106 protein-coding genes and 2 pseudogenes (1 of these 108 cut by a window edge) are annotated in these 110,168 nt (G+C 72.1%); 52 read left to right on the top strand and 56 right to left on the bottom strand.

Annotated elements, in window-relative coordinates:
• Positions 1-942 carry the 5' portion of an acyl-CoA dehydrogenase family protein gene (locus ACIQCZ_RS01820; RefSeq protein WP_402278740.1) on the bottom strand. Its footprint begins 345 nt before the window's first position, so the window shows 942 of its 1,287 coding nt (coding positions 1-942); it begins with the start codon at positions 940-942; the stop codon falls past the left edge of the window.
• 171 nt (positions 943-1,113) lie between these two features.
• Here ACIQCZ_RS01820 and ACIQCZ_RS01815 point away from each other — a divergent pair, with 171 nt between their 5' ends.
• The 5 genes from ACIQCZ_RS01815 (at position 1,114) to ACIQCZ_RS01795 (ending at position 5,507) form a co-directional block, all read left to right on the top strand.
• Positions 1,114-2,283, top strand: coding sequence for a thiolase C-terminal domain-containing protein (locus ACIQCZ_RS01815; protein ID WP_402278738.1), 1,170 nt, complete (start codon positions 1,114-1,116; stop codon positions 2,281-2,283).
• An 86-nt stretch (positions 2,284-2,369) separates the two neighbouring features.
• Positions 2,370-3,080, top strand: a complete 711-nt coding sequence (locus tag ACIQCZ_RS01810) for a pyridoxal 5'-phosphate synthase (protein ID WP_402278736.1) — start codon at positions 2,370-2,372, stop codon at positions 3,078-3,080.
• 296 nt (positions 3,081-3,376) lie between these two features.
• Complete coding sequence (gene htpX, locus ACIQCZ_RS01805; RefSeq protein ID WP_402278735.1) at positions 3,377-4,288, top strand: zinc metalloprotease HtpX; 912 nt, start codon at positions 3,377-3,379, stop codon at positions 4,286-4,288.
• Positions 4,289-4,297: 9 nt separating this feature from the next.
• Positions 4,298-4,882: a hypothetical protein gene (locus ACIQCZ_RS01800; RefSeq protein WP_402278733.1), complete on the top strand. Its 585-nt coding sequence runs from the start codon at positions 4,298-4,300 to the stop codon at positions 4,880-4,882.
• A 34-nt stretch (positions 4,883-4,916) separates the two neighbouring features.
• Positions 4,917-5,507, top strand: coding sequence for a DUF1707 domain-containing protein (locus tag ACIQCZ_RS01795; RefSeq protein ID WP_402278731.1), 591 nt, complete (start codon positions 4,917-4,919; stop codon positions 5,505-5,507).
• A 1-nt stretch (position 5,508) separates the two neighbouring features.
• Here ACIQCZ_RS01795 and ACIQCZ_RS01790 read toward each other — a convergent pair whose 3' ends face one another.
• Both ACIQCZ_RS01790 and ACIQCZ_RS01785 read right to left on the bottom strand, forming a co-directional pair.
• A complete protein-coding gene (locus ACIQCZ_RS01790; protein ID WP_402278729.1) occupies positions 5,509-5,952 on the bottom strand; it encodes a Zn-ribbon domain-containing OB-fold protein in 444 nt (147 codons plus the stop codon).
• The gene (locus ACIQCZ_RS01785; protein WP_402278727.1) at positions 5,949-6,401 is read right to left on the bottom strand and encodes a DoxX family protein; all 453 of its coding nucleotides are present in this window, start codon (positions 6,399-6,401) and stop codon (positions 5,949-5,951) included. The genes ACIQCZ_RS01790 and ACIQCZ_RS01785 overlap by 4 nt, the downstream gene beginning before the upstream one ends.
• A 169-nt stretch (positions 6,402-6,570) precedes the next feature.
• Between ACIQCZ_RS01785 and ACIQCZ_RS01780 the strand changes: the two genes are divergently transcribed.
• Positions 6,571-7,758, top strand: coding sequence for a flavin-containing monooxygenase (locus ACIQCZ_RS01780; protein WP_402278725.1), 1,188 nt, complete (start codon positions 6,571-6,573; stop codon positions 7,756-7,758).
• A 255-nt stretch (positions 7,759-8,013) separates the two neighbouring features.
• Here ACIQCZ_RS01780 and ACIQCZ_RS01775 read toward each other — a convergent pair whose 3' ends face one another.
• Both ACIQCZ_RS01775 and ACIQCZ_RS01770 read right to left on the bottom strand, forming a co-directional pair.
• Positions 8,014-8,610: an HAAS signaling domain-containing protein gene (locus ACIQCZ_RS01775; protein WP_402278724.1), complete on the bottom strand. Its 597-nt coding sequence runs from the start codon at positions 8,608-8,610 to the stop codon at positions 8,014-8,016.
• Entirely contained in the window at positions 8,607-8,981 is a 375-nt protein-coding gene (locus ACIQCZ_RS01770) for a PadR family transcriptional regulator (RefSeq protein WP_402278722.1), read from the bottom strand. The genes ACIQCZ_RS01775 and ACIQCZ_RS01770 overlap by 4 nt, the downstream gene beginning before the upstream one ends.
• A gap of 354 nt (positions 8,982-9,335) precedes the next feature.
• Between ACIQCZ_RS01770 and ACIQCZ_RS01765 the strand changes: the two genes are divergently transcribed.
• On the top strand, positions 9,336-10,343 hold the full coding sequence (locus ACIQCZ_RS01765) for an AraC family transcriptional regulator (protein WP_402278721.1): 1,008 nt from the start codon (positions 9,336-9,338) through the stop codon (positions 10,341-10,343).
• A 663-nt stretch (positions 10,344-11,006) separates the two neighbouring features.
• Here ACIQCZ_RS01765 and ACIQCZ_RS01760 read toward each other — a convergent pair.
• Positions 11,007-11,687, bottom strand: a complete 681-nt coding sequence (locus ACIQCZ_RS01760; protein WP_402278719.1) for a response regulator — start codon at positions 11,685-11,687, stop codon at positions 11,007-11,009.
• Between the two features lie 254 nt (positions 11,688-11,941).
• Here ACIQCZ_RS01760 and ACIQCZ_RS01755 point away from each other — a divergent pair, with 254 nt between their 5' ends.
• The 3 genes from ACIQCZ_RS01755 (at position 11,942) to ACIQCZ_RS01745 (ending at position 15,546) form a co-directional block, all read left to right on the top strand.
• On the top strand, positions 11,942-12,913 hold the full coding sequence (locus ACIQCZ_RS01755) for an ATP-binding cassette domain-containing protein (protein ID WP_402278718.1): 972 nt from the start codon (positions 11,942-11,944) through the stop codon (positions 12,911-12,913).
• The gene (locus tag ACIQCZ_RS01750; protein WP_402278716.1) at positions 12,910-13,728 is read left to right on the top strand and encodes an ABC transporter permease; all 819 of its coding nucleotides are present in this window, start codon (positions 12,910-12,912) and stop codon (positions 13,726-13,728) included. Before ACIQCZ_RS01755 ends, ACIQCZ_RS01750 begins: the two co-directional genes overlap by 4 nt.
• Before the next feature lie 120 nt (positions 13,729-13,848).
• Positions 13,849-15,546, top strand: coding sequence for a sensor histidine kinase (locus ACIQCZ_RS01745; RefSeq protein ID WP_402278714.1), 1,698 nt, complete (start codon positions 13,849-13,851; stop codon positions 15,544-15,546).
• A 64-nt stretch (positions 15,547-15,610) separates the two neighbouring features.
• On the opposite strand, the pseudogene ACIQCZ_RS01740 reads toward ACIQCZ_RS01745, so the two are convergent.
• Both ACIQCZ_RS01740 and ACIQCZ_RS01735 read right to left on the bottom strand, forming a co-directional pair.
• Positions 15,611-15,757: pseudogene (locus tag ACIQCZ_RS01740) on the bottom strand (DUF4158 domain-containing protein); the annotation flags it as partial.
• An 88-nt stretch (positions 15,758-15,845) separates the two neighbouring features.
• Positions 15,846-16,733 carry an NAD(P)H-binding protein gene (locus ACIQCZ_RS01735; RefSeq protein ID WP_402278712.1) on the bottom strand — a complete coding sequence of 296 codons (888 nt, stop codon included), beginning with the start codon at positions 16,731-16,733 and terminating at the stop codon, positions 15,846-15,848.
• A 194-nt stretch (positions 16,734-16,927) separates the two neighbouring features.
• Here ACIQCZ_RS01735 and ACIQCZ_RS01730 point away from each other — a divergent pair, with 194 nt between their 5' ends.
• On the top strand, positions 16,928-19,156 hold the full coding sequence (locus ACIQCZ_RS01730) for an acetate--CoA ligase family protein (RefSeq protein ID WP_402278710.1): 2,229 nt from the start codon (positions 16,928-16,930) through the stop codon (positions 19,154-19,156).
• Between the two features lie 67 nt (positions 19,157-19,223).
• Entirely contained in the window at positions 19,224-20,054 is an 831-nt protein-coding gene (locus tag ACIQCZ_RS01725) for an enoyl-CoA hydratase/isomerase family protein (protein WP_402278708.1), read from the top strand.
• Positions 20,055-20,202: 148 nt separating this feature from the next.
• Here ACIQCZ_RS01725 and ACIQCZ_RS01720 read toward each other — a convergent pair whose 3' ends face one another.
• The 4 genes from ACIQCZ_RS01720 to ACIQCZ_RS01705 all read right to left on the bottom strand — a co-directional run bounded on the left by ACIQCZ_RS01720 (position 20,203) and on the right by ACIQCZ_RS01705 (position 23,130).
• Positions 20,203-20,436 carry a hypothetical protein gene (locus ACIQCZ_RS01720; RefSeq protein ID WP_402278706.1) on the bottom strand — a complete coding sequence of 78 codons (234 nt, stop codon included), beginning with the start codon at positions 20,434-20,436 and terminating at the stop codon, positions 20,203-20,205.
• A gap of 76 nt (positions 20,437-20,512) precedes the next feature.
• Positions 20,513-21,502 carry a helix-turn-helix domain-containing protein gene (locus ACIQCZ_RS01715; RefSeq protein ID WP_402278704.1) on the bottom strand — a complete coding sequence of 330 codons (990 nt, stop codon included), beginning with the start codon at positions 21,500-21,502 and terminating at the stop codon, positions 20,513-20,515.
• 275 nt (positions 21,503-21,777) lie between these two features.
• On the bottom strand, positions 21,778-22,158 hold the full coding sequence (locus ACIQCZ_RS01710; RefSeq protein WP_402280175.1) for an ATP-binding protein: 381 nt from the start codon (positions 22,156-22,158) through the stop codon (positions 21,778-21,780).
• A 51-nt stretch (positions 22,159-22,209) separates the two neighbouring features.
• A complete protein-coding gene (locus ACIQCZ_RS01705) occupies positions 22,210-23,130 on the bottom strand; it encodes a hypothetical protein (protein WP_402278702.1) in 921 nt (306 codons plus the stop codon).
• Positions 23,131-23,373: 243 nt separating this feature from the next.
• Between ACIQCZ_RS01705 and ACIQCZ_RS01700 the strand changes: the two genes are divergently transcribed.
• Positions 23,374-24,009 carry a DUF7003 family protein gene (locus tag ACIQCZ_RS01700; RefSeq protein ID WP_402278700.1) on the top strand — a complete coding sequence of 212 codons (636 nt, stop codon included), beginning with the start codon at positions 23,374-23,376 and terminating at the stop codon, positions 24,007-24,009.
• 284 nt (positions 24,010-24,293) lie between these two features.
• A complete protein-coding gene (locus ACIQCZ_RS01695; protein ID WP_402280173.1) occupies positions 24,294-24,899 on the top strand; it encodes a flavin reductase family protein in 606 nt (201 codons plus the stop codon).
• Positions 24,900-24,950: 51 nt separating this feature from the next.
• Here the strand turns inward: ACIQCZ_RS01695 and ACIQCZ_RS01690 are convergent, their stop codons facing one another.
• The gene (locus ACIQCZ_RS01690; RefSeq protein WP_402278698.1) at positions 24,951-26,294 is read right to left on the bottom strand and encodes an MFS transporter; all 1,344 of its coding nucleotides are present in this window, start codon (positions 26,292-26,294) and stop codon (positions 24,951-24,953) included.
• A gap of 151 nt (positions 26,295-26,445) precedes the next feature.
• Here ACIQCZ_RS01690 and ACIQCZ_RS01685 point away from each other — a divergent pair, with 151 nt between their 5' ends.
• Positions 26,446-26,781: a hypothetical protein gene (locus ACIQCZ_RS01685; RefSeq protein ID WP_376271974.1), complete on the top strand. Its 336-nt coding sequence runs from the start codon at positions 26,446-26,448 to the stop codon at positions 26,779-26,781.
• Here ACIQCZ_RS01685 and ACIQCZ_RS01680 read toward each other — a convergent pair.
• On the bottom strand, positions 26,729-27,184 hold the full coding sequence (locus tag ACIQCZ_RS01680) for a DUF2809 domain-containing protein (protein WP_402278696.1): 456 nt from the start codon (positions 27,182-27,184) through the stop codon (positions 26,729-26,731). The genes ACIQCZ_RS01685 and ACIQCZ_RS01680 overlap by 53 nt on opposite strands.
• Positions 27,181-28,518: an MFS transporter gene (locus ACIQCZ_RS01675; RefSeq protein WP_402278694.1), complete on the bottom strand. Its 1,338-nt coding sequence runs from the start codon at positions 28,516-28,518 to the stop codon at positions 27,181-27,183. The genes ACIQCZ_RS01680 and ACIQCZ_RS01675 overlap by 4 nt, the downstream gene beginning before the upstream one ends.
• 58 nt (positions 28,519-28,576) lie before the next feature.
• On the opposite strand from ACIQCZ_RS01675, the gene ACIQCZ_RS01670 reads away from it, so the two are divergent.
• The 4 genes and pseudogenes from ACIQCZ_RS01670 to ACIQCZ_RS01655 all read left to right on the top strand — a co-directional run.
• The gene (locus ACIQCZ_RS01670) at positions 28,577-29,560 is read left to right on the top strand and encodes a GlxA family transcriptional regulator (RefSeq protein WP_402278692.1); all 984 of its coding nucleotides are present in this window, start codon (positions 28,577-28,579) and stop codon (positions 29,558-29,560) included.
• A 277-nt stretch (positions 29,561-29,837) separates the two neighbouring features.
• Positions 29,838-30,089, top strand: coding sequence for a DUF6400 family protein (locus ACIQCZ_RS01665; RefSeq protein ID WP_402278690.1), 252 nt, complete (start codon positions 29,838-29,840; stop codon positions 30,087-30,089).
• Complete coding sequence (locus tag ACIQCZ_RS01660; protein ID WP_351072496.1) at positions 30,073-30,318, top strand: hypothetical protein; 246 nt, start codon at positions 30,073-30,075, stop codon at positions 30,316-30,318. The genes ACIQCZ_RS01665 and ACIQCZ_RS01660 overlap by 17 nt, the downstream gene beginning before the upstream one ends.
• A gap of 43 nt (positions 30,319-30,361) precedes the next feature.
• A pseudogene (locus ACIQCZ_RS01655) lies at positions 30,362-30,497 on the top strand (helix-turn-helix domain-containing protein); the annotation flags it as partial.
• A 155-nt stretch (positions 30,498-30,652) separates the two neighbouring features.
• Here the strand turns inward: ACIQCZ_RS01655 and ACIQCZ_RS01650 are convergent.
• Positions 30,653-31,669: a LacI family DNA-binding transcriptional regulator gene (locus ACIQCZ_RS01650; RefSeq protein ID WP_402278687.1), complete on the bottom strand. Its 1,017-nt coding sequence runs from the start codon at positions 31,667-31,669 to the stop codon at positions 30,653-30,655.
• A 113-nt stretch (positions 31,670-31,782) separates the two neighbouring features.
• Here ACIQCZ_RS01650 and ACIQCZ_RS01645 point away from each other — a divergent pair, with 113 nt between their 5' ends.
• A complete protein-coding gene (locus ACIQCZ_RS01645) occupies positions 31,783-33,669 on the top strand; it encodes an amidohydrolase (RefSeq protein ID WP_402278685.1) in 1,887 nt (628 codons plus the stop codon).
• A gap of 243 nt (positions 33,670-33,912) precedes the next feature.
• Here the strand turns inward: ACIQCZ_RS01645 and ACIQCZ_RS01640 are convergent, their stop codons facing one another.
• Both ACIQCZ_RS01640 and ACIQCZ_RS01635 read right to left on the bottom strand, forming a co-directional pair.
• Entirely contained in the window at positions 33,913-34,962 is a 1,050-nt protein-coding gene (locus ACIQCZ_RS01640) for a Zn-dependent alcohol dehydrogenase (RefSeq protein ID WP_402278683.1), read from the bottom strand.
• A 43-nt stretch (positions 34,963-35,005) separates the two neighbouring features.
• Positions 35,006-35,920, bottom strand: a complete 915-nt coding sequence (locus tag ACIQCZ_RS01635; RefSeq protein WP_402278682.1) for an SDR family oxidoreductase — start codon at positions 35,918-35,920, stop codon at positions 35,006-35,008.
• Between the two features lie 84 nt (positions 35,921-36,004).
• Between ACIQCZ_RS01635 and ACIQCZ_RS01630 the strand changes: the two genes are divergently transcribed.
• Positions 36,005-36,931 (top strand): cyclase family protein, encoded by a 927-nt coding sequence (locus ACIQCZ_RS01630; RefSeq protein ID WP_402278680.1) that lies wholly within the window; start codon positions 36,005-36,007, stop codon positions 36,929-36,931.
• Positions 36,932-36,981: 50 nt separating this feature from the next.
• Here ACIQCZ_RS01630 and ACIQCZ_RS01625 read toward each other — a convergent pair whose 3' ends face one another.
• From ACIQCZ_RS01625 to ACIQCZ_RS01610, 4 genes are all read right to left on the bottom strand, one after another.
• Positions 36,982-37,539 carry an ATP-binding protein gene (locus ACIQCZ_RS01625; RefSeq protein ID WP_402278678.1) on the bottom strand — a complete coding sequence of 186 codons (558 nt, stop codon included), beginning with the start codon at positions 37,537-37,539 and terminating at the stop codon, positions 36,982-36,984.
• 517 nt (positions 37,540-38,056) lie between these two features.
• Positions 38,057-39,010, bottom strand: coding sequence for an acyl-CoA dehydrogenase family protein (locus ACIQCZ_RS01620; protein ID WP_402278676.1), 954 nt, complete (start codon positions 39,008-39,010; stop codon positions 38,057-38,059).
• 8 nt (positions 39,011-39,018) lie between these two features.
• Positions 39,019-40,173, bottom strand: coding sequence for an acyl-CoA dehydrogenase (locus ACIQCZ_RS01615; protein WP_402278674.1), 1,155 nt, complete (start codon positions 40,171-40,173; stop codon positions 39,019-39,021).
• 7 nt (positions 40,174-40,180) lie between these two features.
• Positions 40,181-41,380, bottom strand: a complete 1,200-nt coding sequence (locus ACIQCZ_RS01610) for an amidohydrolase family protein (RefSeq protein WP_402278672.1) — start codon at positions 41,378-41,380, stop codon at positions 40,181-40,183.
• A gap of 191 nt (positions 41,381-41,571) precedes the next feature.
• Here ACIQCZ_RS01610 and ACIQCZ_RS01605 point away from each other — a divergent pair, with 191 nt between their 5' ends.
• Positions 41,572-43,116 carry a class I adenylate-forming enzyme family protein gene (locus tag ACIQCZ_RS01605; protein WP_402278670.1) on the top strand — a complete coding sequence of 515 codons (1,545 nt, stop codon included), beginning with the start codon at positions 41,572-41,574 and terminating at the stop codon, positions 43,114-43,116.
• 63 nt (positions 43,117-43,179) lie between these two features.
• Here ACIQCZ_RS01605 and ACIQCZ_RS01600 read toward each other — a convergent pair whose 3' ends face one another.
• Positions 43,180-43,359: a hypothetical protein gene (locus tag ACIQCZ_RS01600; RefSeq protein ID WP_402278668.1), complete on the bottom strand. Its 180-nt coding sequence runs from the start codon at positions 43,357-43,359 to the stop codon at positions 43,180-43,182.
• On the opposite strand from ACIQCZ_RS01600, the gene ACIQCZ_RS01595 reads away from it, so the two are divergent.
• Positions 43,352-43,600 carry a winged helix-turn-helix transcriptional regulator gene (locus ACIQCZ_RS01595; protein WP_402278666.1) on the top strand — a complete coding sequence of 83 codons (249 nt, stop codon included), beginning with the start codon at positions 43,352-43,354 and terminating at the stop codon, positions 43,598-43,600. The two genes, ACIQCZ_RS01600 and ACIQCZ_RS01595, sit on opposite strands and share 8 nt — an antisense overlap.
• Before the next feature lie 112 nt (positions 43,601-43,712).
• Here ACIQCZ_RS01595 and ACIQCZ_RS01590 read toward each other — a convergent pair whose 3' ends face one another.
• Both ACIQCZ_RS01590 and ACIQCZ_RS01585 read right to left on the bottom strand, forming a co-directional pair.
• A complete protein-coding gene (locus ACIQCZ_RS01590) occupies positions 43,713-44,234 on the bottom strand; it encodes an EF-hand domain-containing protein (protein WP_365691146.1) in 522 nt (173 codons plus the stop codon).
• A 199-nt stretch (positions 44,235-44,433) separates the two neighbouring features.
• Entirely contained in the window at positions 44,434-44,808 is a 375-nt protein-coding gene (locus tag ACIQCZ_RS01585; protein WP_402278664.1) for an STAS domain-containing protein, read from the bottom strand.
• A gap of 281 nt (positions 44,809-45,089) precedes the next feature.
• Here ACIQCZ_RS01585 and ACIQCZ_RS01580 point away from each other — a divergent pair, with 281 nt between their 5' ends.
• Together ACIQCZ_RS01580 and ACIQCZ_RS01575 are read left to right on the top strand one after the other, a co-directional pair.
• Complete coding sequence (locus ACIQCZ_RS01580; RefSeq protein ID WP_402278662.1) at positions 45,090-45,680, top strand: RNA polymerase sigma factor; 591 nt, start codon at positions 45,090-45,092, stop codon at positions 45,678-45,680.
• Positions 45,677-47,056 (top strand): zf-HC2 domain-containing protein, encoded by a 1,380-nt coding sequence (locus ACIQCZ_RS01575; RefSeq protein ID WP_402278660.1) that lies wholly within the window; start codon positions 45,677-45,679, stop codon positions 47,054-47,056. Before ACIQCZ_RS01580 ends, ACIQCZ_RS01575 begins: the two co-directional genes overlap by 4 nt.
• A 44-nt stretch (positions 47,057-47,100) precedes the next feature.
• Here ACIQCZ_RS01575 and purU read toward each other — a convergent pair whose 3' ends face one another.
• Positions 47,101-47,979, bottom strand: a complete 879-nt coding sequence (gene purU, locus ACIQCZ_RS01570) for a formyltetrahydrofolate deformylase (RefSeq protein ID WP_402278658.1) — start codon at positions 47,977-47,979, stop codon at positions 47,101-47,103.
• Positions 47,980-48,007: 28 nt separating this feature from the next.
• A complete protein-coding gene (locus ACIQCZ_RS01565) occupies positions 48,008-48,454 on the bottom strand; it encodes a hypothetical protein (protein ID WP_402280171.1) in 447 nt (148 codons plus the stop codon).
• Positions 48,455-48,628: 174 nt separating this feature from the next.
• Between ACIQCZ_RS01565 and ACIQCZ_RS01560 the strand changes: the two genes are divergently transcribed.
• Positions 48,629-49,909: an ABC transporter substrate-binding protein gene (locus ACIQCZ_RS01560; RefSeq protein ID WP_402278656.1), complete on the top strand. Its 1,281-nt coding sequence runs from the start codon at positions 48,629-48,631 to the stop codon at positions 49,907-49,909.
• Between the two features lie 74 nt (positions 49,910-49,983).
• On the opposite strand, the gene ACIQCZ_RS01555 is transcribed toward ACIQCZ_RS01560, so the two are convergent.
• Together ACIQCZ_RS01555 and ACIQCZ_RS01550 are read right to left on the bottom strand one after the other, a co-directional pair.
• Complete coding sequence (locus ACIQCZ_RS01555; protein WP_402278654.1) at positions 49,984-51,456, bottom strand: hypothetical protein; 1,473 nt, start codon at positions 51,454-51,456, stop codon at positions 49,984-49,986.
• A gap of 174 nt (positions 51,457-51,630) precedes the next feature.
• Positions 51,631-53,013 carry a transcriptional regulator gene (locus ACIQCZ_RS01550; protein WP_376212824.1) on the bottom strand — a complete coding sequence of 461 codons (1,383 nt, stop codon included), beginning with the start codon at positions 53,011-53,013 and terminating at the stop codon, positions 51,631-51,633.
• A gap of 285 nt (positions 53,014-53,298) precedes the next feature.
• Here ACIQCZ_RS01550 and ACIQCZ_RS01545 point away from each other — a divergent pair, with 285 nt between their 5' ends.
• The 3 genes from ACIQCZ_RS01545 to ACIQCZ_RS01535 are packed head-to-tail and all read left to right on the top strand — an operon-like array spanning position 53,299 to position 56,534.
• Positions 53,299-54,000, top strand: a complete 702-nt coding sequence (locus ACIQCZ_RS01545) for a bifunctional DNA primase/polymerase (protein WP_402280169.1) — start codon at positions 53,299-53,301, stop codon at positions 53,998-54,000.
• Between the two features lie 54 nt (positions 54,001-54,054).
• On the top strand, positions 54,055-54,894 hold the full coding sequence (locus ACIQCZ_RS01540) for an ABC transporter ATP-binding protein (RefSeq protein ID WP_402278651.1): 840 nt from the start codon (positions 54,055-54,057) through the stop codon (positions 54,892-54,894).
• Positions 54,891-56,534: a transporter gene (locus ACIQCZ_RS01535; RefSeq protein ID WP_402278649.1), complete on the top strand. Its 1,644-nt coding sequence runs from the start codon at positions 54,891-54,893 to the stop codon at positions 56,532-56,534. The genes ACIQCZ_RS01540 and ACIQCZ_RS01535 overlap by 4 nt, the downstream gene beginning before the upstream one ends.
• Before the next feature lie 237 nt (positions 56,535-56,771).
• On the opposite strand, the gene ACIQCZ_RS01530 is transcribed toward ACIQCZ_RS01535, so the two are convergent.
• Both ACIQCZ_RS01530 and ACIQCZ_RS01525 read right to left on the bottom strand, forming a co-directional pair.
• Positions 56,772-57,665 (bottom strand): alpha/beta fold hydrolase, encoded by an 894-nt coding sequence (locus tag ACIQCZ_RS01530; RefSeq protein WP_402278647.1) that lies wholly within the window; start codon positions 57,663-57,665, stop codon positions 56,772-56,774.
• Between the two features lie 728 nt (positions 57,666-58,393).
• Positions 58,394-59,086, bottom strand: coding sequence for a metal-dependent transcriptional regulator (locus ACIQCZ_RS01525; RefSeq protein ID WP_351072457.1), 693 nt, complete (start codon positions 59,084-59,086; stop codon positions 58,394-58,396).
• 207 nt (positions 59,087-59,293) lie between these two features.
• Here ACIQCZ_RS01525 and ACIQCZ_RS01520 point away from each other — a divergent pair, with 207 nt between their 5' ends.
• Positions 59,294-60,049 (top strand): SIS domain-containing protein, encoded by a 756-nt coding sequence (locus tag ACIQCZ_RS01520; protein WP_402278645.1) that lies wholly within the window; start codon positions 59,294-59,296, stop codon positions 60,047-60,049.
• Between the two features lie 24 nt (positions 60,050-60,073).
• Here ACIQCZ_RS01520 and ACIQCZ_RS01515 read toward each other — a convergent pair whose 3' ends face one another.
• Positions 60,074-61,252 carry an ATP-binding protein gene (locus ACIQCZ_RS01515; protein ID WP_402278643.1) on the bottom strand — a complete coding sequence of 393 codons (1,179 nt, stop codon included), beginning with the start codon at positions 61,250-61,252 and terminating at the stop codon, positions 60,074-60,076.
• Complete coding sequence (locus tag ACIQCZ_RS01510; protein WP_402278641.1) at positions 61,249-62,001, bottom strand: response regulator transcription factor; 753 nt, start codon at positions 61,999-62,001, stop codon at positions 61,249-61,251. Before ACIQCZ_RS01510 ends, ACIQCZ_RS01515 begins: the two co-directional genes overlap by 4 nt.
• A 127-nt stretch (positions 62,002-62,128) precedes the next feature.
• Here ACIQCZ_RS01510 and ACIQCZ_RS01505 point away from each other — a divergent pair, with 127 nt between their 5' ends.
• From ACIQCZ_RS01505 to ACIQCZ_RS01490, 4 genes are read left to right on the top strand one after another with little or no spacing between them, the layout of a single operon-like run.
• Positions 62,129-62,656, top strand: coding sequence for a hypothetical protein (locus ACIQCZ_RS01505; RefSeq protein ID WP_402278639.1), 528 nt, complete (start codon positions 62,129-62,131; stop codon positions 62,654-62,656).
• A gap of 14 nt (positions 62,657-62,670) precedes the next feature.
• Positions 62,671-63,711 (top strand): peptidoglycan-binding protein, encoded by a 1,041-nt coding sequence (locus ACIQCZ_RS01500; RefSeq protein ID WP_402280167.1) that lies wholly within the window; start codon positions 62,671-62,673, stop codon positions 63,709-63,711.
• Positions 63,708-64,490, top strand: a complete 783-nt coding sequence (locus tag ACIQCZ_RS01495) for an ABC transporter ATP-binding protein (RefSeq protein ID WP_402278637.1) — start codon at positions 63,708-63,710, stop codon at positions 64,488-64,490. The genes ACIQCZ_RS01500 and ACIQCZ_RS01495 overlap by 4 nt, the downstream gene beginning before the upstream one ends.
• Positions 64,487-65,716 (top strand): ABC transporter permease, encoded by a 1,230-nt coding sequence (locus ACIQCZ_RS01490; RefSeq protein ID WP_402278635.1) that lies wholly within the window; start codon positions 64,487-64,489, stop codon positions 65,714-65,716. The genes ACIQCZ_RS01495 and ACIQCZ_RS01490 overlap by 4 nt, the downstream gene beginning before the upstream one ends.
• A 73-nt stretch (positions 65,717-65,789) precedes the next feature.
• On the opposite strand, the gene ACIQCZ_RS01485 is transcribed toward ACIQCZ_RS01490, so the two are convergent.
• The gene (locus ACIQCZ_RS01485; protein WP_402278633.1) at positions 65,790-67,145 is read right to left on the bottom strand and encodes a PAS domain-containing protein; all 1,356 of its coding nucleotides are present in this window, start codon (positions 67,143-67,145) and stop codon (positions 65,790-65,792) included.
• Positions 67,146-67,478: 333 nt separating this feature from the next.
• Here ACIQCZ_RS01485 and iscB point away from each other — a divergent pair, with 333 nt between their 5' ends.
• Positions 67,479-69,095 carry an RNA-guided endonuclease IscB gene (iscB, locus tag ACIQCZ_RS01480; RefSeq protein WP_402278631.1) on the top strand — a complete coding sequence of 539 codons (1,617 nt, stop codon included), beginning with the start codon at positions 67,479-67,481 and terminating at the stop codon, positions 69,093-69,095.
• Between the two features lie 304 nt (positions 69,096-69,399).
• Here the strand turns inward: iscB and pdxH are convergent, their stop codons facing one another.
• A complete protein-coding gene (gene pdxH / locus ACIQCZ_RS01475) occupies positions 69,400-70,026 on the bottom strand; it encodes a pyridoxamine 5'-phosphate oxidase (RefSeq protein ID WP_402280165.1) in 627 nt (208 codons plus the stop codon).
• A gap of 219 nt (positions 70,027-70,245) precedes the next feature.
• On the opposite strand from pdxH, the gene ACIQCZ_RS01470 reads away from it, so the two are divergent.
• Entirely contained in the window at positions 70,246-71,355 is a 1,110-nt protein-coding gene (locus ACIQCZ_RS01470) for a citrate synthase 2 (RefSeq protein WP_376277929.1), read from the top strand.
• Between the two features lie 75 nt (positions 71,356-71,430).
• Here the strand turns inward: ACIQCZ_RS01470 and ACIQCZ_RS01465 are convergent, their stop codons facing one another.
• The 9 genes from ACIQCZ_RS01465 to ACIQCZ_RS01425 all read right to left on the bottom strand — a co-directional run bounded on the left by ACIQCZ_RS01465 (position 71,431) and on the right by ACIQCZ_RS01425 (position 82,746).
• The gene (locus tag ACIQCZ_RS01465; protein WP_376214430.1) at positions 71,431-72,033 is read right to left on the bottom strand and encodes a TetR/AcrR family transcriptional regulator; all 603 of its coding nucleotides are present in this window, start codon (positions 72,031-72,033) and stop codon (positions 71,431-71,433) included.
• A complete protein-coding gene (locus ACIQCZ_RS01460) occupies positions 72,021-72,767 on the bottom strand; it encodes an enoyl-CoA hydratase family protein (RefSeq protein WP_402278629.1) in 747 nt (248 codons plus the stop codon). Before ACIQCZ_RS01460 ends, ACIQCZ_RS01465 begins: the two co-directional genes overlap by 13 nt.
• Before the next feature lie 73 nt (positions 72,768-72,840).
• Positions 72,841-74,445: an AMP-binding protein gene (locus ACIQCZ_RS01455; RefSeq protein WP_402278627.1), complete on the bottom strand. Its 1,605-nt coding sequence runs from the start codon at positions 74,443-74,445 to the stop codon at positions 72,841-72,843.
• Between the two features lie 104 nt (positions 74,446-74,549).
• Positions 74,550-75,710, bottom strand: coding sequence for an acyl-CoA dehydrogenase family protein (locus ACIQCZ_RS01450; protein WP_402278625.1), 1,161 nt, complete (start codon positions 75,708-75,710; stop codon positions 74,550-74,552).
• Entirely contained in the window at positions 75,707-77,737 is a 2,031-nt protein-coding gene (locus tag ACIQCZ_RS01445) for a biotin carboxylase N-terminal domain-containing protein (protein WP_402280163.1), read from the bottom strand. Before ACIQCZ_RS01445 ends, ACIQCZ_RS01450 begins: the two co-directional genes overlap by 4 nt.
• Positions 77,738-78,015: 278 nt before the next feature.
• The gene (locus tag ACIQCZ_RS01440; RefSeq protein ID WP_402278623.1) at positions 78,016-79,614 is read right to left on the bottom strand and encodes an acyl-CoA carboxylase subunit beta; all 1,599 of its coding nucleotides are present in this window, start codon (positions 79,612-79,614) and stop codon (positions 78,016-78,018) included.
• Entirely contained in the window at positions 79,611-81,338 is a 1,728-nt protein-coding gene (locus ACIQCZ_RS01435; protein WP_402278621.1) for an acyclic terpene utilization AtuA family protein, read from the bottom strand. Before ACIQCZ_RS01435 ends, ACIQCZ_RS01440 begins: the two co-directional genes overlap by 4 nt.
• The gene (locus ACIQCZ_RS01430) at positions 81,335-82,129 is read right to left on the bottom strand and encodes a TIGR03084 family metal-binding protein (protein WP_402278619.1); all 795 of its coding nucleotides are present in this window, start codon (positions 82,127-82,129) and stop codon (positions 81,335-81,337) included. The genes ACIQCZ_RS01435 and ACIQCZ_RS01430 overlap by 4 nt, the downstream gene beginning before the upstream one ends.
• A gap of 164 nt (positions 82,130-82,293) precedes the next feature.
• On the bottom strand, positions 82,294-82,746 hold the full coding sequence (locus ACIQCZ_RS01425) for a hypothetical protein (protein ID WP_402278617.1): 453 nt from the start codon (positions 82,744-82,746) through the stop codon (positions 82,294-82,296).
• A gap of 84 nt (positions 82,747-82,830) precedes the next feature.
• Between ACIQCZ_RS01425 and ACIQCZ_RS01420 the strand changes: the two genes are divergently transcribed.
• Positions 82,831-83,361 (top strand): GNAT family N-acetyltransferase, encoded by a 531-nt coding sequence (locus ACIQCZ_RS01420; RefSeq protein WP_402278615.1) that lies wholly within the window; start codon positions 82,831-82,833, stop codon positions 83,359-83,361.
• Between the two features lie 127 nt (positions 83,362-83,488).
• On the opposite strand, the gene ACIQCZ_RS01415 is transcribed toward ACIQCZ_RS01420, so the two are convergent.
• A complete protein-coding gene (locus tag ACIQCZ_RS01415; protein WP_402278613.1) occupies positions 83,489-84,469 on the bottom strand; it encodes an EamA family transporter in 981 nt (326 codons plus the stop codon).
• 151 nt (positions 84,470-84,620) lie between these two features.
• Here ACIQCZ_RS01415 and ACIQCZ_RS01410 point away from each other — a divergent pair, with 151 nt between their 5' ends.
• Positions 84,621-85,550, top strand: coding sequence for a LysR family transcriptional regulator (locus ACIQCZ_RS01410; protein ID WP_402278611.1), 930 nt, complete (start codon positions 84,621-84,623; stop codon positions 85,548-85,550).
• 129 nt (positions 85,551-85,679) lie between these two features.
• On the opposite strand, the gene ACIQCZ_RS01405 is transcribed toward ACIQCZ_RS01410, so the two are convergent.
• Complete coding sequence (locus tag ACIQCZ_RS01405) at positions 85,680-86,138, bottom strand: ATP-binding protein (RefSeq protein WP_402278609.1); 459 nt, start codon at positions 86,136-86,138, stop codon at positions 85,680-85,682.
• A 164-nt stretch (positions 86,139-86,302) separates the two neighbouring features.
• Between ACIQCZ_RS01405 and ACIQCZ_RS01400 the strand changes: the two genes are divergently transcribed.
• A complete protein-coding gene (locus ACIQCZ_RS01400; protein ID WP_402278607.1) occupies positions 86,303-87,190 on the top strand; it encodes a Scr1 family TA system antitoxin-like transcriptional regulator in 888 nt (295 codons plus the stop codon).
• Positions 87,187-87,372: a DUF397 domain-containing protein gene (locus ACIQCZ_RS01395; RefSeq protein WP_376214395.1), complete on the top strand. Its 186-nt coding sequence runs from the start codon at positions 87,187-87,189 to the stop codon at positions 87,370-87,372. Before ACIQCZ_RS01400 ends, ACIQCZ_RS01395 begins: the two co-directional genes overlap by 4 nt.
• Before the next feature lie 145 nt (positions 87,373-87,517).
• Here ACIQCZ_RS01395 and ACIQCZ_RS01390 read toward each other — a convergent pair whose 3' ends face one another.
• Both ACIQCZ_RS01390 and ACIQCZ_RS01385 read right to left on the bottom strand, forming a co-directional pair.
• Complete coding sequence (locus tag ACIQCZ_RS01390) at positions 87,518-88,459, bottom strand: MarR family transcriptional regulator (RefSeq protein WP_402278605.1); 942 nt, start codon at positions 88,457-88,459, stop codon at positions 87,518-87,520.
• Between the two features lie 374 nt (positions 88,460-88,833).
• The gene (locus tag ACIQCZ_RS01385; protein ID WP_402278603.1) at positions 88,834-91,674 is read right to left on the bottom strand and encodes an FAD-binding and (Fe-S)-binding domain-containing protein; all 2,841 of its coding nucleotides are present in this window, start codon (positions 91,672-91,674) and stop codon (positions 88,834-88,836) included.
• 271 nt (positions 91,675-91,945) lie between these two features.
• Between ACIQCZ_RS01385 and ACIQCZ_RS01380 the strand changes: the two genes are divergently transcribed.
• The 8 genes from ACIQCZ_RS01380 (at position 91,946) to ACIQCZ_RS01345 (ending at position 99,335) form a co-directional block, all read left to right on the top strand.
• Positions 91,946-93,433 (top strand): ATP-binding protein, encoded by a 1,488-nt coding sequence (locus ACIQCZ_RS01380; protein ID WP_402278601.1) that lies wholly within the window; start codon positions 91,946-91,948, stop codon positions 93,431-93,433.
• Positions 93,430-93,870, top strand: coding sequence for a roadblock/LC7 domain-containing protein (locus tag ACIQCZ_RS01375; RefSeq protein WP_365691168.1), 441 nt, complete (start codon positions 93,430-93,432; stop codon positions 93,868-93,870). Before ACIQCZ_RS01380 ends, ACIQCZ_RS01375 begins: the two co-directional genes overlap by 4 nt.
• The gene (locus tag ACIQCZ_RS01370; protein WP_351072405.1) at positions 93,867-94,229 is read left to right on the top strand and encodes a DUF742 domain-containing protein; all 363 of its coding nucleotides are present in this window, start codon (positions 93,867-93,869) and stop codon (positions 94,227-94,229) included. Before ACIQCZ_RS01375 ends, ACIQCZ_RS01370 begins: the two co-directional genes overlap by 4 nt.
• The gene (locus ACIQCZ_RS01365) at positions 94,210-94,860 is read left to right on the top strand and encodes an ATP/GTP-binding protein (RefSeq protein WP_361445812.1); all 651 of its coding nucleotides are present in this window, start codon (positions 94,210-94,212) and stop codon (positions 94,858-94,860) included. The genes ACIQCZ_RS01370 and ACIQCZ_RS01365 overlap by 20 nt, the downstream gene beginning before the upstream one ends.
• Positions 94,857-96,137: a cytochrome P450 gene (locus ACIQCZ_RS01360; RefSeq protein ID WP_402278598.1), complete on the top strand. Its 1,281-nt coding sequence runs from the start codon at positions 94,857-94,859 to the stop codon at positions 96,135-96,137. Before ACIQCZ_RS01365 ends, ACIQCZ_RS01360 begins: the two co-directional genes overlap by 4 nt.
• A complete protein-coding gene (locus ACIQCZ_RS01355) occupies positions 96,134-97,342 on the top strand; it encodes a cytochrome P450 (protein WP_402278596.1) in 1,209 nt (402 codons plus the stop codon). Before ACIQCZ_RS01360 ends, ACIQCZ_RS01355 begins: the two co-directional genes overlap by 4 nt.
• Before the next feature lie 118 nt (positions 97,343-97,460).
• Positions 97,461-98,579 carry a phosphoserine transaminase gene (serC, locus tag ACIQCZ_RS01350; RefSeq protein WP_402278594.1) on the top strand — a complete coding sequence of 373 codons (1,119 nt, stop codon included), beginning with the start codon at positions 97,461-97,463 and terminating at the stop codon, positions 98,577-98,579.
• 144 nt (positions 98,580-98,723) lie between these two features.
• The gene (locus ACIQCZ_RS01345) at positions 98,724-99,335 is read left to right on the top strand and encodes a Uma2 family endonuclease (protein WP_402278592.1); all 612 of its coding nucleotides are present in this window, start codon (positions 98,724-98,726) and stop codon (positions 99,333-99,335) included.
• On the opposite strand, the gene ACIQCZ_RS01340 is transcribed toward ACIQCZ_RS01345, so the two are convergent.
• Positions 99,336-99,737, bottom strand: coding sequence for a DUF4259 domain-containing protein (locus ACIQCZ_RS01340; RefSeq protein ID WP_402278590.1), 402 nt, complete (start codon positions 99,735-99,737; stop codon positions 99,336-99,338). It abuts the gene before it with no gap.
• A gap of 163 nt (positions 99,738-99,900) precedes the next feature.
• Between ACIQCZ_RS01340 and ACIQCZ_RS01335 the strand changes: the two genes are divergently transcribed.
• Positions 99,901-101,331 carry an amidase gene (locus tag ACIQCZ_RS01335; RefSeq protein WP_402278588.1) on the top strand — a complete coding sequence of 477 codons (1,431 nt, stop codon included), beginning with the start codon at positions 99,901-99,903 and terminating at the stop codon, positions 101,329-101,331.
• A gap of 22 nt (positions 101,332-101,353) precedes the next feature.
• Here ACIQCZ_RS01335 and ACIQCZ_RS01330 read toward each other — a convergent pair whose 3' ends face one another.
• The 3 genes from ACIQCZ_RS01330 to ACIQCZ_RS01320 all read right to left on the bottom strand — a co-directional run bounded on the left by ACIQCZ_RS01330 (position 101,354) and on the right by ACIQCZ_RS01320 (position 103,762).
• Positions 101,354-101,869: a GNAT family N-acetyltransferase gene (locus ACIQCZ_RS01330; protein ID WP_402278586.1), complete on the bottom strand. Its 516-nt coding sequence runs from the start codon at positions 101,867-101,869 to the stop codon at positions 101,354-101,356.
• Between the two features lie 61 nt (positions 101,870-101,930).
• Positions 101,931-102,758, bottom strand: coding sequence for an ABC transporter permease (locus ACIQCZ_RS01325; RefSeq protein ID WP_402278584.1), 828 nt, complete (start codon positions 102,756-102,758; stop codon positions 101,931-101,933).
• Positions 102,755-103,762: an ATP-binding cassette domain-containing protein gene (locus ACIQCZ_RS01320; RefSeq protein ID WP_402278582.1), complete on the bottom strand. Its 1,008-nt coding sequence runs from the start codon at positions 103,760-103,762 to the stop codon at positions 102,755-102,757. Before ACIQCZ_RS01320 ends, ACIQCZ_RS01325 begins: the two co-directional genes overlap by 4 nt.
• A gap of 94 nt (positions 103,763-103,856) precedes the next feature.
• Here ACIQCZ_RS01320 and ACIQCZ_RS01315 point away from each other — a divergent pair, with 94 nt between their 5' ends.
• Positions 103,857-104,651, top strand: a complete 795-nt coding sequence (locus tag ACIQCZ_RS01315) for a TetR/AcrR family transcriptional regulator (protein ID WP_402278580.1) — start codon at positions 103,857-103,859, stop codon at positions 104,649-104,651.
• Positions 104,652-104,690: 39 nt separating this feature from the next.
• Here the strand turns inward: ACIQCZ_RS01315 and ACIQCZ_RS01310 are convergent, their stop codons facing one another.
• Positions 104,691-105,680 (bottom strand): WD40 repeat domain-containing protein, encoded by a 990-nt coding sequence (locus ACIQCZ_RS01310; protein ID WP_402278578.1) that lies wholly within the window; start codon positions 105,678-105,680, stop codon positions 104,691-104,693.
• A gap of 59 nt (positions 105,681-105,739) precedes the next feature.
• On the opposite strand from ACIQCZ_RS01310, the gene ACIQCZ_RS01305 reads away from it, so the two are divergent.
• The gene (locus ACIQCZ_RS01305) at positions 105,740-106,426 is read left to right on the top strand and encodes a GDSL-type esterase/lipase family protein (RefSeq protein ID WP_402278576.1); all 687 of its coding nucleotides are present in this window, start codon (positions 105,740-105,742) and stop codon (positions 106,424-106,426) included.
• A 168-nt stretch (positions 106,427-106,594) separates the two neighbouring features.
• Here ACIQCZ_RS01305 and ACIQCZ_RS01300 read toward each other — a convergent pair whose 3' ends face one another.
• Positions 106,595-107,233: a TetR/AcrR family transcriptional regulator gene (locus tag ACIQCZ_RS01300; RefSeq protein ID WP_402278574.1), complete on the bottom strand. Its 639-nt coding sequence runs from the start codon at positions 107,231-107,233 to the stop codon at positions 106,595-106,597.
• Between the two features lie 442 nt (positions 107,234-107,675).
• Between ACIQCZ_RS01300 and ACIQCZ_RS01295 the strand changes: the two genes are divergently transcribed.
• Positions 107,676-108,467: a class I SAM-dependent methyltransferase gene (locus tag ACIQCZ_RS01295; protein WP_402278572.1), complete on the top strand. Its 792-nt coding sequence runs from the start codon at positions 107,676-107,678 to the stop codon at positions 108,465-108,467.
• A 100-nt stretch (positions 108,468-108,567) separates the two neighbouring features.
• On the opposite strand, the gene ACIQCZ_RS01290 is transcribed toward ACIQCZ_RS01295, so the two are convergent.
• Positions 108,568-109,224 carry a hypothetical protein gene (locus ACIQCZ_RS01290; RefSeq protein ID WP_402278570.1) on the bottom strand — a complete coding sequence of 219 codons (657 nt, stop codon included), beginning with the start codon at positions 109,222-109,224 and terminating at the stop codon, positions 108,568-108,570.
• Between the two features lie 153 nt (positions 109,225-109,377).
• On the bottom strand, positions 109,378-109,959 hold the full coding sequence (locus ACIQCZ_RS01285) for an isochorismatase family protein (RefSeq protein WP_376284656.1): 582 nt from the start codon (positions 109,957-109,959) through the stop codon (positions 109,378-109,380).
• Positions 109,960-110,168 lie beyond the last annotated feature (209 nt).

The following is a 110,168-nucleotide window of genomic DNA, read 5'->3' as shown; positions in this document are numbered from 1 at the left end:
CGCGGCGGAGCGGGCCGCCTCCACCCGTACGTACAGATCCGCGAGGCGGGGCTCCACGGCGCGGGCGGAGCCGGTCGCTCCGCCGGGCCGCTCGCGCGCCCTGACGTGTGCGACGGTTCGCTCCAGCGCGCCCGCCGCCGCCCCCACCGCCTCCGCCGCGAGCAGGGCGGCGACCCCGCGCCCGGCCGAGGCGAGTGCGTCGGTCACGTCCACGGTGTCGTCCGCGCCGAGGAGTTCGGCCTCGGCGTCGCGGAGCTCGACGCGGGCCAGCGGGCGGGTCTCGTCCAGCGGGGTCAGGCGGGTGCGGACGACTCCGGCCGCCGTGTCCGGGCGGACCAGGAAGAGGAGCGTGCGGCTGCGCGGGAAGCCGCCGGTGTGGGCGGCGACCAGGAGGAGTCCCGCACTGTGCCCGTCGAGGACCTGGGCGGCCTCGCCGTACAGCCGCCAGCCCTCCGCGCCGCCGACCGGCCTGGCCTGTACGCCGCCGGCCCGGCCGCCCCCCGCCCAGGCGCCGCCGGTGGGGTCACCGGTGAGGCCGAGCGCGGTGGGGAGCGAGCCGCCGGGAACCGCCAGGGTCGCGCTCAGTGCGCCTGCGGCGATGCGCGGCAGCAGGGCGGTGCGCTGGGCGTCGGTGCCGAGCGCGACGATCAGGGGCGCGGCGAGTGCCGCGGTGGGGATCAGGGGCGACGGCAGCAGGGCGCGGCCGGTCTCCTCGCAGGCGACCGCGAGCTCGGCGAGCCCACGGCCGGTGCCTCCGTACTCCTCGGGGAGGGCGAGTCCGGGCAGTCCGGGATCCCGGGCGAGCCGGCGCCACAGGGCATCGTCGTACCCGTCGGCGGTCCGCACGGCGCTGCGGGCGTCGGCGGGTCCGCGGCGTTCGGCGAGCACCTCGCGCAGGGTGCGGCGGATCTCGTCCTGTTCCGCGGTGAAGGCGGCATCCATCGTCGGACTCCTTCCCGTCAGGGGCCTTCGACCCCTGATCTGACGGCCCGTCATGCTAGGCGGCAATCCACGAGATGCCCAGAGTCGCGCAACGGGAGGCGCGGGTGGCGCCGCAAAGATCCCGCCCGCCGACCGGTCCGCACTCCTGAAATCTGATGTACCGTCAGATTCATGCCTTCTTCCCACCGCAAGGTCGCTGTCGTCGGCATATCCCTCGCCGACTGCGGACGCGTCGACGAGGCCACGCCGTACGCCCTGCACGCCCAGGCCGCCCGCCGGGCGCTCGCCGATTCGGGCCTGGACCGGTCCGTCGTCGACGGTTTCGGCTCCGCCGGACTCGGCACGCTCGCCCCGGTGGAGGTCGCCGAGTATCTGGGGCTGAAGCCCACCTGGGTGGACTCCACCGCGGTCGGCGGCTCGACCTGGGAGGTGATGGCGGCCCATGCGGCGGACGCCATCGCGGCGGGTCACGCCAATGCCGTACTGCTGGTGTACGGGTCGACGGCCCGCGCGGACATCAAGGCGGGCCGCCGTACGTCCAGTCTCTCCTTCGGCGCGCGCGGCCCCCTCCAGTTCGAGGTGCCGTACGGGCATTCGCTGATCGCCAAGTACGCGATGGCCGCCCGCCGCCACATGCACGAGTACGGGACGACCCTGGAACAGCTGGCCGAGGTGGCCGTGCAGGCACGGGCGAACGCGGCGGCCAACCCGGACGCCATGTTCCGCGACCCGATCACCGTGGACGACGTGCTGTCGGGGCCGATGATCGCGGACCCCTTCACCAAGCTGCACTGCTGCATCCGCAGCGACGGCGGCTGCGCGGTGCTGCTGGCCGCGGAGGAGTACGTACCGGACACGGCGAAGGAACCGGTGTGGATCCTCGGTACGGGTGAGCACGCCTCGCACTCCACCATGTCCGAGTGGGACGACTTCACGGTCTCCCCCGCGGCGGTCTCGGGCCGCCTGGCGTTCGAACGGGCCGGGGTCCGGCCCGCGGACATCGACCTCGCCGAGATCTACGACGCGTTCACCTACATGACGCTGGTGACGCTGGAGGACCTGGGGTTCTGTGCGAAGGGCGAGGGCGGTGCGTTCGTGGAGAAGGGCCGGACCGGCCTGACGGGCGAGCTGCCGGTCAACACCGACGGCGGCGGCCTGTCCGCCTGCCACCCCGGGATGCGCGGGCTGTTCCTGCTGGTGGAGGCGGTACGGCAACTGCGCGGCGAGGCGGGCGGGCGCCAGGTGCGCAGGGCCGGCGGCCGGCTGCCCGAGCTGGCGGTGGCGTCGGGGACGGGCGGCTGGTTCTGCTCGTCGGGGACGGTGGTGCTGGGGCGGGGATAACGGCCTCGCCCGCGATGCCGTAAGGGGCCCATCACACCGCGACGACCGTGAGCGCTCCTTCAAGCCCCATGCGCTGCAATAGAGCCATGAGCGACGTACACAGGCCCCACGGACCGGGGACCGACACGCAGGGGACCGACGCACAGCAGGGCTTCCTGGACCTGCTCCACGCCCAGCGGGTCTGGGACGTGGACCTTCCCTCCTTCGACCCGGACACCGCGCCCCCCGCCCCGCTGCCCCTCTTCCACGCCTGGTTCGCCGAGGCCGTGGCCGCGGGGCAGACCGAGCCGCACACGATGTCGCTGGCCACCGTCGACGCCGACGGCCGCCCTGATGTGCGGACGCTGATGCTGCACGACGCGGACGAGCGCGGCTGGCACTTCGCCACACACCGCACCAGCGCCAAGGGCCGCCAGCTCGCCGCCCGCCCGCACGCCGCGCTCGCCTTCTACTGGCCGGTGCAGGGGCGGCAGGTGCGGGTGCGGGGGCCGGTCACCGAGACGAGCCGGGCGGAGAGCCTGGCCGATCTGCACGCCCGCTCGACCGGGGCCCTCGCCGCGGCGCTGACCGGGGCGCAGAGCGAGGTGCTGGGCTCGCGGGCGGAGCTGGCCCGGACCGCCGACGCCGCCCGGGAGCGGGCGCGGGCCGAGCCGGACGCGCAGGTCGCGAGCTGGACGCGGTACGTGGTCGAGCCGCAGGAGGTCGAGTTCTTCCAGGGCGACGCGGAGCGACGCCACGTACGGCTGCGCTACCGCCGGGACGGCGCGGACTGGACGCGGGAGCTGCTCTGGCCCTGAGGACCGCCCCGGCGGCCCGCCGGGGCGACGTTTCAGACCGACCGGCACATGGGGGGGTGGAAGAAGGAGCGGGGCCGGGTGCGCGCGGCTGCAAGGCGGAGGAGGGAGGCACGCGGAAAGAGCCCCTCCCATGCCTTTCGGGCTATGGGGGAGTTGTCGACCGACGACAACGCCGCAGATGCGCGTGCCCGGCCCCGCGACGCCGCCCCCCCATGTGCCGGCCGGTCTTATTCGGTTGAGACAGCGAAGGAGCACTATGGGAGACAGATGGAGACAGGTGAGGACTGGAGGCACCGATGAGCCGAACCCGTTCCCGTTACGCCGCCGACCGCGGGCTGACCACACGCATGGTGACCACCATGTTCCTGATCGGACTCCTGTACGTGGTCCTGGTGGGCGTGCTGCTCGCGGTGCTGCGCGGCGCCTGGCCGATCATTCTGATCCTGGTGGGCGGCATGTTCATCGCGCAGTTCTGGTTCAGCGACCGCATCGCGGCGTTCAGCATGGGCGCCCGGGAGGTCACCCCCGAGGAGGCCCCGGAACTGCACGGCACCGTCGACCGCATCTGCGCGCTGGCCGACATGCCCAAGCCCCGGGTGGCGATCGCCCAGAGCGATGTGCCGAACGCCTTCGCCACCGGCCGGAACGAGAAGACCGCTCTCGTCTGCGCCACCACCGGTCTGCTCCGCAGACTGGAGCCGGAGGAGCTGGAGGGCGTGCTCGCGCACGAGATGTCGCACGTCGCGCACCGGGACGTCGCCGTCATGACGATCGCCTCGTTCCTCGGAGTGCTCGCCGGCGTCATCACCCGCGTCGCCCTGTGGGGCGGCCTGTCCCGCAACAGCCGGAGCAATGACCCCGTCGGCATCGCGATCATGCTCATCCCGCTGGCCAGTGCCGTCGTGTACTGCCTCAGCTTCCTGCTCACCCGGCTGCTCTCGCGCTACCGCGAGCTCTCCGCCGACCGCACCGCCGCCCTGCTCACCGGGCGCCCCTCGGCGCTGGCCTCCGCCCTCACGAAGGTGAGCGGCCAGATGGCCCGCATCCCGACCGAGGACCTGCGGAAGGCGGAGCCGTACAACGCCTTCTACTTCATGCCCGCGTTCTCCTCCAAGGAGAGCCTGAGCCGACTGCTCTCCTCCCACCCGACCCTCGAACAGCGCCTCGACCAGCTGGCCCGCATCTCCGCCGATCTCGCCCGCCCGTAAGGAACGTCCATGGGTCTTCTCGACACCATCCTGGGCCGCAGCAAGCCGGTCCGTCCCGACCTCGACCAGCTCTTCGCCGTACCCTCCGCCGCGCTCACCCTCCAGGCGGGCGCCGGCTTCGCCCCCACCGGTCTCGGCTCGGTCTGCTTCTCGGGCGTCGAGGGCGGCACCTTCGCCCGGATCCAGCAGGACGTGCGCGAACTGCTCGACGCCGACACCGACCGGGGCGGCATCCCGGTGGAGTTCAGCCAGGACAGCTACGGCTACACCTGGCTGCTCGCCCGCCGGCCGGCCGATGACACGGCTTCCCTGGTCAACGATCTGCACGCGGTCAACACCCTGCTTCAGGACGGCGGCTTCGGGCCGCAGCTGCTCTGCTCGCTGATCGGCTTCCGGGACGCGCGGGAGCGTCCGCTCGCCCTGGTCTACCTCTACAAGCGCGGCACGTTCTATCCGTTCGCACCCCTGCCCGGCGGCGTCGAGAAGCGGGACAACCAGCTGGAGTTGCAGGTCAGAGCGGTACTCGGGGACGACCTCAGGATGGAGAAGGATCTGGCCCGGTGGTTCCCGGTGTGGGGGGCGCCCGGATTGTGAGCCGGGCGCGGAACCCATCCGTATCATCAGGTCCATGACTGCCGAGCACCCCGCCCCCGCCGGTGGGCAGCGCGCGTCCGACGCCGACCGCGAAGCGGTGGTGGACCAGTTGAGGGAGGCCGCGGCCGAGGGCCGCATCGACCTCGACGAGCTGGACACACGACTGGGCGCGGCACTGGTCGCCAAGACCTACGCCGAGCTGGCGCCCCTCACCGCCGACCTGGGGCCCGCGCCGCAGGACGCGGGGAAGCCGCTGGTCCTCAGGGGCGGTGTCCACGGCACGGCGCGCACCGGGCGCTGGAAGGTTCCCGCGCACATCGATGTGGACGCCGGCATGGGCGGCGCCAGGCTCGACTTCACGCAGGCCGAGTGCCGACTGCGCGAGATCTTGCTGCAGGTCGACGGGCAGATGGGCGGGGTCAGGATCACCATCCCCGCGGGCTGGACCGCGGAGACCGACGAGGTCGACCCCGCCATGGGCGGAGTCAAGGACCGGACCACGGCGGAACGGCTCCCGGGTGCCCCGCTGATCCGCATCACCGGCACGGCCGGCATGGGCGGTGTGGTCGTCCGCCACCCCGGCGCGTGGGAGCGGTGGAAGCTGCGGCGCAGCAGGTCGCGCTGAGTCATGCCGGATGGGCGGCGGAGCCGGGGCCGTCCCACGGCCGGAAGACCGGGACGGCCTCCCCGCCCGCCTCGTGCCGGAAGGCGACCCTGAGCCGCATGCCGATCGCCAGGCCGGACTCCGCGCACTCCACGATCTCCGTCATCATCCGCGGCCCCTCGGCCAGGTCGACGACGGCGGCGGTGTAAGGGACGCGGGCGCCGAACGGCGGCAGGTCGTTGCGGTGGACGACGGACCACGTGTACAGCGTGGCCTCCCCGCTCGCCCGCTCCCAGGCGACGTCCTCGCTCCAGCAGTGCGGGCAGAACTCGCGGGGGTAGTGATGGGCGCGCCCGCAGGCGCGGCAGCGGCGCAGCAGCAACTGCCCCCGGGCGGCGGCGTCCCAGAAGGGGCGCGTGAAGGCGTCGGGCTCGGGGAGGTCGAAACGTACGGCGGCCGCGGTCACAGGAAGAGTCCGATCGCTTCGTCGAGGGACCAGGTCTGCCAGGACATGGCGAACAGCGCGACGAGCGAGATGAGCGCCATCATCGCGTTCTGCCCCTGTTCGGCCCAGTCGTGGATCATCAGCACGAGATAGAGGAGGTTGAGCAGGAGCCCGGCGACGAGGGCGACGGGAGTGAGAAATCCGGTGATCAGGCCGAGTCCCAGGGCGAGTTCGGCGTACACGACGACGTAGGCCATGGCCTTGGGGCGCGGGGCGACGATCCGCCGGAAGCCGGTGCGGACGGCCGCCCAGCGGTGCTTGCCCGCCACGTCCGCGGCCCAGGCGATCCCGGTACCACGCTCGAACCAGCCCTTCTTGTCCTTGTGCCGCCAACTCTCCAGCCACCACAGGCCGAGGCCTATCCGGAGAACGGCGAGCCACTCGGCTCCGCCGAGCCAGATCGTCTGCATGGGACCTCCCGGTCACTGAATCTGACGGTACGTCAGTTCACCTGATGGGGGCGGCTCACGCAAGAGGCGTGCGGAATGTGCGCCGGAGGCACACACCCGTGATCCATTCGCAACCGATTCCGGTCTTGACCGAGACCCATCAAGCGAGTGCGCGATTACGCTCCGAACCATGTCCGACAGCGCACCTACCGCCGGTAGCCCCGCCCCGGCCCCCACCGGCCTCACCGAGGACCGGCCCGTGTACGTCATCGGGGGCGGTCCGGGCGGCCTCGCCGCCGCCGCGGCCCTGCGCGAGCATGGGGTACGGGCGGTCGTGCTGGAGAAGTCGGCGAACGTGGGGGCGTCCTGGCGCCGTCACTACGACCGGCTGCACCTCCACACGACCCGGCGCTGGTCCGCACTGCCGGGGCTCGCCATGCCGCGCCGGTTCGGACGCTGGGTGGCCAGGGACGATGTGGTGCGCTACCTGGACAAGTACGTCGAGCACCACGAGCTGGAGGTGGTGACCGGCGTCGAGGTGTCCCGCATCGACCGGGCCCCGGACGGGGCGGGCTGGCACCTGACCGCGACCGGCGGCCGGTTGCTGACCGGCCGGGCCGTCGTCGTCGCCACCGGTTACAACCACACCCCGCGCATCCCAGACTGGCCCGGCCGCGACACCTACACCGGCGACCTGGTGCACGCCTGCGACTACCGCAACCCGGCTCCGTTCGCGGGCAAGGACGTCCTCGTCGTCGGCATCGGCAACACGGGTGCGGAGCTCGCCGTCGACCTGGTGGAGGGCGGGGCGTCCCGGGTACGGATCGCCGTGCGCACCGTGCCGCACATCGTGCGCCGCTCGACCGCGGGCTGGCCCGCCCAGGCGACCGGCATCCTGGTACGCAGACTGCCGGTCCGGCTGGTCGACCGGGCCGGTCGCCTGATGGCCCGCATCGCCGTTCCCGACCTCGCCGCGCAAGGGCTGCCGCGCCCGGACACCGGCCTGTACTCACGGGTCAGGAACGGTGCCATCCCGGTGCAGGACGTGGGGCTGATCGACGCGGTGAAGAGCGGCCGGGTGGTGCCGGTGGCAGCCGTCGCGTCGTTCGACCAGAGCGCGGTGGTGCTGGCCGACGGAGAACGGATCACCCCGGACGCGGTGATCGCGGCGACCGGCTACCACCGGGCCCTGGAGGGGCTGGTCGGCCACCTCGGCGTGCTGGACGCACGGGGCAGACCGGTGGTGCACGGCGGCCGCACGCCCAAGCAGGCGCCCGGTCTGTACTTCACCGGGTTCACCAACCCGATCAGCGGCATGTTCCGCGAAATGGCCCTGGACGCACGGAAGATCGCGAAGCGGCTGTCACGCAGGGGCTGACCGTTCGGGGGCCGGACGGGGGCCTGCGCGCGGGCGTCGGACGTAACGCGGGAGCCCGTCGGGCGTAACGCGGGAGCGCGTCGGACGTAACGCTGGAGCGCGTCGGTCGAGATCGTCCGCTCATCGATGGTGACGCCCTCGCCGTGCACGAAGCCCTTGCGGATCGCGTATCGCGGGCCGTCCGGCCCGAGCGGCCTCCATCGAGTCGGATCGGCACTCGCGGCAGTGGCCCGGCTCCGGTGCGGAAACAACGCCTCAGGCGCGGCGGACCCGCCAGAGCCATGCTGCCGTGCCGGCCAGCAGGACGAGCATCGCCAGGTTGGCCAGGAGGGCCGGGACATCGCCCGCCGGGCCGCCGCCGGACAGGTTCCAGGTGGCGATGACGGCACTCGGCAGGACGGCGGCAAGCAGTACGCCGGTGGTCTTCTGGACGGCGACCCAGTGCACCGAGGTGCAGAGAAGCACCGCGCCGGTGACGCGCAACAGGACGCCGAACAGCGGCCCGGGGAGGTCGGGGAAGACCATCATGAAGGGCAGCGAGAGAGTGAGCATCAGGAGCGGGACCAGGGGATGCACCTTGCCACGCCCCGCGGGTGCATCGACACCGCTCCGGGCCGGGGCCCCGGCGGCGCCGTTCCCCACCTCGGCCAGTGCCGTCGCCGCGATCGTGCGGGGGTCCCCCAGCTCCGCCAGGACCTCGCCGATCACGGCATCGGGACGCTCGGCGCGTGTCACCTCGATGTGTTCGGCGAGGTCGGCGAGGAGTTCCTGGCGACGGTCGGCGGGGAGCGCGGAGGCCTCGCGCTCGACGGCGGAGAGGTAGTCGCGTACGAGGTCGGCAGAGGTCTTCATGCGAGGTCTCCGGTATCGGGGTGCGGGGTGGTCAGGAAGGTGTCGACGGCGTTGCGGAAGCCGGGCCAGACGCGGGCGAACTCGTCGAGCGCGGCCCGGCCGCTGTCGGTGAGCGCGTAGTAGCGACGGGGTGGGCCGGAGGTGGACTCCTGCCAGGTAGTGGTGACCAGGTCCTCGCGGCGGAGCCGGGACAGCAGCGGGTAGACCGTGCCCTGGCTGGTGGCCAGGGCACCGGAGTCCTCCAAGGCATGGAGGAGTTCCACGCCGTAGCGGGGGCGGTCCCGCATCAGGGCGAGTACGCAGTACTCCAGGACACCCTTGCGCAGCTGGGCGGCTGCCCGGGCCTGCCTGGCCGAATCGCTTGGTTCCATGCAATGCAAGATACCTGGTGGGGCAAGCAGATGAGAAGGGGGGCGCGAATCCCCTTGACCCATCGGTCCGGTGGCGCCGACGCTTACGGCCTTCTGGATCGTCACCAGGCCGTGATCGGGCGGGTGACTCCGACGAACCAACATGCCCTCGCCCGCCACCGGGGCCACGGCTCAAAAGCCTCCGCGCTCGCCAGGTTCCCCAGGGATGGGCCGACGACGGTGAACGGCGGCCGTAACTCCGGCCTACTGGTTGGACGTTCAAGATCGGCAAGGGGTGGTACGACGGGGTGTGCGGCGGGGGTGTGCGCTCGGTCCGCCGCCCCGTTCGCCGCCCCGTCTGCGTACCGTTGCCGCATGGACGTGTTCGACGAGTTGTTGCGTGGCGTGCGGGGGAAGGGGTCGCTCTTCGGTCGTTCGGTGCTGTATCCACCGTGGTCGCTGAGGTTCACGGACGGCGCCTATCTGACCCTGTGCATGCCGCTGCGCGGCGAGGGGTGGATCGTCCCGGACGGCGGCGGAGGGGACGGCGCCGGCAAGGGCGGGGCGGACGGCAACGGCAGCGGTGATCTCGCCGCGCGCCGGGTGCGGGCCGGCGAGGCCGCGATCGTGCGGGGCCCTGCCCCGTTCGTCTTCACCGACGCACCGGCCACGGACACGGTCCCGGGACCGGGCGCGTCCGTGCACGAGGTGCACTGGGGAACCGGCCCCGGAAGAGACCCGGCGCCGCCGGACGAAATCAGCGGCCCCACCGTCCTGCTGGCCGCCGCCTACGACGTGCACGCCGAGGTCCCGCAGCGGCTGCTCCGGGTCCTTCCGCCGGTGCTCGTCGTGCCGGACGAAGAGGACTGTTCGCCGCTGCGCGACTATCTGGAGACGCAGATCGGCGGGGCGCGGCCGGGTCGGCAGATCGTGCTGGACCGGCTGCTGGACTGGCTGCTGGTGTGCACGCTCCGTGACTGGTTCGACCGCCCGGAGGCGGCCCCGCCCGCCTGGTACCACGCCCTCGGCGACGAGATCGCCGGCCCGGCCCTGAGCGCCCTGCACGAGGACCCGGCGCATCCGTGGACGACGGCGGAGCTGGCCGCACGCGCCGGGGTCTCACGGACCACGTTCGCCAAACGGTTCACGGAGCTGGTCGGGGAGGGCCCGGTGGCGTATCTGACCGAATGGCGCATGACGCTCGCCGCCGACCTGCTGAGCCGCCAGGACCTGACGGTGGCGGCGGTGGCCCGCCGGGTGGGATACGCCGACGCGTTCGGTTTCAGCGCGGCGTTCAAGCGGGTCCGGGGCGTCAGCCCGAGCACGTACCGCCGTGCGCCCGGGGCACGGGGCGAGCCGGACCGGGAGTCCCCGGCAGGCTGACGCCCCGCCCCACTGCCCGGCCGATCCCGGCCCCGGCCCGGCCCTGTTCTCGTACAGCTACGGCGAACGGACATGTAGCGCTGGGTAACGCTCGGGGTCGCGTTCGCCGTGAAGGCCGGCGGTGCGGCGGTTGGCGGTAGCGACGATTCCGTTTCGAGGTCGGTTTGTCGGACTTCTCTTGCCCGACGAGTCGTCAGGGTGATGCCGCAGCACATGCCGGATTTACTGCGGCAGGACCTCTACCTCGGTCATCACGAACTGCGGCGGGCCACTCCGGCGCCGGGGCGAGGTATACGCATGCACCGCGGCAGCGCCGGAAGGGCGGGGCGGGCATGGCGATCGAACCGGTGACCGAACTCGGCCGGTGCCGGCGCCAGGGCCGGATCGACGGCGACCCGACTCGATGATGCCGGCCCGCTCCCGCCACGCCTGCGTCCGCTCCCTGGAGCGATACGCCCGCCCCGGAGCCGACGCGGTCGCCCGGCACGTCGTCCAGCGTGATCCCGCTGCATGCCGCCGAGGCTGAACCGGGTACCTCGGCGGGGCGGAATGTCGTTGAGGTGTGACGACCGACAGGCCGGCGGGCGCTGCCGCGCCACCCCAGGTGCTCGGCGCTTCTGTGGCCGAGGACTGATCGGCACATGGCGAAACGCTGACACCAGGTCAGCCACGGCGTGGCGGGACCAGGCCGGCCTCGTACGCGGCAATGGCCGCTTCCACCCGGTTGCGCGCGCCCAGCTTCGCCAGCACCGCGCTGACGTGCGCCTTCACCGTGCCCTCGACCAGGTGCAGCCGGCTCGCGATCTCCGCGTTGGACAACCCCGCACCGAGTCCGGCCAGCACCTCGCGTTCCCGCTCCGTGAGCCGCTCCAGCGAGCGGTGAGGATGTGCCGCCCGGTGCGCGCGCAGCCCGGCGATGACCCGGCCGGCGACACGCGGGGACAGGTAGGCTCCGCCGGCTCCCACTGCCCGTACCCCGTTGAGCAGTTCCCTCGGGTCGTCCGCCTTCAGCAGGAAGCCGTCGGCCCCCTCCTCCAGGGCGCGGGTGACGTACTCGTCCTGGCCGAAGGTCGTCAGCATGATCACACCGACGGCCGTCAGCTCCCGGTGGAGCCGCGCCACTGCCGTCAGCCCGTCCAGGCCGGGCATCTGGATGTCCAACAGGACCACGTCCGGCCGATGCCGGCGGGTGAGCGCGATGGCCTCGTGCCCGTCACTCGCCTCGGCGACCACCTCGACGTGCGTGTCCCTGGCCAGGATGGCCCGCACCCCCGCCCGGACCATCGCCTCGTCGTCGGCCACCAGGACCCGGACCGGCCGGCTGCCGGGTGTCGTCTCTTTCACGCGGCGAGCCTACGGCCGGCGCACCACCGAGCGGATGGCGAGCCCCACAGATCCGCCCCGGGTCGGGGCGCACCCCCGACGAAGGGCAGGACGCCGATGCCGTTCGGCCAATGGGCGCCGGCGCCGCGGACTCCTAGCGTCGCTTCCGTACGGGAAACGAGGCGGCCGCCCTGGGCCCACCACGCGTCGGTGTGCGCCGCCGTCGACTTCCGCGAGCTGCATTCCGCGGTCCGCGACCGACACGAAGGAACTCCGTGATCACCGTCCGAGGACTCACCAAACGCTACGGCGACACCCTCGCCGTGGACGAGCTGACATTCGATGTCCGGGCCGGCCGCGTGACCGGCTTCCTCGGCCCCAACGGGGCCGGGAAGTCCACCACGATGCGCATGATTCTGGGCCTGGACCGTCCTACACGCGGGCGGGCCCTGATCGCCGGCCGGCCCTACGCGGACCTGCGACGGCCGCTGTGCACGGTCGGCGCGATGCTGGACGCCCGGGCCGTCCACCCCGCCCGTTCCGGCCGCACGCACCTCGTCGCCCAGGCCCGGGCCAACGGCATCCCGGTACGCCGCGTGGACGAGGTGCTGGAGAGCGTGGGCCTGACCAAGGCGGCCCGCCGGCCGGCGGGCGAGTACTCGCTCGGCATGAGCGGGCGACTCGGGGTGGCGGGCGCCCTGCTCGGCGATCCGCCGGTGCTCGTCCTGGACGAGCCGGTCAACGGCCTCGACCCGGACGGCGTGCGGTGGATCCGCCGGCTCGTCCGCGACCAGGCGGCGGAAGGACGCACCGTATTCCTCTCCAGCCACCTGATGAGCGAGATGCAGCTGACGGCCGACCATCTCGTCGTCATCGGCCGTGGTCGGCTGCTGAGCGACACATCCATGACGGAGTTCCTCGCCGCCGCCTCTTCAGCGGCGGCACGCGCCGTGGTGCCCGACCCCGAGGAAAGAGCGACGCTGGTCCGTCGCCTGACGACGGCCGACGGGGTGAGTGTCGAGACGTCCGCGTCCGGCGAACTCACCGTCGAGGGTCGCACCGCCGCCGAGATCGGCGACCTGGCCCACCACTGCCGAGTCCGGTTGCACCAGCTGAGCGACGTCCGGGTCTCGCTGGAGCAGGCGTACATGGACCTGACCGCACGCAGCGTCGAGTACACGACGGGCGGCAGCAGCACGGACACGACCGCCGCGGGCGCAGCGCCGAACGAAGGAGGACGACAGTGACCACCCCGACGGCACCTGTCGGGCGGACGGACCGGTCGCGGGCCGTCCCCGACGCTCCCGACGGGGGCGCACCCGGTGGCTTCGCCGGGGCGACCGCCTCGGAATGGACCAAACTGTGGTCCGTCCGAGCCCCCTGGCTCTGCCTTCTGGCGGGCCTTGCGATCACCGGTGTCTTCACCTACTACTACGCCTCGATCGCCCGTATCAACGAGCATCCGGTCCAGCCCGTCGGGAACGCGGCGGCCTCCTCCGCCGTCCTCGTCCAGTTCGCCGTCGTCGTCCTGGCCACGGTCGCGGTCACCTCCGAATACTCGACGGGAAGCGTGCGGGCTTCCCTGCTGTCGGTGCCCCAGCGGCATCGGGTCCAGGCGGCGAAGGCATTGGTGGCGGCCATGGTCGCGTTCGTCGCCGGCACCACGTTCGCCTTCGTGGGGACGGCGGTGGCCTGGGTGGCGTTCGACGGACGGGCCTCCTTCGGGGCCGGCCCGACCCTCCTGCAGGTCCTCGCGGTCGGTCTTTACCAGGCGCTGGTCGCCGTGCTGACTGTCGGGGTGGCGTTCGCCGCGCGCCACCCGGCCGGCGCGCTCTCCATCCTCGTCACCCTCTTGTGGGCATTGCCGAGCGTGCTCCTGGGGCTCGGCGGCCCGACGCTCGCGGACGTCAACGACCATCTGCCGCACGGAGCCGGAGACCACTTCATGCGCCTCGGCGCCGAGGCCCCGTACGGGCCGGCGACGGCGGTCCTGATCGTGGCGGCGTGGGCCGTGACCGCGCACCTGATCGGCCTGTACGTGCTGCGCCGCAGGGACGCCTGACCCCGCGTCGGGTACCGGCCCGGACGTTCTTGCCGTGCCCCCTCGCAGGGCGTCCGGCCCCGTCCCACAGAATCGACCCGGGCAGGTGAGGACATTCACCGGAAGGACGGTCGGCACTCCATGCCGCACACGCGCATACCCCCGGTCGGATCCGTGTGCGGCGATGTGGTGCTGTGGGGCGTGCTCGCTGCCGCCACCAGCTACGGATTCCGGGATGCGGGCGCAGCCGCCTCGCCGGCCCTGGACCTGTACCTGCCGTTGGCCGTCCTGGCGTTGGCCGTACCGCTGTCCCGCCGTCGGCCGGTGCCCGCGGTCGTCCTGGCCAACGGGCTGTGCGCGCTGGGCCTGGCCGACTCCGCGACCCCCGGCAACGCCCACGTCCTGTCGCTTGCCGTCCTGAGCTGTCTGCTGGGCGCCCGGGTCGTCGCGGCACGGCGCCCGCTCCTGGTGCTCGCCGGGTGCCTCGCGGCCGACCTCGTGACGTGCGCGGTGCTGCGGACACAGGCCGTGTGGTGGTTCTACGCCCTGACCGTGCTGCCCGCCGCCCTCCTGCTGCCCTGGTTGGCCGGACGGCACTGGCGTGGCCGACGCGAACTCGTACGGGAGGGCTGGCGGCTGGCCCGGAGCCTGGAAGAGCGGCAGCGTCTGGTCGCCGAGCGGGCGCGGCTGACCGAACGCGCGGACATCGCGGCCGACATGCACGACTCCCTCGGGCACGCTCTGAGCCTGGTCGCCCTGCGTGCCGGGGCCCTGGAACTCTCCCCCGACCTCACCGACCGCGACCGCACCGACCTGGCCGAGTTGCGCGGGACGATCGCGGACGCCGTGGAGCAACTGCGGGAGACCGTCGCTGTCCTGCACGACCCGACCGGAACGGAACCGGGCGCGGGTCTGTCCGTCACCGACACCCTTGAGGACCTTCTCGGACGGGCGGTCGCCTCCGGGGTTCCGGTGCGCTGGGAGCGGCGCGGGGCGATGCCCGCGCTGCCCTCCTTGATCGAACGGGGAATGTACCGGGCGGTGCAGGAGGCTCTCACCAACGCGGTGAAGCACGCGCCGGGCAGTGCGATCCGGGTACACATCACACACGAGGCCGCCCGTACCCACGTGAGCGTCGTGAACGCCGCTCCGCCGACCGACGGGTCGGCGCACGCGGCCGAAGGCCCGACGGTCGGCGTCGGCCGCCGGGGCCTGACGGGGCTTCGGGAGCGTGTGACGGTTCTCGGCGGCTCCCTGTGGACCGGCCCGTATCAGGGCGGATTCCGCGTCACCGCCGTCCTCCCGCACACGACCACGGCCCGCCCGGGGAGATCGGCGCCGGAACCCGGGACCGCGCCCGGAACACAGACCAGAACCCGCGGGCGGCAGACCGAGGCCGCGTTGCCATCCGGAACTGCTCTCCACCCGGCCCCGGACACGGATACCATCGCGCCGGAGTCCGCCAAGCGGCTCGCCTCCGTACGGAGCGCCGCCCGCCGCCGCTCCGTCGCCGCCTTCGCGGCGCCTGTCGTCGCAGCCGCCTTCTTCGTGCCCGCCGCCGTCTACCTGGCCTGGCAACTGACGACGAGCGTGCTGCCGCCCTCCCGGTTCGACGAGCTGACCACCGGCCGGCCGCGCGCCGAACTCGCCCCCCTGCTGCCGGCCCACGCCTACCCCTACCCGCCCGACCACGCCCGTTCCGCATCCCGGCCGCCCGGCGCCCGTTGCGAGTTCTACCGTTCCGGCCGCGACCTGTTGCACGAGGTCGACCTCTACCGGCTCTGCTGGTCCGGCAACACACTGGTGACGAAGGACACCGTGCCCGCGAGCCGACCCTGACCCGCGACATCTGCCGATCGCGCGACAGCTCCACCGGACACAGCTCGGTGGCCGGCCACGCGGCCAGCCGGTCCTGGTCCTCCTCGGTGTTCGCCCGGAACCCGTACGCCTCGCGGATCTCGCCCCGGTGCCGCTGGATCGCCTTGCTCTGCCGGTCGTAGTCCGCCCACGCCTCTGCCGGCACCTCGACCTGCTGGGCCACGTACTCCACCGAGGCGCCCGGCGAGGGGCAACGACGACCATGGCATCACACAGCGCTACATGTCCGTTCGCCGTAGCTGTACGAGAACAGGGCCGGCTCAGCCGGTCCAGGCGCCCGCGTCCGCGGCCCTGCGCACGAACTCGCCGAAGTCCCGCGGCTCGCGCCCCAGCGCACGCCGCACGCCGTCGACGACCGGAGCCTCCTGGCTCGTACGGATCGGCTTCATCGCGTCCGCCCACAGCACCGCCTCTTCCGGGGCCATCCCCTGGGCGACCAGCCCGGCCCGGAACTCCTGCTCGGGAACCGGGACATAAGCGGCCCGCCGCCCGGTGACCTTCGCGATCTCGGCCAGCGCTTCGTCGACGGTGAGCGCCCTCGTCCCGGACAGCTCGTACACCTGGCCCTCGTGACCGGGCCGGGTGAGCGCGGCGACGGCGACGTCCGCGATGTCGTCCGCGTCGACGAACGCGGCGGCCCCGTCCCCCGCGGGCAGCGCCAGCTCACCGCCCGTCACCCCGTCGAGGAACACCCCCTCACTGAAGTTCTGCGCGAACCAGCCGGGCCGCAGGATCGTCCACGGCACCCCCGAGGCCCGCACCGCGATCTCCCCCTCCATGTGCGGCCCGGCCCCGTCGTAGGAATCCCCGAAGTACCCCGGCACGTCGACGCCCCGGGCGGACAACAGCACCAGCCGCCCGATCCCGGCCGCCGCGGCCCGCTCCACCAGGGCGGGGGTCCGGGAGGGAGTCAGGTCCAGCGGAACGATGTACGCCGCCGCGGCCCCCTCCAGCGCGGCATCCCAGGTCCCCGGGTCGGCCCAGTCGAACGGCGTCTCCCCGGACCGCGACGCCACCCGCGTCTCCACCCCTTGCCCCCGCAACCGGTCCACGACCCTGCGCCCGGTCTTCCCGGTACCGCCGATCACGAGTACGGGCCGGTCCGAATCGCTCCGTGCTTCCTGCGCCTGCTGTGCGTTCTGTGTCATACGGGAAGCCTGTCCCGACACCCCGGCCACCGGCCATGTCCCGGAATCCGGAATGGATGTCCGGACGTCCGCGGCAGCCTTTGCCTGCACGCCCATTCCTGACGGGCCGTCAGTTCAGTAACCTGACAGTGTGTCAGCTTCAGGCTGGCCGAGCACGATCACCCGACGGACCTCTAGCAGGAGTGGGCGGAACGATGCTTGGATCGACTCACGGCACCCTCACCACCGACTTCCGCGCCAGGGTGGTGGCCTGCGGCGAAGAGCCGTACGCCATCGTCCACAGCATGGCGGCCGCCGCCGCGGAGGGCGATCTCGATGTCAGCGGCCGCCCGCTGCACGCGCCGGTGCCGGATCTGGACCGGTTCTTCCGGCCCGAGTCCGTCGCCGTCATCGGCGCGTCCGACACCGAGGGGCGGCCCAATACCGGGATCACCCGACAGCTGATCGGCTGGGCCGAGCGCGTCGGGGCGCGGCTGTATCCCGTGCATCCCAGTCGGGAGTCCGTGTTCGGGCGGCCCTGTTCCCCTTCCGTCGCGGACCTGCCGGAGCAGGTCGATCTGGCCGTGCTGCTGGTCGGTGATCCGCTCCCGGTCATCGAGGAACTCGCACAGGCCAAGGTGAAGTTCGCCGTCGCCTTCGCCTCCGGGTTCGCCGAGACCGGCGAGGAGGGAGCCGCCGCCCAGGCGCGACTGGCCGCGGCGGTGGAACGGTCCGGGCTGCGGCTGCTCGGGCCGAACACCAACCTCAACGCCTTCGAGAGGTTCCGGGACGACCTGGACGGGCCGGCCATCGCGCTGATCACCCAGTCCGGTCACCAGGGCCGCCCCGTCTACACCCTTCAGGAGCTGGGCGTACGGCTCTCGCACTGGGCGCCCACGGGCAACGAGGCCGATCTGGAGACCGCCGATTTCATCTCGTACTTCTCGCAGCGCCCCGAGGTCGGGGCCATCGCCTGCTACGTCGAGGGGCTCAAGGACGGGCGCTCCTTCCTGCTGGCCGCGGACCGGGCGGCACGGGCCGGTGTTCCGGTGGTGGCGGTCAAGGTGGGGCGTACGGAGACGGGGGCCAGGATGGCCGCGTCACACACCGGCAAGCTGACCGGCGCCGACCAGGTGGTGGACGCGGCGATGCGGCAGTTCGGCGTGATCCGGGTGGACGGGCTCGACGAACTCCAGGACACCGCGGCCCTGCTGGCCCGCGCGCGGAAGCCCCGGGCCGACGGGGTCGTCGTGTATTCGATCTCGGGCGGCACGGGCGCGCACTTCTCGGACCTGGCGACCGGCGCGGGACTGAAGATCCCCACCCTGTCCGAGGAGAAGCAGCGCGAGCTGCACGAGTGGATCCCCGGCTATCTGAACGTGGCGAACCCGGTCGACAACGGCGGCCACCCGGTCGGCGACTGGCGCGGCCGGAAGATCATCGACGCGATCCTCGCCGACCCCGACGTGGGGGTCCTGATCTGTCCGATCACCGGCCCCTTCCCCCCGATGAGCGACAAACTCGCGCAGGACCTGGTGGACGCGGCGGAGGCCACGGACAAGCTGGTGTGCGTGGTGTGGGGTTCGCCCGTCGGTACGGAGGAGGCGTACCGCACGACGCTGCTGGGCTCGTCCCGCGTCGCCACCTTCCGTACCTTCGGCAACTGCATCACCGCCGTGAAGGCATATCTGGACCACCACCGGTTCACCGCCTCCTACCGCTCCCCCTTCGACGAGGCGCCGCGCACGCCGTCGCCCTCGTTCCGCAAGGCCCAGGCACTGATGCGCCCGGGACAGCAGCTGAGCGAGCACGCGGCGAAGCAATTGCTGCGGGCGTACGGAATCCGCGTTCCGCGCGAGCAGCTGGTGACCAGCGCCGCCGCGTCCGTCCGGGCGGCGGGACTGGTCGGCTACCCGGTCGTCATGAAGGCGTCGGGCGCCCGGCTCGCCCACAAGACCGAGCTGGGCCTGGTCAAGGTCGGGCTCACCTCCGCGAGCCAGGTGCGCGACGCGTACCGGGAACTGACCGACATCGCGCGGTACGAGGGCATCGAGCTGGACGGCATCCTGGTCTGCCAGATGGTCGAGCGGGGCGTCGAGATGATGGTCGGGGTCACGCAGGACGCGTTGTTCGGACCGACGGTGACGGTCGGGCTCGGTGGCGTGCTGGTCGAGGTGCTGCACGACGCGGCGGTTCGCGTACCGCCGTTCGGCGAGGACCAGGCGCGGTCGATGCTCGGCGAACTGCGTGGCCGGGCCCTGCTGGAGGGCGTGCGCGGCGGCCCGCCGGTGGACGTGGACGCGCTCGTCGAGGTCGTACTGCGGGTGCAGCGGATGGCGCTGGAACTGGGCGACGACCTCGCCGAGCTGGACATCAACCCGCTGATGGTGCTGGGGCGGGGGCAGGGCGCGGTGGCGCTGGACGCGCTGGCCGTCTGCCGCTGACCGGTCACCCCGTCGACCGCCTCTGTGGCCGCGCCACCGGCCACACCACACACCCAGGAGCTGCCTCATGCCGTCCTCCCCCGAAGACACCGCCGAGTCCGTCGAACCGCTTGATTCATTGGTACTCCACGCCACTGACAACGGCGTCTCCTGGATCACGCTCAACCGTCCCGAGGCGATGAACGCCGTCACCTGGGACCAGCGGGAACGCGTCATCGCTCTGCTCGCCGAGGCCTCCGCCGACCCGGCCGTCCGGGCCGTCGTCCTCACCGCCGCCGGCCGCGGCTTCTGCGCGGGCGCCGACCTGCGCGGCGCCCCGGCGACGGGCGACCGGGTGCCGGGTGATGTCGCCCGCACCATCCGGCTCGGCGCCCAGCGTCTGATCGCCGCGGTCCTGGACTGCGAGAAGCCGGTGATCGCGGCCGTCAACGGCACGGCGGCCGGCATCGGCGCACACCTCGCTTTCGCCTGCGATCTGGTGCTGGCCGCCGAGTCGGCGAAGTTCATCGAGGTGTTCGTACGCCGTGGCCTCGTGCCCGACGGCGGCGGCGCGTACCTGCTGCCGCGCCTGATCGGACCGCAGCGCGCCAAGGAACTGATGTTCTTCGGCGACTCGCTCCCGGCGGCGGAGGCGGAACGGCTGGGTCTGGTCAACCGGGTCGTCCCGGACGAGGAGTTGGCGGCAACCGCCCGCGCGTGGGCGCAGCGGCTGGCCGAGGGGCCGACCCGGGCGATCGCCCTCACCAAGCAACTGGTGAACGCATCGCTGGACGCCGACCGGGCGACGGCCTTCGCGGCGGAGGCGAATGCCCAGGAGATCAATATGACGACGCAGGACGCCAACGAGGGGGTGGCGAGCTTCGTGGAGCGGCGCACGCCGAAGTACCGGGGACTGTGAGCGACCCTGGGGCGCTCACGGTCCCCGCTCACCTGATACCGGGTGGGACTGCCCGGGATCCGCAGCCACCAGACCTCTCCGGCGCTGTGCGGCCGGGACCCGCCGGTCGGTGTCGGCGGGCCACCGGCGGGTCCCGGCCACAGCCTGCCTACTCCTCGGCGAAGACATCCTCGACGGACGTGGCGGCGGGAGCACGCAGAAGCCAGCGGCTCAGAACGTCGAGGTCGGTACAGCCCACGATGCGTTCACGGGCCTCGTCGGGCACATCGACACCGGCCCGGGCAAGGAAGAGCAAGATGCCCCGCGCAATTCCTTCTGCGCGGCCTTCGTCCCGGATTTCTTCCGACATGAAGGACTTGTAAAAGGAAAGATCCACAGCCACCAGGTTCCTCCACTGTTGTGCGGCCGGGCGGTTGCCCAAGCCTTGTGCGGTGAGCTCGACGATGGGGTTGGGTTTCCTAGACGTGTCGATCGGTGGGATGGGAGCTGTCGGTCCGGCAGTCGGGGCACTCTCCTGACTCCGCCGCGCGGAATGCCCGGTCGCAGCTCTCGCAGTTCTGCAGCGGGAGGGGCCGGGGCGGGACATCGGCCGGGGGTCTGAACGGGGGCGGTGGCGGAAGCCGGGCCGTGAGCCGGTGCGCGAGGAGCCCGGCCGGGCGGAGCAGCCGTTCGGGTGGGAGTTCGCTGGTCAGGGCGTGTTCTACGGCCGCCGGGCCGACTTCGCGCTCCAGCCATGCGGCGACCCCCGGGGCCAGGACGTCGACGTCCTGTGCGGAGAGCAGCAGGCGCGGGTCCTTGTGGTGCAGCCCGGCGATCAGGTCGGCTGCGGTCCGGAGGAGGGACGCCGCGGGAAAGGCCGGCTGCGGTACGAGCAGGGGCGTGGCCCGGCCGTGCGGGGCGCGGTCACGGCGTGGTGTGGGCTCGCGGCGCGGTGTGGGCAGAGTGCGGGCCGCAGATCCGAGCGGACGCGTGTCGTCGGCCTCGGTCTCCCGGCGTGGTCGGCCGGGCGCGGGCGGCCGGACCTTCCGTTGCGGGTGCGGCGGACGGTCACGACCCGGCCGGGTGTCTGCGGGCCGCCGGCCGGCGGGCTGGTTGCAGGAGACGGTACGCGTGACGATGCGGCCGTCGGCCAGGCGCGTGCGGGTGCGTCGGAGGTAGCCGTGGGCTTCGAGTTCGCGTAACGCGGCGGCGATCCGGCCCTCGCTCTCAGGGAAGCGGGCGGTGAGGTCCTTGATGCCGATCCCGGATCCGGCGGGAAGCGACTGGATGTGCGCGGCGAGCCCGATCGCGGTGAGGGAGAGCTCGTGGTGCTGAGTCAGGTGATTGCCCACGACCGTGAAACGACTGGTGTGCCGGGAGTTGTTGTGCACGACACCGGAGTACAGCGTTGCGTCTTCGCGTGTGCGGGACGGGGGGCGCGAAGGCCCGCTAATCTGCTGGGTATCCATCGGGAAGGCCTGTCTTCCTCGTTGGTCAGGCCCTCGATCGGGATGCCAGTCCCGGCCGGGGGCCGTCGCATGTCTGGGGTGATTCGTCGCGGCGAGCATATGCCGGCCAACCGACCCGAACAGCAGACAAGTTGGCCAATCTCACCCATGTGGGTGACGGACGGCAGGGTGGGGTCGGGAAAGTTCATTTCCCCAGTTCTTCAAGGCTTTTGATGTCGTGCGGAACCGCGTCGCGGACCACCGGATCGCGGAAATCCGCGACCCGGTGGCGGCGGTCACGGTACGAGGTCGAGTTCGGCCCGGACGGTCTTACGGGGAAGGGGCCCGGGACTGACACCCCACCGATCCGCCAGCGCCTCGACGATCAGCAGGCCGCGCCCGGATTCGGCGTCGCCGTCCGGGACCGCCGCGCCCGCCGGAAGAGACGGAAGGCGGTCACCACGCGCATAGCTCACCTCGATCCGCAGCAGCGCGCCGCCGCCGTCGACCGCGAGGTCCAGTCGGAAGTCCCGCCCCGGCACCCGGCCATGGACCACGGCGTTGGCCGCCGGCTCGGCAACGATCTGTGCGGCCGGCTCCGACGGGATCCCCCACTCGCCCAGATGTGCGGTGGTGAGCAGCCGGGCGAGCCTGGCTCCCCGGCGGGTGGGCGACAGCGCCTGGGCGGACCTCGTGGCGTACGCCGCTGGTGGCTGACCGACAGCCGATCAGCGCGGGGTCAGCGTGTACCAGGCCGGTGAATCCGGGTCCCCGTACTCGTAGTTGAGCTCGATCCGGTCCGACGTGCCGCCGATCCGCCAGCCGTCGGTTCCGGCGTGGGCGGGGCAGCCGTCGATCCGTAGTCGTACGCGCTGACCCCAGGTCGTCGAGTCACCGGCCTCGTAGCTCCATGTGCCCCGGCCCGAACAGCGGTGCTTCGCCGGGTCCGGCCACGTGTCACCGGGTTCGGTCAGCGCGTCGGCGCGTGCCGTGCCGTCGGCGGCCAGGCGCAGCGTGCCGTCCCCGCCGTCGGTCCAGGTCCCGGCCAGTCGGCCGGTGTCGGCCTTCGGCGGGCGGTACTCCGTGATCAGGCCGGTGCCGTACAGGCCCGCGCCGATCCCGTACACGGCCACGACCGCCGCCACGCACCAGCCGGCCACGCCTCGCAACCGACGGCGTCGCAGCACGACCTCGCGGGCGGCGAGCGCGGGGACCGCCAGCAGCGCCGCGCCCGCCGGCCAGCACAGGAGCAGCGTGCCCGGGGCCGGACGCAGGGCGATGCCGGCCACGGCGGCGCCCACCGCGGCCGGGACCAGCGCGGCCACGGGGACCCACCACCACGCCTCGCGGCCGGTGAACCGGGCGCTCGCCCAGCGCGCCGCCTCCACGGTCGGGAGGATCACCAGCAGGCTCGCCACCAGGGCGAACGGGCCACCGAAGCAGAGCAGGAACGGCACCATCAGCAATGCGGCCGCAGGGTCGTCCGGCGGAGCGGGAGCCTGGAAGGCGAGTTCCACGAAACCCGCGATCTCCACGCCCAGCAGGACCAGCGTGAACTGGGTGATCGCGCTCGCCGTGATCGACCGGCCGCTCCACATCTCCGACACCGCGACGGGTGGCCTCGCGCCTCCCTCGATGTGCGTCGACACGCAACCTCCCCTCCCCATGCGACCCGCACCGCCCCGCACCGCCCGTACCGCCCCTGCCGCCGCCACTCGCCCCGTTGCCTTTTCCGTGGCCCCTCTACGGGGCGGCTGGCCCCAGGGCCAGTATGGCTGCGTGCCCTCTGTCGAAGCGCATGACCTGGGGGATGTCTCCGCAGACATCGAGGGCTTCCTCCGGACGAAGTGACGCACGCTCCACAGTCAGTCAGCCCTGATAGCGTCCGCGAGGTGATCGAAGCGAACGAAATTCTCGCCCAACTGGACACATGCGCCGCCGAGTTCAAGATCCCTCATCCCGACAACGGCTACTTCTACGCAGTGGATGCGCGGATGCACCTCTACCGGGACCCGGGGCGCTGGGCCCTGATCATCGAGACCGTGGGATACAACCCGCGCATGGGCAACCTCGTCAATGTCGTGGGCGCCTACGGGAATTGCCTGATCACCGGTGAACCGGGCTGTGGGGACGAGGGCATCCACTATCGCATCGAGAACATGGAGGAGATCGACGATCAGGAGACCTACGCAGGTGGTGCTCCCATGGTTGTCAGGGGCCGAACGCCGGCCGTGGAGGGGGAACCCGGCGAGCCGCTCGAAGTCGTGTTCCGCCGGCTGGTGCCGGAGTACCGGGATCTGATCCTTGCCGACGAAGCCGAAGTGCGGTCAAGGATTCCGGGGGACCTGCCGAAGGTCCTGCAACTGGAGGAATGGCATCAGCCGGAGGACATCGAGACACCTCCCAGCACGAGTGAGACCTACCAGCAGATCGCGGAAGCCCTGGCGTCCGGAGACATCGGACGCTACCGACCGAGCCTTTCGCCCAATACCCACTGGTCCAACTGGCCGGACTCCGGAACTCTGTGACCGGTCGCCGCACGTTCGGCGGAATTGCGCCCGCAACGCGGCACGGCGGGCGTCGAGTGAGTGAGCGAACTCCTCGTGAACACCGCCGCCGGGATTGCCGAAACAGACAGGGGCACCCCCCTGCCGCCACGCAGACAGGGCGGAAGCGGCTCCGAGCGGCTTGGAACCTCTCCGAGGCGTCTCCGGAGCGCGCAGTCCCGTTGTTCCGTCCGGATTCGCCGCCCCACCCCTTCCGAACTGATGCATCGTCAGTTTCAATGGGAAGCGTGATGGGACACGCAGGCATGGCCGCCACCGCCGTCAGGTACCTGAGGTCCGTCGGCGCCGCCACGAGTACCGGGCCGACGCCGGTCGATCCGCTGCCGCGCCCGGAACTGCGGGCTGTCGCGGACGGCGAGCGGCTCCCGGTGGACCCGGGGGAATTCCGGCGCGTACTGGGTCACTTCGCCAGCGGGGTCACCGTCGTCACCGCGCACGACCCGGACGACGAGGCGGGTCCGGCCGGCTTCGCCTGCCAGTCGTTCGCCTCGCTCTCCCTCGACCCGCCGCTGGTCGCGTTCATGGTCGCCCGTACGTCGACGACCTGGCCGCGCATCGCCCGCGCCGGGTCCTTCTGCGTCAACATCCTCGGCGCGCAACAGGGCGCGCTGTGCCGGAGTTTCGCGGTGAGCGGGGCCGACAAGTTCGCGGGGGTGCCGTACGGGCCGGCCCCCGCGACCGGATCGCCGCTGCTGGACTCCGTACCGGCCTGGATCGACTGCCGCATCCACGCCGTCCACACCGGCGGCGACCATCTGATCGTCGTCGGCCGGGTGGAGGCGCTGGGGGCGGTGGACGGGGGCGATCCGCTGCTGTTCCACCGGGGGAGGTTCGGGCGGTTCAGCGAGTGAGCGGGCCGCCGCCCGCCACCACCCGCCAGGCTCCGAGACCGGCCGGCGCCGTCAGCCGAGTCCCGCGGCGGCACCCGACGGCTCCGGGACCCGGCGGATCACCAGCGCCATCAGCGCCGCCGTCGCGCACAGCGCCCCCGAGGCGTACCAGACCACGTCGTACGAGCCGAACACGTCGCGCGCCACACCGCCCAGGAACGCCACCAGCGCCGCGCCCACCTGGTGGGAGGCGAGGACCCAGCCGAAGACGATGGCGCTGTCCTCGCCGTACTGCTCACGGCACAGGGCCAGCGTCGGCGGGACGGTGGCGACCCAGTCCAGACCGTAGAAGACGATGAAGAACACCATCGGCGGATGCACCGTCGGCGCCATCAGCATCGGCAGGAAGAGCAGCGAGACGCCGCGCAGCGCGTAGTAGACGGCGAGGAGGCGGCGGGCGTCGAAGCGGTCGGTGAGCCAGCCGGAGAAGACCGTGCCGATGATGTCGAAGACCCCGATGACGGCGAGCAGCGAGGCCGCGGCGGTGATGGGCATGCCGTGGTCGTGGGCCGACGGCACGAAGTGGGTCCGGATCAGCCCGTTGGTCGAGGCGCCGCAGATCGCGAACGTGCCCGCGAGCAGCCAGAACGGGCCGGTGCGTGCCGCGTCGGCCAGTACGCGTACGGTCCGCCGCGCCGCACCGCGCGCGGGTGCGGGCTTGGCCACGTAGGTGCCGCCGTACGGGGCGAGACCCGCATCGGCCGGATGGTCGCGCAGCAGGAGCCAGACGAACGGGACGACGACCAGCGCGGCGAGCGCCACGGTCACCGACGCCGGACGCCAGCCGTGCTCCGCGACGATCCAGGCGCACAGCGGCAGGAAGACCAGCTGTCCGGAGGCGCCGGCCGCGGTGAGGATGCCGGTGACCAGGCCGCGCCGGGCGACGAACCAGCGGTTGGTGACCGTGGCCGAGAAGGCCATCGCCATCGAGCCGGTGCCGAGGCCGACGAGCAGCCCCCAATAGATCATCAACTGCCAGGAAGCCGTCATCCAGACACTGGCCAGCGCCCCGGCCGCCACCGCCCCGAGCGCGACGACGACGACCCGGCGGATGCCGAACCGGTCCATCAGCGCGGCGGCGAACGGCGCGGTGAGCCCGTACAGCGCCATGTCGATCGAGACCGCGAGTCCGATCTCGCCGCGCGACCAGCCGAATTCCGTGTGGAGCGGGTCGATGAGGAGGCCGGGCAGGGAGTTGAACGCGGCGCCGCCGATGATCGTCACGAAGGTGACGGCGGCGACGAGCCAGGCGCGGTGAACGCGCAGGCGGGAGCGCCGGCCGGGGGCTACGGGGGTGGCCTGCCGGTCGTCGTCCCGGGCGGCGCTTTCGGTTGTCTGGGTCACGTCACTCAGCATCCGGTCCACGTTCAGGTGCGGACGAGTGGCCGGAGAGACACCATTCGAAGGGATCGGGCCAACAGCGATCGACGTCTTCCGGCCCAGCGGTGCTCGAAGGCGCGTACGATCGCCTGTCGCGGGGGAGGCCGTTACCGAACCGGGGGATCTCATGCAGTGGGCAGCACGCCAGCGGTTCCACCACCGCTCCGCGCTGATGCAGGCCTGGGGTGCCGTGCTGCTGGTCGTCGCCTGCGTCCTGTGGATCCGGCTGGGCTTCCTGCTGGCGGAACAGTGGGACGCGTACTGCTACCGCGTCTCGCAGTGCGAGGCGGTCACCGAGGTGCCGAAGCAGCTCACCGTCCTCGGGATCTCCGCCCTCCTGTCCGTCCTCGGCACGGCACTGCTCGTCGCGGGCAGTGTGCGCAGGCAGACCAGCGCCCATGTCTTCGAGGTCATCGAGATGCAGAAGTCCGAGGAGCGCGAGCGGGCGAAGCAGCAGAAGTGACCGGGGCCAGCACTGCCCAGGCGAACCCCGCCCCCACCGCGTACCAGAACAGATCGGGGGCGTTGAAGGTCGAGCCGAGCACCAGCCGCGCAACCGTGCTGTGGCGGGAGAGTTCCGCGGGCAGCCCGGTCAGCTGCAGCAGCTCGACCGACCAGCTGAACAGGAGCGCCGCTCCGGCCGTGACGACCGGCCGGGCGCGGGGCGCGGCCACGGCGACCAGGAAGCAGATCAGCACGGTGTAGAGCGCGTCCCCGGCGTACTTGGCGACGTCGCCGTCCGCGAACGCCCTGACGCCGAGCCCGGCGGCGACGGTCAGCACCGCGGCCCCGGCCGCGACCGCGCGTGCCCGTGACGCCGTCCGCGCCACCCGGGGCGCCGTCCCCTGCGGCCCGCTCCCGCTCACCCGATCCGCTCCAGCCGCCGGATCGGCCGGGCCACCAGCAGTACCGCCACCACCGCCATGTTGATCACCGCTCCGGCCAGCAGCACCTCGGGAGCGCCCACCCGGTCCGCGACCGGCCCCGCCAGCGCCCGGCCCGCCGCCATCATCAGCAGGGAGCCCGCCACGTCGTACGCGTGCAGACGGTTCAGCGCCTCGGGCGGCACATGGGTCTGGACCGTCGTCGACCACATCACCAGCCAGAACGCGAACGCCGCACCGGCCACGAACTGCCCCGTCCCGAGCGCGGCCACCGGCATGCCCAGGCCGAGCACCACCAGGTTCACGCAGACCGCGGTCAGCGCGACGGCTCCGGCCGCGAGCGGGCGGCGCGGTCGCAGCCGCAGGGCGAGCAGCCCGCCGACGACGCTGCCCGCGCCGTTCACCGCCATCATCACGCCGTACGTCCCCGAGCCGTGCGCCTCGGTGACCTGGACCGCGGTCAGCGGCAGCATCGGGCCGAGCACCGTGAAGCCGTACACCGTCCAGATCGCGATCACCCCCCACAGCCAGCTCCTGGCCCGGAACTCCCGCCACCCGTCGGCCAGTTCGGCGACGAATGTACCGCGGTGCACCTCGTCCGCCGGGGCCGGGGCGAGCCGCAGCAGGAAGAGGCAGAGGCCGGAGACCAGGAACGTCGACGCGTTCGCCGCGTAGACCGCGCCGGCACTGGCGAACCCGACGAGCATGCCCGCGAAGGCCGGGCCCGCCATGGTCATGAGCGCCTCGGAGACCCGGAGCACCGCGTTGGCACGCTGCACGTCCGGGGCGACCCGGGGCACGGTCGAGGCGACGCCCGGCTGGAAGAGCGCGGCGCCCACACCGGCCACCGCGCTCAGTGCGTACACCGCCCACAGCGGCGGGTTGCCGACGGCGAAGGAGACCGCCAGTACGGAGGCCCCGACCAGCCGCAGCGCATCGGCGATGATCATCATCCGGCGGGGGGTGAACCGGTCGGCCAGTACGCCGCCGAAGAGCACGAAGAGCGCCAGCGGCCCCATCCAGGCCGCCAGCGCGTACCCCACCGACGAGTGCGGCCGGCCGGCTCCCAGCAGGCCCGCGGTGAGCGCCACCGGGATCATGCCGTCACCGAAGAGCGCGGCGGTACGGGCAACGAAGAAGAGCCGGAAGTTACGGTTCCAGAGCTCGGCGGGCCGGATGTCCCCCAGGCCCGCACTCAGGCCCGCATCGAGGTCACCGCCCAGCGGCTCCCCACTCGAAGAGCCGGGCGAAAGGGGCGACGGGCTCTCGCCGCGAACGGCGGGAATGCGCGGGTACTCCGCTGACTTTTCCTTCACGGCAGTGACATGTATCAGTTGAAGGTCTATACCAGCTAGGGGTGAAGGGAGTCCGCCAATGCCGCACCGAATCGCCGTCCTGGCCCTCGACGGGCTGCTCCCCTTCGAACTGGGCATCCCACAAAGGATTTTCGGCCTGTCGCTCGGTTTCGAACCGCACAACAAGGGCCGCAAACTCTATGAAGTCGTGACCTGTTCCATCCGCCCGCCGGGCCCGATCCGCACCGACGCGGACTTCACGATCACCGTCGAACGCGGCCCGGAGACACTGGCCACCGCCGACACGATCGTGATCCCCGCCAGTTACGAACTCGGCTCCGTCTACACGGAGGGCAGGCTCACCGACGAGCTGACCGCCGCGTTCGCACACATCAGGCCGGGCACCCGGATGGTCTCCATCTGCACGGGCAGTTACGTGCTGGCCGCCGCCGGATATCTCGACGGGCGGCCCGCCACCACCCACTGGTCGCACGCCGACCACTTCCAGCAGCTCTTCCCCGAGGTCCGGGTCGACCCGGACGTCCTGTTCATCGACGACGGGGACGTACTGACCTCCGCCGGGGTCGCCGCCGGAATCGACCTCTGCCTGCACATCGTGCGCCGCGACCACGGCACCGCCGTCGCCAATGACGTCGCCCGTCGCACGGTCGTGCCCCCGCACCGGGACGGCGGACAGGCGCAGTACATCCAGCGCCCCGTGCCCGAGGCGCAGTTCGCGGCCACCACCTCGGCACGGACCTGGGCACTCGGCCGGCTGGAGCGTCCGATCCTGCTGCGCGACATGGCGCAGCAGGAGTCGATGAGCGTACGGACGTTCACCCGCCGGTTCCGGGAGGAGGTCGGGGTCAGCCCCGTGCAGTGGCTGACCCGGCAGCGGGTCGAGCGGGCCCGGCAGCTGCTGGAGTCGACGGACCTGTCGATCGACCAGGTGGCGCGGGACGCGGGCTTCGGGACGCCCACGTCGCTGCGGCAGCATCTGCAGGCGGCACTGGGGGTGTCCCCCACGGTGTACCGGCGCACATTCCGCGCGGGGAAGGTCTGACCGGGCGCGCGCCGGCCGTCACCCCTCCGTACGGCTCGGACCGCCCGCCCCGACGCCCTGGACGACCTCATGAGGTTCGTCACAGCGCCACCCTTGGACCGCGCCCGCCGTCGGGGCCCCGTCGTCGGCAACGCCCCACCCCCGCCGACCGATCCGGGGGCTCCTCCCCCAGCGGCCGGTGGTCGCTCCGCCCCAGAGCGACTTAGGTCACCCTTCCCTGTCGCCGCTTCCACCTGATAGGCATGTGAAGCACTACCGGCACTTCGGAAGTTTCGCCATGAAAAAGGAAAATCCAGACAGTCTCATACCCTTCATAATCGATCTGACGTTCGAGGAAGTGCGGCGCCGGGCCGAGGTCGTGACCGCACTCGGCCCCGACTGGGACCCGGTCGCCGCGCTCCAGGGCGAGGACGAGGCGTACGCGCTCCTCTACTCGGGCCTGGACGCCGAACAGCAGCGCACCTACGACCTGCTGGTGGCGGCAGGCGTCCTGCCGGGAAGGGGACCGGGGCGTGCGACTGCCCATTGATCCGCAGGCGGACGTGGCCCGCCGCGCCTGGATGCCCTGCCCCGTCTGCGACGACGCACGCCACTGCGAGAACTGTGCCGACCTCCGCACCTGCCGCGAGCACTGGCGCTACCTGATCTCCAACAACGGACCGGTCGTTCACCTCCAGTGTCCGCAGTGCACCCACATGTGGTCCGTAAACACGCGCCCCGACGTCACCCCGCGCGACAGCGGCGCCTTCGGCGACTGACCGACGGCAACGCGGCCGGGCGCGGTGCCGGGGCACGCGAGCCCGGCAGCGGGTCGAGCGGGCCCGGCAGCCGCTGGAGTCGACGGACCCGTCGATCGACCAGGTGGGCGCGGGACGCGGGCTTCGGGACGCCCACGTCGCTGCGGCAGCACCTGCGGGCGGCACTGGGAGTGTCCCCCCACGCGCATGTTTCGCGCGGGACGGGCGCAGGCGGCCTTCTCCGGCACAGCGGCGTCGGCCGCCGCGCCCGTCTCGCACGCACGCACGGCCGGGCCCGCGGAGCGAGACGCGGCACTCCGGCCCGGCTTCGGTCGTGTGCAGGCCGCCCGCCGGATCACGGTGACCCTTGTCGGCCGGGCCTCGTACGGCGGCGTGAGGAGCCGCGGGGGTGCAGGACCGCCGGAACGGTCAGGGCGCCAGGGGGTGGTGACGGGACGGTGGGAGAAAGGCGGGAGACCAGGGCCGTCACCGCGGTCTCGGCGATCGTCGCAGGGCGCAGGGTCACGGTGCTCACCGGCGGATCGTTCTCGGCGTAGGCCGGGTCCTCGCTGGCGCAGACGAGGAGGAGGTCGTCGGGGATCCGCAGGCCATGGCGGACCGCCGCAGCCAGAACCTGGCGGCCGCCGGGGTCGTAGACCGTGTAGACCGCGTCGCAGGCACGGGCGGCGAAGACCGCGTCGAAGGCATGGCCCGGGGTGTCGTACGGGTCGCAGGTGAGCAACAGCGTCTTGTGGCCGTGCTCGCGGCACCACTGCTCGTACGTGCGGGTCACGGCCCGGGTGTAGTGCTCGTCGCCGTACCCGGCGTGCAGGGCGATCCGCCGGGCGCCCGAGGCCGCCAAGTGACCGAGGACCTCGCGGGTGGTGGCGGTGTGGTCGTTGTCGACCCAGACGTCCGCGGGCCTCGGATCGACGGGCCGGCCGTCGAAGACGAGCGGGATGCCTCGGGCGCGCAGAGCGCGCAGCACCGGGTCGCCCGCGGGGCTGTCGAGGAGCAGCATGCCGTCCACGGTGAGGGTGTGCCACGGCGTCTCGGCACCGCGGGCGGCGGGGAGGATGGTCAGGGCGTAGCCGTGGGCGTGCGCGGTGGCGGTGGCGGCGGTCAGGAGCCGGGCGAAGTACGGGACTTCGAGGAAGTTCCAGGCCGATCCGGCATAGGTCGTGACGGCCACGCCCAGGGTCCCCCCGGTCCGCGGGGTCCGCCGGGCGCCGTAGCCGAGCGCGGTGGCCACCTCGCGGACCCGGCGGCGCGTGGCGTCGGCGAGCCGGCCGGTTCCGTTGAGAGCGTGCGAGACGGTGGCGGTGGAGACCTCCGCGGCGCGGGCGACATCGGCGAGAGTGGGCCCTGACATGGCGCCATCGTATGGATGGCGGTGCGGATTCCGTCGTACGGGGTGGGTTCTGGTTACGGCGTTAATCAATGAGGGTCCGGCCACGGTAACGCAGCTCAACCCTTGGAGTAGCCATGACTTCCTCTTTCGCCCGGCGGAGCCTGCTCGCCGCTGGTGCCGCCGGACTGGTGGGGGCGGCGGCCGGCCCCGCGGCCGCCGCACAGCGGGGTGCCGCCCACCGCAGTTCCGCGGCCATGGTCATCCACAACGCACGGGTGTTCACCGGGCTGTCCGGCGCCCGCCCCGTCGAGGCCGTGGCCGTCGGGCGCGACGGCCGGATTCTCGCCACCGGCCGGAATCGCGAACTGCGCCGCCTCGCCGGACGGGACACCGAGATCGTCGATGCGCGCGGGGCCACCGTGATGAGCGGCATCCACGACGGCCATGTGCACCCGCTCGGCGCCGGCGAACGTTCACTGCGCCCCTCCCTGGAGGGCGCCGAGACGACCGCCGAGCAACTCCTGGCGATCCTCACGGGTTTCCTCAAGGACACGCCCGGCCAGGAGCCCGACGGCTGGCTGGTGGTCTCGGACTGGAACCCGGTCGGGCTGCTGCCGCAGGGCACCCTGCCCCACCACTCCCTGCTCGACACCCTCCCCACCCGTCGCCCGATCGCCCTTCTCGGGGGCGACGGCCACAACGCCTGGGTCAACGCCCGCGCCCTTCAGATCGCGGGCATCACCGCGGCGACCCCCGATCCGGTGGGCGGGAAGATCGTGAAGGGGCCGGACGGGAAGCCCAGCGGGGTGCTCAAGGACGACGCCCAGGGCCTGGTGACCCGCCACATCCCGGAGCCGAGCGAGGCCGAACTGGTCGCCGCCTGCTCCCGGGTCCTCGCCCAGGTGGCGGCCTCCGGGGTGACCACGATGATGGACGCGGCCGTCGGGCGGAGTGAGTTGACGACGTACCAGGCCCTCGCAAAGGCGGGGAAGTTGCCGCAGCGGATCGTCCCCGCGATCAGGATCGACACGGACCTGGCGAAGGACCCTGTGGCGGCGCTCGCCCATGCGCGCGGGCTGCAGCACGCGTTCCGGGACGTACCTGGGCTGCGGTTCGGGATGAGCAAGGTGTTCCTCGACGGGGTGATCGAGTACCCGGCGCAGACCGCGGCGCTCCTGGAGCCCTATCTGGACGGCTCGGGACACCCGACGGACAACCGGGGTGAGCTGTATGTCTCCGGGCAGGATTACGGGCGGCTGACCGCGGCCTTCAACCGGGCCGGCTGGCAGCTGCACGCCCATGGGCTCGGTGACCGCGCGGTGCGCACGGCACTCGACGGATATGCGTACGCCCGGCGCACGACCGGGCTGCGCGACGCCCGGAACACCATCGCACACCTCCAGCTGGTGGACCCGGCGGATCTGGGACGGTTCGCCGCGCTGGGCGTGGTGGCCTGCATGCAGCTCCAGTGGGCGGAGCAGGACACGTGGACGATGGATGCCCTCCTGCCGTACATCGGGCCCGAGCGGCACCGGTGGATGTACCCCGCCCGCTCGCTGGAGCGGCACGGGGCCCGGCTCTCCGGCGGCTCGGACTGGCCGGTGGACCCGCTCCAGGTGTGGAACCAGGTCCGTACGGCGATCGACCGCACGGGCGCGGAGGGCGACGGGCCGCTCTACCGGGAGTTGGAGGGGCTGAGCCGTACGTCGGCGCTGCGCATGCACACGCACGGGACGGCATGGCAGCTGCGCATGGACCATCTGACGGGAACGGTCCGGCGTGGTCTGGCCGCGGATCTGATCGTTCTCGACCGTGATGTGACGCGATGCCCGGTGGCGGACATCAGTGACACCCGCGTCGAACTGACCCTGGTGGGCGGCCGGGTCGTCCACGACGCGCGCACCTCGGCGGGCCGGGCCGCGGCCGCGCGAGTCGACCGGGCCGCCACCGCGCCCCGCCCGTCGGCATACGCGGCGGTGCACGGCGGACGGCACAGGGCCTGCGGCTGCGACCGGCCGTAGCGGTCCTTGGCTCCGCGCCCCTGCTCGGCGAACGGCGCCCGTGCGGGGTGCGCCCCGCACGGAACGCCGTCCGGCAGGGGCGGCCGCAACAGCCGCTCACTTCCCGCTGCCCCCACGCTCGCTGCGTTGTCGGGCTCGCCCCGATACGACCAGTATCGGGGCGACCCTCCGCCTTGCGATCGCACGCACCGGACGCCGCCCGGCCCGCCCTGCGGGCGGACGACGCTACTTTCGAAACACTCCCTAGAACACCAGCACCCCCCGCGCCACCCGGCCGTGGTGGGCGTCGTCCGCCGCCTTGGCGAAGTCCTCCACCGGGTAGGTCTCGGTGACGAGTTCGTCCAGCAGCAGCCTGCCCTCCCGGTACAGGTCCGCATAGAGCGCGATGTCCCGCTGCGGGCGCGAGGAGCCGTACCGGCAGCCCAGGACGGACTTGTCCAGGAACAACGACGAGACCAGGAAGGACGCCTCGGCCGTCGCCGCGGGGACACCCAGCAGCACCGCCTGACCGTGCCGGTCCAGCAGGTCGATCGCGGTACGGATCAGCTCCGTACGGCCCACGCACTCGAAGACGTGGTCGGCGCCGTGCGGCAGGATCTCCCGCACGGCCTCTGCCGACGTCAGGAAGTGCGTCGCGCCGAACTGCCGCGCCATCGCCTCCTTCGCCGGGTTGGCGTCGACGGCGACGATCGTCAGGGCGCCCGCGATCCGGGCACCCTGGATGACGTTGAGTCCGATGCCGCCGGTGCCGATGACCACGACGGTGTCGCCCCGGTCGACCTTCGCCCGGTTCAGTACGGCTCCGACTCCCGTCACCACCCCGCAGCCGATCAGCGCGGCCGAGGTGAGCGGCAGATCGGTGGGGATCTTCACCGCCTGCACGGCCTTGACCAGGGTCCGTTCGGCGAAGGCCGAGTTGGACGCGAACTGGTACAGCGGCTTCCCGTGCCGCGAGAAGGGCTGCCCCGGCATCCCGATCGCCTTGCGGCACATCGTCGGCCGGCCCCGGTCGCACTGCGCGCACGCCCCGCAGCTGGCCAGCGTGGACAGCGACACATGGTCGCCGGGCACCACATGGCCGACGCCCGCGCCGACCGCCGCCACCACGCCCGCGCCCTCGTGCCCGAGCACCACCGGCGACGGGAACGGGATCGTCCCGTCGATCACCGACAGGTCGCTGTGGCACAGCCCCGCCGCGGCCACCGCCACCAGCACCTCGCCGGGGCCCGGATCGCGTATCTCCAGATCGTCGACGACCTCGGTCCGCTTGCCGTCGAAGACGACGCCTCTCATCTCGGCTCCCTCGGTAGGCCGAGCGCCCGCTCGGCGATGATGTTCACGCGTTCGGCCGGGCCTTCGCCGCAGCCGCCGCGGCCATCTCCTCCAGCCGGGCCAGCATCGGCATCGGGTCCGTGCCCACCGTCCCCGGCAGGAAGTCGGCGATCCGTTCCGGGGTCCAGGCCCCGTCCGCGTACCCCGCCCGCAGCTCCCTCGGCTGGGCCCAGACCGCGATCTTCGGACCGGCGATCGTGTACACCTGGCCGGTGATCCCCTCCTTGCGGGCCCGTTCGCTGAGCAGGTAGACGACGAGCGCCGCCACGTCCTCCGGCTCGCCGATCTCCTTGAGTTCCATGGGCACATTGGCGGACATCCGGGTGCGGGCGACCGGGGCGACGGCGTTCGCCGTGACGCCGTACTTGTGCAGGCCGAGCGCCGCGCTCCGCACCAGCGAGATGATCCCGCCCTTCGCGGCGCTGTAGTTGGCCTGGGCGACGCTGCCCTGGTGGTTGCCGCTGGTGAAGCCGATCAGCGTGCCGCCGCCCTCCTGCTTGCGCATCACCGCCGACGCGGCCCTGAACACGGTGAAGGTGCCCTTGAGATGGGTGGCGACGACCGGATCCCACTCCTCCTCGGACATGTTGAACAGCATCCGCTCCCGCAGGATGCCGGCCACGCACACGACCCCGTCGATCCGCCCGTACCGCGCGAGCGCCGTGTCCACGATCCGCTGCCCGCCCGCCATCGTGGAGATGTCGTCGGCGACGGCCACCGCCTCGCCGCCCGCCGCCTCGATCTCCTTCACGACGGACTCGGCTATCTCGCTGCTCGGCTCACCGCCCTCGATGGAGACGCCGTAGTCGTTGACGACGACTCTCGCCCCCTCGGCCGCCGCCGCGAGCGCGACCGCCCTCCCGATGCCGCGTCCGGCACCCGTCACGGCCACCACTTTGCCTGCCAAGAAGTTCCCCATGCCCGGCCCCTTCCCGCGGTTTCTGACGGACCGTTAGATTTTATGGGCCATCGGGTTCACGAACACAAGCCCCAGGAGGTACCCATGTCACTGCCGCCCGAGTTCCACGACATCGCCAAGCGGATCAACAACTGGGGCCGCTGGGGCGCCGACGACGAGATCGGCACACTCAACCTGATCACCGACAGCGTCGTGCGGGAGGCCGCCGCCACGGTCCGCACCGGGCTGCGTGTCCCGCTCGCACTCCCCCTCCAGCAGGACGGCGTCCAGAGCGGGCTGATCCCCGGAAGGATCAATCCACTGCACACCATGGTCCAGATCAACCAGGAGCTCTTCGGCCCCGGCACCGTCGCCACCAGCGACGACACGGCGGTCCTGAGCCTGCAGACGGCCACCCACTGGGACGCCCTCACCCATGTCTCGCACTCGGGAAGGATCTACAACGGCCGGCCGGCCGACACGATCACCGCGCACGCCGGCGCCCGGTACAGCGGGATCGACAAGGCGCCGCACATCGTCTCGCGCGGCGTGCTGCTCGACGTGGCCCGCGCGCACGGCGTGGACCGGCTGCCCGGGGACCACGCCGTCACCCCCGAGGACCTGGGCGCGGCCGAGGAACTGGCGGGGGTCCGGGTGAGGGCCGGGGACATCGTGCTCGTACGGACGGGGCAGGTGCGGGTGTACCTGGCGGGCGACAAGCACGCGTACGGCTACCCGTCACCCGGTCTCTCCGTCAAGACGCCCGAGTGGTTCCGCGCGCGCGATGTGGCGGCGGTCGCCAACGACACCCTGACCTTCGAGATCTTCCCGCCCGAGATCGAGGATCTGTGGCTGGGCGTGCACGCGCTGGACCTGGTCGAGATGGGCATGCCGCAGGGCCAGAACTGGAACCTGGAGACGCTGTCCACAGCCTGTGCGGACGAGAGGCGGTACGCCTTCCTGCTCTCCGCGATGCCGGAGCCGTTCGTCGGTGCCACGGGCACCCCGGTCGCCCCGGTCGCCATCCTGTGAAGGGGCACGGACCGGCGCCGGAACGCGGCCCGGACCGATTGCTTTAACCTTTATGCACGATGCGTGACGGCACGCGAAGGCTTGTACGCCTCACGGTCCGCGTCGTCCGCGCCCCGCACACCATGAGCGGCCCCTTGGGTGCCATGAGCCGCTTGAGTGCCGGGAACGCCCGTGCCGCCGGGGTGCACCGGCACCGCCCGGACCGGCGGGACGTCCCGGTCGATCTCGCACCAGATGCGCTTCCCCGCACCCTCCGGCTGCCAGCCCCAGCGGTCGGCGAGGCCGTCGACGAGCTCCAGGCCCCGGCCACCGGTGTCCTCACCCCGTGCGTGGCGCTGCAGCGGCGGACGGCAACTGGTGTCGGCCACCTCGACCCGTACGGTCCCGGTCGCGCCCGCCGAGCCGAACAGCATGCGCAGCACGGCCGGACAGCCGGTGTGCACCACCGCGTTGGTGACCAGCTCCGAGATCAGCAGGATGAGCGTCTCGGCCAGCGGCTCGTCGTCCCTTATCCCGGACCCGAGCAGTCTCGACCGCGCCCACCTGCGGGCCCGCCCGACCTCCGCGGGATCCGGCCCGACCTCCAGCTGAACCTGAAGCACCTGCACCGCTCACACCATCCAGACCGGCGGACACATCGCCTCGCGCCTCCTCAGGGTCACGGAACGTGATTCCCTTGCGAGACAGCATGGTTGACGTACAGTCACCGCAACAAGCGCTTCGGGCATATTCCAGCGCGAAGGAGTACGCGTGGTGCATACTGTGCGACGCACGTTGCGGGGAGTCGAACAGAGGCACAGCGAGACCGCGGGAGCCGTCTCCCGAGCAGGCCCGGCGCTTCTGCCTGGAATGCGAGCAGGGCACCTCTTCCGGACCGGAGCCGCCGCACGGGCAACACCCGGATCACCCGGTTCCAGAACCTCTCGCATCCCACGGAGCGTACCCGAGCCCGGCGCCGACTCCACCCCGTGACGAATCACACAAAGGACACAAGCCGACATCGGTCCCGACCGACTGCACTGCGTAACTCCGCAGCGTGAGGCCCAAACACCGGCCTGTGACATCCGCGACCCCGGCAGCCCCCGATCGCCGCGCCGCCGAAGCCTGCACGGAACCCGTCCGGCTTCAGCACAGGTCCGCCGCAAGCGCTTCCTCGGCCGCCGCCGCCGCGATCCACCGACCGGACCGCAGCCATGCCCGCTTGAGGTGCAGATGCACATCCGCCTCCCAGGTGAAGCCCATGCCGCCGTGCACCTGAAGGCAGTCCCGCGCGTTGCGGACCGCCGCCTCGTCGGCGAGCAGTTTGGCACCCGCGATCTCCGTCCGGTCCCCGGTCAGGGCCGCGGCGTAGACGGCGGCACGGGCCAGTTCGGCGCGGACCAGCATCTCGGCGCACAGGTGTTTGACCGCCTGGAAGGACCCGATCGGCGAACCGAACTGTTCACGTTCACCGGCGTGCCGGACGGCCATCTCGGTCGTGCGCGAGGCGCTGCCGAGTTGCTCGGCGGCGGCGAGCAGGGCGCCTTCCTCGCGCAGCCGCTCCGCACCGGGCAGGGGCTCACCCGGCCCGACCGGTCCGGTGACCCGCCACAGGGGTGTGAACGGGTCGAGCGACCGCACGGGCCGGGCGGACTCCCGTGTCCCCGCGACGTCCCGCGCCGTCCCGCCGGTCAGGACCCGTACCTCCCCGGGCCCGAGGACCAGCAGTGCGTCCGCGTCCCCCAGATGTTCCACCGGCTGCCCCGCATCCAGCACGGTGACCACCGTCGCGCCCTCCGCCGCCCCCTCCACCACGCCCGCCGCGAGGTGGGTGGCGATCAGTGGCCCCGGCAGCAGCGACCGTCCCGCCTCCTCGAAGAGGAGGACCGATTCGGGCAGCCCGAGCCCGACACCGCCCTGTGCCTCCGGCAGCCGCAGCGCGAAGAAGCCGGACTCACCGAGCTCCCGCCACAGCGCCCGGTCGATGCCCGTGCCGCCGTCGAGAGCCGCCCGCATCCGGTCCCTGCCGAAACGCCCGGCCAGAAGTTCCCGTATCCCCGCCCCGAGGGCCCGCTGGTCGTCCGAGAGCTGGAAGTCCATGAGTGGTGTCAGCGCCCCTTCGGCAGGCCGAGGATCCGCTCGGCGACGATGTTCCGCTGGATCTGCGAGGTGCCCGCGGCGATGGTGTACGAGAGCGAGGAGAGCCGGTCCAGGACCCACTCCCGGTCCAGGTCCCCGCTGTCCGCGCCGAGCACCTCGGCGGCCGCCTCGTACAGTTCCTGGCGTGCGTGCGAGTAGCGCAGCTTGAAGACCGAGCCGCCGGTGCCGGGCACGCCCCCGGTCCGCTGGGCCTCGCCGACGTTCCACTGGGTGAGCCGCCACAGCGCCCGGAATTCGGCGTTCAGCCTGCCCAGCCTGCGACGTAGGACCGGGTCGTCCCAGCGCCCGTTCGTCCGTGCCTCGGCGGCCAGGGCGTCCAGCGTGCGGCGGCAGGCGACGACCTCGCCGACGAACGCCGTACCGCGCTCGAAGGAAAGGGTGACCATGGTGACGCGCCAGCCGTCGTTCTCCGCGCCGACGCGGTGCGAGACGGGCACCCGCACCTCGTCGAGGAACATCTCGGCGAACTCGGTGGACCCGGCGAGGGTGCGCAGCGGGCGGACGGTGACGCCGGGCGCGTCCATCTCCATCGCGAGCCAGCTGATGCCGCGGTGCCTGGGTGCCGCGGGGTCCGTCCGCACCAGCAGTTCGCACCAGTCGGCGACCTCCGCGTGCGAGGTCCAGATCTTGCTTCCGCTCACCACGTAGTGGTCGCCGTCGCGCACCGCACGGGTGCGCAGCGAGGCGAGGTCCGAGCCCGCGTCGGGCTCGCTGAACCCCTGGCACCAGATCTCGTCCCCGCGCAGCACCGGCGGCAGCCAGCGCGCCCGTTGTCCGGCGGTGCCCTCGGCCGCGATCGTCGGCCCTGCGTGCAGCAGCCCGACGAAGTTGGCGCCGACGTAGGGGGCGCCGGCCTTCTCCGTCTCCTCCAGGAAGATCAGATGCTGGGTCGGGGTGGCGCCCCGCCCGCCCGCGTCGGCGGGCCAGTGCAGGCCCGCGTAGCCCGCGTCGTACAGCATCCGCTGCCAGGCGGTGTCGTAGGCGCGCCGCCCCGGCCAGTCGTCCGGGGCGGGCTTCGCGGGCAGGGTGGGCAGCACGGACGCCAGCCACTCGCGCAGCCGCGCCCGGAACTCCTCCTCGGCCTCCGTGTAGGCGAGATCCATCGTGTGCCTACTTGTCCCGGTCCAGGTCCAGACCGAGCATCCGGATCGCGTTTCCGCGCATCAGTTTGTAGACGGTCTCGTCGTCCAGTCCCTTGACGTGGTCGAGGGCGACCTCCTTCGTGTGCGGGAAGGTCGAGTCGACGTGCGGGTAGTCGGTCTCGAAGGTGGCGTTGTCCCGTCCGACGACGTCGAGCGAGGCGACCCCGTGCTTGTCGCGGAAGAAGCAGCAGAACATCTGGCGGTAGTAGTACGTGGACGGCGGCTCGGGAATCAGGTCGCGCACCCCGCCCCAGGCCCGGTGCTCCTCCCAGACGTCGTCGGCGCGCTCCAGGGCGTACGGGATCCAGCCCATCTGGCCCTCGCTGTAGGCGAGCTTGAGCCGGGGGAACCGCACCAGGACGCCGCTGAACAGGAAGTCCATCATCGAGGCCATGGCGTTGTTGAAGGAGAGGCTGGCCTGGACGGCGGGCGGGGCGTCGGGGGAGGCGGCGGGCATCTGGGAACTGGACCCGATGTGCATGTTGACGACCGTGCCGGTCTCCTGGCAGGCCGCGAAGAACGGGTCCCAGTATCCGGTGTGGATCGAGGGCAGGCCGAGGTACGTGGGGATCTCGGAGAAGGTCACCGCACGCACCCCGCGCGCCGCGTTCCGCCTGATCTCCGCCACGGCCAGGTCGATGTCCCAGAGCGGGATGATGCAGAGCGGGACGAGCCGGCCGCCGCTGTCGCCGCACCACTCCTCCACCATCCAGTCGTTGTAGGCGCGCACGCAGGCGAGGGCGACCTCCTTGTCGTGGGCCTCGGCGAACGTCTGGCCGCAGAAGCGCGGGAAGGTGGGGAAGCAGAGACTCGCCTCGACGTGGTTGAGGTCCATGTCCTTGAGGCGCTCGGCCGGGTCCCAGCAGCCGGGCCGCATCTCGGCCCGGGTGATCCCCTCCAGCGTCATGTCGTCGCGGTCGAAGCCCACGGCGGCGATGTTCCGCTTGTACGGGAACTTCAGGTCCTCGTAGATCCACCAGTCGGTGGGCGGCCCGTCCGGATCCATCGTGATGACGTACTTGCCCCCGGTGTACGCCAGCTCACCGATGCCCGCGGTGAGCGGCTGCGGGCCGCGCTCACGGTATTTGGCGGGCAGCCAGGTCGAGAAGAGGTGCGGCGGCTCGATCACATGGTCGTCGACGCTGACGATCCGAGGCAGTTCCGTCATGGTGTCCCCTTCGGCGCACGCTTGAGGTCCTTCGGCCGTGGTTCCGACGGGCCGTCTCCGTACGAGTGTTTCTGATGGTCCGTCAGATTTATTGCGATCCTCAGGCTAGCCCCGCACCCCTGGACCGACAAGGCGCAGCGCTCTACGCTCTGCGCACGATCTGACTACCCGTCAGCTGTGAGGGGTTCGCCGTGAACGAGACCGCACACGCGCTGAGCGCATCGGGCACCTTCTGGGAGCTCGTCGAACGCCGGGCCGCCCTGACGCCGGACCGCCCGTTCCTGATCCAGGACGACCGCACCCTCACCTTCGGTGAGCTGCGCGACCGCGGCGAACGGGTCGCGGCCGGGCTGTGGGGCATGGGCGTCCGCCCCGGCGGTGTCGTCGCCTGGCAGCTGCCGACCCGCCTGGAGACGGTGCTGCTGTCGTTCGCGCTGACCCGGATCGGGGCCGTGCAGTCGCCCGTCATCCCGTTCTACCGGGACCGCGAGGCGGGGTTCGCGCTGCGCGAGTCGAAGGCCGGCTTCTTCGCGGTGCCGGGCACCTGGCGCGGCTTCGACCACACGGCGATGGCGCACCGGCTGACGGCGGGGGCCGCACACCCGCCGCTGGTCTTCGAGGCGTACGCGTCGCTGCCGGACGGCGACCCGTCCGTGCTGCCTCCCCCGCCCTCCGACGGGACGGCGGTGCGCTGGATCTACTGGACCTCGGGCACCACCTCCGACCCGAAGGGGGTCCTGCACACCGACCGCAGCCTGATCGCGGGCGGATCCTGTCTGGCCCACGCGCTGCGCCTGTCGGCGGACGACATCGGCTCGGTGGCCTTCCCGTTCGCCCATGTCGGCGGGCCGGACTACGCGGTGATGCTGCTGCTGTACGGCTTCCCGGCGGTCCTCTTCGAGCACTTCGCGATGCCGGGGGCACTGGAGGGCTACCGGCGCCACGGGGTGACGGTCGCGGGCGGGTCCACCGCGTTCTACTCGATGTTCCTGACCGAACAGCGCAAAACCCCGGACCGGAAGCCGGTCCCCAGCCTCAGGCTGCTGGCGGGCGGCGGGGCGCCGAAGCCGCCGGAGCTCTACCACGCGGTGGTGCGGGAGATGGGCGTCCAGCTGACCCACGGGTACGGCATGACCGAGGTCCCCATGATCACGATGGGCGCCCCCGACGACACCGCGGAGCACCTCGCCGGGACGGAGGGGCGTCCGCCCGAAGGCATGGAGATACGCATCACCGACGAGGACGGCAAGGCGCTGCCCTACGGCACGGAGGGCGAGGTGCGGCTCCGCGGGGAGGCCGTCTGCGAGGGCTATCTGGACCCGGGGGCGACGGCGGCGGCCTTCGACGCGGAAGGGTTCCTGATCACCGGTGATGTCGGCAGGGTCGAGCCGAGCGGGCACCTGGTGCTCACCGGGCGGCTCAAGGACATCATCATCCGCAAGGGCGAGAACATCTCCGCCAAGGAGATAGAGGACCTGCTGCACCGGCACCCGGACGTCGGGGACGTGGCGGTGATCGGGCTGCCGGACCCGGAGCGCGGCGAACGCGTCTGCGCGGTCGTGGAACAGCCTGCGGGCGCCGCGCCCCTGACCCTGCCGGGGATCACCGGCCATCTGCGGGCGGCGGGCCTCGCCGTGCACAAGCTGCCGGAACAACTGGAGGTGGTGGCGGCGCTGCCGCGGAACGAGGCGCTGCGCAAGGTGCTGAAGTACCGGCTGCGGGAGCGGTTCTCCTGACGGGAGGGGAGGGCGGGGCGTCGCGCCCTCCCCCGGTGCCGGGCGGGGCGCCCCCGGCTCCGGTCAGCCCCGGTACGGCGGTGTGAGACCCCAGTCCCACCTGGGCATCGGGGTATCGGGCAGCGGGGGCGGGTTGGGGCCCGAGTAGATCAGTGCCATCCGCGTGCCCCACTCAAGGTAGTACGCGAGGACCCCACGGAACTCGGGGTCGTCCGGCAGGCCGACCTCGTCGGCGGTGTCCATCAGCAGAGCCACCCAGCGGCGGCGGATCCCGGGGGTCAGTGAGAAGGTGCTGGTCCAGCGGCTGCGCGGGCTGGAGGCCGGAGGACTGATCGAGCGGCGGTCCGACGGCAAAAGCCCGCCGGAGGTCCAGTACCGGCTGACCGAGGAAGGGCTGAGCCTGGTGCCCGTACTGGAGACGCTGTACGACTGGGGATCGCGACGCGCGGCACGCACCGGTGTCCGGATCGAGCCCCCGGAGTGACCGCATCCGCCTCGCCGGCGGCCGGGGCCGGGCGCCGCGAGCCCGAGGGGTTGCGTGCCTCTGCCGGGTGGGGGGGCGGAGCTCGTTCCGTCCGCCCCCTCCCCGTGCGTCCCTACGCGTCCGGTTCGATCACGGTGAAGTACGTGGCGAACGCCGCCACCACCCCGTCCTCGGTGATCCTGCCGTCCTGGTCCGTGTCCAGGCTCCGCGCCGCGACACCCGCCGTCTCCGCGCTCGCGCCCAGCACCCGCAGGGCCCGCTCCACGCCGGGGACGGAGGCCGCGCCCTCGTCGTCCCGGTCCGCCACGGCGAGCGCCGCGCGCAGGAAGGGGCGGGCGATCTCCGCGAAGCGCTCCGGATTGTCGCGCAGCCGCTTCACCGCCCCGCCCACGAACTCCTCCCGGGTGACGCGCTGGTCCCCGTCGACGTCGGCGATGCCCGCCATGCCCTGCCAGAGGGCCTCGGCCCCGGTGTAGAGCGCCTGCCCCTTGTCGCAGCGGGCCGTCGTACCGAATTCGGTCAGCAGACGGGCCGCGGCGGCACTGAAATCCGCGCGATCGATGTATCCGTTGCCGTCCTGGTCGAAGGCGGCGAAGCGGAAGGCGATCTTGCGCTCATACTCTGCGCTGTCCATGCGGGGAGCGTACGACGCCGGCCGGCGCCACGTGTCGCTTACGGCCTCGCCCGCGATCGTCGGCCCGGTCGCGGGCGAGGCCGTCACGCGCTCCGCCTGTGTGACGACCCGGCCTTCGACGCCGCGCGCTTCTCGCTCCACGGCTCGGAGCCTGTCGGGTGACCTCGGCCCGCCCGGTCGGAGGTCACCCGACAGGCTCTCAGGCCGAGAGCGGCTGTGCCTCGTCGTCGACGGCCGTGTACCGGTCGGGGTAGACCTCGAAGAGACGGCGTACGCCGAGGGCGGCGAGCACCCGGTTGACGTGGGACCCCTCCTCCGCGCCGCGGGCCGGGAGGATCAGCCGCAGCCGGCCCCCGCAGGAACGCATCAGGCGGCGGGAGGCGATCAGTACCCCGACGCCGCTGGAATCGCAGAACAGGACCTCGGACAGGTCGAGCACCACATCGTGGCGCCCCGCGGCCACCGCCTCATGGACGGACTGCCGCACGGCGGGCGACGTCAGCAGATCCAGTTCGCCGCGTATGCGCAGCACGGTCCAGTCGTCCTGCACGGTCTCGGCCACCTTCAGTGTCACGTGACTGGGCCTCTCGTTCCGGGGATTCCGACGATCCGGAAGTTTCCGTTCCTTCTCGCGGCTGCCCCCGCCGCAGACCCATGAAACACCGTGCCGGTCGACAGGACACAGCCGGGTTCGGGCAGAAATGATCGCTTTCGGGTCCGTTCCCACCGTCGCGGGATGCCGCAGGCCGTTATCATCCCGGGCGTCCTCAGGGGCGTACTTGCCGCAAAAGGGCGTGCCCGGCCGGTGCCGCCGACTACATTCGGTGTGACGAGGGGAACAGGGCCGGGGGTCGTATGACGAAGAACGCACCACCCCGCTGGGACCGCAAGATGCAGCAACGGCTGGCACGCGGCGAGGCGGCGGCTCTCGGCGAGCTCTACGACCGGTTCGCCTCGCTCGTGCACAGCCAGGCCCACCGGATGCTCGACGACGAGACCGCCGCCGACCTCGTGACCCGCGAGGTCTTCGGTTACGTGTGGGAGAACCCGAACGCCTACGACCCGCAGCAGGGTTCGATGCGGTCCTGGGTGGCCCGGCTCACACACCGCCAGTCCGTGCGCCGGCTGTGCGAGGAGGACAGCGCGCGGGACGGTGCGGACGGGGAGGACGGGGCCGCGACCCCCGACGACCTGGAGGAGCGGGTGCGCCGGGCCACGGCCGCCGCCCGTGCCGACTACATCGTCGCGTCCATGCCCGCCCCGCTGCGGGCCGCGCTGGAGCTCGCGTACGTGCAACGCCGGGACTACCGGCAGACCGCGGCCGACCTCGGGGTCACCGAGGACGAGGCCCGCCGCCGGCTCCGGCTCGGACTGCAACTGCTCTCCACCGCGCACACCCGCCCGCTGGAGGGGTCGTCGCCGCCCGGATACGGACGGCATCCGTGACCGGTGACGACGACGCGGACGGCCGTGAGGGGGAAGGGCGCGACGACGACGTGCGGGGCGCGCCGCGCATACCGGGGCCGCGGGCCGCGGCGGACGACCTCGATCTCGGCGCCCTGCCCCTGCCGCCGACCGTGCCCCTGCCCGTGCTCCCGACCCTGCGCGGGGAATCCCGGCCGGCCCCGCAACCGACGACACCGGAACCGGAATCTGCCGTGGCACCACCGGACCCATCGGACCCGTCCGCCGCACCGGCCCCGGTGCTCTCCCATCACGTCCTCAAGGCCCTCCTCGGCGCCTGGGCCCTGGCGGCCTGCTCGGCGGCGGAGACCGAGGCCGTCGAGGCGCATCTGACCGAGTGCGCGGCCTGTGCGGACGAGGCCCTGCGGCTGCGCGACGCGGTCGGCCTGCTGCAGACCGACCGCAGCCTGGATCTCGATCCGGCGCTGCGTTCCCGGGTGATCGAGACCTGTCTGGGCCGCCGCCCGGCCAGGATCCCGGTGCCGGACTGGGCCGCCCCGTACGACGCGGAGACCGCTCGGCTCGACGCGCTGCTGCGTGACATCGACGCTTCGGAGTGGCACGCCCCGGTGCGGCTGAAGTGGTTCGAGGAGGAGCGGGAGGCCGGGCGCAAGACGACGGTCGCGGGCGTCATCGGCCATCTCATGACCGTCGACGGGCTGGTCGGTACCGCCCTCGGCCTCGACGTACCGCTCGGCGAAGGCGTCATGGGCCGGGGTGACGCGTGGCCGCTCTCCCCCACCGCGCGCACGGAGAAGCACTGGTCCGCCTCCCGGCGGCCGTCCACCCGCACGATCCGCGAGCCGTGGCGGGACCAGAGCCACGCCCTCATCCGTACGGTGTCCTTCGCCGGCCGCGGCGTCGCCGAGCTCTCCGTCTCGTACGGGGACTTCGCCCTTCCGATGCACGACTCCCTGCTGGACCGGGCCTTCGAGTGCTGGGTGCACGGCGGTGACATCGCTCGGGCGGTGGACTATCCGTACGAGGCGCCGTCCGCCGCCCATCTCAACCGGATGGTCGACCTGGCCGCCCGGCTCCTCCCGGCCGCCCTCGCCGAGCGCCGCAGATCCGGGCTCGCCGGGCCCGCCCGCCATCTGGTGCCGGCCGGTTCACCGGGCCGTTCGCTGCATCTGGAGGTCGAGGGTTCGGGCGGCGGGGACTGGTACATCCCGCTGGACTCCCCGGCCGCGGTCGGCTCACCCGCGCACACGGTGGCGCAGGTCGCGCTGGACGGCGTCGAGTTCTGCCGGCTCGTGGCCGGGCACGTGTCCCCGGTGGAGGCGGCGGCCGGCCAGGAGGGGGACCGTGAGGCGATCCGCGACGTGCTCTGTGCCGCGGCGTCCCTGAGCCGCCTGTAGTGCTGTGAGCGGTGTCCGGTGCTGTGAGCAGCGCCGGGAGGGCTTCAGGAGAAGATCACCGTACGGCGGCCGTTGAGCAGGATGCGGCGCTCCGCGTGCCACTTCACCGCCCGCGCCAGCGCCCGGCACTCCACATCGCGGCCGATGGCGACCAGCTGGTCCGGCGTGACGTCGTGGCCCACCCGTTCGACCTCCTGCTCGATGATCGGCCCCTCGTCGAGATCCGCGGTCACATAGTGCGCCGTCGCACCGATCAGCTTCACACCACGGGCGTGCGCCTGGTGATACGGCTTGGCGCCCTTGAAACTCGGCAGGAACGAGTGGTGGATGTTGATGATCCGGCCGCTCAGCTGCTTGCACAGATCGTCCGAGAGGACCTGCATGTAGCGGGCCAGGACGACCAGCTCGACGTTCTCCTCGCGGACCAGCTCCAGCAGCTCCGCCTCCGCTTCGGCCTTGTTCTCCTTGGTCACCGGGATGTGCCGGAAGGGGACGTCGTACGAGCCGACGAGCTCGGCGAAGTCCGTGTGGTTGGAGACGACGGCGGCGATCTCGATCGGCAGCGCCCCGATCCGGGAACGGAACAGCAGGTCGTTGAGGCAGTGGCCGAATCTGCTGACCATCAGCACGATCCGCATCCGCTCCGAGGCGCGGTGGATCTGCCAGTCCATCCGGAAGGAGTCGCCGATCGCGGCGAAGCTGGCCCGCAGCTTCTCCACGGTGACCGGGCTGTCCGCGGAGAAGTGGACGCGCATGAAGAACAGGCCCGTGTCGTGGTCGCCGAACTGCTGGCTGTCCTCGATGTTGCAGCCGGTCATGAAGAGATAACTCGACACGGCGTGCACGATGCCCTGTTTGTCCGGGCAGGAGAGCGTGAGGACGTACTGGTCGTGAGTGGTCTCAGCAGGCTGCGGCTCGGTCATTCCCGTAGCGTGCCACACCGGACCGCTCTCAGGCCGACCTGGTCATGATGCGGAGCACGTCCAGGGAGCGCGGCGGCGAGTCCGGGTCCTCGCCGTCGTTGGTGGCGAGCAGCACATGGGCCTCGCGTGCGGCCCGTACGGCCTCCGGCCAGCCGTGGTGTTCCAGATACGCCGAAACGGGTGCATCCGCACCGACCTGGTGCATGATGCGCAGCACCCGGAGCACGGCGACGTCGACCAGGGCCGACTCGGTGGCGTCGCGGAAGATCGTCCCGACGTACTTCTCGGCGGACCAGTTGTCCAGCCAGGTGTCCTCGACCAGGCGGTACACGGCGTCGGTGACGTCGCCGTACCCTTCCCGGCCGGCCAGCCAGCACTCGTGGTGGAAGGCGGGGTCGGAGAGCATGTGCAGCGCCGAGCGCACGTTGCTGCGCCAGCGCCACCAAGGCATGTCATTCAGCGGCATGCCGCCCATGGTGGAGGAGCGACGGCCGCGACGGGAAGTGTTCTCCGAACCTTGCTGCACGGTTGTCGATCGTACGTTCCCTTTCCGGCTCCCCGCACAGGCCCCTGCAATTCACCCGGATGTCACCGTGCGTTGCGCTGAGCACACAGCGGCGTTACCCCACGGGCGGAAACGTTCATGCCCATGACCGGACGGCGACGCCTCACTTCCCCCCGCCCCTACAGGTTCCTCACGAGTACGGCGGCGGTCGGGGCGTTGCTGGTCACCGGCTGCGGTGCGCTCCCTGGTGCGTCGGGGGACTCCAGGGAGCCCCTCACCGTGGTGACCTGGGCGCCCGGCGGCAAGAGCGGGCCGGACACGGTGAACATGGCGGGCATGACCGCCATGGCGCGCGCCTACGCCCGCTGGGTCAACGGCGACGGCGGGCTCGACGGACACAAGCTGCGCGTCGTCACCTGCGACGAGTCGGACACCTCGGTCGGCGCGGGGAACTGCGCCCGGCTGGCCGTCAAGGAGAAGGCGGCGGCGGTCGTCGGCTCGTACAGCCGGCACGGATCGTCCTTCATGGCGCCGCTGGAGAACGCCGGGATCCCGTACATCGGCGGATACGGGGCCACGGACGAGGAGTTCAGCAGTTACAGCTCCTACCCCGTCAACGGCGGCCAGGCGGCGCTGCTCGCGGGCAACGCCCGTCAGCTGGCGCGCAACTGTGCACGGGTGTCCGTGGTGCGGCCCGACAACCTGGGCGGCGACGGCCAGGCCTGGCTCCTCAACACCGGTCTCACCGAGGCCGGGCGGCCCCGGCCCGCCGACATCCGGGCGGCGGAGACGGCGACTTCCTACGACGACGCCGCCGGGCGGGCGCTCCAGCAGGCGGGGCCGGTCGACGGCTGTGTGACGGCCGTGCTGGGGGACCGCACGGAGACGTTCTTCGACTCCTTCCGCCGGCTCGAACCGTCGTACGGGAACGTACGGATCTCATCCGTCCTCGGCAGCGTCGGGCAGCCGCTGATCGACAGCACCGGCGGCCGGAACAGTCCGTTCGAGGGGGCGTACCTCACCGGCTGGTACCCGGAATCGGGCGACGCCCGCTGGGACCGGATGCGGGAGGTGATCCGTAAGCACGCCTTCGGCGACAACCGGATCGACCCGGCCGACACGGGCGTCCAGACCACGTGGGTCGCGTACACCGCGCTGAACGAGCTCGTGAAGGCGATCGACGCCCCACGGATCACCGCCGGGAAGCTCGTCTCCGCCCTCAACCACGGCACCCCGGTCGACACCGGCGGCCTCACACCGGTGCTGCGCTGGCGCTTCGACGACATGATCGGCTCGTCGGCGTATCCACGGATCGTGAACAGCAAGGTGACGTTCCAGGTGGTGCGCGACGGACGGCTCGTCGCGGACAAGAAGGGTTTCGTGGACGTCGCGAAGACGCTGTCGGACGCCAGCGCGAAGGGGTGAGACACCGGGGGCGGGGGCCCCGCCCCCGCCCCCGGTGTCCCACCCCTTGATCCCCGAAGGGGCCGGATCCCCCGTCAGAGCTGGGTCGCCTCCCGCCGGGTCAGCCCGTACTTCGACGCGATCGAGTTCCACAGCCCCGACGCCTCGCGCTTCGCCTTGCTCGCCTCGACGCTCTGGGCGGTCGCCTGCTGCGTCTCGGACGTCGTACGGGCCGTGCCGTGCTTGCACACCTTCTTGCCGTGCTTGGCCTCTTCGGCCCACGCGGCGTAGTGGTCGTCGGCGGAGGCGGACGCCTGCCAGGCCTTGGTGAGGGAGGCGGTCAGCCGCTGGTGGTTCGGCAGCTTGTCGACGTTCAGCTCCTGGAGCCGGGTCACCAGATCGCGGCGCTGCTGGGCGGCACCCTTCAGATCGGACACGGCCTGGTCCAGATCCTTGCAGCTCTTGGTCTTCTCGACGGCCCCGATGACGGCGGCACGGCTGTTGTTGCTGTCCGCCAGCAGCTTGTCGAGCGCCTCGGCCTGCGGCTGCGCCGGATCGGCCGCGGTCTTCGTGGTGGGCCGGTCGGCGGACGGGCTCGCGGCGGCCACCGGCTGCTTGTTGTCCTTGTCCTCGTCGCCGCCGCTCATCAGCGCACCCGCGCCGAGACCGACGACGGCACAGCCGGCCACGACCGCCGCGATGAGCTTGACGTGCGGCCGCTTCTTGCGCTCCCCGCCCCGCCCCTGCGGCCCCTCGTCCACGGGCTGGTACCGGGGCTGCGGAGCCTGTGGTGCTTGCGGGGCGTGGTGGGCGCCCTGGTACTGCTGCGTGGGATCGAGCCGGGGCATCTGCTGGGTGGCGCCCGCGGGCTCGTCGTTGCGGAACAGGTTGTCGAACTCGGCGGGCGGCTGCCGGTCGCCGGGAGCACCGGGCCTGATGTCGTACGGGGCCCCGCCGGGAACCGGCGCGATGAACTGGGTCGCCTCGGCGTCGCCGCCGGGCGCGGCCGGCGGCTGCTGGTACGGCTGCGGCTGCGGCGCTCCGTGGCTGAGGAACTGGGTGGCCTCCGCGGGGCTCTCCGGCGGCAGCCCGCCCGGCGGCGGTCCGGCGGGCGGCGGTCCGGCGGGCATCGGCGCGATGTACTGGGTGGCCTCCGCGTCGCCGCCCGTGCTCGTGCCGGGCACGGCCTCCGGCGGCAGCGGCTGCGCATAAGGCTGCTGGGGCTGCTGGGGCTGCATGGGAGGCAGGGGCTGGGACTGCGGCTGCCCGTACTGCTGCGCCGGCTGCCCCTGGCCGTACTGACCCTGCCCGTACTGGCCCTGGCCGTACTGGCCCTGCCCGTACGGCTCCTGCCCCTGGGCCTGTGCCTGAGGGTGCGACGAGGCGTCCTGGTGCGCCGCCTGCGGCCCCCACGGCTGCCCCCACGGCTGGCCGCCCGCCGGGGCGGCCTGATCAGCGGGCCCCCCTGGTATCCAGGGCTCGCCGCCACCCGCGGGCAGCACGACACCTTCGTGCGCGGGCCGTACAGCAGGGAGCTGCTGCTCGTCACCCTGTCCGCTCTGCGTCACCGGGACTCCTACGTGTCAACCTACGGAATCGTCGGCTCACGCTATCGGGTGGCCGTGGCCGTTCGCCAAGCGCGTGTTGTCAGTCACCGCCCCTTCACAAGAGCGGTAACACCCGACGCCCCCCGGACGCAGTCGAACGGGCACTCGGACGCGGCTCGTCGGCACGGCCCGCGATCACGCCGCCTGGAGCTCCAGCCGCGCACCGAACTCCCGCACCGCCGACTCGTCCCCGTAGGGCATCAGGCGCTGCTGCAGATCGTCGAGATACTCCGCGCCCCGGCTGGAGCGCACCGACCCCAGCAGTTCCATGGCCCGGGTCCCCGTGTGGCAGGCCTGTTCGATCTCGCGCAACTGGACCTGGGCCGTGGCGAGGAGCACCAGACCGATGCCGCGACGGCGGGTCCGGGACTCCGGATGTCCGTCCAGGGACTCCTTCGCCCGCCGCGCGGCCGCCTCGGCCTGGCCGAGGTCGCGGTGGCAGTGCGCCAGTTCGTCGGCGAGATAGGCGTGGTCGAAGTGGGCGATCCAGTCGGGGTCGTCCCCGGTGTCCGGCTCGACGTGCTCCATGGCCGCCAGCGCCCGGCCCGTGACGGCCTGGCAGGTTCGGGCGTCGCCGAGCAGGGCGTGTCCGCGCGCCTCCGCCGCGTAGAACATCGCCTCCGCCCGCGGGGTCACCCGGCCACGCGCGCCCTCCTGCGCGGCCCGTGCCAGCTGGGCGATCTCGCGCGGATTGCCGAGCTGCGCGGCGAGATGACTCATCGACGCGGCCAGTACATAGCCTCCGTACGCCCGGTCGCCCGCCGCCTGGGCCAGGCGCAGCGCCTGGATGTAGTAGCGCTGGGCGAGCCCCGGCTGGCCCGTGTCGATGGCCATGTACCCACCGAGCTCGGTGAGCCGTGCCACTGCCGCGAACAGCTGCCTGCCGACCGATTCGCGGTACGCCCCCGACAACAGCCCGGAGACCACGCTGTTCAGGTAATGGACCAGGACCGGCCGCACATGTCCGCTGCCGAACCGGTGGTCGAGGTCGACCAGCGCGGTCGTCATCGCCCGCACCGCCTCCACGTCCGACATCCCGACGCGGGCCCCGGCGCCCCGCGCCACCTGCGGGTCGGCGCCGGTGATCAGCCAGTCGCGGCTGGGCTCGACCAGCGCCGACGAGGCGACCGTCGACCCGGACAGGAAGTCCCGGCGGCCGACATCGCTGCGCCACAGCTCGCAGACCTGCTCGATCGCGCCGATCACGGTCGGGGCGAACTGCAGGCCGACACCGGACGCAAGGTTCTTGCCGTTGGCCATGCCGATCTCGTCGATCGTGACCGTGCGGCCGAGCTTGCGGCCGAGCGCCTCGGCGATGATTCCCGGTGCCCTGCCGCGTGGTTGCTGTCCACGCAGCCAACGGGCCACGGAGGTCTTGTCGTATCGCAGGTCGAGCCCGCGCTCCGCGCCGACCATGTTGACGCGGCGGGCTAGGCCGGCGTTGGAGCATCCGGCTTCCTGAATGAGCGCCTGGAGCCGTTCGTTCGGCTGGCGGGCGACGAGAGGCCTGGCTGCCATGTTTCCCCCTGAGGCCGCAGTGATCGATGAGCGGATCACTGCCCGTCAATTACACGGAAAATGCGCACATTCATCGTGTTCGTCACGTCCGTCGTGTTCCTTGCCATTCATGTCGGCATATGACAAAGGCCGACCGTTCCGGAGCTACCCGTAGGGGGCTACCCGCCCGGCCCGGCACCGCCTCACGCGCGCCCCCGCCCATGCATCCATGCGCCCCGCGTGCCGGAGCGGTACGCCGCGACCGCGCCCGCACGCCCGTAACCCCGGTCGGTGGCGGCAGTTGTGATGTTCGTGGAAGAGCCCATCGGAGCCGAAGAGCCCGACAACGTCACGGAAGCCGCGAAGCTCCCCGGACAACGGGGCGGGGAACTGCTCGACGCCGCGGTGCGGTACGCGGAGGAGCGGCACTGGGACGTGTGCCCCGGCACCTGGCTGAAGACGGTGGAGGGGGTCGAGGAGTGCTCGTGCGGCGAGGCCGGCTGCGCCTCCCCCGGCGCCCATCCCACCGGACCGGACTGGGCGGGCCGGGCGACCGGCAGCGGCGCCGCGGTCCGCCGGATGTGGTCCGAACACCCGAGGGCGTCGATCCTGTTGCCCACCGGCCGCACCTTCGACGCGATCGAGGTACCGGAGACCGCCGGCTTCCTCGCACTGGCCCGGATCGAGCGGATGGGCCTGCCGCTCGGGCCCGTCACCCGGACTCCCGACCGGCGGATGTTCTTCCTCGTCCTGCCCGGCGCGGCGGCCGAGGTGGACGAGCTCGTAGGGAAGTCGGGCCGGCGGGCCGCCGCCATCGACCTCGTCGGTCGCGGTGAGGGCCACTATCTGACGGGACCGCCGAGCCGGGTCGGCGGGCGCGGTGCGGTGCAGTGGGCCCGCCGCCCCGGCCCCGCCAACCGGTGGCTGCCGGACGTGGAGGAACTCATCGGCCCGCTCTCCTACGCCTGCACGAGGGAGACGGCCGACGCACGGGCACGCCTCTTGTAGGGGGCCCTTTCGTAGAGTGTCCCCATACACGGGGACATCGAAAGGCAGTGCATCATGCGGGACCGGACAGAGACCGACCGGGCCATAGGGTCGGGCGGAGCGGCAGCGGCGGGTGGAACTCCGTTGGCGCCACCCGCCGTTCGCGTACAGGGACTGTGGAAGCGGTTCGGGGAGCAGACGGCGGTCGCCGGGATCGATCTGGAGCTGCCCGCGGGCAAGTTCATCGGTCTGGTGGGGCCCAACGGTGCGGGCAAGACCACCACGCTGTCGATGGTCACCGGACTGCTCCGCCCCGACCACGGCCTGATCGAGGTCTGCGGTCACGACGTGTGGCGCGACCCGGTCGAGGTGAAGTCCAGGATCGGCGTGCTCCCGGAGGGGCTGCGGCTCTTCGAACGTCTCTCGGGGCGCGAACTCCTCGCGTACACCGGCAGATTGCGCGGGCTGCCGGGCGCCGAGGTCGACAAGCGGGCCACCCAGCTCCTCGACGTGCTCGGTCTGGCGGGTGCCCAGCACAAACTGGTCGTCGACTACTCGACCGGCATGCGCAAGAAGATCGGACTCGCGGCAGCACTGCTGCACAACCCCGAAGTGCTCTTCCTGGACGAGCCGTTCGAGGGCGTCGACCCGGTGTCGGCGCAGACCATCCGCGAGGTGCTGGAGCGATACACCCGCTCGGGGGCGACCGTCGTCTTCTCCAGCCATGTGATGGAGCTCGTGGAGTCCCTCTGCGACTGGGTGGCCGTCATGGCGGCCGGCACGATCCGGGCGCAGGGCACCCTGGCCCAGGTACGCGGCGACGCGTCCTCGCTGCAGAACGCCTTCCTCGAACTCGTCGGCGCGAACGCCCGGACCACCGACGACTCCCTGGACTGGCTGGGCGGCGACCGATGAGCGTGCTCGACACCCCGGCGGGGACCGTCCCCCGCCCGAGCGGCGGCGAGGGGCTCGTCCCCGTCTTCGTACGGCTCAAGCTGACCCTGCTGCGCAACGGGCTGCGGCAGTCGGCCGGCCGGCGGGCCGCGTACATCACCTCCATCGTCTTCACCCTGCTGGTCGCCGCAGGCCAGCTGATCGGGCTGATCGCGCTGCGCGGGCACGCCCATGCCGACACCCTCGTCGTCCTGATGACCGGGGTGCTGGCGGTCGGCTGGGCCGTGATGCCGCTGTTCTTCTCCAGCGGTGACGAGACTCTCGACCCGAGCCGGCTGGTCATGCTGCCGCTGCGGCCGCGCCCGCTGATCGCGGCGCTGCTGACGGCGTCACTGGTCGGGATCGGCCCGCTGTTCACGCTCTGTCTGGCGGCCGGCTCGGTGTTCGCGGTGGCGCGCGGGGCGGGCGGCGCGGTCTTCGCCGTGGTGGCCGCACCGCTCATGCTGGTGCTGTGCGTGGCACTGTCACGGGCCGTCGCCACGGCCAACACCCGGCTGCTGACATCACGCAAGGGCCGGGATCTCGCGGTGCTCAGCGGACTGGTGATCGCGGTCGGCTTCCAGGTCGTCAACTTCGGTGCGCAGCAACTCGGTCGGGCGGGCGGTCTCTCCGCGCTCGAACCGGCCGCGGACGTGGTGCGCTGGCTGCCGCCCGCGTCGGCGATCGGGGCGGTCGACTCCGCGTCGCAGGGCTCGTACGGGCGGGCCGCCGTCCAGCTGCTGCTGTCCGTGGCGGGGCTGTTCGCGCTGTTGTGGCTGTGGCAGCGGAGCCTCGTGAAGCTGATGACGGCCCCGGACGGCTCGACTCTCGCCGCCGCCGGGACGAGCCGCGAGAAGGCCGGCAAGGGCGGCTCCAGACTCACCGCGCTGCTGCCCGCCGGGCGTACCGGAACGGTGATGGAGCGCAGCCTGCGGTACATCGCGCGCGACCCGAAGACCAAGGCCGCCTGGGTCACGGCACTGGCGATCGGGCTGATCGTGCCGCTGCTCAACGCGATGCAGGGCACCGGCTCGATCTACTTCGCCTGCTTCGCCGCCGGAATGCTCGGCATCCAGATGTACAACCAGTTCGGGCAGGACACCTCCGCGTTCTGGATGGTCGCGCTGACGATCTCCTCCACCCGGGACGCGTACCTCGAACTGCGGGCACGGGCGCTGGCCTTGCTGCTGATCACGCTGCCGTACACGATCATGGTGACGGTGGTGACGGCGGCGCTCCTCGGCGACTGGGGTGCGCTGCCGGGAGCCATGGGGCTGTCGTTCGCCCTGCTGGGCGCGATGCTGGCGACGGGCTCCGTGGCCTCGGCGAACTTCCCGTACTCGATCCCGCAGGAGGGGGCGTTCAAGAATGTGGCGCCGGGGCAGGCCGGACTCGCCTGGATCTCGCTCTTCGGCGGCATGGTCTCCGCGTCGGTGCTCAGCGCGCCCGTGATCGTGGCGACGATCTGGCTGCACATCGGCGACTTGGAGCAGTGGCTCTGGCTGCTGCTGCCCGCCGGGGCGGTGTACGGGGCGCTGATCTCCTGGGCGGGGCTGCGGATCGCCGCTCCCCGCACGGCGAAACGGCTCCCGGAGATCCTCGCGGCGGTCAGCAAGGGCTGAGAGCCTGGGTGACCTCGGACCGGACGGCCACGCCATCCGATCCGAGGTCACCCGACAGGCTCTGAGAGCCGCGTGGAAAGGGCCTGTCACCCGGGCGAGTTCAGAAGTCGGGGGACAGGCCCTTTTCGCACGTCTCACCACGTGCAGGAGTTACACGGATCGCTTGAGCCGCTTGAGCCGCTTGAGCCGCTTGAGCTGCTTGAGCTGCTTGAGCTGCTTGACAGAACGGGCTCGCGTCTACGGGGAGACGGGCTCGCGCTCCTCCTGGGGGTCCTCGGCGAACTGCTCCAGGAAGGGCTCGACCGCGGCCCGCCAGCCCTCCGGTTGGTCGTAGTGGACGAAATGACCGGCGTCGGCCACCTCCGCGTACTGCCCGCGCGGCAGTACGCGGACCATCTCCTGGGCCTCCGCCCGGCCCAGCTCGCCGTCGAGACCGCGGAGCACCAGGGTCGGGCACCGGACCTGCGCCAGCTCCTCCCAGTGCGCGTCGAACACCCAGGTCGCACGGGACTGGAGCATCTGGCGGCGGGAGAAGACGGGACGCCAGCCGTCGGCCCGCTCGGCCATCACCTCGGCGAAGAACTCGCCGCGGGCCGGGTTGGGCCGCTCCACCCAGGGATCGTCCTCGCCGAACCACTTCCGCACGTCGGAGAGCGTCGCGAACGGCACCGGCCAGGACGTGAACCAGTCCTCCCACTCGCGCTGGGAGGCCGCGCCGAGCGCGGAGGCCCGCATGTCGCAGATGATCAGCGCCCGGACGAGATCGGGGCGCTTCGCGGCGAGCTGCCAGGCGGTGAGCGCGCCCATCGCATGCCCGACGAGGGTGACGGGGCCGAGGCCGAGCTGCTCGATCGCCGCCTCGGCGTCGGCGACATATGCGTCACGGGTGTACGGGCCTTCGGCCGGCTTCTCGCTGCGGCCGTGCCCGCGCTGGTCGAGGCCGACGGCGCGATGCCGCTCGGCGAGCCAGCGGATGGTCGGGGCCCAGTGCGAGGCCCGGCCCATCAGGCCGTGGAGCAATAAGACCCCGGGGACGCGCTCGCCCTCCGCACGCCCCTTGGGCGGGTCGGCGAACTCCCAGGCCGCGAGGCGTACGCCGTCGGTCCCGGTCACATCGATGCGTCGCACCATGTGTTCTGGCACCCCCTTCTGGTCCTCGATCACCGCTTGATCCCGCTCGATCACCGTGTGGTCGCGTCACACCAGGCTATCGAACCTTTATTCGAAAACCGGGTTCTGGCATCCAACACCCCTCGTTCGAGTGACCGGTCCCAAGGATTGACGGCGGCCGCGGAGGGGAGATCTTCTGCGGGAGGCGGGCCACTCGGGGATGAGGGCCCGTGGGGATCGACCTCGAGAGCTCGGGGCTCCAGGTCGAAGCAGGGGAGGACAGGCCCCGGCGCCGTGCGGCGCCGGGGCCCTCTGCTGTTCGGGAACCGCCCGCAGGAGTCGGGCGAGCGTCGACAGGGATCGCACGGGTGCCGGTGGCGGCCGTACGGACGCGGGCCGACGCCGCGGGAACGCCGACGGAGCCCGCGCGGCTCCCGATCGAGGTCGTAGCGGCGACAGCACCGGGCCCGCGGACGGCCCGGACCACGGCGATCACCGTTCGATTCATGTGCCGGACATGCCGGACATGCCAGTACGACGGGCGCATGCGCCTGCTCCCTCCCCGACCGCGCGACCAGCTGGCCGACACTCTCAGGTATCCCTCAGCCACAGCCTGGCACGCGATCCGTCCGGGCGCTGCACTTCCGGACGGAAAAAGGGAAAGCGGGCCGTGCGCCTCGGCGCCCCCGACGGCACCCGGTCAGCGGCCGTCGCCGCCGCGACCGTCGGCGACGGCCGCGCGGCACACCTCAGCGCTTGGCCACGAACACATGCGAGGCGACCTCGGCATCCAGCTCCGCCGCCTCACCGCTGCTGCCGACCAGTACGCCACCGGGCGACTGGGTCACGCTGACCACCGAGCCCGGCTGCACGCCCGCCCGCCGCAAGGTGTACATCAGCTGGGCGTCCGTCTGGATCGGCTCACCGATCCGGCGCACGACCACCGTCTTGCCCTCCGCGCCCGGGTCGAGCTCCGACAGGCTCACCATGCCCTCGTCGAGGAACGGGTCGGCCTCGGCCTTCTCGCCCAGTTCCTCCAGCCCCGGGATCGGATTCCCGTACGGGGACTCCGTCGGATGACGCAGCAGCTCCAGCACCCGCCGCTCCACCGCCTCGCTCATCACGTGCTCCCAGCGGCACGCCTCGGCGTGGACCTGCTCCCACTCCAGGCCGATCACATCGACGAGCAGGCACTCGGCGAGCCGGTGCTTGCGCATGACGCGGGTCGCCAGGCGGCGCCCCTCGTCGGTCAGCTCCAGGTGGCGGTCGCCCGCGACCTGTACCAGGCCGTCGCGCTCCATGCGCGCCACGGTCTGGCTGACCGTCGGACCGCTCTGGTCCAGCCGCTCCGCGATCCGGGCACGCATGGGGACCACACCTTCCTCTTCGAGTTCGAGGATGGTGCGGAGATACATCTCCGTGGTGTCGATCAGTCCGGACATTCGTGCCCCTCGATGCTGTGACATGAAAACGTCGTAAGCGCTGCGCGCTGGCCCTGACCCAATTCTGACGCATACCGCTGACAACCGTGCCGTGCCGACCGGACACCGGGCGGCGGAGCGGCGTGGGCGGTATTGACAGGTCACTGGTCCAGACCGCAACGTGATCCGCGGCACGGACACCCCACCCCACCGGAAAGGGCCTCCTCGATGAGCGACAGCACGCTGGCCGGTCAGTTCTTCGACGCAGCGATCGGCCTGCTGGAGCGCGTGCGCGACGAGGGGTCCGGCAACATCGCGGCCGCCGGTGCCGCGATCGCCGACACGGTCGCCGCGGGGGGCCGGCTCTTCGCCTTCGGTGCCGGGCACTCCTCCCTCGCCGCGCAGGACGTCGTCTACCGGGCGGGCGGGCTCGCACTGATGAACCTGCTGGCCGTGCCGGGGACGGTCGGGGTCGACGTCATGCCGGCCACCCTGGGCTCGGCGCTGGAACGGGTCGACGGGCTGGCGGGAGCGGTGCTCGACTCCAGCCCCGCCGAGGCGGGCGACGTCCTCGTGATCATCTCGCTCTCCGGGCGCAACGCGCTCCCCGTGGAGATGGCGATGAACGCGCGGGCGCTCGGTCTGAAAGTCATCGGCGTCACTTCGGTGGCGTACGCAAAGGGCACCCGGTCCCGGCACGGTTCGGGCGGCTTCCTGCGGGACCACTGCGACATCGTGCTCGACAGCAAGATCTCCATCGGCGACGCGGAACTGACCGTCGAGGGCATCGAGGCGCCGTTCGCGCCCGCGTCGACGGTGGTCACCAGTGCGGTGATGCAGGCGATGATGGCCGCCGCCGCGGAGCAGCTCGTGGCACGGGGCATCGAGCCGCCCATGCTGCGTTCCGGGAACGTCGACGGCGGCCACGAATGGAACGGGCGCGTCATGACGGAGTACCGGGACCGGATCTTCTACCGCCGCTGATCGCGCCGGACCGCCGGCCGCCCGCTACGGGCAGGTCGGCAGCACGACCCGGACCATCAGCCCGCCGCCCGGGTTCGCGCTCGCGCTCGCCTCGCCACCGTGCGCCCTCGCGATCGACGCCACGATGGAGAGCCCCAGACCGGCCCCCTCACCGGGAGCGTGGCGGCGGGCCTGCGCCCGGTGGAACGGCTCGAACAGCAGCGGCACGGTCGCCGGGTCCACCACCGGCCCGGTGTTGGCGACCTCCAGACCACCCGGCCCCACCTGGACCCGTACCGTCCCGCCGGGGTGGTTGTGGCGCAGCGCGTTGGCGACCAGATTGTGCACGAGGTGGTCCAGCAGGACCGGGTCGCCCTCGACCGACACCGGCCGGGTCTCCGCCACGACAGTGACGGACCGTTCCTCCGCCTCCGCCTCCAGCGCCTCGGTCACCGTGGCCGCGGTCGCGTCCAGGCCGACCCGTTCGCGCCGTCGCAGGCCCTCGTCACAGACCGCGAGGAGCAGCAGTCCCTCGATGAGCTGCTCGCTGCCGACGGCGGTTTCGATGAGCTTGTCCCGGATCCAGGCGACCTTCTCGGGCGGCGGGTCGTCGGCGAGGCCGATCTCGGCCGCGGCCCGCTGCACGGCGAGCGGGGTGCGCAGCTCGTGGGCGGCGTTGGCGGCGAACCGCTGCCGGGCGGCGACCAGCTCCTCGATCCGGTCGAGCATCCCGTCGAAGGTGTCGGCCAGTTCCTTGAGCTCGCCGGGCGGGGCCTTCAGCGCGAGGCGTTCGTGCAGGTTGCTGCCGGAGAGCCGGCGGGCGCGGGCGGTGATGACGCCCACCGGCCGCAGCACCCGGCCCGCCATCCACCAGGCGAGCGCGACGGAGAGCACCGAGTAGACGGCGAGGGAGACCCCGGAGACCGTCAGCAGCTGGCTGAGCGCGGCGTCCCCGGCCGCGGTGGTGACCCTCTTCGCCACCGCGTACTGCCCGGGTTCCATGACCACGGTATGCGCCCAGTCCGACGACGGCTGGGGCACGGAGGCCACGCCCGACCGGACGGCGGGGGTGGCCTCGTCGGGGACCGCCGGGGCCACCGCAGTGAGCACAGTGGCGTAGAGGCGCTCGCTGACCAGCAGGTAGACCAGCCCCATCAGCAGGGCGCCGGCCAGCACCAGCAGTCCGCCGTACAGCGCGGTGAGCCGGGCGCGCTCGCTCCTCACCGGCTCTCCCCCGGCCGGTCCGCGGAGCCGCCGTCCGGCTGGTCCGCCGGCCCGTTCACCCGTCCGGTCGCGGGGCCGTGGTGCCCCGGCCCGTCCCCGATGCGGTAGCCGGCCCCCGGGACCGTCTCGATCACCGGGGGCGCGCCCAGTTTGGCGCGGAGCTTGGACAGGGTGACCCGGACCGCGTTGGTGCGATAGCTGGTGTCCTCCTCCCACACCTCCTCGATCAGGTCGTCGCCGCTGACGACCGCGCCCTCGGCCCGCAGCAGGGCCTCCAGCACGGCGAACTCCTTGCGGGAGAGCGAGAGGTAGCGGCCGTCGCGGCAGACCTGGCGGCGGGCGGTGTCCAGCGTCAGCCCGGCCCGCTCCAGGACCGGCGGGAGAGCGGGGCGGGCACGGCGGCCGAGCGCCAGGACCCGGGCGAGGAGTTCGTCGTACGCGAACGGCTTGGTCAGGTAGTCGTCGGCGCCGAGCCCGAGGCCGGCCACCCGGTCCCGTACCGTGCCGGACGCGGTGAGCATCAGGATCCGGGTCAGCAGGCGCATGCCGACGACTCGCCGGCACACCTCGTCGCCGTGCAGTCCCGGCAGATCGCGGTCGAGGATCATCACGTCGTACGCGCCGAACCGAAGCCGGTCCAGCGCCGCCCGGCCGTCGGGGGCGATGTCCACCGCGACGGCGTCGCGGCGCAGCCCCTCGGCGATCATCCCGGCCAGGAATTCCTCGTCCTCCACCACCAGCACACGCATAAGTCCTGTTTAACCCAAAGCGATGTTTCGCCGGTGTAAGCATCCGGGCTGAGAGAAACGAAACCGCGACCTCGCGCACGCTCAAGCCGTACGTACCCGGCCTGTCAGCAACGGACGAGGAGCCCTCATGAACACCATTTCCCGCCGGACCACCTCCCGCGCACAAAGCCGCAGCGTCGTCGCCACCTGCCTGATGGCCGCCGTCGTCGTCCTGTCGGCCACCGCCTGCTCGGGCGACGGAAGCGGAACCAAGAGCGGCGGCTCTGCTTCGAGCACCAAGAAGACGGCCGAGGACCAGGCCCTGGAGCACCGCAAGTGCCTGCGGGAGCAGGGCCTGGACGTCCCGGAGCCGAAGCCGGGCGAGGACGGCCACGGAATGACCATCAACGGCGGCGGCAAGAGCAAGCAGGAGATGGAGAAGGCGCTCAAGGCCTGCCAGGACAAATCGGTCGGTGGGTCCAAGGAGATCACCCAGGCCCAGAAGGACAAGATGCTCGCCTTCGCCCGGTGCATGCGCAAGAACGGCATCGATATGCCCGACCCGAAGTTCGAGGGCGGGATAGCGCAGGCGCCCTCGATACAGCAGAAGGACATGAAGAAGGAAATGAAGAAGTTCGAGAAGGCCAACAAGGCGTGCGAAAGCGCCGGGCGGTGAGGCGCGGACGCGTCATGGTGGCCGCCGCGGCGGTCGTCGCCGTGGCGGCCGGGTCACTGGCTCTCACCCAGTTCGGCTCCGCCGGGGAGACGGGCGGCCCGAGGAACACCGGGCTGCCCCCGGCCACCGCCGCGGTCGAGCGCCGAGACCTGCGCGACAGCGCCCAGGCGGACGGCACGCTCGGCTACGACAAGCAGCGCAAGGTCAACGCGGGCGCGGGGGGCACCATGACCTGGACCCCGCGCACCGGCTCGACCGTCAAGCGGAACGAGCGGCTGTACGAGGTCGACGGCCGGGCGGTGTGGCTGATGTATGGCTCGGGGCCGATGTACCGGACGCTGAAGCCGGGCGACCGGGGCCGGGACGTGGAGCAGCTGGAGCGCAATCTCGCGGAGCTCGGCTACACCGGCTTCACCCCGGACGACGAGTACACCGAGCTGACCGCGGCCGCCGTCAAGCGCTGGCAGAAGTCCCACGACAGCGAGCGGACCGGAACGGTGGGGCCGCAGGACATCGCCTTCTCCCCGGGGGAGGTCCGGATCAAGAGCGTCGAGGCGGCCGTCGGCGAACCGGCCCAGCCCGGCGCTCCGGTCCTCACCACGACCGGCTCCGAGCGCATCGTGACGTTCGAGCTCGATGTCGCCGAGACCCAGCTCGCCAAGGCGGGCACCAAGGTCACCGTCGATCTGCCGGACGGCAGCAGCGCGGCCGGGTCGGTCTCCTCGGTCGGCCGGACGGCGAAGCCCGGCAAGGACCCGCAGGACAACAGCCCCAAGGTCTCCCTGACCGTCTCCTTCGACAAGCCGGACAAGGTCGGCGGCTTCGACCAGGCGCCGGTCACGGTGAACCTGAACGGCGAGCTGCACAAGGACGTCCTCAGCGTCCCGGTGAACGCGCTGCTCGCGCTGCCCGGCGGCGGCTTCGGCCTCCAGGTCGTCCAGGACGGCAGGGTCCGCGAGGTGAAGGTCGAGCTCGGCATGTTCGCCGAGGGCCGGGTCGAGGTGTCCGGCGGCGGGCTGCGCGAGGGCATGAAGGTCGGGGTGCCGAAGATATGAGCACGGTCGTCGGCCTCAGGGGCGTCACCAAGGAGTACCCGGGCCCGGTCGCCGCCCTGCGCGGGGTGGACCTCACCGTCGAGGAGGGCGAACTCCTCGGCATCGTCGGCCCGTCCGGCTCCGGCAAGTCCACGCTGCTGCACATCATCGGCACCCTGGACCGCCCCACCGCCGGGTCGGTCCACATCGCGGGGCACGACGTGGCGGCGCTCTCCGACCGCAGGCTCTCCGCGCTGCGTGCCCAGCACGTCGGCTTCGTCTTCCAGGCGTTCCACCTGGTGCCGGGCGTCAGCGCCCGCGACAACGTCGCGGAGGGCCTGCTGTACTCGGGCCTGTCCCGTGCCGTACGCCGCCGCAGGGCCGCCGACGCGCTGGAGCGGGTCGGGCTCGCCGACCGCCTCGACCACAAGCCGCACCAGCTCTCCGGCGGACAGAAACAGCGGGTCGCCATCGCGCGGGCCGTCGTGGGGGAACCCGCGCTGCTGCTGGCCGACGAACCGACCGGGGCACTCGACTCGGCGTCCGGGGAAGCGGTGATGAAGCTGCTGCGCGACCTCAACCGGGAGGGCGCCACCATCGCGGTCATCACGCACGACACCGAGATCGCCCGGGACCTGCCGCGCGCGGTGCGCATCCGGGACGGCCAGGTGGTCGCGGACGTACGCAATCCGTCCGCGGACGTACGCGATCAGTTCCCGGGCGTGGGCGACCCGTCCACGGATGTGCGTGACGTCTCCGGAAACGGCCGCTCCCCCGCCACGACGGGAGCGGACCAGTGAGGGCGCGGCGCGCGGGCCGCGGCGCCGACGGCCGGGGGCGGCTCAAAGCGGCCCGGCTCGGCCCCCGGGACGTGCTGCACGTCGGCTCGGCGGGGCTGCGCAGCCGGCCGATGCGGGTCGTGCTCTCCGCCCTGGGCATCGCCATCGGCATCGCGACGATGATCTCGGTGGTGGGCATCTCCGCCTCCAGCCAGGCCCAGCTGCTCCGGGAGCTCGACAAGCTGGGCACCAACCTGCTCGTGGCCTCCCCCGGCGATTCGATGTTCGCCGGACAGGACGTCAAGCTGCCCGAGGACGCGGTCGGGATGGTGGGCCGCATCAAGGGCGTCCAGGAGGTGGGCGCGACCGCCGATCTCGACACAACTGCACGCCGCAACGAGAAGATCGACAAGGACGACACCGGCGGAATCGTCGTCAAGGCGACCACTGGCGACCTGCTGCGGGTGCTGCGCGGCGAGGTCCACAGCGGGAGCTGGCTCAACAACGCGACCGGACGCTACCCCTCCGTCGTTCTCGGCCACGTCTCCGCGGAACGCCTCGGCATCACCGCTCCGGGCCAGCAGGTGTGGATCGGCAACCGGTACTTCACCGTGGTCGGCATCCTCGCCCCACTGCCGCTCGCCCCGGAGATCGAACGCTCCGCACTGGTCGGCTGGGAGGGTGCGAAGCGCCTGCTGGGCTTCGAGGGCCACCCGACCTCGGTGTACGAGCGCTCGGCCGACGCGGCGGTGCAGGACGTGCGCAAGGTCATGGCGGCGACGGTCGACCCGCAGAACCCGCAGAACGTGAAGGTCACCGACCCGTCGGCGGCGCTCCAGGCCAAGGCGGCGACCGAGGGGGCGTTCAGCAGCATGCTGCTGGGCCTGGGCGGCATCGCGCTGCTCGTCGGCGGCGTCGGGGTCGCCAACACCATGATCATCTCGGTGCTGGAGCGGCGGTACGAGATCGGGCTGCGCCGCTCGCTCGGCGCGACCCGGGGGCAGATCCGCATCCAGTTCGTCGCGGAGTCGCTGATGCTCTCCGGCCTCGGCGGCCTGGCGGGCGTGGCGCTCGGCGCGGCGGCGACCGGGGTGTACGCGTACTCCGGCGGGCTGCCCTGGGTGGTACCGCCGTGGGCGGTCGGCGGCGGCTTCGGCGCGACGCTGGTGATCGGCACGATCGCGGGCCTCTACCCGGCGGTGCGGGCGTCCCGTCTCTCACCGACGCTGGCGCTGCACGCGGCATGAGGACGGGCCCCGGCCGGGGGCGGTGCCGGGCTCCACGACGGGGCCCGGCACCCCCCTGGCCGGACCGCGTCGCCTACGGCCGCTTCCTCACCTGCGCCAGGTCGACCGCCCCCGCGACCCGAGCCGCCACCGTCTCCGCGTACGCCGCGTCCGGCCGCTCGAAAGCGGTGCGATGGGCGGAGCGCAGAAACGTCACCACACCCAGCGTGCGCCCCCTGCTCCGCAGCACCGCGCACAGCGCGTGCACCGAATCGCCCGGCCACTGCCGTTCGGCCGCCCACACCCCGGCCTCCTGCCCCGCCCCCGCACTGGACCGCACCGAACCGGTACGGTCCACCGCCTGAAGGGCCGGATGGCCCGCCGCGTACCGCAGCGGAACACCGCCACCGGCCACCGGCAGGCACGGCCCCGGCTCACCGGACGGGGTCGCCGCCACCCGCACCAGCCGCTCCCCCGCCACGAGATCGATCAGCGCGTGGTCGGCGAAACCCGCGAGCGCGTAGTCCAGATGGGACGTCGCCGCCTCCATCGGGTCCTCGCACTCGGACGCGGACCGGGAGGCCCGGTGCAACTGGTTGGAACGGAACCGCACCCGGTCCGCCTCCTGCGCCGCCAGCTTCTCCGTCGTCACGTCCTGGAACAGCCAGCCCACCCCCAACGGAACCGGCTCCTCCGTGAGCGGCGACGCCAACCGCAGGAATCCGCTGCGCCAGCACCGCCGCCGGTCCCCCTCCGCCGTCCGGAGCGTCACCCACAACTCGGCGGGCGCCGGGGGCGCGCCTTCCGCGAGCACATGCTGCAGCGCGCCCTCCAGATCCTCGAAACCCTGCGCGATCAGCTCCCCCAGCGGGCGCCCCAGCAGCGTCGTACGGCCACCGCCCAGCGCCCGTGCCGCGTGCGCGTTGACGACCGTGGGCCGCAGATCGGCGTCCACGAGCACCACCCCCCACGACGCGTCCTCGAACAGCGCCTCGCTCAGCGCGATCGACCGCTCCAGATCGATCTGCGCATGCACCTCGCCGAACGCGCAGTACACCCCGGCCGGCTTCCCGTCCGCGCCCCGGACCCCCGCCGACTGCGTCCGTACGAGCACCCGGCCGCCGTCCTTGCGCAGCAGCGCGAATTCGTGGACCCGGCGACCGCCCCCGTCCATGGCCGCCATCAGCCGCTCCTGGACCTCCCCCGCGTCCGCCCGCCGCACCGCCCACCCGGCGAACCCGGGCCGGCCGACGGCCTCCTGTGCGGACCAGCCGAGAATCCGCTCCGCCTCACGGTTCCAGTGGGTGATCGTGCCGTCCGCGTCGAACGCGCAGAGCGCGGTGTCCATCCCGTCGAGCAGCGCCGCGAGCAGCTCGGCCCCGGGCCCGGCCCCCGGACCCTCGTCGGGCCCGAGCGCGCCGGTCGTTCCACTGCTTGTGGACGCACTCATCCCGTACCCCCCGCAGGACGCATCCGGCATTTCCGCACGTCAGACCATTGAACTCGAACGTGACCCAGCGCATACCGACTTCTCTGAAATCCACTCCCATCCGGCGCGGAATCCGGCCGCTTAGCACGGCGAACGATCACATATTCGATCTTCATCAAAAGATCACGCATATGTGCGGTGACACCGGCCGGCCAGGCCGCTCCGACACAGGCACAGCTAGCGTCGTTGACCAACACGTTGAAAGGAGATCACTCGCTCCCGCCCGCTCTCACGGAGCGAGCCGAGTGAACAGCCCCAGTCATCACGATCATCGATCAAAGGCAGGTGCCCTTGATGACTACGTTTCCCGCAGGCGAGCAGACCCACCGAGCTGTGCTTCCTCAGCAGCCCGCACTGGAATCCGCGAGGGCAGACACCCCTGGGAGCAGGGACGAAACGGTTCGCGGACACCCCGCCCCCGGGCGGGGAACCGGCAGGAAACATGGGCGAGGGGAGACCGGCGGACGCAGCACACAGCTCCGTCGGCGTCACGCCGAAAAGGCAGAGACCGGGGACGGTGACGTCCCCCCACCGAACAACACCTACAGCGGTGGAACAGGCGCGGGCAGAGTCTTCGTCCTCGCGAAGGGCGGAGAACCGCTCATGCCCTGCCACCCCGCCCGCGCACGCGAACTGCTCGCCAATGGCCGCGCCGTCGTCGCACGGCACACCCCCTTCACCATCCGTCTCAGAGACCGCGCACACGCCGACTCCGCCGTCGACGGCGTGCAACTGCGCATCGATCCCGGTTCCAGGGGGACCGGGATCACCCTCACCGATACAAAACGGGAATCCACCCCGAACGGGTTGCCTGTGACCTCACGACGCGGGCTCGTGTCGATCGAACTACGACATCGGGGCGAGCAGATCCACCGAGCCATGGGACAACGGGCCGGATACCGCCACCGACGGCGCTCGGCGAACTGCCGCTACCGCGCCCGCAGGTCACACAACCGCACGCGCCCGAAAGGCTGGCTGCCACCCTCGGTGCAGCACCGGGTCGACAGCACACTGGCGACCGCGCACCGTCTCTCCCGATACGCACCAGTCACCGAGATCCACATCGAGCTGGTCGCCTTCGACACCCACGCCATGAGCGCAGGCCGCGACCTCACCGCCGCCGAGTACCGCAACGGCACCCTCGCGGGAACCGAGATCCGCGCATACCTGCTCGCCAAATGGGGACGCGCATGCGCCTACTGCGGAGCCTCCGGCGTCCCCCTCAACATCGACCACATCCAGCCCCGCAGCCGCGACGGCTCCAGCCGCATCTCCAACCTCACCCTCGCCTGCATCGGCTGCAACCAAGCCAAGGGCTCCATGCCCGTCGAAGAATTCCTGGCCAACCGCCCCGCTCGCCTCGCAGCCATCCGCGCACAGATCAAGGCACCACTGCGCGACGCCGCCGTCGTGAACGCAACCCGACAGTCACTCACAGACGCCCTCGCGGCCCTCGGAAAACCGGTGCGGACCTGGTCGGGAAGTCGTACGAAGTGGAACCGCACCGCCATGGGCCTGCCCAAGACACACACGCTCGACGCCCTCTGCGTCGGGCAGCTCGACCATGAGGCAGGCGCTGCGACAGTCCGCGTACCTCAGCAGGTCCAGGTCATCACGGCAACAGGGCGTGGAAGCTATGCACGCACCACCCCCGACCGATACGGATTCCCCCGGCTGATCCGCGCGCGCCAAAAGCGGCATCACGGGTTCGCGACTGGTGACCTTGCCCACGCCTCCGTACCCAGGGGCAAGTGGGCAGGGGCATGGACTGGGCGCGTCTCCGTCCGCGCCTCCGGAAAGCACAGTCTGAACACGCCTGTGGGCCGTTGCACCGTGTCCCACGTGCACCTGTGGCTGCTGCAGCGTGCCGACGGATACGCGTACAGCCACCGGCAGGAAGTCATCGATTAAATGGGTTGAGCCATTCTCCGAGGGTTCATAGGCTGCTGCCACACGCAGGAAAGGAGGTGATCCGAAAAGTGCAGTCTTATCGGATTCGTGAGGTGGCTGCGGGCTGACAGCCCGTCGTCGCACATCGTGCACCTCGGCAGGCTGTCTGCCGAAACCCAAGCAGTCACCGACCCGCAGGCTCGCCGGTAAGTCCGGCCGGCTCCTCCGCAAGGAGGGACCAGAGCCTGCGGGTTTCTGCGTGCCCGGGAGCTCTCGGAGCCTGCCGGGCGACCTTCCGACCGAGCGCAGGTCACCCGACAGGCTCTTACGGGCACAGGCGCTCGACGCGCCAGCTCGCGCCCTCGCGTACGTACCTCAGCCGGTCGTGCAGCCGGTTCTCGTGCCCCTGCCAGAACTCGATCGTGTCGGGGACGACACGGAAACCGCCCCACTGCGGGGGCGCGGGGACGTGTTCGCCCTCCGGGTAGCGGGCGGCGAGTTCCGCGTAGCGTGCGATCAGCTCCTCGCGGGTGCCGATCACCGTCGACTGGGCGCTCGCCCAGGCGCCCAGCTGTGAGCCGTGCGGGCGGGTGCGGAAGTAGGCGACCGTCTCGTCCCTGCCGACGCGGGCCGCCGTGCCGGTGACGATGACCTGGCGGGCCATCGGGTGCCAGGGGAAGAGCAGCGAGACGTACGGGTTGGCGGTCAGTTCGCGGCCCTTGCGGGATTCGTAGTTGGTGAAGAAGACGAAGCCTCGTTCGTCGTACTTCTTCAGCAGCACCGTGCGTGAGGACGGCCGGCCCTCGGGGGTGGCGGTGGAGACCACCATGGCGTTGGGCTCGTGGAGCAACCCGCCCACGGCCACCTGCCGGAACCAGTGGGCGAACTGCCGCATCGGGTCGGCGGCCAGCGTGTCCTCGGTGAAGGCCTCGGAGCGGTACTGCTCGCGCATCGCGGCCGGATCGGTGATGGAATCAGAAGGTGAATCTGCGGTGGGCACGGGGCCATCCTGCCGCAGCGGCCGAGTGCGCCCGGTGAGGAGGGCCTCGATCCGTCGCCGATGAATCGGGAAGCTGTGCCGGATGTCACGCTTCCCCGCGTCGTGGGAACCCGCCAATATCTTGGGCAGGCCACTGTGGCCTTCGCAGAGCCGTCGACCGAGGGAGCCGCCATGTCCGACTTCGTACCGGGACTAGAGGGAGTCATCGCCTTCGAGACGGAGATCGCCGAACCGGACAAGGAAGGCGGCTCGCTCCGTTACCGCGGTGTCGACATCGAGGATCTCGTCGGCCATGTGTCGTTCGGAAACGTCTGGGGGCTGCTGGTCGACGGGGCGTTCAACCCAGGTCTGCCGCCCGCCGAGCCGTTCCCGATCCCGGTGCACTCCGGTGACATCCGGGTCGATGTGCAGTCCGCGCTGGCCATGCTCGCGCCCGTGTGGGGCCTGAAGCCACTGCTCGACATCGACGAGCGGACCGCGCGCGACGATCTGGCGCGGGCCGCCGTGATGGCGCTGTCGTACGTCGCCCAGTCGGCGCGCGGACAGGGGCTGCCGATGGTTCCGCAGAGCGAGATCGACAAGGCGGGGTCCGTGGTCGAGCGGTTCATGATCCGCTGGCGCGGTGAGCCGGATCCCAAGCACGTCAAGGCCGTCGACGCGTACTGGACATCGGCCGCCGAGCACGGCATGAACGCCTCCACGTTCACCGCCCGCGTCATCGCGTCGACCGGTGCCGATGTGGCGGCGGCGCTCTCGGGTGCGGTGGGTGCGATGTCGGGGCCGCTGCACGGTGGTGCGCCGTCCCGGGTGCTCGGCATGATCGAGGAGATCGAGCGGACCGGGGATGCCACCGCGTATGTGAAGAAGGCCCTGGACAAGGGCGAGCGGCTGATGGGCTTCGGGCACCGGGTCTACCGGGCGGAGGACCCTCGGGCGCGCGTTCTGCGGCGTACCGCCAAGGAGTTGGGGGCACCGCGCTTCGAGGTGGCGCAGGCCCTGGAGAAGGCGGCGCTGGAGGAGCTTCACGCGCGCCGTCCCGACCGGGTGCTGGCGACGAACGTGGAGTTCTGGGCGGCGATCATGCTGGACTTCGCGGAGGTTCCGGCGCACATGTTCACGTCGATGTTCACGTGTGCGCGTACGGCGGGATGGTCGGCGCACATTCTGGAGCAGAAGCGGACGGGGCGGCTGGTGCGTCCTTCGGCGCGGTACGTCGGTCCGGGGTCGCGTGATCCCCGGGAGATCGAGGGGTACGAGCAGCTCGCGGATCTGGGGAACTGAGCGCCGGTCCCGGAGCCGCCCGGCCGCGGTGTCGGTGGGGCGGGCCGGGGCGGATGCGGCCGTGCCCGCCCGGGGTCAGGGAACGGGCCCCAATGCCTCGTCCAGCAGTGCGGCCCACTGTGCCACGACCTTCCGGCGCCGGGCGGTGTCGTCGGTGAGGACGTTGGCCAGGCCCAGGCCGCGGGCCATGTCGAGGAGGCCCTGGACGGATTCGCGCACGCCGGGGCGCGTCTCGTCGGCGGCCAGGAGTTCGACGGCGATGCGGTGGGTCTCGCGGCCCACACGGGCTTCGAGCTCGGTGACGCGGGGGCGGAGTTGTTCCTCGTTGGAGGCGGCGACCCAGAGCTGGAGCGCGGCGCGGAACAGCGGGCCCGTGTAGAGGTCGACGAGGGCGGCGACGACGTCCGTACGGCCCTGGACGGGCAGGGCGCGCAGGGCGGCGGAGCGTTCTTCGGCGACGTATTCGACGGCTGCGGTGAACAGGTCCTCGCGGGTCGGGAAGTGATGCTGGGCGGCACCGCGCGAGACGCCCGCGCGTTCGGCCACGACGGAGACGGTGGAGCCCGCCCAGCCGTGTTCGGCGAGGCAGGCCACCGCGGCTTCGAGGAGCCGTCGGCGCGTGGCGCGGCTGCGGTCCTGCTTGGGGGTCCGGTCGGTGGAGGGCGTCACAACACCCATGGAGGGTCCCGTCGTTCGAGGAAGGCCGTCATCCCCTCCCGTGCCTCGGCGGAGGCGAAGAGTGCTGCCGAGCGGGCGATGAGGTCTTCGGCGTACTGGTCGAAACTCATCCGCACAGTAGCTGTGACCAGCTCCTTCGATGCCGCCAGCCCCTGTGGTGAGGCCTTGCGCAGTCCGTCCAGTACGGGGGCGAGCGCCTGGTCGACGTCCTCGGCGGACCCGGCGGCGATCGTGATCAGGGAGATCCGGGCCGCCTCGGTCGCGTCGAAGCGTTCGCCGGTGAGGTAGTAGCGGGCGGCGGCGCGCGGGTCGATGCGGGGCAGCAGCGGCAGGGAGATGACGGCGGGGGCGAGGCCGAGCCGGGACTCGGTGAGGGCGAACGAGGCGTCGGGGCCCGCCACTGAGATGTCGCAGGCGCCGAGCAGCCCGAGGCCGCCCGCCCGTACGTGGCCGGTGACCCGGGCGACGACGGGCTTGGGCAGTGCGACGATCTGCCGCATCAGGGCGACGAAGGCCGCCGGGTCGGGCGGGCCGGTCAGGTCCGCGCCCGCGCAGAACGTGTTGCCGGTGTGGGTGAGGACGACGGCCCGTACGGTGTCGTCGGCCGCGCAGGCGTCCAGGGCGGTGGCGAGCTCGCCGACCAGGCGCGCGGAGAGGGCGTTGCGGTTGGCGGGTGAGTCGAGGGTGAGAGTGGTGATGCCCCGGTCGTGCGTGGGGCCGGCGAGCGGCGTCATGTGCGGGTCTCCTTCTCGCGGGGCTTTCGGGGCGGCTGTGGGCGCGTCGTCCGCCGGTCTTCCCGGACGGCCTTCAGCCGGCCGTCCCACGGGGCTTCTGGCTGTCGCGCAGTTCGCGGCGCAGTATCTTCCCCGAGGTCGCGCGCGGCACCGCGTCGACGAACTCGACCTGCCGGATCTTCTTGTACGGGGCGACGCGCTCGGCGACGTACGCCATGACGCCGTCCGCCGTGAGGCCGTCGCCCGCCGCGGAGGGCCGGCGGACCAGACACGCCTTGGGAACCTCGTTGCCCTCCGCGTCGTGCACCCCGATGACGGCGGCGTCCGCGATCGCTTCGTGGCCGAGCAGCACCGCTTCCAGTTCGGCGGGGGCGACCTGGTAGCCCTTGTACTTGATCAGTTCCTTCACCCGGTCGACGACGAACAGCCAGCCGTCCGCGTCGACGCGTCCGATGTCGCCGGTGTGCACCCAGCCGTCGGCGTCGATCATGTCGGCGGTGGCCTCGGGACGGCCGAGGTAGCCCTTCATCACCTGCGGTCCGCGGATCAGGATCTCGCCGTCGGTGCCGGTCGGGGCGTCCTCGTCGGCGCGGTCGAGCGAGGCGATCCGCATCTCGGTGCCGGGCAGCAGCCTGCCCACCGCGCCGGGTGGCGGGTTCCGGACGGCGAGCGGGACGACGTGGGTGGCGGGCGAGAGTTCCGTCATGCCGTACGCCTGGCGCACGGGCGGCAGTCCCAGGCGCTTGGAGCACGCGGCGGCGAGTGCCGCGTCGAGCGGGGCGGCGGCACTGACGACGTACTCCAGCGAGGAGAGGTCGTACTGGGCGACGGACGGGTGCTTGGCCAGCGCGAGGACGATCGGCGGGGCGACGTACAGGCCGGTGATCCGGTGCTTCTCGATCGCGGCGAGGAACTGCGCGAGGTCGAAGCGCGGCAGTACGACGACGGTGGCACCCATCCGCAGCGGGGCGTTCATCAGGGCGGTCAGCCCATAGATGTGGAAGAAGGGGAGTACGGCCAGGATGCGGTCGCCGGGGCCCATGGGGATGAAGGGGCGCAGCTGCTCCAGGTTGGTGGCCATGGAGCGGTGGGTGAGCATGACGCCCTTGGGGGTTCCGGTGGTGCCGGAGGAGTAGGGCAGGGCGGCGATGTCCTCGGCCGGGTCGACGACGACACGGGGTTCGGGGGCGGTGGTGGCGAGCATGTCGAGCACGGAGGTGTGGCCCTGCGCCCGGTCGCAGACGAATATCTCCTCGATGCCGCCGACGAGTTCAGCGGCTGCGTGGGCCGCTTCGAGGAGTGGGGAGACGGTGACGATCCAGCGGGCAGCGGAGTCGCGGAGCTGTTTGGCGAACTCCTCGGCCGTGGCCAGTGGATGGACGGTGGTGACGGTGGCGCCGGCCCGGGTCGCCCCGAAGAAGACCGCCGGGTAGGCGATGGTGTTGGGGCTGTGCAGGGCCAGCACGTCGCCCTTGCGCACGCCGGCTTCGACGAGGGCCGCGGCGATCTTCCGGTGGAAGGAGTCGAGCTGCCGGTAGGTGAGGGTGGAGCTGTCGTCCGTCCCGTCGATCAGGGCGACCGTGTCGCCGTGGGCGGTGGCCTTCCCGAGGACCGCGTCATGGATGGGTTCGTCGATCGTCCGGACGGACGGGTGGTCGCTGTGGAACACGTGCACCATGGCGTGGGGTCCCTTCGAAGCGGCGGCCGGAGCGGCGAGGAGGCGACGGGGCGCGGCGGGGGCCGCGGCCCGTGCCGCGTTGTGGGGAGACAGACTGTCGTGTGTCAGTACGACTTGGGGAGACCCAGGGACTGGTGGGACACGTAGTTCAGGATCATTTCCCGGCTGACGGGCGCTATCCGGGCGACGCGGGCCGCGGTGATCAGGGACGCGAGGCCGTACTCGCGGGTGAGTCCGTTGCCGCCGAGGGTGTGCACGGCCTGGTCGACGGCTTTGACGCAGGCCTCGCCCGCCGCGTACTTCGCCATGTTGGCGGCCTCTCCGGCGCCGATGTCGTCGCCCTCGTCGTACAGCCGGGCGGCCTTCTGCATCATCAGCCGGGCCAGTTCCAGTTCGATGTGGGCCTGGGCGAGAGGGTGGGCGATGGCCTGGTGGGAGCCGATGGGCTCCTTCCACACCTGGCGGGTCTTCGCGTACTCGACGGCGCGGGCGAGCGCGTAGCGGCCCATGCCGATGCCGAACGCGGCGGTCATGATGCGTTCGGGGTTGAGTCCGGCGAAGAGCTGGAGCAGTCCGGCGTCCTCATCGCCCACGAGGGCGTCGGCGGGCAGCCGTACGTCGTCGAGGACGAGCTCGAACTGCTTCTCCGGGGCCTGGAGTTCCATGTCGATCTGCGAGCGGCCGAAGCCGGGGGCGTCACGCGGGACGATGAAGAGGCAGGGCTTGAGCCTGCCGGACCCGGCGTCCTCGGTGCGGCCGACGACGAGGGTGGCGTCGGCGATGTCGACACCGGAGACGAAGACCTTGCGCCCGGTGAGCAGCCAGTCCTCGCCGTCCTTGCGGGCGGTGGTGGTGATGCGATGGGAGTTGGAGCCCGCGTCGGGTTCGGTGATGCCGAAGGCCATGGTGAGACTGCCATCGGCGAGGCCGGGCAGCCACTGCCGCTTCTGGGTGTCGGTGCCGAAGCGGGCGATGACGGTGCCGCAGATCGCCGGGGAGACGACCATCATCAGCAGCGGGCTGCCGGCCGCGCCGAGTTCCTCCAGGACGATGGAGAGTTCGGCCATTCCACTGCCTCCGCCGCCGTACTCCTCGGGCAGGTTCACCCCGAGGTAGCCGAGCTTGGCGGCTTCGGCCCACAGCTCGCGCGGGTGGGACCCGTCGCGCACGACGGAGGTCATGTAGTCCCGCCCGTAGCGCTTTCCGAGGGCGGCGACGGCGGCGCGCAGGGCCTGGTGCTCTTCGGTTTCGAGGACGGTGCTCATGCGTTCTCCTCAGGGTCTGCGGGTTCGGCGGCGCTCTCCGCGGCGTCGGTGACGGCGTCCGCGGGTTCGGTGACCGCGTCCGTGGGTTCGGTGACCGCGTCCGCGGGTTCGGTGACGACGGCGAGCAGGGTGCCGACCTCCACCTGGAGGCCGGGGGTGGCGTGCAGGGCGGTGAGGGTGCCGGAGGCGGGGGCGAGGATGCGGTGTTCCATCTTCATCGCCTCCAGCCAGATCAGGGGCGCTCCCGCTTCGACCGTCGCCCCGGCCGCGAGTCCGTCCGCGACGCGGACGACGGTGCCGGGCATGGGGGCGAGCAGGGAGCCGGGTTCGGTCCGGTCGGTGGGGTCGGTGAAGCGGGGCAGGGCGGTGAGGGTGTACGAGCCGGTGGCGGTGTCCACATAGGTCGTGTCGCCGTGGACGGTGAGGGCGAAGTGGCGGGTGAGGGCTCCGGTTTCGAGGGTGACGTGGTCGGGGCGGGCGGTGACGACCCGTTCTCCGGTTTCGGGGACGGGGCCGGTGCGTGTGGTGCGGTACGCGGCCTGGAGCTCGGTGCCGTCGGGTTCGGCGCGGTAGCGCTTGACCCGGGGCTGCGAGGGGATGTTGCGCCAGGCTCCGAAGCGGTTGGGACCGGGGCCGTGGTGCCGGCCGGCGGCGTCGGCGAGGGCGGCGGCCAGGGCGGCGAGGCGCAGCTCCGTTCCGTCCGGGGCCGGGGTGAGGACATCCAGGTGGCGGTCGTAGAAGCCGGTGTCGAGGCGGGCGGCACGGAAGTCGGGGTGGCGCAGGGACCTTACGAGCAGGTCGCGGTTGGTGACCGGGCCGTGGACGCGGGCGCGTTCCAGGGCGCGGGCGAGGAGGCGCACGGCCTCGGCGCGGGTGGGGGCGTGGGCGATGACCTTGGCGAGCATCGGGTCGTAGTGGACGCCGATGGTGTCGCCGCCGGTGTATCCGGTGTCGAGGCGCACTCCGGGTTCGTCCGGCACCTCCAGTGTGAGCAGTGCTCCGGTCTGCGGCTGCCAGTCGCGGGTGGGGTCCTCGGCGTAGAGCCTGGCCTCGACGGCGTGCCCCCGCGGTTCGGGGGGCGCGGCGGCGGGCAGCGGTTCGCCCTCCGCGACCCGCAGTTGCAGGGCCACCAGGTCGATCCCGAAGACCGCTTCGGTGACGGGGTGTTCGACCTGGAGGCGGGTGTTCATCTCCAGGAAGTACGGGCGCCCGTCGGCGGTGAGCAGGAACTCGACGGTGCCCGCGCCCCGGTAGCCGACCGCGCGGGCGGCGGCCACGGCGGCGTCGTGCAGCCGGGTCCGCAGCGCGTCGTCGAGTCCGGGTGCGGGGGCCTCCTCGACGACCTTCTGGTGGCGTCGCTGGAGTGAGCAGTCGCGGGTGCCGAGCGCCCAGACCCCGTCGTGCTCGTCGGCCACGACCTGGACCTCGACGTGCCGGCCCCGCTCCACGTACGGCTCCGCGAAGACCTCGCCGTCCCCGAACGCGGCGGCGGCCTCGGCGGACGCCGCGGTCGACTCGCCCGGCAGAGAGGACAGTTCGCGTACGATCCGCATCCCGCGCCCGCCCCCGCCGGCCGCCGCCTTCAGCAGCAGCGGCAGATCGTCGGCGGTGGCCTTCGCCGTGTCGACGGGAGCGAGCAGCGGCACCCCGGCCGCCGCCATCAGCTCCTTGGCACGGGTCTTGGACGCCATCAGCTCGATGGCCTTGGCCGGCGGCCCCACCCAGACGAGTCCGGCGTCCTGCACGGCCTGGGCGAATCCGGCGTTCTCCGAGAGGAATCCGTATCCGGGGTGGACGGCGTCGGCGCCTGCCGCGAGCGCGGCGGAGACGACGAGATCGCCGCGCAGATAGGTGTCGGACGGGGCGTCGCCCGGCAGCCGTACGGCGGAGTCCGCCTCCCGCACGTGGAGCGCGCCGGCGTCGGCGTCGGAGTACACGGCGACGGTGGCGATGCCCAGCGCACGGCAGGTACGGAAGATCCGGCAGGCGATCTCGCCCCGGTTGGCCACCAGGAGCGTTCGAATCATGGCTGACATGAGGGAGAACTCTTTCCACTAGTGCCGTGACCGGCAGTGTTTGCCCCGTGAGAAATGTCGTCCAGTGCGTGCGATGGCAAGGCGGCCGGAAGTCCTTGCAGCGGAGCTACCAGGACTTCCGGCCGACGCCGCGAGCGTGCGTGCTGGGCGGCGCGACGGGGCAGAGCCTGCCGGGAGGGGCACCAGGACACCGCGACCATCGATCGGGGAACTCCCGCGGCGAGCAACCACCTCCGCGGGAGCGGCGGTTCAGCCGCAAGGGGGCCGCCTCACATCCGGAAGATCCCGAAGCCGCCGCGGACGCCCTCGACCGGGGCGGTGTGGATCGCGGACAGGCACATACCGAGAACGGTCCTGGTGTCGCGCGGGTCGATGACCCCGTCGTCGTACAGCCGGCCGGACAGGAACATCGGCAGCGACTCGGACTCGATCTGCTGCTCGACCATGGCGCGCAGCCCGGCGTCCGCGTCCTCGTCGTAGGGCCGTCCCCTGGCGGCGGCGGAGGCGCGGGCGACGATGGACAGCACCCCGGCGAGCTGTTGCGGCCCCATGACGGCGGACTTGCTGCTCGGCCAGGCGAAGAGGAAACGGGGGTCGTACGCCCGTCCGCACATGCCGTAGTGCCCGGCCCCGTACGAGGCGCCCATCAGCACCGACAGATGCGGGACCCTGGAGTTCGACACCGCGTTGATCATCATCGCGCCGTGCTTGATGATGCCGCCCTGTTCGTACTCCTTGCCGACCATGTAGCCGGTGGTGTTGTGCAGGAAGAGCAGCGGGATGTCGCGCTGGTTGGCGAGCTGGATGAACTGGGCGGCCTTCTGCGACTCCTCGCTGAACAGCACCCCTTGCGCGTTGGCGACGATGCCGACGGGGTAGCCGTGCAGCGCGGCCCATCCGGTCACCAGGCTGGTGCCGTAGAGCGGTTTGAACGCGTCGAAGTCGGAGCCGTCGACGAGCCGCGCGATCACCTCGCGCGGGTCGAAGGGCACCTTCAGGTCGCCGGGCACGATGCCGATCAGCTCGTCCTCGTCGTACTTCGGCGGTTCGGCCGGGCCCGGATCGGGGTGCGCCTTGCGCCAGTTGAGCCGGGCGACGATCCGGCGTGCCTGGCGCAGCGCGTCCTGCTCGTCGACGGCGAAGTGGTCGGCGAGGCCGGAGGTGCGGGCGTGCATCTCGGCGCCGCCGAGCGATTCGTCGTCGCTCTCCTCGCCGGTCGCCATCTTCACCAGCGGCGGTCCGCCGAGGAAGACCTTGGACCGCTCCTTGATCATGACCGTGTGGTCGGACATGCCGGGGACGTACGCCCCGCCGGCGGTCGAGTTCCCGAAGACGACGGCCACGGTCGGGATGCCGGACGCCGACAGCCGGGTGAGGTCGCGGAACAGTGCCCCGCCCGGGATGAAGATCTCCTTCTGCGACGGCAGGTCGGCGCCTCCCGACTCGACGAGGCTGATGCAGGGCAGCCGGTTGGCGAAGGCGATCTCGTTCGCCCGCAGGGCCTTTTTCAGGGTCCAGGGGTTGGAGGCGCCGCCGCGTACGGTCGGGTCGTTGGCGGTGATCAGGCACTCCACGCCCGACACCACTCCGATCCCGGTGACGAGTGAGGCGCCGACCGCATGGTCGCTGCCCCAGGCGGCGAGCGGCGACAGTTCGAGGAACGGGGTGTCCTCGTCGACCAGGAGCTCGATCCGCTCGCGGGCGAGGAGCTTGCCGCGCGCGCGGTGCCGCGCGACGTACTTCTCACCGCCGCCCGCCAGCGCCGTGGTGTGCTCGACGGCCAGCTCGTCGAGCTTCGCGAGCATGGCCGCGCGGTTCGCGGCGTACTCGGCCGACGCGGTGTCGAGCCCGGTGGGCAGGACGGTCATGCGTTCACCTCCGGTGCGTGGACGGCTTCCAGCAGCGTCACGGGGATGGGCAGGTGCCGGGAGCGCAGCCACTCCCCCACCGCCTTGGCCTGCGGATCGAACCGGTGCCGGGCGGCGACCCCCTCGCCGAGCAGCCCGTGCACGACGAAGTCGAGGGCGCGGAGGTTCGGCAGGACATGGCGTACGACGGTGAGGGGGGCGGTCTCCGGCAGCAGCTCCTGGAACCGCTCGACGGTCAGTTCATGGGCCAGCCACCGCCAGGCTTCGTCGTCCACGGCCCACACCCCCACGTTGGCGTCCCCGCCCTTGTCCCCGCTGCGGGCGCCCGCGATCCGGCCGAGCGGGGCGGTGCGGGTGGGTCCGGCGGGCAACGGCGCGGGCAGCGGCGGCTGTTCCACTTCGCGAAGGGGACGTGTCCGTGCGGGAGGTTCCTGGTGCTCGCGTCGCCCGTCCGGGAGCACGGCGATGTGTGCGACCTCGTCGGCCGGTACGTACCGGGCCTCGAACACGCCGTACGGGGCGCCCTTGCCGGGCGGGGCCGTGACATGGAAGCCGGGGTAGCTGCCGAGGGCGAGCTCGACCGCGGTCCCGGAGACGGCGCGCCCGACGGCCTCCGCGTCCCGGTCGCGGACGACGAGCCGGAGCAGGGCGCTCGCGGTCTCCTCGGTGGCGGCGTCGGCCCGGTCGGTGCGGGACAGCTCCCAGCGCACCTCGTCCGGTTCGGTACGGGAACGGGCGAGCGCGTCCTCGAACTGGTCCCTCACGAGGCGTGCCTTGGCCTCGATGTCGAGCCCGGTGAGGACGAAGACGACCTCGTTGCGCCAGCCTCCGAGCCGGTTGAGGCCGGCCTTGAGGGTGGGCGGCGGGGCCTCGCCGCGCACGCCGGACATCCGCACCCGGTCGGGGCCGTCCTGGGTCAGCCGTACGGTGTCGAGCCGGGCGGTGACGTCCGGCCCGGCGTACCGTGCTCCGCCGGTCTCGTACAGCAGTTGCGCGGTGACGGTGCCGATGTCGACGATGCCGCCGGTGCCGTCGTGCTTGGTGATGACACAGCTGCCGTCGGCGTGGATCTCGGCGACGGGGAAGCCGGGCCGGAGGAGGTCGTGGTCCCGCTCGTGGCCGCGGAAGAACGAGTAGTTCCCCCCGGTGGCCTGGGTGCCGCACTCCAGTACGTGTCCGGCGACGACGGCCCCGGCGAGCGCGTCGTGGTCGTCGGGGCCCCAGCCGAAGTGGGCGGCGGCGGGTCCGGTGACGAGGGCGGCGTCGGTGACCCGCCCGGTGACGACGACATCGGCGCCCGCGGTCAGACAGGCGGCGATCCCGGCGCCGCCGAGGTAGGCGTTGGCGGTGAGGAACCCCTCCGGCACGGGGAGGCTGTCGCCCTCCACATGGGCGACGCGCACGGGCACGCCGAGCTTCCGCGCCAACTCCCGCACGGCGTCGGCCAGTCCGGCCGGGTTGAGACCTCCGGCGTTGGCGACGATCCGCACGCCGCGCTCATGGGCGAGCCCGAGTCCTTCTTCGAGCTGGCGCAGGAAGGTGGTGGCGTATCCACGCGTGGGGTCCTTGAGCCTGCTCCGGCCGAGGATGAGCATGGTCAGTTCGGCGAGGTAGTCGCCGGTGAGGACGTCGAGGGGCCCGCCGGTGAGCATCTCGCGCATGGCGTCGAAGCGGTCGCCGTAGAACCCGGAGGCGTTGCCGATCCGCAGGACCCGCCCGGTCACTTCCCGCCTCCCCGGGGCGAGCGGCCGGGGCCGGGCGGCCCGGCGAACGCCTGGGCGATGTCGAGCCACCGGTCGGCATCGGGCCCGGTGGCCCGGACGGCCAGGTCGTCGCGGTGGGCGCGCCGGGTGACGAGGAGGCAGAAGTCGACCAGCGGTCCGCCGACGCGCTGCGATGCGTCCTCGGCGCCGAACGCGATCATCTCGCCGTCGGGCGCCTCGAGTTCGACCCGGAACTCCTCCCGGGGCGCCTCGATGCCCCGTACCAGGTAGGCGTAGTCCCTGGCCCGCACCCCGATCCGGGCGACGTGCCGCAGCCGGGCGGTGGGGGTCCTGGTGACCCCGAGGGCGTCGGCGACGTCCTGACCGTGCGCCCAGGTCTCCATGATCCGGGCGGTCGCCATGGAGGCGACGCTCATCGGCGGCCCGTACCAGGGGATACGGGCCCCGGCCGGCGCGTCCCGCAGCGCAGCCTCGAGCCTCTCCCGCCCGCGCCGCCACCGTGCGAGCAGCGCCGCCGGATCCAGCACGGCCAGTTCCTCGGCCCCCCGGTCGACAAAGGTCTCCGGGGCCTCCATCGCCCTGGCGGCCTCCCGGGCGAAGGCATCGGCATCGGTCGCGGCCAGCAGGGCGACCTCGTCGGTCCAGGTGAGATGGGCGATCTGGTGCGCGATGTCCCAGCCGGGGGCGGGGGTCGGCGCGGCCCACTGCCCGGCGCTCAACTCCCGTACGAGTACGTCGAGTTCCTGGCTCTCCTCGCGCAGATCGTCGAGCACGGCTGCGACATCGGGCACGGTGCGCTCCCCTCGGGGCAAGGCGGTGTGCCCAGGAGCATGGCAGCGGACCTATAAACAAGCAAGCATGCTTGCATTATTTTCTGACCCGCCACCGAGGTGGCTCGCCCCGCGCGCGGTACGCCCCGAGGTCGCTCACGGAACCGAACGGTCCCGGCAGGACGTCACTGCACGTCGGTGCGGCCCAGCCAGCTCGGCCGGACCGGCACCCCGTCCGCGTATCGCTCCACCGGCGCGGACGGTGACGGCGGGGGCGAGGGAGGCGGAGGCGGCGCGACCTCGGGCTCAGGTGCCGCCGGCTCCGGTTCCGCCGGCTCCGGTTCGACTGCGGGCGGGGGCGGTGCGGCGCTGTCGTCCAGCAGCTCGGCCACCGTGAACCGGGTACTGAAGGACTGCCGGGCACCGTCGATCACCAGAAGGAAGCCCCCGCCCTCCCGGAAGAGCCGACGGCGCTTCGGGCTCCAGGGGTGCTCCGGCGTATGGTTCCGGGCCCGGCGCTCCAGCTCCACCAGGGCGTCTTCGCGTGTGCCCTCCAGGTGCGCCAGCACGTATGCCTCCGTGTGCTTGCGCTCCCCCATCCCCACGGTCGTCTCCATGACCAGTCCCCAGGTCGCCATGTGCCCCGCCCCTTCCCCTCGGATCAGGAGCAACCCTAGGTTCTCTCGTTCGGACGCTCCACGGCGACGTGTGAGGATCGGATCATGGGTGGGACAGAGATCCGTCGCCGCCGCGGCGGCGACATCGAGGCGTGCGTCGACGCGCTGGCGACCGTGCACGAGGCGGACCGCTACCCGGCCGAGTGGCCGGCCGACCCGGGGAGCTGGCTGACTCCTCATGGCCTGCTGGACGCCTGGGTGGCCATGGACGGCCTGACGGTGCTGGGGCATGTGGCGCTCACGCGTACGGAGGAGGTTCTGGCGAAGGAGGCCGGTCTGCCCGTGGCGGAACTGGCTTCGGTCGCCCGGCTCTTCGCACGCTCCGAGGCACGTCGCCGCAGAGTGGCGAGCGCGTTGCTCGACACGGTGAGGGCGGCGGCGGCAGCCCGGGGTGTGCGGCTCGTCCTGGAGGCCGAGGAGGGCGGGGCGGCCGCCATCGCGCTCTACGAGCGTGCCGGGTGGCGCCACGTCGGCAGCCGCACCGACGACTGGACCACGGCCGACGGGCGTCCGGCCCGGATGCGCGCGTATCTGGCCCCCGTCGAGCCGGTCGGGCAGCCCGCCGCGATCCGGTGATCCGTCCGGCCGGGGGAGCCATCCCCCGCACGGCCGCCGCTCACGCGCCGCCCCGGTGGACACGGGCCGGCGCGTCGGGCGTCCGGGGCAGGTGGTCGCGGAGTGCGGGCGGGGCGCGGGCGGGCCGTCAAGCGCGGTCGCGGCCCTTCCCGCTCCGCACCTGACTGCGCACCGCCCCCATGCTCGCGCCGATGACCAGGGCGATGGCCAGGGCGTCCGTCGTGGAGAGGGCCTGGTCGAGGATCAGGAAGCCGGCCGTGGCCGCGATCGCCGGTTCGAGGCTCATCAGGATCGCGAAGGTGGGCGCGGGCAGGCGACGCAGCGCCATGAGTTCGAGGGTGTACGGAAGGACCGAGCTCAGCAGTGCCACCACCGCGCCCAGCCCCAGCGTGGACGGGACCAGCAGTTTCGAGCCCGACTCCAGGACGCCGAGCGGCAGGGAGAGGAGCGCGGCGACCACCAGGGCCAGGGCCAGGCCGTCCGCCTGGGGGAAGCGGCGGCCGGTGCGGGCGCTGAAGACGATGTACGTCGCCCACATGGCGCCCGCGCCCAGCGCGTACGCGGCGCCCCCCGGATCGAGCCGGTCGAAGCCCCCGCCGCTCAGCAGCACCACGCCGCCCAGCGCGAGGCCCGCCCACACCACGTTGATCAGACGGCGGGAGGCGACCACCGAGAGGGCGAGCGGACCCAGCACCTCCAGGGTGACGGCCGCGCCCAGCGGGATGCGGTCGGCGGCCTGATAGAAGAGCGTGTTCATGCCGCCCATGGCCAGCCCGAACGCGAGGACCGTGCCCCAGTCGGCGCGCGTGTAGCCGCGCACCTTCGGGCGGCAGACGGCCATCATGACCAGCGCGGCGACGGCCAGGCGCAGGGTGACGACCCCGAGCGCGCCGGCCCGGGGCATCAGCAGCACCGCGACCGCGGAGCCGAACTGGACGGAGAGCCCACCGGCGACCACCAGCGCGACCGGCGCGAGCGCCGCCCTCCGGCCCCCGGGGCGTGCGGGACCTGCCGCACCGCCGCCCAGGGCGGACACCGCCTCCGGCACGGCGACGGCCGCGGCCTGCTCCGTGGCCGCTGCCCCTGCTGCACTGCGCTGGTCGTTCACCTGCGGTGTTCCTCCCGAATCCGACAGTGCATTTCAATGCACTAGCCGATTGAATATACTGCACCCTCGTCGTGCGGTACCTCCCCCTTACGGTAGGTACCTCCGCGTGGCACGTGAAATGCCCGTTGGGCTCCCGTTATGCTTCACACGCATGAGCCTTGGACGCAGCGGTGACGGCCGTACCGGGAACCCTGCGGGCCGGAGTTCCGGCCGCGGTATCGAGGTCCGCCATCTGCGCGCCTTCCTCGCGATCGCCGACGAGGGCAACGTCACCCGCGCAGCCGCCCGCCTCCGCCTCACCCAGCCCGCGGTCTCCCGCACCCTCGCCGCCTTGGAGCAGCACCTCGGCATCCGGCTCGTCGACCGGTCCACCCACCACCTCGTCCTCACCCCCGAAGGCGTCGCCTTCCGGGACAAGGCCGCCGCCGCGGTCGCCGCGTTCGACGAGGCGCTCGACCCCGGCAGACTGCGCCACTGGCCGCTGCGGCTCGGGCACGCCTGGTCCGCGTTCGGCCCGTACACCACACCCCTGCTCCGGCGCTGGCAGGAGCGGTATCCGCAGACCCCGCTCGAACTGCTGCGGATCGACGACCGCACCGCCGGGCTCACCCGCGGCGAAGTCGATGCGGCGTTGCTGCGGGGCCCCGTAGAGGCGCCGGGGCTCGTCACCGAGGTGCTGTTCGAGGAGGACCGGGTGGCGGCGGTCGCCGCGGACGGGCCGCTCGCCGCCCGCGCCACGCTCACTCTCGCCGATCTGGCGGGCGGCACCGTCGTCCTCAACACCGTCTCCGGCACCACCACCGTCGATCTGTGGCCGCCGGACTCCAGGCCCGCCGCGACCCTCACCGTCGCCAACACCGACGACTGGCTGACCGCCATCGCGGCGGGGCGCGGCGCCGGGGTCTCCGCCTCGTCCACCGCGGGCATGCATCCGCACCCCGGGGTCGCCTACCGCCCGCTCGCCGACGCCCCGACCGTCCCGGTCCTGCTCGCCCGACGCGACGCCCCCGGCCACCCCGCACTGCCGAAGCTCGCCGCGCTCGCCCGCGAGATCGTGGGTCAGGACACCACCGACAGCTGAGGAACTCCCGCACGGGGCCGGATGGCCGGGGGTGAGCGCCCCCGCCCGTCCCGGCTCGCCCCTCGACCACCGGACGTCAAGGTGCCCGTCAGCGCGACGGCGGGGCCGCCGGTGCGGCATCCGGGGCCGTCAGCGCGGCAGGTCCAGCTCGGCCGCCACCGTCTTGCCGACGGGCACGCGGTCGAGGACGTCCCACCGATCGGCGAGCGCCTCCACCAGGAGCATGCCCCGGCCGGTCTCCGCCAGCGGCGGCATCGCGGGGCGTGGCGCGCCCGGGGCGGGGGGCCGGAGCTCGCCCCGGGTGTCGGAGACCTCGATACGCAGGGTCCGGCCAAGAAGCTTGGCGGTGACCTCGAAGTCCCGGCCGGGGACGCGGCCGTGCGTGACGGCGTTGGCGGCGAGCTCTGCGACCAGCACGGCGGCGGTGTCGGACGCCCCGCTGCCGTGCGGCACGCCCCAGGCGTCGAGCTGGTGCAGCACGAGCCGGCGAGCGAGGCGTGCGCCGCGCGGGGTCGAGCTGAAGCGCTGGACGAACACACCTACGGTGACGGGCGCTCGACCGGTCTCGGGGGTGGACGGTGGATTCATGCGCCCAATACACAGGGCGCGCAAGGGTGTTCACCAGGACCGACATGCGTACGCTGAGTCAGCGTACGCACACAATCAGTGGACAGTACGCATCACCCGGCGTGACGATGGAGCCGAGTCAGAAGCGGTACGGCGGGGCGGGTGCGCGCGAAAGGTGGCCGACTGTGGCCTACGAGAACACGGACGACGGCGCTGCGGGAACAGCGGCAGGAGGCACGGGCGCGGGAGCCGGCGCCGAGCCGGGGCTGTCGGACAGTCTGCGCACGTTCGGCGCGTTCGTCCAGGCCTTGCGGGAGCACGCGGGCTTCTCACGTGAGGAGTTCGGCGACCTGGTGCGCTTCTCCAAGCACACCGTCGCCTCGATCGAGCAGGGCCGCCGGATGCCGGACCACGACTTCGTGGAGCGAGCGGAGGCGGCGCTCGGAAACACCGGCGCGCTACGGAAGGCGGCGCCACATCTGACACGGCAGGCGGGACTGGCGAGTTGGTTCCGGCAGTGGGCGCGGGTGGAGACGACGGCGATCAGCCTGTACACGTACGAATGCCGGGTCGTGCCGGGCCTGTTGCAGACGGAGGCGTACGCGCGCGCGGTGTCGCTGAACGTGCCACCACTCCCCGACCCGGTGGAGCTGGAACAGCGGATCGCGGCGCGACTGGCACGACAGGAGCTGCTGGCGGTGACACGGAAGCCGCCGACGGCATTCAGCTTCATCGTGGAGCAGGCGGTGCTGGAGCGGTGGACGGGCGGGGAGGCGGTGACGCGGGAACAGTTCGACCGGCTACTGGAGTTGATCGAGCGGAACTGGAGCGTGGAGTTTCAGGTGATGCCGCTGCGGCAGCCGTCGCACGCAGGCATGGACGGGCCGATCATGCTGGCCGAGACGCCCGAGAACCGGTGGTTCGCCTACTCGGAGGGACAGCAGAACGGGCGGCTGATCGCCCACGCGAAAGAGATCAATCTCCTCCAGCAGCGGTATGCGAAACTGCGCTCGCAGGCTTTGACCCCAGAGGACTCCCTGGGCCTGCTGAAGCGATTGCGAGGAGCGCTATGAGCACGTCCGAACTGGCCTGGTTCAAGAGCAGCTACAGCGGCTCGCAGGGTGACGCCTGCATCGAGGTGGCGAAGGGGACGCAGGCGATCCACGTCCGCGACTCCAAGGACCAGCTGAGCCCCGAACTCGCCCTCTCCCCCGCCGCGTGGGACGACTTCGTCTCCTACGTCGTCCAGGGCTGACCCTCACGCCCCGCGCCGGACCCGTCCGGCGCGGGGCGCTGCCGTTCACCGGGTGGGCGGCGTCCACGACGTGCTGGGGCACGTGCACAGGCTCCTTTGGTCCGAAGTTCGCGAGCAGTTCGCGCGGCCCGGCCGGTCGGGCCGGTCAGGCCGGGTCGAGTTGGCGGCAGGGCCTGCACAGGCCGTCGCGGAACGCTTCGGGCCTCCCCGGGACGCCGCACTCGGTGCACTCGACGATCAGACGGCGTACGGGAGTTCCCGGCACGACCGGGGCTGCGGCGGGCAGGCGGGGCGGGATCTTGTCGTGGAGACGGCGGCGGACGAACCCGAAGGGCGAGTCGACAGACGCGGGAAGCCCGGCGGTGAGGGCGTGCGTCAGGTAGTCGGCGTCCACACCGCGCACGAACCACTCGGCAGCCGCCTGCTCCAGTGCCGCACAGTCCGCTGCCGAGAGGGCCAGGCGGGAGTCGGTACGGCCGAGACGGGCCAGGGCGAGGAAAGCGGGAGAGGGCCGGTCCACGGTCGGCTCCGGCCGCGGCTGCGGCTCGGGCTCTGCGGTGCGCTGCTGCGGCACTGCCGCGATGGGCGGCTGCGCCGGTACGGATGCGGGCGCTTCGGACGCGGCGGGGACGGCATGGACCCACGGGGGCGGTGGCGCGGCGGCCTCCTGCGGCGCGGAGCGGCGCTCCTCGGCGGCCAGGAAGGCGTCCCACCACTCGTTGTCATGGGCGATGCGGGACCAGAAGGTGCGGGTTACCCAGCGGACCTGGCCGCCCTCACCGCTCAGGCACCGGACATGCCGCAGATGACCGGCCACGCCCAGGGCTCGCAACGCGCTGCCGACGGCCATCTGCCCGTACAACGGCTGGCTCCGGGCCAGCGACTTGATGTCCATCGCCGCACCCTCGGGCAGCGCGTCCACGTAACCGGCGATGTGCCGCTCACGCTCGGGCAGTAGCGCGAAATCACCCTCGCGGGGCGGGCGTTGATCCGGCACGGATCGCTTTCCGTAACCGGGCTTGGCCTTCGGATGGGAGCGCGAGGATGCGGACACGCGCGGGGCAGGGCTAAGGTCTGGAACAGCCACGGGATCGCCTCTTACCTTCGATCTTGGGGTTAGGCCCCGGCCGGTGCTGAGAACACCGCGTCGGGGTCGTTACGTTGGGCACCGTAAGCAGCCGCGACTCCGCGCCGCAAGTTGGTCACGATTAGTCATACTTGCTGGCCGTGACGAGGTCGGGAAGGGCGGGGAGGATTCCCCAACTCCCTTCTTTCACCTACCGGTTGTACGACATCGCTCGAATCCCGACACCCGGAACCCGGCCCCCGAAGCCCGAAGCTCAAGACCCGGCCCCGGGCCCCTCCCCACACCCACGAAAGAGTGAACAAGCCCTCCCCGCCGCTCGAAACCCGGCTCCCGGCTCCCGACTCCCGAAGCTCGGGCTCCGGCCGCCCCACGCCTCAGCCGCAGGAGGTGCCCGATTCCGGCGGCAGCCCCTCCGCCAGCACCTCCGCCAGGTGCCGCGCCCGCACGCCGCCCAGTTGCTCCAGCTGCGTCCGGCAGGAGAATCCGTCCGCCAGCACCTCCGTGCCGGGCTCCGCGGCACGCACCGACGGCAGCAGTTGTTCCTCGGCGCAGGCCACCGAAACCCCCCAATGGCCCCGCTCGAAGCCGAAGTTTCCGGCGAGTCCACAGCATCCACCGCTCAACTCGCCCGTCAGACCGGCCCGTTCCCGCAGCCGGCGATCCGCCGCGTCGCCCAGGACCGCGTGCTGGTGGCAGTGGGTCTGGCCGGTGACCGGGCGGTCCAGGCGGGGTGGCCGCCAGTCGGGGGCGTACTCCTCCAGGTACTGCGCCAAGGTCCGGACCGAACCTGCGAGTTCGGCCGCCCGCGGGTCGTCGGGGAGGAGTTCGGGAAGGTCGGTGCGGAGAGTGGCGGCGCAGCTCGGTTCGAGGACGACGAGCGGGTACCCGAGGGAGCCGTCCATCCGGTCCAGGGTGCGGCGCATCACCTTGCGGGCCTTGTCCAGCTGGCCCGTGGATACGTAGGTGAGGCCGCAGCACAGCCCCCGGCCGGGCAGCAGTGTTCTGCGGCCCGCGGCCTCCAGGACCCGCACCGCCGCCCGCCCCACCTCGGGCGAGAAGTGGTCGGTGAAGGTGTCGGGCCAGACGGTGACCACCTGATCGTCGGAGAGAATCACCGTCCCCCTGCCCCGGTGCCGCCCGAGCCACCGGGTGAACGTCTGCCGCGCCAGGACCGGGATCGTGCGCTGCGGCGCGATCCCGGCGAGCCGCTTGGCCAGGGCCGCCAGGGGGCCGATCCGGGCCAGGGCGTTCAGGACGGGTGCGAACGGGGCCGCCACGCGCAGCCAGCCCGGCAGTCGCCCCATCGTGTAGTGGGCGGCCGGGCGCAGCCGCCCCCGGTAGTGGTGGTGCAGGAACTCCGCCTTGTACGTGGCCATGTCGACGCCCACCGGGCAGTCGCCGCGGCAGCCCTTGCAGGCGAGGCACAGGTCGAGCGCGTCGCGCACCTCCTCGCTCCGCCAGCCGTCCGTGATCACCTCGCCCGCGAGCATCTCGTGCAGCAGCCGGGCCCGGCCCCGGGTGGAGTGGGCCTCCTCGCCGGTCACCCGGAACGACGGGCACATCACGCCCGCGCCCGCGGGCCGGGCGGTACGGCACTTGGCGACGCCCACGCACCGGCGTACCGCGGCGGAGAAGTCGCCGCCGTCGTCCGGGTAGCCGAACGCCACGTCCACCGGGCGCCTCGGCAGCACCTCGAACCTGAGGTTCTCGTCGAGCCGGGCCGGGCGGACGAGGATGCCGGGGTTCATGCCGCCGTCCGGGTCCCAGATGTCCTTGAACCGGGCGAAGAGAGCGACCAGTTCGTCCCCGTACATGCGCGGGAGCAGTTCGGCGCGGGCCTGGCCGTCACCGTGCTCCCCGCTCAGTGATCCGCCGTGCGCGACGACCAGGTCGGCCAGCTCTCCGGAGAAACGGCGGAAGCGGGCCACCCCTTCGGGGTTCAGCAGGTCGAAGTCGATCCGGACGTGGACGCAGCCCTCGCCGAAGTGTCCGTACGGGGTACCGCGCAGCCCGTGCTCGGCGAGCAGGGCGCGGAAGTCGCGGAGGTACGGGCCGAGGCGGGCGGGCGGTACGGCGCAGTCCTCCCAGCCGGGCCAGGCCTCCGTGCCGTCGGGCATCCGGGTGGCGGTGCCGGCCGCGTCCTCGCGGACGCGCCACAGGGCCCGTTGTCCGGCCGGGTCGGTGACGACGACGCCGTCCAGCGCGTCGGCCGCCCGCAGGACGCGCTCGGCGTGCGCCCGTGCCTCGGCCGGGGTGGCGCCGCCCGTCTCGACGAAGAGCCAGGCACCGCCGCGCGGCAGCCCGGCCGGTTCCCGTACGAGGTCGGCGGCCATGCCCTCCACGGTCAGGGGGTGGTGGGGGAGCAGGCCGGGGGCGGCCTCGGCGGCGGCGGACTCGTCGGCGTAGGCGAGTACGGCGAGCGCGCGGGCCGCCGGCGCCTCGACCAGTCGTACGGACGCCTCCGTCACCACGCCGAGCGTGCCCTCGCTGCCGCAGAAGGCACGGGCGAGGTCGGCCCCGTGCTCCGGCAGGAGTGCGTCCAGCGCGTACCCGGAGATGCGGCGCGGGAGCGCGGGGAAGCCGGTGCGCAGGAGAGCGAGGCCGGCACCGACGAGTTCGGGGAGTCCGACGAGCCCGGCGGGGAATCCGGGCCCGCCGCCCCGGCCCAGCCGCAGGGTGTCGCCGCCGTAGCGGGTCACGGTCAGGGCGTGCACGTTGTCGGCCGTGGTGCCCCAGGCGACCGAGTGCGCGCCGCAGGAGTTGTTGCCGATCATGCCGCCCAGCGTGCAGCGGCTGTGGGTGGAGGGGTCGGGTCCGAAGGTGAGGCCGTGCGGGGCGGCGGCGGCGCGCAGATCGTCCAGGACCACGCCCGGCTGGACGACCGCGGTGCGGGACCCGGCGTCCAGTTCGACGATCCTGCGCAGGTGGCGGGTGAGGTCGAGGACGACCCCGGTGCCGGTGGACTGCCCGGCGATGGAGGTGCCGCCGCCGCGCGGGACCACGGGCACCGCGTGCGCGCGGCAGACGGCGAGCGCGGCGGCCACGTCGTCGGCGTCGCGCGGGGCGACGACGCCGAGCGGTACGCGGCGGTAGTTGGAGGCGTCCATCGTCGTCAAGGCCCGTGCGGTGGGCCCGAAGTCGACCTCTCCGCGGACCGCGGAGCGCAGGGCCTGTGCGAGTTCGGCGCGTTCCGTGGGTTTCTGATGTGCGGCCATGGGCTCAGGATGCCGTTGATCGGGCCACTCGGCCGCCCGAGGCCGCACGATTCCCCTGAATACGTCAATACGTCGGAATACGTCGGACGCGTAGTCACATACGTAACAGAGAACGCCACAAGGACTTCCCAAAGGGAGTGTCAATTCTCATATAGTGACCACAACTTGGCTTGGAATTATCAGCTCCAGTTGTCGCGTTCGCCTGTGCCTTACGAATTGTCCAGATCTGTCCTGCCCGCCCGTTCGTCCCGTCCGCCTCCAAGGACTCCACTTGAGCCCCTCATCCCGGCCGACCGCACTGGCCCTGCTGATCTCACTGGCCGTCACCGGATCCCTGTGCGTGTGGGCGGTCGCCGCCGCCCCCGACTCGGTACGGCCCACGCTGGCCTGGGGGGCGGGCGCCGCCGCCGTGCTGCTGTCCGCCGCCGTGGCCACCGCCGCCCACGCCCGCGCCACCACGAACCGGCTGCGCGCCCGTATGACGGCGGAGACCCACCGGTTCACCGGCGAGATCAGCCGGCTCGTGTCCGCCTCCGCGGCCGAGGGCCAGCGCTTCACCGCCGAGACCGCCCGGATCAAGGCCGCCGCGGAGGCCGAGACGGCGCGGATCGCCGCGCAGGCCCTCGCCGAGACCGAACGGCTCACCGCCGAGACCGAGCGGCTCGGCGCCCGCGCGGCCCGCAGCGAGACCGAGCGTTCCGCCGCGATCGCCGCCTGCGCCAACGCCGCGGGCCGCATGCAGGCCCTGTCCACCAGCATGCTCGCGGACCTGCGCGAGATGGAGCACCGGCACGCCGCCGAGGACGTGCTCGGCGATCTGCTCCACCTGGACCACCGCACCGCCCAGGCCGGCCGCCTCGCCGACTCGATCGCCGTGCTGACCGGCGCCCGCTCCGGTCGGCGCTGGGCGAAGCCGATCGTGATGGAGTCGATCCTGCGCGGCGCGATGGGCCGGATCAGCGGCTATCAGCGCGTACGCCTCCACTCGACCAGCGATGTCGCGGTCGCCGGTCACGCGGCCGAGGGCGTCATGCACGCGCTCGCCGAACTCCTTGACAACGCGGCCAACTTCTCACCGCCCACGGCCGAGGTCCATGTGTACGTCGAGGAGGTGCCGGCCGGCATCGTCCTGACCGTCGAGGACAGCGGTCTGGTCATGAGCGATGTCCAGCTGCGCCGCGCCGAGCGCGCAGTTTCGGCCACGCACCAGGACCTGACGGGGCTCTCCGGTACCCGGCTCGGTCTCGCCGTCGTCGGCCGGCTGGCCCGCAAGCACGGCCTGACCGTGTCGTTCCGGCCGTCCGCGCGCGGCGGCACGGGCGCCCTGATGATGCTCCCGCAGGAACTCCTCACCCGTGCCGCGTCGAAGGTCCCGGCCGCCCCGGCCCCGGTGCCGTCCCAGCCGGTGACCCAGCCGGTGACCCAGCCCGTCCCCGAGCCGGAGCCCGCCCACGAGACGGCCGCCGCGGCCGACACCCGGCCCCCGCAGGACCCGGCACCGGCGGACTCCGCCGCGCTCCCGGACTCCCCCACGTCCGAGACCACCCGCAACCTCCCCCGGTTCGGCGAGAGCGGACTCCCCAAGCGCCCCCGCGGCCGCACCCTCGCCGCCGCCGAGGCCCGCACCAACGCCCACGGCACCGGCGCGACACCGCCGCCCCGTACCGCCGACCCCAAGGAACAGGCAGCCCGCTTCAGCAGCTTCCGCCAGGCTGTCCGGCCCAATCCCCCGCACCCGGAAGAAGGCAACACCCGATGACCGCGACCACCGACGAGAAGCTCAACTGGCTGCTGGAGGGGCTCCTGGAGCGCACCCCCGGCACCCGTCATGCCCTCGTCCTGTCCAGGGACGGCCTCAAGCTGTGCCGTACCCCCGAGCTCTCCGTCGACCAGGCCGACCAGCTGGCCGCGATCTCGGCCGGTATCCAGAGCCTGTCGCACGGCGCGTCCGTCGAGTTCGGTGACGGCACCGGCGGCGTACGGTCCGCCATGGCCGAGTTCTACGGCGGCGTGCTGTTCATCGTCGAGGCGGGCGCGGGCGCCCATCTCGCGGTCGTCGCCTCCGACGAGGCCGACGTCGGTCTCATCGGGCACAACATGAGCGAGCTCGTCGAGCAGCTCGGCGAGCACCTGAGCGCTCCGCCGCGCTCCTCCTCGGCACCCGCGGCCGCCGTCGACGCGACAGCGAACGTATGACCCGCCGCCGCCCCGGCCGGGACGACGACCCGGACCGGCTGTACACCCTCACCGGTGGCCGCAGCCGGTCCGATTCGGACGCGTTCGACCTGGTGACGCTGGTGGTCTCCGAGTGCGAGCCGGTCCCCGGCATGCAGTCGGAGCACGTCACGATCCTGCGGATGTGCCAACTGCCCACCGCGGTCGTGGAGATCGCCGCGGGCCTCGGCCTGCCCGTCAGCATCGTCCGGATCATGCTGTCCGATCTGCTGGACACCGGCCGGATCAGCGCCCGCCACCCCCGTACCGCCCGTGTCGCGGACCGGCTCCCCGACCCCGACATCCTGGAACAGGTGCTCGTTGGACTCCGCAACCTCTGACCGTGCCGCCCTGCAGGCGACGGCCGACAACGGACTGAAGATCGTCGTCGTCGGCGGCTTCGGGGTCGGCAAGACCACCATGGTCCGCTCCGTCAGCGAGATCCGTCCGCTGAACACGGAAGAGACCATGACCAGCGCGGGCGAGGCCGTCGACCACCTCGACGGCGTGCAGTCGAAGACGTCCACGACCGTCGCCTTCGACTTCGGCCGGATCTCGCTCGACGAACGCTCGGTGCTGTACCTCTTCGGCGCCCCCGGCCAGGAGCGGTTCTGGTTCCTGTGGGACCGGCTGTTCTCGGGCACGCTCGGCGCGGTCGTCCTCGTCGACACCCGCCGGCTCGCCGACTCCTGGTACGCGATCGACCGCCTGGAGCACCACGGCACGCCGTTCATCGTGGCGTGCAACGACTTCGGCGGCCCGCTCCACACCGAACAGCAGATACGGGAGGCGCTCGACCTCTCGGACGACATCCCCCTGGTGGAGTGCGACGCCCGGGACCGTTCGTCCAGCAAGTACGTACTGATCACGCTGGTCGAGTACCTGCACGCCCTCTCGCAGGGCAAGGTCTCCACCCCGTCCGCCGCCCGTCCGGAGATCACGCCGGAGAAGACCCCGGAGCCCACCTCGTGACCCAGCCCCCGGCGCCGGCCTCCGGCTGCCCCGTGTCCCAGGGCCGCGAGCCGCTCTCCGGCCCACGGTTCCAGACCGAACCGACCCGCCTGTACCGGGAGATGCGCCGCGACCACGGGGCCGTGGCGCCCGTCGTCCTCGACGGCGACGTCCCCGCCTGGCTCGTGCTCGGCTACCGCGAACTGCACCAGGTCACCGCCGACCCGGTGCTGTTCAGCCGGGACTCCGACCTGTGGAACCAGTGGGAACGCATCCCCGACGACTGGCCGCTGCTGCCGATGATCGGCCGCAAGCAGCCGTCGATCCTCTACACGGTCGGCCCCCGGCACACCGAGCGCGCCGCGATGATCAGCAACGCGCTGGAGTCCGTCGATCCGTTCGCGCTGAAGCGGTACGCCGAGGAGTTCGCCGACGGACTCGTCGACCGGTTCTGCTCCACGGGCGGCACTGAGATCATCGCCGAGTACGCGATGCTGCTCCCCGCCCTCGTGCTGGCGAAGATCTACGGCTTCAGCGACGCCGTCGGCGCGGCGCTCGTGGGCTCCCTCAACGACATGATCGACGGCCGGGAGCGGGCGCTGGCCGGTCAGCAGCACCTCGCCTCGTCCATGTTCCAGTTGCTGGCCGACAAGCACGCCGTGCCCGGCGACGACGTCGCCTCGCGGATGATCGCCGACCGCGGCGGCTTCACCGACGAGGAGGTGGCCCAGGACCTGATGGTCATGATGGCCGCGGGCCACCAGCCGACCGCCGACTGGATCGGCAACTCGCTGCGGCTCATGCTCACCGACGACCGGTTCGCCGCCTCCCTCTCGGGTGGCCGGCACAGCGTCGCCGAGGCCATGAACGAGGTGCTCTGGGAGGACACCCCGACCCAGAACGTCGCGGGCCGCTGGGCCTCGCGCGACACCCACCTCGGCGGGCGCCACATCGAGGCGGGCGACCTGCTGCTGCTGGGCATCCAGGCCGCCAACGCGGACCCGCAGGTCCGCACCGACGGCTCCGCGCTCACCGGCGGCAACAACGCGTTCCTCTCCTTCGGCCACGGCGAGCACCGCTGCCCGTTCCCCGCCCAGGAGACCGCCGAGGTCATCGCCCGCACCGGCATCGAGGTGCTGCTGGACCGGCTCCCGGACATCGACCTCGCCGTCCCCGCCGAACAGCTCACCCGCCGCCCGTCCCCGTGGCTGCGCGGACTGACGGACCTGCCGGTGGTCTTCACCCCCACCCCGGCCCTCGGAACCACCCCCAAAACCGCCACCGGAGGCAAGAGATGACCCGGATCGCGCTCGACCCCTTCGTCACCGACCTCGACGGCGAGAGCGCCCGGCTGCGCGCGGCCGGCCCGCTCGCCGAGGTGGAACTGCCCGGCGGGGTGCACTGCTACGCCGTCACCCACCACGCGGAGGCCCGCCAGCTGCTCACCGACAGCCGGATCGTGAAGGACATCGACGTCTGGAGCGCCTGGCAGCGCGGCGAGATACCGATGGACTGGCCGCTGATCGGCCTCGCCAACCCGGGACGCTCCATGCTCACCGTGGACGGCGCGGACCACCGCCGGCTGCGCACCCTGGTCGCACAGGCACTGACGGTGAAGCGGGTGGAGCGGCTGCGGGCCGGCATCGAGGCGCTGACCACGGCGAGCCTGGACCGGCTGGCCGCGCTGCCCGAGGGCGAGGCGGTCGACCTGAAGGCGGAGTTCGCGTATCCGCTGCCGATGAACGTGATCAGCGAACTGATGGGCGTGGACAGCGCGGACCACCCGCGGCTGAAGGAGCTCTTCGAGAAGTTCTTCTCGACGCAGACGCCGCCCGAGGAGGTCCCGCAGATGATGGCGGACCTCGGCGCGCTCTTCACGAAGATCGTCGACTCCAAGCGGGCCGAACCGGGCGACGACCTCACCAGCGCCCTGATCGCGGCCTCCGAGGACGGCGACCACCTCACCGACGAGGAGATCGTCAACACCCTGCAGCTGATCATCGCGGCCGGCCACGAGACCACGATCAGCCTGATCGTGAACGCGGTCGTCGCGCTCCAGACCCACCCCGAGCAGCGCAAGCAGGTGCTGAACGGTGAGGTGCCGTGGGAGAACGTGATCGAGGAGACCCTGCGCTGGAACACTCCCACGTCCCACGTCCTGATCCGGTTCGCCACGGAGGACGTCGAGGTCGGCGACAAGGTCCTGCCGAAGGGCGAGGCGCTGATCGTCTCCTTCGGCGCGCTCGGCCGCGACGAGGCGCAGCACGGACCGACCGCCGGCGACTTCGACATCACCCGCTCCCCCAACCGGCACATCGCTTTCGGCCACGGTCCGCACGTCTGCCCGGGAGCGGCACTCTCCCGGCTGGAGGCGGGGGTGGCCCTGCCCGCGCTGTACGAGCGGTTCCCGGAGCTGGAACTCGCCGTCCCCGCGTCCGAGCTGCGGAACAAGCCGATCGTCACCCAGAACGACCTCCACGAGCTGCCGGTGGAACTGGGCTGACCCCGCCCCCGTCACGCGGTCCACGGACCGGCGCGCACGCCGTCCACGCACCGGAGCGGGTGTCTCATCCGACGGACACGGTCCTCGACCGTGTCCATGAGGCACTACGCTCCGGTTCGTGGCCGATATCCAGATTCCCGCTGACATCAAGCCCGCCGACGGACGCTTCGGCGCCGGTCCTTCCAAGGTGCGGACGGAGGCGCTCGACGCGCTGGCCGCCACCGGTACGTCTCTTCTCGGTACGTCCCATCGCCAGGCCCCGGTCAAGAACCTGGTCGGCGCGGTGCGTCAGGGTGTGCGCGACCTCTTCTCCCTCCCCGAGGGCTACGAGGTGATCCTGGGCAACGGCGGCTCGACCGCCTTCTGGGACATCGCGACGCACGGGCTCATCGAGACGAAGTCCCAGCACCTCAACTTCGGCGAGTTCTCGTCGAAGTTCGCGAAGGCCGCCAAGCTCGCCCCGTGGCTGGCCGACCCGACCGTGATCGCCTCCGACCCCGGCACCCACCCGGACCCGCGGGCCGAGGCGGGCGTCGACGTCTACGCCTTCACCCACAACGAGACCTCGACCGGTGTCGCCGCACCGGTCAAGCGCGTCGCGGGCGCCGACGAGGGCTCCCTGGTCCTGGTGGACGCCACCTCCGGCGCGGGCGGCCTGCCGGTCGACATCACCGAGTCGGACGTCTACTACTTCGCCCCGCAGAAGTCCTTCGCCTCCGACGGCGGTCTCTGGATCGGTGTCTTCTCCCCGGCGGCCCTGGAGCGCGCCGCGCGCATCCACGCCTCCGGCCGCCACATCCCGGAGTTCTTCTCGCTGCCCACGGCGATCGACAACTCCCTGAAGAACCAGACGTACAACACCCCGGCCCTGGCCACGCTGTTCCTCCTGAACGAGCAGCTGACCTGGATGAACACCCAGGGCGGCCTGGACTTCACCACCGGCCGCACGGCCGCCTCGGCGCGGAACCTGTACGGCTGGGCCGAGGAGTCGAAGTACGCGACCCCGTTCGTCACCGACCCGGCGAAGCGCTCGCAGGTCATCGGCACGATCGACTTCGCGGACGAGATCGACGCCTCGGCCGTCGCCAAGGCGCTGCGCGCCAACGGCATCGTCGACACCGAGCCGTACCGCAAGCTGGGCCGCAACCAGCTGCGCGTGGCGATGTTCCCGGCGATCGACCCGGCGGACATCCAGGCGCTGACGGCCTGCATCGACTACGTGATCGAGAAGCTGTAACGCGTACGCACACGAGAAGGGCCCCGCGCCGGCGCGCGGGGCCCTTCTCGTTCACTCGACCGGGTGGCGGAACGGCTTCCGGGCGATTGCGGTCGGACCGTCCTACGATGATGGCCTCGACATCACCCCTTCAGGAGGCCCGCAATGTCTGCAGCAGCAGTCGAGCACCCCTGTGACGGTGAGCCGGAATCGCTGCTCGAAACGGCCAACAGGCTCGCGGAGCAGAACCCGGGTTACCGCGTCGAGATCATCGGAGGCGTCATCACCGTGGCCCCATCCCCGGACGGCCCGCACGCCAATGCGCTGACCACGCTCATGATTCCCTTCCTTGCCGCAGGGATCCACGGTGAGGAGACCAAGGTCCTCCAAGGCATCGGCCTGTGGCTCCCCGGTGGCCCCGAGGACTACGCCATCCCCGACCTTGCGGTCGTCGACGCCGATCTCGACGAGCATCCGGCCGAGAACAACTGCTACGACCCGGCCGTCTTCCGCCTCGTGCTGGAAGTCACCTCCAGCAACTACAACAACGACCTGCGCAACAAGGTCGCCGCCTACGCGGAGGCCAAGATCCCGGTCTACGTGATCGTCGACCGCAAGCACGGCCGGGTGCATGTCCTGACCGAGCCCATGGGCGGCGGTTACGACAGCCATCAGGTGTACGCCCCCGGGCAGACGGTCGCACTGCCCGATTCGATCGGCGCGCCGGTGACGCTCGATGTCGCCGAGCTCATCCGGGCCGGACGTCGCCGTACCTGATCAACCGGCCGCCGCCAGCACCTTCCTGAGCCGGGTAACACCCGCCGCCCACTCCTTGTCCCCTGCGTCGTCCCACAGCTCGCGCAGCTCCGAGGATTCGCCCAGCACCGCGTCGAGGGCCCTCACCGCGAGGGGACGCAGGTCCGTCGACAGAGTGGGCAGCACCTTGTCAGGGCCGTACGCGGTGGTCACCGCCTCTCCCCCCGGGCACTGGGAGCCGACCAGCGCGGCCGCCGCGACCGCTTCCTCGCCCTCGTCGCTGTCCAGGTAGTCCGCCGCGATCGCGACGTCCAGAACCTTGCGGATGACCGCTTCCCGCTCGGTCTCGGGAACGGCATCCAGGTTTCCCGAGAAGTCCGCGGCAGTGTCGTTGTCGAAATGACCGGTGTCCCAGGTGCCCATGAGGTCCCCTCAGCAAATGGCGGTGTCCGCCAGTGGGTTCCACCGGCGGACACCATCCTCACAGCCACCACTGACAACGAAGGCCGGGTCAGCCGGCCCGCCGCACCACGGCGGCCCGCACACCGGCCCCCCGCCCCGCCCCCGTCCCAGGAAGGCCACGCCCGTGCCGCCGTCCGCCACCACCGTCCCGCCGCACGAGTTCAGCCTCACCCGGGCGGTCCGCGCCCTGGAGTCCGGCGAACTGACCGCGACCGCACTGCTCGCCGACTGCCTCGACCGGATCGACGCCCGCGAGCCGGTGGTCGGGGCCTGGGAACATCTCGACCGGAACGCCGCCGTACGACGGGCCCGCCTGCTGGACGACGGCCCCCGTCAAGGTCTCCTGCACGGTGTTCCGGTGGGTGTGAAGGACATCATCGACACCGCCGACCAGCCCACCGGTTACGGCTCGCCCCGCCACCGGGGCCACCGCCCCGACCGGGACGCCTGGTGCGTGGCCAGGCTGCGCGCGTCCGGCGCGGTGCTCGTCGGCAAGACGGTGACCACCGAGTTCGCGTACTTCACCCCCGGCCGGACCGCGAACCCGCACGCCCCGCACCACACGCCCGGCGGGTCCTCCAGCGGTTCGGCCGCGGCCGTCGCCGACCGCATGGTCCCGCTCGCCCTCGGCACCCAGACCGCCGCGTCGACCATCCGCCCGGCCGCGTACTGCGGCACCGCGGGCCATGTCGCCACGCCGGGCGCCTTTCCGCTCACGGGCATCGCCGGACTCAGCCACACGCTCGACTCGCTCGGCCTGCTGACCCGGACGGTCGAGGACCTCGCCCTGGCCCGTGCCGCCCTGCTCGGCCGCGCCGCGCACAGCCGGGACGCGGCCCTGCCGGACGTCCCGCGCCCCGTGGTCCTGATCTGCTCCGGCACGGGCCCCGGCGTGCCGGATCGGACCGCGTACGGATTCCACCCCACCGACGGGGCCATGGACCGGGCGATGGAGGACACCCGCCTCACGCTCCTCGCCGCCGGGGCCGAGGTGCGTGAGCTGGCGATCGACGCGGATCTCGCCGAGCTCGTGCGGACCCACACCACGGTCATGGCGTACGAGGCCGCCCGCGCCCTCGCCACCGAGTACGACGCGGGCGCCCTGAGCACCACGCACACCACGGACGACACACGCGCCGCATCCGATGCGTACGCGGCAGGGCCCCCCGCCGGTCCCCCCGGCGAGCAGCCCCTCAGCGCCCCTCTCCGCCGGCTCGTCGAGGACGGCCACCGTGTCTCGCGGCTCGACTATCTGGCGGCGCTGGACCACGCGGCCGCACAGCGCCGCCGTCTCCAGGCACTGTTGGAGTCGGCGGACGCCCTCCTCGCCCCGGCCGCCACCGGCCCCGCCCCCGCGGGCCTGGCCGCCACCGGCTCCCCGGTCTTCAGCCGGCCCTGGCAGATGCTGGGGCTGCCGGCCGTGGCGGTCCCGGGCCACCGGGACGCGGACGGACTCCCTCTCGGGGTGCAGTTGATCGGCCGCGTCGGCGGCGACGAGCATCTGCTGGCCGTCGCCCATCGCATGGAACGCCTGCTGGCCGCTTCGGACGGCTGACCCACGGGGCGAGGGCGCGCGCTCAGCCCGCCCCGCCCCGTTCCCAGCGCCGTTCGCCGTCGCACCACGCCTGCGTCGGCACCAGTCCGGCGGCGGCGGCCACGGCGGCGGACGCGGTGTGGTCCGGACGGACATGGGCGAAGACGGTCCGCACCGCTCCCGTTCCCGTCAGACGGGCCACCAGCCCCGCCGCCGCCTCCTTGGCGTATCCCCGCCCCTGCCACCGCGTCCCGATCACCCAGGCGATCTCCGCCTCCGCGTCCCGTGCGTGCACCGTCGCCTGTACGTAACCGGCCAGGCAGCCCTCGTCCCGTACCCGCAGCACCCAGTTCCACCACGCCACCCCGGGATCCGGCGAACCGGCGGCCCGGCGTGCGTAGCGGACCCGCAGTTCAGCGGCGCTCTCCGGGGCGCCGCCGGTGTACGTGTGCAGGGCCGGGTCGGCCAGCACGGCCGCCATCTCGTCCGCGTGCCCGACCCGCAGGGGCAGGACGTCGAGCCGCTCGGTGGAGAAGGGTTCGGGCCCGCGGTTCGTCATGGCGCCCGATCCTATGCGCGCGGGCCGTCCGGCCTGTGTGCGCCGGTCGTCGGGCAGTCGCTCAGCGGCTCAGTCGCCAGAACCGGTGCACCGCAGCCGGCAGGAACACCGCGGTCAGTGCGATCGGCCACACCACCGCCATCAGCAGGGCGTGTTCCTCGACCCAGGTGCCGCCCCCCGCCACCGGATTGCCGAAGAGCTCGCGGCTTGCCGTGACGGTCGACGAGATCGGGTTCCAGGCGGCCAGGGTGCCCAGCGGGCCCGGCATCAAGGAGGGGGCGACCAGGGCGCTGGAGATCATCGTGACCGGGAACGCGATCGCGTACAGGCCGCCCGCCGACTCCGCGTTCGGGATCAGGAGCCCCAGCCAGACACCGACCCAGATCAGGCTGAACCGGAGCAGCAGAAGCAGTCCGAACGCGCCGACGGCGGCGGCCGGGCCGCCGTCGGCCCGCCAGCCGATCGCCAGGGCGGTCGCCGCGAGAATCGTCAACTCGGCGCCGGCGACGAGCAGATCGGCGAGGCCGCGTCCGGCTGAGACGGCGGAAGGCGCCATCGGCATGGAGCGGAATCGGTCCACGACGCCCTTGCCTACGTCGGTCACCATGGCCATGGCAGTGTTCATGAAACCCATGGCCATGGTCGTGGCGAACATGCCCGGCATCAGGAACTCCCGGTAGTCGCCGCCCCCGGGCACCTTCATGGCACTGCCGAAGACATATCCGTACAGCAGCACGGAAAGGATCGGGAAGCCCAACTGCCAGACGATCGCCATCGGTTGGCGCCGGTAGTGGGTGAGGCTGCGCCGGGTGACGTTCCAGCTGTCGGCGAGCGCCCAGTGGAGTCGGCCACGTGCGGGGCCGACCGGGTGCGGAGCGAGCGCGGTCACACCGCCACCTCCTCTTCGAGCATCCGGGTACGGTGTCCGGTCAGCGCGAGGAACACATCGTCGAGGCTCGGTCTGCGCAGCCCGATGTCCTCGGCCTCGATGCCTTCGTCCTGGAGGGTGCGCGCGACATCGGTGAGCGCGGCGACGCGGTCGGCGACCCGGGCGTGGACACGGCGGGTCGCTTCGTCGGAGACGACGAAACCGGTGTCGGCGACCCGTTCCACGGCCTTGACGACCGCGGGCAGGTCGGCCGTCTCGGCCGGGACGACCTCGATCCGGTCGCCTCCCACCCGGTTCTTCAGCCCGTCCGGGGTGTCGTCGGCGATGGCCCGGCCCCGGTCCATGACGGTGATGCGCGAGGCGAGCCGGTCGGCCTCGTCCAGGTACTGGGTGGTGAGCACCACCGTCGTACCCTCGGCCACCAACGCCCTTACGCTCTCCCAGACTTCGCCCCGTCCGCGCGGATCGAGCCCGGTCGTCGGCTCGTCCAGGAACAGCACCTGGGGGGCGAGGATCATCGATGCCGCCAGGTCGAGACGGCGTCGCATTCCGCCGCTGTACCCCTTGACCCCCTCGTCGGCGGCGTCGCGCAGATCGAACCGGTCCAGCAGTTCCGCGGCCCGCCGCCGGGCCCGCGGGCCGCCCAGGTGGAAGAGGCGCCCGAACATCTCCAGGTTCTGCCGCCCGGTCAGGATCTCGTCGACGGCGGCGTACTGCCCGGTGAGCCCGATCCTGGTGCGTACGAGGCGGGGTTCGCGCAGCACGTCAAGCCCGGCGACCTCGGCCCGCCCGGCGTCGAACCGCAGCAGCGTCGACAGGACGCGTACGGCAGTGGTCTTGCCCGCCCCGTTGGGTCCGAGCAACCCGTGCACGGTGCCGGGCCGGACGGCCAGGTCCAACCCGTCGAGAGCTCTCTTCCCCCCGCCGCCCTTCCGCCCGCCGCGCTCGGGTGCGTACCGCTTCACGACTCCCGCGGCACGTACGGCATATCCGCTCGCACCCATGGCAGAACCCCCTTCTCCACAATGAACTGAGTACGCTGTACCCAAAAGAGAGTACACCGTACCCAATTCTTGTCCACAGGCTTACGCTGAGCCCATGACGAAGAACGGTTCAGCGGGTGGGGCGGACGGGACGACGGCCGGCAGCGGCGACATCGGGCGCAGCCTGGAGCTCCTCTGGGGAACCGGCGACCGGCCCAGCCGCGGCCCCAAACCGGCTCTCACGCTCGGCCGGATCGTCACCGCCGCCGTGTCGATCGCCGACGCGGAGGGCCTGGACGCCCTCTCGATGCGCCGGCTCTCCACCGATCTGGGCACCGGCACGATGTCGCTCTACCGGTACGTCCCGGGCAAGGCCGAACTGCTGGACCTGATGCTCGACCACGTCCTGGGCGAACCTCTGGCCGACGCCCCGTCGGACGCCCCGTTGGACGCCCCGGCCGACTGGCGCGCCGCCCTCGACACCATGGCGCGCACCTACCTGGAACAGTTGAGCCGCCACCCCTGGCTGCTCAAGATCAACCAGGCGCGCACGGTCCTCGGCCCCAGCGCCCTGCGGGGTCTCGAACTGGCCCTCGCCCGCATCAGGGGCATGGGTCTGACCGACCGGGAGCTGATCTCGACGATCATCACGGTCAACAGCTTCGTGGAGGGCATCGCCCGCACCCGGCTCCAGGCCACCGAGGCCGTGCAGCAGACCGGGCTGAGCAATGACGCCTTCTGGGAGGACCAGCGCCCCTACCTGGAGCGGGCCATGAGGAGCGGCGACTATCCGCTGATGGCGGCGCTCTCCGAGGACGCGTTCAGCTACGACGTCGACCACTTCGCGTTCGGCCTGCAACGGCTGCTCGACGGCTTCGACGTGCTCGTCGAGCGGCGCGCCGGGGGCTGACGCGGGGCCGGGCCTCACACACGGGAGACCGGCCGTCGGTCAGCCGCGGCCACGGCGCCGTCTCATGAGGACGAGCGCTCCCACGGCGGCGAGCACCAGCGCTCCGACCAGGGTGCTGCCCTTCGTCCCGTCGCCGCTCCCGCCGGCGGCGGACGAGGACGCGCCGCCACCCCCCTTCGACGGCGACGTGCCCCCGCCGCCGCCCCCGTCGCTCTGCACGTCCACCCGCACCACATCGCTCCGCTCCCCCTCCGAGCCGAACATCAGCGCCGAGCCGTCCGCCGTGTACGTCACCGACTCTGCCTGCCGCTGGAGCGGCGCCCGGACCGCGTGGTCGGCGCCGAGCCTGCCGTTCCCGAAGGCGTAGGCACGGGCGCTGAAGTACGAGCGCAGCACCAGTTCCTTGCCGTCCGGCGAGAAGGCGCCGTCCGTCACCCACGGCACCTCCCCCACGCGCCGGAAGACGTTGGTGGCACCGGTGGTGAGCTTCGCGGGGCCCTCGTACAGCCCGCCGCCGTCCTCGTTCTTCGAGGCGATGTAGACGCGCCCGGTCGTGGGGTGGACCATCAGCGCCTCGGCGTTGCGCGGACCGTCGGCGTACTTCACGTCGAACTGCGTGGCGTGGACCGTGGCGTCCTTGAGCTGCTTCGGCTCCGGGAAGCCGTAGATCCAGACGTGGTCCCAGCTGCCGTTCAGGTTGTCGCCGATGTCACCGACGTACAGATTGCCGTCGGGCCCCAGCGAGATGGCCTCCACGTCGCGCGGCCGGCCCACCCCCCGCATGGTGATCGTCGCGACGGTCTTCCCGGTGCGGGAGTCGACGGCGTAGACGTACGGCCCGTCGTCGCTGTCGTTGTGCGTCCAGTAGACGCCGGGGTGGGTGCGGCTGGCCGCGAGGCCGCTGGACTCGGTGATCCTGGGGTCCTCGATCGTGAAGCTCCGGTCGGCTCCGTCTCCGGCCGTCGCGGGAGCCGCCCCCGCGAGGAGAAGCAGCACGGCGGCTCCGGACACAGTCAGGTACGAACGCATGGACCCAAGTGTCCATCGTCACGTCGCAGGCCGCAGGAGTGATCCGCGATGATGACGCCATGCGTTTCACGTTTGTCGGCGATTCCATGACGATCGGCCGCGCCGGCGACTTCACCTGGCGCTACCGGATGTGGCAGCACCTGGATTCCGTTCTCGGCACCCCGTTCGAGATCGTCGGCCCGCGCAGCGAGCTGTACGACACCGGGACGAACACCCCCGTCTCGTACGCGTACGGCGCACCGGACTTCCCGGTCGGGGCCCGTGCCCATCTGGCCGGCTGGGGCGAGGGCTGGCTGCACATGGCCCCGGTGATCGCCGACACCGTCAGCGAGCACCGCACGGACGTCCTGCTCGTCTCGCTCGGCCTGATAGACCTCGGGTTCTATACGGACAGTGGCCAGACCGCCCTGAACGCAAGGGCGTTCCTCGCGGCGGCCCGCACCGCGAACCCGCACGTCAAGATGGTGCTGCTGCCGGTGATACCGAACATACGGGCCGAGTCGGACGCGCCGTTCGCCGCCGAGTGCGACCACTTCAACGAACTCCTCGCGAAGGCCGTCGCCGACCTCGACGACCCGATGTCCCCGATCCTGCTGGCCTCCCGCCCGCCGGGGTACGACATCCACCGGGACACGTACGACGGCACGCACCCCGGCCCCACCGGCGAACACAGGCTGGCGGCGGCGTTCGCCGACGCGATGCACCAGGCATGGGGTCTGGGCGGCCCGTACACGGCCCTCCCGTAGGGCCTGTCCGCCGCCACCGCGCCTCGCCGCCGGTGTCCCACCGCGCCGAGGGCCCGGCCCGGACGTGCATCCGCTCACCCTGCCGGCCGAACGCCCCGCGTGCTCCGCGTCCTCGTCCGAGCCGCCCTTGTTCGCCGCCCGCGATTGCCGTCCCGGCAACGAGGTGTGTCAGGACGGCAGGATCATGGCCAGCGAGAGCCGGGTCAGCTCATCGGTCAGCCACTCGGCGTTGACCTGGCGGGGGCGGCGGCCGTGGTGGGCCATGAGCTCGTCCACCGAGTGGTTCAGCACGGTGACGGTCACGTGATGGTCGCTCGGTACCGCCTCGCCGCGGCGCACGGCACGCTCGGCCTCGGAGGTCAGGAACTCGATCCACATGGCCCGCCAGGTCCCGAGGTGGTTGTCCACCTCCCGGCTGACCCCCAGCGCCTCGACGAAGGCCACCCTGGCCGCGCACGGGTCCTCGGTGACCGCCTTCACATAGGCGTCGAAGAGCAGCCGGACCCGTTCCGCCGTCGGGCAGTCCTCCATGCCCTCGGCCATCAGGGCGTTCTCGGCGGCGCGCAGCCCGTAGGTCGCCACCTCGTCGTAGATCGCCATCAGGAGCACCTCCCGCGAGACGAACTCCTGCTGGAAGATGTGGACGGGCACCTTCGCCTGCTCGCACAGGTCCTCGATGCTCGTGTGCGCGTACCCGTACGCGGCGAACAACTGGCGTCCGGCCCGCAGGAGTCGGTCCCGCGCCCCCGGCCCCTCCACGGCCTGCCCGGCCACCCTGCTCCGCTGGTTCGCCACGACACCCACCATCGGTCCTCCTTCGTCGTCCGTACCGCTGCCCCCACTCTCCACGCTCCGCGCCGCCGGCGGGGTCTCCGCCACGCCCTCGACCACGCGCAGGACAACACCTCGGTCAAGTCCGATTGCCCATCGAACCGTTGCTGCTACGGTCTGAATTTTGGACTCCGGGAGATGCCCGGACCGCTGCCCGCGACCGAGCGGTCGCTCTCGGCCAACGCACGGACGCGACAGGGAAACCACCGAAGAAACACCCCCCGGCGGACCCGGAACCACCCTCTTCGCGCCCCCTCACCGACGACGGCACGCCCGAAGGGGCCGGACACGAGGGGCGGTTGCCTCGCCATTCGTCCTGGGCCGCCAGGCACCCGCGGGAGACCTCGGCCGACACCTCGCGAACCGGGGCGCACCGCCTTGCGGATCTACGATTTCCCCTCCTGGAAAGGGGATCCGTATGGACCGGAACATACGTACGGTGGATGACGTGCTCAACCTCCTGGACAGCCTTTTCACCCGGGAGGCCGACCGGTGGACGGCGGACGGGGCCTCATGGTGGGACAGCTTCTACGCGGACCGGACGAAGCCCGTTCCGTTCTTCGTGGCGAAGCCCGACGAGAACCTCGTCTCGTACGTCGAACGCGGCCTGATCGCCCCGGGACGCGCCCTGGACCTGGGCTGCGGTCCGGGCCGCAACGCCCTTCATCTCGCCGCCCTGGGCTTCGAGGTCGACGCGGTGGACCTGTCCCCGGCGGCCCTCGCGTGGGCCGGGGACCGCGCCCGCGATGCGGGGGCGGACATCCGGTTCCATCGCGGCGACGCCTTCGCGCTCGCGGCGACCGAGCTGAGCGGCCCGTACGACCTGATCTACGACTCCGGCTGCTTCCACCATCTGCCGCCGCACCGCCGCATCAGCTACCTCGCCCTCCTGGACAGGTCCCTGGCCCCCGGCGGCCACTTCGCCCTCACCTGCTTCGCGGCCGGCGGGACGGGCATGGGCTCCGAACTCCCCGACGCCGCCTTCTACGACCGGGCCGACAGCCTCCACGGCGGCCTGGCCTACACGCCCGAGTCGCTGCGCCTGATCTTCGGCGATCTGACGGAGCTCGAACTCCGCCGCATGCGCGACGAACCGCCCGAGTCCCCGCACTTCGGCGAGCCGTTCCTCTGGACGGCCCTGTTCCGCGGTGACGGTGGGCGCCGTGGCCCGGCCGCCGGGACGGGCAGCGGTCGGCCCCCGGCGGCATGAAGTCCCCCGGACGCCGCACGGCCGGTGAAGCGCGGGCTTCACCGGCCGTGGTGTTCCCGGGGACGGGAGAGGCGGACGGGGCGTGCCCGGCCGCGGGCCGTCAGGCCCGGGTGGTGCAGATCGTGTTGTACGGGCGGCCCGGACTCGGGAACAGTTCCAGGGGCTCGTCGGTCCCGGACGGGCATTCGGCCTTCGTCTTCGTCAGGGCGAGCACCTTGGCCACACCGCTGCCCCCGCTGCCGCAGGCGACCTCCTTGGCCTGGTCGTCCACGCAGTCGCCCTTCACCAACTGACCGCCGCCCTGTCCCGGGTCACCGGGGTGGTCGCCGGAGAGGTTGCGTCCGCAGATGGTCTTGCTGGGGATGCCGGCACTGGCGTCTCCCGAGCCGAAGGAGACCTTCACCGAGATGATCGCGTCCGTCCCGGGCGGGCACTGGATGGAGTCGGAGAAGATGGCACCGTCCTTGATTTCGAGAGCCTTGATCGTCGCCTTGGAGTCGTCGCAGCCCATGGCCTGGTAGGCGTCCTTCGACCCGGCGCTGTCGGGCCCGGCGCAGTCTCCGACCTTCCAGTCCTTGGCCACGTGGGTCCCGCCGCCGCCGGACGACTGGCTGCAGGCGGTGGCGGCCCCCAGGACGAGCGCGAGGGCGAGGACCGCCTTCGCGCAGTCCGGAAGAGCCCTACGAGAACCGCGCCGCGACGAGGAATCGGTGCTCCGGCTGCCGCCCAGGGACCGCGTGCTGCCGTTGACGCTCATGCTGCTCCTTGAGTGTGTGCATGTGGGTGTGGCGCGCACGTCAGGACGACAGGACCGAGCGCCGCGGTTCCCGGGACGGGCCGTCCGTCCGGTCACGGTCCCGCACAAGGCTCTGAGCAGCGAACTCCCTTTGCAGACAAGTACCTTGAAGCCTCAACGGCGGCCGGGCGGCGCGGTGAAGACGACGTCCGCGGCGTGAGCGACGACCTCGTTCCCGCTGCCGAGGGCCCATTCGGCGACGCGTGAGACCACGGCGGCCGGAACCGCGTCACTGATGCCGGGTGCAGCCGGGATGTCGTGCGTCGCGTGGGCGTCGTGCGGCATGACGACCCGGTACCCCAGCGCCAGGGCGGTACGGGCCGTCGCCTGGACACACATCTCGGACATCACACCGCAGATGGCGAGTGCTCGTATCCCCGAGTCGGTCAACAGGTCCCCCAGCGCGGTCCCGTCGAAGCCGTCGTCCTCGGTCTTGCGGATCACGACCTCGGTGGGACCGGCCTCGACGGGATGATGGAGTTCCCAGCCCGGCGTATGCGCCTCGTCGCCCGTCCCCGGCGCCCCGTCGTTCTGGATGTGGACGACGAGCGCCCCGCTCCTGCGGGCCCGTGCGATCAGGTCCGCCGTCCGGTCCACGAGCCGGGCCGCCTCCGGAACAGCCCTGTCGCCGGAGACCGCGGCCGACTGGACGTCCACGACGAGCAGGGCCTCCACGGGCACACCAAGATGGGTCATCGCGCCATCATGTCCGCCCGTGGCGCCCGACTCCACGTGATTTTCCGGCGTGGGGGGCCGGTCAGCGGGCGAGGCGGCCGAGCAGCGAACCGGTCAGCGGGCGAGGCGGCCCAGCAGCGAACCGGTCAGCGGGCGAGGCGGCCCAGCAGCGAACCGGTCAGCGGGCGAGGCGGCCCAGCAGCGAACCGGTCAGCGGGCGAGGCGGCCCA

Source organism: Streptomyces sp. NPDC093149, from assembly GCF_044754145.1.
Classification (GTDB): domain Bacteria; phylum Actinomycetota; class Actinomycetes; order Streptomycetales; family Streptomycetaceae; genus Streptomyces.
The sequence above is the reverse complement of the archived record's forward strand: the minus strand, read 5'-3'. Positions and strand labels throughout refer to the sequence as shown.

Excerpts from the sequence above, each read along its gene's own strand:
- ACIQCZ_RS01775 (WP_402278724.1), bottom strand. The coding sequence starts at position 8,610 with ATGAAGACCTCTGCCGACCTCGTACGCGACTACCTCTCCGCCGTCGAG.
- ACIQCZ_RS01800 (WP_402278733.1), top strand. The coding sequence starts at position 4,298 with ATGGGTCTTCTCGACACCATCCTGGGCCGCAGCAAGCCGGTCCGTCCC.
- ACIQCZ_RS01305 (WP_402278576.1), top strand. The coding sequence starts at position 105,740 with ATGCGTTTCACGTTTGTCGGCGATTCCATGACGATCGGCCGCGCCGGC.
- ACIQCZ_RS01320 (WP_402278582.1), bottom strand. The coding sequence starts at position 103,762 with ATGGGTGCGAGCGGATATGCCGTACGTGCCGCGGGAGTCGTGAAGCGG.
- ACIQCZ_RS01665 (WP_402278690.1), top strand. The coding sequence starts at position 29,838 with ATGAAAAAGGAAAATCCAGACAGTCTCATACCCTTCATAATCGATCTG.
- ACIQCZ_RS01600 (WP_402278668.1), bottom strand. The coding sequence starts at position 43,359 with ATGGACACCGCCGACGAGGTCGGCCTGCCGGACGACCCCGAGTTCCGT.
- ACIQCZ_RS01345 (WP_402278592.1), top strand. The coding sequence starts at position 98,724 with ATGTCTGCAGCAGCAGTCGAGCACCCCTGTGACGGTGAGCCGGAATCG.
- ACIQCZ_RS01370 (WP_351072405.1), top strand. The coding sequence starts at position 93,867 with ATGACCCGCCGCCGCCCCGGCCGGGACGACGACCCGGACCGGCTGTAC.
- ACIQCZ_RS01520 (WP_402278645.1), top strand. The coding sequence starts at position 59,294 with ATGAGCGACAGCACGCTGGCCGGTCAGTTCTTCGACGCAGCGATCGGC.
- ACIQCZ_RS01725 (WP_402278708.1), top strand. The coding sequence starts at position 19,224 with ATGCCGTCCTCCCCCGAAGACACCGCCGAGTCCGTCGAACCGCTTGAT.
- ACIQCZ_RS01340 (WP_402278590.1), bottom strand. The coding sequence starts at position 99,737 with ATGGGCACCTGGGACACCGGTCATTTCGACAACGACACTGCCGCGGAC.
- ACIQCZ_RS01540 (WP_402278651.1), top strand. The coding sequence starts at position 54,055 with ATGCGGGACCGGACAGAGACCGACCGGGCCATAGGGTCGGGCGGAGCG.
- ACIQCZ_RS01810 (WP_402278736.1), top strand. The coding sequence starts at position 2,370 with ATGAGCGACGTACACAGGCCCCACGGACCGGGGACCGACACGCAGGGG.
- ACIQCZ_RS01630 (WP_402278680.1), top strand. The coding sequence starts at position 36,005 with ATGTCACTGCCGCCCGAGTTCCACGACATCGCCAAGCGGATCAACAAC.
- ACIQCZ_RS01715 (WP_402278704.1), bottom strand. The coding sequence starts at position 21,502 with ATGGATACCCAGCAGATTAGCGGGCCTTCGCGCCCCCCGTCCCGCACA.
- ACIQCZ_RS01580 (WP_402278662.1), top strand. The coding sequence starts at position 45,090 with ATGACGAAGAACGCACCACCCCGCTGGGACCGCAAGATGCAGCAACGG.
- ACIQCZ_RS01485 (WP_402278633.1), bottom strand. The coding sequence starts at position 67,145 with ATGAGTGCGTCCACAAGCAGTGGAACGACCGGCGCGCTCGGGCCCGAC.
- ACIQCZ_RS01530 (WP_402278647.1), bottom strand. The coding sequence starts at position 57,665 with ATGGTGCGACGCATCGATGTGACCGGGACCGACGGCGTACGCCTCGCG.
- ACIQCZ_RS01550 (WP_376212824.1), bottom strand. The coding sequence starts at position 53,013 with ATGGCAGCCAGGCCTCTCGTCGCCCGCCAGCCGAACGAACGGCTCCAG.
- ACIQCZ_RS01375 (WP_365691168.1), top strand. The coding sequence starts at position 93,430 with ATGACCGCGACCACCGACGAGAAGCTCAACTGGCTGCTGGAGGGGCTC.
- ACIQCZ_RS01410 (WP_402278611.1), top strand. The coding sequence starts at position 84,621 with ATGAGCCTTGGACGCAGCGGTGACGGCCGTACCGGGAACCCTGCGGGC.
- ACIQCZ_RS01455 (WP_402278627.1), bottom strand. The coding sequence starts at position 74,445 with ATGGTGCACGTGTTCCACAGCGACCACCCGTCCGTCCGGACGATCGAC.
- ACIQCZ_RS01770 (WP_402278722.1), bottom strand. The coding sequence starts at position 8,981 with ATGGAACCAAGCGATTCGGCCAGGCAGGCCCGGGCAGCCGCCCAGCTG.
- ACIQCZ_RS01470 (WP_376277929.1), top strand. The coding sequence starts at position 70,246 with ATGTCCGACTTCGTACCGGGACTAGAGGGAGTCATCGCCTTCGAGACG.
- iscB (WP_402278631.1), top strand. The coding sequence starts at position 67,479 with ATGACTACGTTTCCCGCAGGCGAGCAGACCCACCGAGCTGTGCTTCCT.
- ACIQCZ_RS01690 (WP_402278698.1), bottom strand. The coding sequence starts at position 26,294 with ATGCTGAGTGACGTGACCCAGACAACCGAAAGCGCCGCCCGGGACGAC.
- ACIQCZ_RS01395 (WP_376214395.1), top strand. The coding sequence starts at position 87,187 with ATGAGCACGTCCGAACTGGCCTGGTTCAAGAGCAGCTACAGCGGCTCG.
- ACIQCZ_RS01445 (WP_402280163.1), bottom strand. The coding sequence starts at position 77,737 with ATGATTCGAACGCTCCTGGTGGCCAACCGGGGCGAGATCGCCTGCCGG.
- ACIQCZ_RS01510 (WP_402278641.1), bottom strand. The coding sequence starts at position 62,001 with ATGCGTGTGCTGGTGGTGGAGGACGAGGAATTCCTGGCCGGGATGATC.
- ACIQCZ_RS01315 (WP_402278580.1), top strand. The coding sequence starts at position 103,857 with ATGACGAAGAACGGTTCAGCGGGTGGGGCGGACGGGACGACGGCCGGC.
- ACIQCZ_RS01640 (WP_402278683.1), bottom strand. The coding sequence starts at position 34,962 with ATGAGAGGCGTCGTCTTCGACGGCAAGCGGACCGAGGTCGTCGACGAT.
- pdxH (WP_402280165.1), bottom strand. The coding sequence starts at position 70,026 with ATGCGCGAGCAGTACCGCTCCGAGGCCTTCACCGAGGACACGCTGGCC.
- ACIQCZ_RS01615 (WP_402278674.1), bottom strand. The coding sequence starts at position 40,173 with ATGGATCTCGCCTACACGGAGGCCGAGGAGGAGTTCCGGGCGCGGCTG.
- ACIQCZ_RS01780 (WP_402278725.1), top strand. The coding sequence starts at position 6,571 with ATGTCCGACAGCGCACCTACCGCCGGTAGCCCCGCCCCGGCCCCCACC.
- ACIQCZ_RS01765 (WP_402278721.1), top strand. The coding sequence starts at position 9,336 with ATGGACGTGTTCGACGAGTTGTTGCGTGGCGTGCGGGGGAAGGGGTCG.
- ACIQCZ_RS01330 (WP_402278586.1), bottom strand. The coding sequence starts at position 101,869 with ATGACGAACCGCGGGCCCGAACCCTTCTCCACCGAGCGGCTCGACGTC.
- ACIQCZ_RS01695 (WP_402280173.1), top strand. The coding sequence starts at position 24,294 with ATGGCCGCCACCGCCGTCAGGTACCTGAGGTCCGTCGGCGCCGCCACG.
- ACIQCZ_RS01440 (WP_402278623.1), bottom strand. The coding sequence starts at position 79,614 with ATGACCGTCCTGCCCACCGGGCTCGACACCGCGTCGGCCGAGTACGCC.
- ACIQCZ_RS01590 (WP_365691146.1), bottom strand. The coding sequence starts at position 44,234 with ATGGACAGCGCAGAGTATGAGCGCAAGATCGCCTTCCGCTTCGCCGCC.
- htpX (WP_402278735.1), top strand. The coding sequence starts at position 3,377 with ATGAGCCGAACCCGTTCCCGTTACGCCGCCGACCGCGGGCTGACCACA.
- ACIQCZ_RS01815 (WP_402278738.1), top strand. The coding sequence starts at position 1,114 with ATGCCTTCTTCCCACCGCAAGGTCGCTGTCGTCGGCATATCCCTCGCC.
- ACIQCZ_RS01610 (WP_402278672.1), bottom strand. The coding sequence starts at position 41,380 with ATGACGGAACTGCCTCGGATCGTCAGCGTCGACGACCATGTGATCGAG.
- ACIQCZ_RS01385 (WP_402278603.1), bottom strand. The coding sequence starts at position 91,674 with ATGGCCGCACATCAGAAACCCACGGAACGCGCCGAACTCGCACAGGCC.
- ACIQCZ_RS01560 (WP_402278656.1), top strand. The coding sequence starts at position 48,629 with ATGACCGGACGGCGACGCCTCACTTCCCCCCGCCCCTACAGGTTCCTC.
- ACIQCZ_RS01565 (WP_402280171.1), bottom strand. The coding sequence starts at position 48,454 with ATGGGCGGCATGCCGCTGAATGACATGCCTTGGTGGCGCTGGCGCAGC.
- ACIQCZ_RS01730 (WP_402278710.1), top strand. The coding sequence starts at position 16,928 with ATGCTTGGATCGACTCACGGCACCCTCACCACCGACTTCCGCGCCAGG.
- ACIQCZ_RS01465 (WP_376214430.1), bottom strand. The coding sequence starts at position 72,033 with ATGGGTGTTGTGACGCCCTCCACCGACCGGACCCCCAAGCAGGACCGC.
- ACIQCZ_RS01450 (WP_402278625.1), bottom strand. The coding sequence starts at position 75,710 with ATGAGCACCGTCCTCGAAACCGAAGAGCACCAGGCCCTGCGCGCCGCC.
- ACIQCZ_RS01290 (WP_402278570.1), bottom strand. The coding sequence starts at position 109,224 with ATGAGCGTCAACGGCAGCACGCGGTCCCTGGGCGGCAGCCGGAGCACC.
- ACIQCZ_RS01420 (WP_402278615.1), top strand. The coding sequence starts at position 82,831 with ATGGGTGGGACAGAGATCCGTCGCCGCCGCGGCGGCGACATCGAGGCG.
- ACIQCZ_RS01685 (WP_376271974.1), top strand. The coding sequence starts at position 26,446 with ATGCAGTGGGCAGCACGCCAGCGGTTCCACCACCGCTCCGCGCTGATG.
- purU (WP_402278658.1), bottom strand. The coding sequence starts at position 47,979 with ATGACCGAGCCGCAGCCTGCTGAGACCACTCACGACCAGTACGTCCTC.
- ACIQCZ_RS01500 (WP_402280167.1), top strand. The coding sequence starts at position 62,671 with ATGGTGGCCGCCGCGGCGGTCGTCGCCGTGGCGGCCGGGTCACTGGCT.
- ACIQCZ_RS01545 (WP_402280169.1), top strand. The coding sequence starts at position 53,299 with ATGTTCGTGGAAGAGCCCATCGGAGCCGAAGAGCCCGACAACGTCACG.
- ACIQCZ_RS01635 (WP_402278682.1), bottom strand. The coding sequence starts at position 35,920 with ATGGGGAACTTCTTGGCAGGCAAAGTGGTGGCCGTGACGGGTGCCGGA.
- ACIQCZ_RS01405 (WP_402278609.1), bottom strand. The coding sequence starts at position 86,138 with ATGAATCCACCGTCCACCCCCGAGACCGGTCGAGCGCCCGTCACCGTA.
- ACIQCZ_RS01460 (WP_402278629.1), bottom strand. The coding sequence starts at position 72,767 with ATGACGCCGCTCGCCGGCCCCACGCACGACCGGGGCATCACCACTCTC.
- ACIQCZ_RS01425 (WP_402278617.1), bottom strand. The coding sequence starts at position 82,746 with ATGGCGACCTGGGGACTGGTCATGGAGACGACCGTGGGGATGGGGGAG.
- ACIQCZ_RS01310 (WP_402278578.1), bottom strand. The coding sequence starts at position 105,680 with ATGCGTTCGTACCTGACTGTGTCCGGAGCCGCCGTGCTGCTTCTCCTC.
- ACIQCZ_RS01300 (WP_402278574.1), bottom strand. The coding sequence starts at position 107,233 with ATGGTGGGTGTCGTGGCGAACCAGCGGAGCAGGGTGGCCGGGCAGGCC.
- ACIQCZ_RS01645 (WP_402278685.1), top strand. The coding sequence starts at position 31,783 with ATGACTTCCTCTTTCGCCCGGCGGAGCCTGCTCGCCGCTGGTGCCGCC.
- ACIQCZ_RS01620 (WP_402278676.1), bottom strand. The coding sequence starts at position 39,010 with ATGGACTTCCAGCTCTCGGACGACCAGCGGGCCCTCGGGGCGGGGATA.
- ACIQCZ_RS01670 (WP_402278692.1), top strand. The coding sequence starts at position 28,577 with ATGCCGCACCGAATCGCCGTCCTGGCCCTCGACGGGCTGCTCCCCTTC.
- ACIQCZ_RS01650 (WP_402278687.1), bottom strand. The coding sequence starts at position 31,669 with ATGTCAGGGCCCACTCTCGCCGATGTCGCCCGCGCCGCGGAGGTCTCC.
- ACIQCZ_RS01785 (WP_402278727.1), bottom strand. The coding sequence starts at position 6,401 with ATGCAGACGATCTGGCTCGGCGGAGCCGAGTGGCTCGCCGTTCTCCGG.
- ACIQCZ_RS01355 (WP_402278596.1), top strand. The coding sequence starts at position 96,134 with ATGACCCGGATCGCGCTCGACCCCTTCGTCACCGACCTCGACGGCGAG.
- ACIQCZ_RS01745 (WP_402278714.1), top strand. The coding sequence starts at position 13,849 with ATGCCGCACACGCGCATACCCCCGGTCGGATCCGTGTGCGGCGATGTG.
- ACIQCZ_RS01505 (WP_402278639.1), top strand. The coding sequence starts at position 62,129 with ATGAACACCATTTCCCGCCGGACCACCTCCCGCGCACAAAGCCGCAGC.
- ACIQCZ_RS01535 (WP_402278649.1), top strand. The coding sequence starts at position 54,891 with ATGAGCGTGCTCGACACCCCGGCGGGGACCGTCCCCCGCCCGAGCGGC.
- ACIQCZ_RS01295 (WP_402278572.1), top strand. The coding sequence starts at position 107,676 with ATGGACCGGAACATACGTACGGTGGATGACGTGCTCAACCTCCTGGAC.
- ACIQCZ_RS01285 (WP_376284656.1), bottom strand. The coding sequence starts at position 109,959 with ATGACCCATCTTGGTGTGCCCGTGGAGGCCCTGCTCGTCGTGGACGTC.
- ACIQCZ_RS01795 (WP_402278731.1), top strand. The coding sequence starts at position 4,917 with ATGACTGCCGAGCACCCCGCCCCCGCCGGTGGGCAGCGCGCGTCCGAC.
- ACIQCZ_RS01525 (WP_351072457.1), bottom strand. The coding sequence starts at position 59,086 with ATGTCCGGACTGATCGACACCACGGAGATGTATCTCCGCACCATCCTC.
- ACIQCZ_RS01495 (WP_402278637.1), top strand. The coding sequence starts at position 63,708 with ATGAGCACGGTCGTCGGCCTCAGGGGCGTCACCAAGGAGTACCCGGGC.
- ACIQCZ_RS01735 (WP_402278712.1), bottom strand. The coding sequence starts at position 16,733 with ATGACACAGAACGCACAGCAGGCGCAGGAAGCACGGAGCGATTCGGAC.